Raw genomic sequence first — 113,236 nt, forward strand, 5'->3', positions numbered from 1 at the left:
TATGAGAATGTTCCCTGATAGCTCAGTCGGTAGAGCACTCGACTGTTAATCGAGTTGTCACAGGTTCGAGTCCTGTTCGGGGAGCCATATGGAGAGGTGTCCGAGTTGGCCGAAGGAGCACGATTGGAAATCGTGTAGGCGTCACAAGCGTCTCGAGGGTTCGAATCCCTCTCTCTCCGCCATCATTATACTGAGAACTCTCGAATGGGTTCGTCGGAGCATTAGCTTCGTTAGGAACTCATCGCAGTCTCGAATGGAATGAGAGTATCCCTCTCTCCGCCATAATTCTCTTTCGTATCATAGTTGTATGATACATATGCGGCCCGTTGGTCAAGGGGTTAAGACACCTCCCTTTCACGGAGGTAACAGGGGTTCGAATCCCCTACGGGTCACCACTATTTAAATTAGCTTTAAGCGGGATGAGAATCCCTAAGTACTAAATATAACTTGATTTCTAACTCAGTTATATGGTACAATAGAAATTGTCTTTCCTCGGAGGCTTAGCTCAGCTGGGAGAGCATCTGCCTTACAAGCAGAGGGTCAGCGGTTCGATCCCGTTAGCCTCCACCATATAATTTTATAACTGACGCGGGGTGGAGCAGCACGGTAGCTCGTCGGGCTCATAACCCGAAGGTCGCAGGTTCAAATCCTGTCCCCGCAATTGTAATTCCTAGTGTGGAGCCGTGGTGTAGAGGCCTAACATGCCTGCCTGTCACGCAGGAGATCGCGGGTTCGAATCCCGTCGGCTCCGCCATTACATCTCTAAATAAGGGATGTGGATCAAGTAAGGATAGACAAGTCTAGCTCTGGAAACCGTCACTCTAACGAGCTGATCACAGCGGAATAGGTGAAATGGATCCAAGGTAACTATTCCTATATGGCTCGGTAGCTCAGTCGGTAGAGCAGAGGACTGAAAATCCTCGTGTCGGCGGTTCGATTCCGTCCCGAGCCACCATTGATTTACTTGATAATTGAAAATGCCGGTGTAGCTCAATTGGTAGAGCAACTGACTTGTAATCAGTAGGTTGGGGGTTCAAGTCCTCTCGCCGGCACCACATGGAGGCTTAGCGAAGTGGCCAAACGCAGCAGACTGTAAATCTGTTCTCGTACGAGTTCGGTGGTTCGAATCCATCAGCCTCCACCAGTTTTACCATAGGGGCATAGTTTAAAGGTAGAACAGCGGTCTCCAAAACCGTTAGTGTGGGTTCAATTCCTGCTGCCCCTGCCAGTTCTACAATAGAATATCTTTATTATGGCGGTCGTGGCGAAGGGGTTAACGCACCGGATTGTGGCTCCGGCATTCGTGGGTTCAAGTCCCATCGATCGCCCCATTTTTATCTCAAAAATCAAATATTGGGGATTAGCCAAGCGGTAAGGCAACGGACTTTGACTCCGTCATTCCATAGGTTCGAATCCTATATCCCCAGCCATTTGTTGCGGACGTGGCTCAGCGGTAGAGCATCGCCTTGCCAAGGCGAGGGTCGCGGGTTCGATTCCCGTCGTCCGCTCCATTTTTATATATGGCGCCATAGCCAAGTGGTAAGGCACAGCTCTGCAAAAGCTTTATCCCCAGTTCGAGTCTGGGTGGCGCCTCCATAGTTACTCTGCGGGAGTGGCGGAATCGGCAGACGCACAGGACTTAAAATCCTGCGGTAGGTTACTACCGTACCAGTTCAAGTCTGGTCTTCCGCACTTGTATTGAGTTAAACTTTTACTATGCCGATGTGGTGGAATTGGCAGACACGCCGCACTCAAAATGCGGTGCCGAGAGGCTTGCCGGTTCGAGTCCGGCCATCGGTATTAACGACAAGAAGGTATATAAAATTGCTTAAACCAAGCAATTTTATATACCTTTTTTCTATAATCACAAGAAAAACAGCCTCTAAACGTGGCTCTCTTCTTGGAAAGTACCTCGATAGTTGTTTTTCTAATAAAGCATAGGGAAAATTGACTTTGATCATCGCGCGGTATATTTTGAGTATGAGATGGACTCACTAATCAGCAGAAGAAATGCGGCAAATTCACAGTTTGAATCTAAGTCAGCCTATCGGCTCTAATCAGGACAATTTCGACTTCTAATACAGTATTCGACCCAGTTCCTTCTGGACGTCCATACTGCGTAGCAACGCGTATTAGAAGCTGCGTGCTTGGCCATATAAGAAGCGCCTTAAGTTCAATTCGAATTTAAGGGCGCTTTTTCTAGTTGAGGGTATTTTACCTTTCATGCCATTATGATGTTGCATTGTGTTTACTGTGTAGTGTAATGGTACAGCCTGGATCTATATCTTTGACGATGGCCTTTAATCTTGCCGTTTCCCAGCGGTTACACTGGCATACAAGGATTCCGCCGTCCCCGTCTAAGGATTCGCTAAGAAATTGGGCTTTGCGGTTTAGACGCTGCTTAAGAGCTCTCTGAATTGCTGGGCAATGGTCACTGGATATATGGAATATGTATGGGCGAGTAAAAGGCAGGCCTCTTAGTGGAATTTTGACCGTTTCAAAGGCAGATATGTACGCGATGATGGAATATAGCGCTTGCTCAAATCCAAAATAAAAGCCTGCTGCAATAAGTATCGAACAGTTGAGCAGCAAGAGAATCCATTCGATGGAGAAGGGGAGCTTGAAGTGGCTCCATCTGCTGATGCTGGTCGCCGGATCCAGGGAGCCTCCAAATCTTACAGCGAGACCGAGGCCTAAGCCAAGAGATGTTCCGCCTGCCAAGGCGGCGAGTAAAGGATGTTCGGTTATAGCGGGAAAGGGGTGCATGACCACAGAGAATAGGGAAAGCACAAATAATCCTACGACCGCGCATATGGCGAAGGAGGTGTCTAAATGTCTTCTTTGCAGCACGATGAATGGGATGTTTAGCAGCAGCAGGAATAGGCCTAACCTCATCTCCGTGTAGAGGGCGAAGAGGGCGGAAAGTCCGGTCATACCGCCTACGATGATCCCATGCGGCATTAAAAATAGCTCCAATCCAATAGAGGCGAGGAGAGCGCCAAGTATAACGCCAATAACCTGGATGGATGATCCGTTATAGCGAGAAATTGCACGGTGAATTCGATCAGCCAGTGAAAATAGGGTTGATTTGTTATTTCGCATAGCGACAAGGGAGGCTAGAGCTATATTTATTAGGCATATGAAGGAATAATACTGCTCTAGACAAAAGTAGCCCAGCGGCTACGATGGACATAACCGCCAGACTAGGATTCAAGTTGAGAGGCTTCACATTAAGCACTTCCGTTCAGTAAAATCTGTCTAATTTGCTGCTGGTGCAGACGCTCGCCGATTACTACGACCAGTGCGCCCGCAGTAAGGAGCAGATCCGGCCCAGGATTGATGTGTTTGGAATGATTAGTCTCAACGACAGCAATGATCGTTGCACTGGAACGCTGACGTACGCGCAGCTCACCAATCGTTTTGCCAATCGCTTTGTAGTGAGGCTCTAGTTTGTACCATTCGATAATGAGATCGCCTAATGCGACTTCTATATTTTCCAAAGGAGTAGGCTTATAAGTAACTCCGCCGATAATTGCAGATACATATCGTGCTTCCTCATCGGTTAAAGAAATTTTGGAGATGCTGTCATCGGGGTTGTCAGCTCCATAGTGATAAACTTCACGTCGACCATCATCATGGATAGTAATAGCCAATTTCTCGCCGCTGCGAGTTTCAATTTCAAATTTTTTACCTATGCCCGGTAATTCAGTCTCTTTCAGATTCATTAGCTTCCGACCTCCAATATAAGAAATGTTATTTTTATAAGTTGTTTAATACAGCCGCCGGTTTCCTTCACGGAACATGGGCGAAATTCTCAAGAAACTCTCAATTACTTGTTAATTACATGTTCATTACATGTGATCCATGGTGCATAAAACTAGTAAATTAATGTAACTATAGGACTCGCTTCATAAGCTGCTAGAAGAGTGGACGAAAATAAGCCCCTGCTAATGAGTATAAATATAGCTACTAACCTTAAGGATAGCATACAATGCTGTGTATCTCAAAAGAATGATGATAATTTATTGATACATTATGCATTCATCTACTTCCGTCCTGGAAACTGCACGATTCGAATATACTCCCGGGGCTGAAATGCAGCATGATTATCGATCCTGCTTTGCGGCTGCGAGTATATGATAAACTGTTCGGGCGGCATGATCGAAGGGAGACGACGTTCGAGAAACGCTGCACCGCACACCATAAATAAAAATATGGACGAGCAGACGAGGATTTGACGGCTCGGCATGAAAACCACTCTCCTTTACTACAGAAAGTGATTTCCTTAATGAGTTATATATATACAGTTATATTCTGGTTTACAACCATCTGAAAAAACGATATACTTTTGGATGTACTAAAAAGCACGATCATCATCAACCACAATCAACCACATAGTTGTTTATCGGAGGAGCCTGCCAAATGCGGGCTCTTTTTGTGTTTTTTAGGCATACCGTATTTATGTTCTCGTTTAAATATGGCAAAGCTGATGAGACCCGGATGATTACCGAGATTTAAGGAGGAAGCATTTTGTCTACATTGCACGCAGCAATTATTTTGCCTTTTATTCTAGCTGTAGGAGTACCATTGCTTAAGAGGCTGCCGGGAAAGCCGCATCCAGGATGGGCTGTTCTCTTGGGACCGGCTGCTCTCTTTATTTATTTTCTGGCGCAGATCCCGCTCGTTCAGTCGGGTAGGGGGATCGTTTCGAGTATTCCTTGGATCTCCTCGTTGGGCATCGAATTTACAGTGGTTCTGGATGGACTTTCTTTGTTATTCGCTCTGCTTATTTCGGGAATTGGAACGCTGGTCGTTTTATATTCAATTTTTTATATGGATAAGGAAAAAGAGGCCGTTCATCGCTTCTACATTTATTTGCTTCTGTTTATGGGAGCGATGTTAGGGGTTGTACTATCGGACAATTTGATCGTTCTCTACGGTTTCTGGGAGCTGACGAGCATATCTTCTTTTCTGCTGATTGCCTTCTGGCATCATCGAGAGCGCTCCAGATACGGCGCATTCAAATCCATGCTGATTACCGTATTCGGCGGTCTCGCCATGCTAGCCGGATTCGTACTCATTTATATAATGACGGGCACCTTCTCGGTTAGAGAAATCGTTCAAAACGTGGATATGATTCGGGGGCACTCTTTGATGCTGCCTGCCCTGGTACTGGTGCTGCTTGGCGCCTTCACAAAATCGGCCCAATTCCCGTTTCATATTTGGCTGCCGGATGCGATGGAAGCTCCGACCCCTGTCAGCGCTTATTTGCATTCAGCAACGATGGTTAAAGCCGGATTGTATCTCGTAGCCAGATTTACGCCTGTTTTTTCCGGGCAGGCGGTCTGGTTTTGGCTTGTGTCTGCCGTTGGGCTTACTACGTTGATCTTCGGTTCGTTTAAAGCTATTAAGCAAACCGATTTGAAGGCGATGCTGGCCTTCTCCACGATTAGTCAGCTGGGGCTGATTATGGCTTTGCTGGGGCTTGGCTCAGCTTCCGGTTATTTTACCGATGTCCAGCAGTCCTTGTTCTATTCCAAGGCCACAATGGCCGCTATATTCCATTTGATGAACCATGCGGTGTTTAAGGGAGCGTTATTCATGGTCGTCGGGATTGTGGATCATGAGACGGGGACAAGAGATATTCGCAAGCTTGGCGGGTTAATGTCGCTGATGCCCGTGACGTTCACCGTTGCGTTAATCGGTACTTTTTCGATGGCCGGTCTCCCGCCATTCGGGGGCTTTCTTAGTAAAGAAATGTTCTTCACGGCTGTTCTGAATACGCGCGAAATGGGCATATGGAGCATGCAGACCTGGAGCTTATGGTTTCCGATCATCGCCTGGATAGCCAGCGTCTTTACCTTTGCATACAGCATGGTGCTGTTGTTTAGAACATTCACGGGAAAATTCCAAGCGGAGCAGCTGAAAAATCAGCCGCATGAGGCGCCGGTCGGCATGCTCATTTCTCCAGTAATCATGGCTTCGTTGGCTCTTGTCTTCGGGCTATTCCCAGGCTTGCTATCGTACTCGTTAATCGAGCCTGCGATGGCCTCGATCCTGCCGGGCCTGCTTGCGCCGGGCGAGAAATTCCAGGTATCCATACAATTTTGGCATGGCTGGACTCCGGAGGTATTTATGACTTTGGGCGTCATTGCGGCTGGTATCCTGATATTCTCGCTGCAGCCTAAAGTCAAAGCATTGAACAGTCCAGGGTTTGCCCGGTTCTCGTTGAATAGCGTCTATGATACGGGCTTAAGGACGATGGAACGCTCATCGCGATGGTTGACGAACAAATATATGACGGGCTCCGTGCGTCATTACTTAATTTATATTTTTACGTTCTTTGTAGTTGTGCTGGGAGCCATTATGTTTGCATTCGATGGCTTCAGTCTCGATATGAGCAGTTATGCTCCGGTCACAATTTATGAGGCGGCCATTCTGCTTGCCCTAATTTTAGCCGCGTTAGCGGTGCCTTTTGCCAACTCGCGCTTGCTGGCGATCATTTTGACGGGGGCAGTAGGGTATATGGTGACCTTGTTCTTCGTCATCTTCCGTGCGCCGGATCTTGCCCTAACCCAGCTCATTGTGGAGACGGTATCGGTAACGCTATTCCTGCTATGCTTCTATCATTTGCCGAAGCTTAAGAAGGAACTGTCCGTCCTTAAATTCAAGCTCACGAATTTCCTGATCTCGCTAGGAGTGGGCGTGATGGTTACACTGATTGCGCTCAGTGCTCTAAGTGCGGGGAGCAGCCATCCCTTCGAATCAATATCGAAGTTTTTCCTGGAAGCTAGCTACAAGCTGGCAGGCGGCAAAAACGTCGTGAACGTCATCCTGGTCGACTTCCGGGGCTTTGATACGATGCTGGAAATCGTAGTGCTCGGGATCGCGTCGCTCGGCATCTATGCGATGATTCGTTTGAACCTGGATGAGGAACAGGACGTTCAACTTCCTTCGCCTACGTTGTCTGCTGACAAACAGGCAGGTGCCAAGCTGACACCGCCAAGAAGCAACGACGTCATTCTGCGGATGACTTCGAGGGTCGCTATGTTTATTATATTGACCTTCTCCTTATATTTGTTCTTTGCAGGACACAATGACCCCGGAGGCGGATTTATCGGCGGACTGATGACCTCAGCCGCACTGGTGCTGCTCGCTATAGCATTTGGAATGGAGGTCATGCGCAAAATCGTTCCGCTTGATTTCCGTAAAGTTATGGCCACAGGCCTGCTGATTGCTTTCTTGACGGGGCTAGGCTCGCTTGCGTTTGGAGTTCCATTCCTCAGTCATGCGTTTGGGCATGTGCATGTACCGATCATGGGGGAAGTAGAGCTGGCAACAGCGGTCATTTTTGACCTCGGGGTGTATTTGACCGTAGTAGGCGTCACGATGACGATTATTCTTGAGATTGGGAGGGATCGATAAATCATGGAATTAATGATGTCTATTGCTGTCGGCATATTGTTCATGATCGGAGTATATCTTATCCTTTCCAGAAGCCTGCTGCGTATCATTCTCGGAACATCGCTTCTTACCCATGCGGTGCATCTGCTTCTTCTAACCATGGCACGACTGAAAAGAGGAGCGCCGCCGCTGCTTGGCGAACATGCTTCCGCATATACGGATCCTATTCCGGCGGCTCTGATATTAACATCGATTGTTATTAGCTTTGGGGTTACATCCTTCTTTTTTGTACTTGCCTACAAGTCGTATCAAAAATTGAAGACGGATGATATGGAGCAGTTAAGGGGGGAAGAAGGTGAATAATTTACTCGTATTTCCACTAATGATTCCTCTGTTGACTGCGGTTGCACTTGTTTTTTGCCATAACCGGGTAACGCTGCAAAGGTGGATTAATGCTATAGGGGCGATTCTGAATGTCGCCGCAGCCATCCTCATTGTTCGTCAGGTGAGGCTGAACGGAATTCAGACCTTGTACATGGGGGGATGGACTCCCCCTTACGGGATCGTGTTTACTGCGGACATGTTGGCGGCGCTGCTTGTCCTGACGACGACGGTGCTCAGTACAGCCTGTCTGTTCTATGCGTTTGGCAGTATCGGAAAAGAGAGGGAGCGTCATTATTTTCATCCGTTCTTTCAATTTCTGATCGTAGGAGTAAACGGTTCGTTCCTCACAGGGGATTTATTTAACCTGTTTGTCTGCTTCGAGGTCATGCTGATCGCTTCCTACGCTTTGATCGTGCTTGGCGGGACGAAGCGGCAGCTGAGAGAAACCTTGAAATATATACTGATCAATATCGTGTCCTCCAGCTTCTTCGTGGCGGCGATTGCCTATTTATACGGGGTGGTTGGAACGCTGAATATGGCCCATCTATCATTGCGTGTAGCCGAAGCGGGGCAGGGCGGGGTACTCAATGTAATTGCTGTATTGTTCCTTATCGTATTTGCACTCAAAGCGGGTCTGTTCCTGTTCTTCTGGCTGCCAGGTTCCTACAGCGCTCCGCCAACGGCTGTGAAGGCTTTGTTCGGCGCACTTTTGACCAAGGTCGGCATTTATGCCATTGCCCGCACGTTCAGCCTTATATTCTATAATCAGCCGGAGTTGACCCATTCGCTTATCGGTTGGATGGCGGTATTGACGATGATATTAGGCGGGATCGGTGCCGTTGCTTATTCCGATATTAACCGGATCATCAACTATAACGTCGTAATCGGAATTGGTTTTATTTCCTTCGGAATCGCCACGGCCTCCAAACTGTCCATGGATGGCGTCGTCTTCTACTTGATCCATGACATGATTGCCAAAGCGCTGCTGTTCCTGCTGGGGGGCATGCTCATCAAAGCAGCGGGAACCAGCGATTTGCGGCAAATGGGCGGACTGATCAAGCGATATCCGCTGCTCGGCTGGATGTTCTTCATCGTGGCACTGGCTCTAGTAGGCGTGCCTCCGCTTAGCGGATTTACGGGCAAGCTGCTGATCGTTCAAGGCGGGTTCGCGTCGGGACACTATATATGGACGGGGGTTGCGCTCGCGTCGAGCTTGATCGTGCTCTATTCTTTAATGCGGGTGTTTTTGGGAGCATTTTTTGGCGGGGAGGAGCCGGCTGCTGTGCAGGAGACTGTTCGGTTAAGAGGGCTGATGCCCGCCGCTGCCGCACTATTTGTTCTAATTCTCGTGATCGGCATCGGCTCCGAATGGGTATACTCGCTCGTGTCCCAGGCCGGGGATGTTCTGGCGGATCCAGTAATTTATATTGATGCCGTGCTGAAGGAGTAGATGGAATGGCACTTCAAATTTTATTAAACTTCCTAATCGCTGTCGTATGGATGTTCCTGAATAATAACTGGTCGGCCTCCGGGCTCATCGTCGGCTATGTCGTGGGATTGGCTCTGATCGGCATGTTCAGGCGCTTCTGGCCGCAGGGCTTTTATATGAAAAGGGTATGGGCGATCGCCAAACTGCTTGCGCTGTTTATTAAAGAGCTGTTTAAGTCCAGCTTCGTGGTCATTGGGCAGGTCATTTCGCCTAAGCTGAACATTCGTCCAGGCATTTTCGCTTATACGACCGAACTGACTACAGATTGGGAAGTAACGATACTTGCCAATCTGATTACGCTGACGCCTGGAACGCTGACGCTTGATGTATCGGGGGATGGGTCTACTCTGTATATCCATGCGATGGATATAGATGATGTGGATGAGCTGTGTATGGAAATCAGAAATACATTTGAACAAGCGATCCTGGAGGTGACGAGGTGATTAACGGATTGTTGTTTGCGGCGCTCGTGATTATATCTCTTTCGATATTGGGCTGCCTGTATCGTTTAATGAAGGGACCGTCCATGGCTGACCGAATTACGTCGCTCGATACGATCGGCATCAATCTGCTGGCGATGGTAGCTGTGCTCTGCATGCTGATGAGGACGGAGGCTTATTTTGAAATCATTCTCCTGATCGGTATTCTTTCTTTTATAGGAACGACGGCCTTTGCCAGATACATCGAGCGGGGCGTCGTTATTGAGCAGGGAGGTGACGATCATGATCGGTGAGCTATTGATCGGCTTGCTTGTGCTTTTTGGAGCGGTAGTCAGTGCGCTGAGCGCCTTTGGGCTTGTCCGGCTCCCTGACGCTTACATGCGGTCACATGCTGCAACGAAAAGCACGACGCTGGGCGTATTATGCATTTTGAGCGGGGCGTTTTTATATTTTATGTTCTATTTAGATCATGTGAGTGCCAAACTGCTGCTTGGCATCGTCTTCGTTTTCATTACTGCACCTGTAGGAGGGCATTTGAACGGCAGGGCCGCTCACCGGACTGGGGTGCCTTTATGGAAGAATAGCGTTCGTGACGATTTAAGCGAAGCGACCAAGCAGGAGCGACAGCAGCAACAGCAACAGCTCGATACGATGCAACAGGAACATCGACAGCACCCATAGAAACGTTATCGTCAGCCAACCTGCTCCAGTTGAATGGGGCAGGTTGTGCTATTTTCCAAGGCGCAAGTCTTTGGCTGTTTAAGAGTCCTAAGCCCTCCTCGACTTAGGTCTAGGATGAAAAACCGTCCGCAGTCCGTTTTGAATAAATGCTTTTCCACCTACAATATAGACATAAGGTTGATACTTATGAAAGGCGGTGACAAATAAATGAGAACTAATCGATCGGGTGGCTTCGCCATCGTACTTATTGTCCTGGGAGCATTGATCCTGTTGGGCAAGCTTACCCCGCTGCTGGGCAGTCTTTTCGGATTGTTGTTCGCGGTAGCATTGATCGGTCTTGGTTACTATGGTATTCGCCGGGGCAACGCTTTTTTTGGATGGATCGTCCTCTTCTTTGGGATCATATCCTTAATCTCCAAATTGGCTTGGCTCATCGTACCGGCAATCGGGATCGGCTTGATCCTCTTCGGCATTTATTCACTGAGCGGAAGACGACGGGGTTATTGATCACATATATGGAATAATTATGATGACCGAATTGGTTAGGAGGGATGAGATGTCATGAGTGTATTTCGTCGAGTACGAGATATTACGGTAGCTAATCTAAACGAACGGTTGGAGCAATCTCAAGATCCTGTACGGTTGATCGATCAATTTTTGATTGAGACCCGTCAGGAAATCGCCGAGGCGGAGAAATTGCATCAGCAATATGCGGGACATACGAAGCAGTTGAAGCAGCAAGTTGATCAGGCTAAGGTGATGCGCGACCGCAGGGAAGAGCAGGCGCTGATTGCCCTTAAAGCCGAGGAAGAGCATTTAGCCAAGTTAGCATTGCAGGAGAAAATGCTCTATGAAGAAAAGATCGAGCAGTATTCCGGATTGTACGCCCAAAGCCTGGAGTCCCTGCAGGAATTGGAAAGCCAATTGAACGAGTTAAAAACGGAATATCAAGTGGTATATAGCAAGCGGCAGTATTATTACGCCAGAATGGAGACGCTCCGTCTGCAGCAGCGCATGAACCAGCGGATGAGTGGGTACGGTACACAAGACGTGCCAAAAATGTTCCACCGCCTGGAGGATCGGGTATCTGACATGGAATGGGAAGCCCGCAGTCTTCGGGATCTGAGAAAGTCAGGTCAGGAATTCATGAACCAAGCCGGATCGGTTCTGCAATCTACCTTGGAACAGGAGCTCTCCCGTTTGAAGCAGAAGCTGAATAACAAAGGAGAGGAGTAAGACCAATGGGAACTCTATACCGTTCCAGACGTGATCGTTGGTTCAGCGGCCTGCTCGGCGGGCTTGGCGAGTACTTCGGCATCAGCGTGACCGCGCTTCGGCTGCTTACGATCATCAGTGTTCCGTTTACGGGTGGAACAACGATCATGATTTACTTAATTGCATCGCTTGTTATCTCGAAGGAGCCTTATATTCCTCGCGATCCATACGGGGGAGGCTGGCAGAGCAGCAACCACGGGGGCTATGGATACGGCAATGCGGGCAACCCGCAATACCGTGATCCGCAATATGCCGATCCGCGTTACGGCAGCCCGCAATACAATGATCCGCATTACCAGAAACAATCCGCATTTAGCGGCAATGAATCGAATTTGGATTCGATGATGGAAGATATTGAGAAGAAGGCTATGGAAAAAGAGCTGGAAGAACTCCGTAGAAAATTATCAAAATATGAGAACGAGAAGGGAGATAAATAAAATGGGAGTATTTAAAAGAATCAAGGACATTACGAAGGCGTCTGTCAATGATATGCTTGATAAAGTAGAGGATCCGGTAGTGATGCTCAATCAATACTTGCGTGATATGGAAGCGGAAATCCGCGACGCAGAGGTAACGGTAGCGAAGCAAATGGCAAATGAGCGCAGAATGAAGCATCGTCTGGAAGAGGCGATTCGCATTTCTGCACAAAGAGAGAGCCAGGCTGAGGCTGCTCTGAAGAACGGTCAAGAGGAAGTGGCTCGCAAGCTGCTCGAAGAAAAAATCCTGTACGATCAGAAGCAAGTGGAATTCAGCGACCTGCATGCTCAATCCGAGGCACAGGCATTGGAGCTTAAGCAGCAGCTTCATGATATGAAGGATGAGTTCTACAAGCTGCGCAACAAACGCAACGAGCTGGTCAGTCGTGCTCAAATGGCTAAAGCCAGAAAGCAAATGTCTCAAATCAATACGCTGAACACGATTGAGAGCGGCAGCGCATCTCTGGGCTTCCATCGGATGGAAGAGAAAATCATGCAGCTGGAGGCGGAAGCTGAGGTAGCCGGAATTGGTTATCGCGGAGTAAGCAGCAGCAATTCCTCCTATATCAGCCCGGCTGACGCCGAGAAGCAGGTCAAGGTGGAAGAGCAGCTGGAAGCGCTGAAATCCAAGCTGAACCCTTCCGCGAAGAGCGGAGAAGATAAGAAATAACAGAGCTACACGACTACAGGACATTGTGATATGCTATGTAATGGTAAAGCCATGCGGTATGAGTCTATTATACTGTTATGGCTTTTCCACTTACATTCTCACATATGAACTGATCTGGAGGTGCGGCATGGATAGGCATAGAAGCTTATTGGCCATCGGATTGATCGGGCTTGGCGTATTCATCATCTTCGGCCAGTGGCTGAGCTTTTTTACCATCGTCGCGTTTTTAATATTGGGCTATGGCATTTATATGATTCGTCGGGGTGACGACGTAAAAGTCGGTTATATTCTGCTGGCGATCGGCGGCGGCATAATTCTATTGAACCATTTAATGCTAGTAATCGCTATTTTGATGATCTCGCTTGGATTATATTATGCCAAGATGAAGAAGACGCATCCGCAAGGCAACCATGTCCAAAAGCAGAACATTACATCCAGCATTCATTGGGATCGCGACCCTTGGACGCTTCGCAATACAAGCATGTGGCATGTGCTCGGGGAAGTGAATATTGACCTGTCGCTGGCTATGGTGGAAGATCAAAATAATGTGCTTATGTTCCAAGGAATCGTCGGCGACATCGATCTGATCGTGTCTGAAGACTACGGCGTTGAGATTGAGGCGTTTGTCCTGTTCGGACAAGTCGACCTCGATGAAGAGAAAGAGACAGGGATGCTGAATCGCATCTATTGGAAGTCTCCCAATTATGAGCAAAGAGATCAAAAAGTGAAAATTATAATTTCCTACCTTGTAGGGAATGTCGATATACATTTAACCTAAACACAGGAGGAGACCTGCATGAGAAAGAAAAAACCAGCTAACATGGTATCTCGCAGTATGCGGGATGGGATCCTCCTGTCTTTTATACTGCTTGTGGGAATTATGTATGTAATGTATACATACGGGTATTTCAAGCCGTCAACTTCCTGGAAAACAGGCATACAAGCCGGGCTTACGTTGCTTACGCTTCTTCTTGTCATCGGCGCGGTGTATGGTTTCTTACAGGGCTACCGTTCTAAGCGAAGGGTTGATTTGCTTCGTGATTCCTTGCTGCAGTGGGAGAAGGGGAATCAGACGGGAACCGTCCCAAAGCTGGGGGAGGATGAGCTGGGCCGGCTAGGGGAACAACTGGAGAGGATTGGAAAGCGCTGGGAGGAGCAGGTCAGCTCCTTGCAGCGCTTGTCCACGCATAATGCTCAGTTGGCTGAACAGGCGAGGGTGTCGGCGATCGTCGAGGAGCGGCAAAGGCTGGCCCGCGAGCTTCATGATGCGGTCTCCCAGCAGCTGTTCGCGATATCGATGACGGCGACGGCGGTAGGCCGTACCCTTGAGAAGGATTTTGACAAGGCCCAGCGTCAAGTCGAGCTGATCGAGGAGATGGCTTCGGTCGCCCAGTCCGAGATGAGAGCCTTGCTGCTGCATCTCCGTCCGGTTTATTTGGAGGGCAAGGAGTTATCGCAGGGGCTGCTGGAGCTGGTACGCGAGCTAAAAACGAAGGTGCCTATGGATCTCACGCTTGAGATCGATGAAGATTTGAATCTTGGCAAAGGCATCGAAAATCATTTATTCCGCATCATTCAGGAAGCCATGTCGAATACGCTGCGGCATGCCAAGGCGGATAAGATGGAAATTCGCATTCATCGGAGAGCGGAGACGGTCAAGGTCATCCTTCGTGATAACGGGGTCGGCTTCCAGCTTGATGAGAAGAAGCAGGCGTCCTATGGCTTAAACACGATGCAGGAGCGCGTGCGGGAGATTGGCGGCTCGATTCAATTTATTACCGCACCGGGCAAAGGGACGCGAATTGAAATTACGGTACCGTTACTGACGGAAGAGAGTGGAGGGGAGGAATATCATGGAGATGGACAATGATATTAAAGTACTGCTGGTGGACGATCATGAGATGGTAAGGATCGGTCTGGCTGCTGTGCTTGGCACCGAGGATGGCATAGAAGTGGTTGGCGAGGCGAGCAGCGGGGAGGAAGGCATCCGTCTCGCTCAAGAGTATAAGCCTGACGTTGTGCTCATGGATCTCGTGATGGAAGGCATGGATGGAATCGAGACGACGAGGCAGCTGCTTAAGCTCTACCCCGAATGCAAAGTCATCGTCCTGACGAGTTATCTGGATGATGAGAAAATGTATCCCGTCATCGAGGCGGGAGCGTTCAGCTATCTACTAAAGACGTCCCGTGCTTCCGAGGTAGCCGATGCCATTCGTGCCGCAGCTCGCGGCCAATCTGTCCTCGAGTCGCAGGTGGCGTCTAAAATGATGAACCGGTTCCGGCAGCCGAAAACGGAGACTCCCGCTCACGAGGAGCTGACGGATCGGGAGATGGATGTGCTGCGCCTGCTCGCTCAAGGAAAATCCAATCAGGACATTGCCGACGATCTGATTATCGGTATTAAAACCGTGAAGTTTCACGTAACGAATATTTTAGCCAAGCTAGGTGTGGAGGATCGTACTCAAGCGGCCATCTATGCTTATAAGAATGGGCTGGCCGAATAATTGGTGAGGCGGGGAGTGTAGCACTTTTAAAGGTATTTTGTGTTGGAGTGACATGAACTTTATATCGACGTCCACCTCTTCCAGCTCTGCGGATGAGAGAAGATGACCCTGGCCAGCAAGCCGGAGGTCATTTTTTTAGATTATAGCATTCATAAGTTTTCAGCGATGCAACCACTGATTACATCTCAATGTATAATTATCAGCTCTCCTGGAGAACCTGTTGATAGATTCATAGAACGGTTGAGGAGAGATGATGGTATGATGAAAAAATTATGGGGAATCATGGTCATGATTATTGTTGCGGGTGCAGTTGTTGTGAAATCGTTGAATGGCATAGGCATAACAGCTAATGCGGATGCTGCTTATTCGTCTGAAGCTGAATCATCGCGGGTACAATTGGAGAAAATGTTGGCTGTAGGGGAAAACTTGACGCAGGGTGATATGCAAGGCACCGTCAAATGGCAGGGAGAATGGCAGACAGGGCTGTCTTTGGAGGCAGCGGCGGAGGTACTGGCTGATCGATTGGGATTAGCGAACCGTTATGCAGAACAAGTGCATGAACGGGATGTGTTCTATGCCGAAGGGACAGCAGGAGATATCCATGGCAAGCTGGCGATAACGTCTCAAGCGGAAGGGCTCTATTATGTAGTCTTACGGCTTGAAAACCAATCGATGGCAGGGCTGGATCAATTAGCGGAATATGGCGCTGGCTATGGTGAAGCACTTCTTAAGGAAGGTGTGCGCGTCAAATGGAATGCAGCACTGCAGGGAGCGGCTCTAGCTGTTGATCATGCAGCAGCCTTCTCAGACTCCGCCCTTGGGGGGGAGGGTTATTATGAAGGGGGGATCCAAGATTTTCCCGCAAATGCTGCATTTGAAGCAATGGAGTCTCGTGCGAGGGAATGGCTGGAGCTGCGTCAGGTGGAGGGCTTTGAAGATGATCGAACAATCAGCCGCTCTTATGCGGTGGAGGAATTTCCGATTAAAGTAAAGAGCGCCGGTAAGAATATTGGCCTGCAGTTGGCGGTTCATTGGAACACGGAAACGAATCGTTATGATGTATCCCTAGGCTCCCCGCTGCTGACGGTTGAATATTAAATGAATATTAGATAAATATTAGATGAATTTTCAAAGAACATAACTATTTTTGATATGAATGTGATGGCATCCTTGTAGTGAATATGCTAAAATATCATCACATGCTGTGATGCCGTGTAAGGTTATGGCATTGATGGGAGAATGAATAAATATACACTATATTACATAGAAAGAATGAGGAGCCATGACTGAAATACAAAATCTAGAGTCACTGCAAACACCAGGTGCGGTATATTTCATTTTTGGAGCAACCGGAGATTTGGCCAGGCGGAAGTTGTTTCCCGCAATATATTCCTTGTATCGCGAAGGAAAGCTCGGAGAAGATTTTGCGGTTATCGGCGTGGCGCGACGTCCCCGCTCAATGGAAGAATTTCGTGATGACGTGTATCGTTCCATCCAGGAGTTTTGTCGTTATTCGGTCGATGATAATGCGGATTGGAGCCGTTTTGCAGAGCATTTTTCGTATAAATCACTCGACATTAACAATATAGACGGATACCGGGAGCTGCTTCAGCAAACGGAGGAAGTGGAAGCCCGCTTCGGCATTCCCGGTAATCGCCTGTTCTATCTGGCGCTTGCACCGGAGTTGTTCGGCAGCGTATCCTTCAATCTGCAGAAGGGCGGCATGCTGGATAGCAGCGGCTGGCATCGTCTCGTGATTGAGAAGCCGTTCGGTTATGATCTGATTTCCGCTCAGAAGCTGAACGAAGAACTGAACCAAGTGTTCAAAGAGGAAGAGATTTACCGGATTGACCACTATCTTGGTAAAGAGATGGTACAGAATATCGAAGTGATTCGTTTTGCGAATGCGTTTTTCGAACCGCTTTGGAACAATAAGCATATTTCCAATATTCAAATCACGCTGAGCGAGACCGTCGGCGTGGAGGAGCGCGGCGGGTATTATGATAATGCCGGAGCCCTTCGGGACATGGGACAGAACCATATGCTGCAATTGCTTACGATGATTGCCATGGAGCCGCCAAGCCGACTGCTTGCCGAGGATATCCGGGATGAGAAGGTGAAGGTGCTTCGCTCGCTTCGTCCGTATGCTTCACCGCAGGAAGTGAAGGAGAATGTTGTGCGGGGGCAGTATGCAGAAGGAGAAAGCGGCGGCAAGACGCTGCCGGGCTACCGCCAAGAGGATAAGGTAGATCCGAACTCCAATACGGAGACGTACTTTGCAGCCAAGGTATTTGTGGACAATTTCCGCTGGGCTGGTGTTCCCTTCTATATTCGTACAGGCAAACGCCTTCCTGTTAAGACAACGGAGGTCGTTGTTGAATTCAAGCAAATGCCAACCAACGTTTACCTGGGGCAGAAGCATAAGCTCGAGCCGAACCTGCTCGTAATCCGCGTGAACCCGATGGAAGGGATTTATATCAAGATCAACGCGAAGAAGCCGGGCACGGAATCGCAGATCAGTCCGCTGGCGATGGAGTTTTGTCAGAGCTGCCAAGTAGGCATCAACTCTCCTGAGGCATACGAGCGTCTGATCCATGATGCGGCCAATGGCGATTCCACTTACTTTACACGGTGGGACGAAGTGGCTACAGCATGGGCATTCGTAGACCGTATTGCGTCCGCTTGGGCTCAGGACTCCGGCGATATCAGCACCTATGCCGCAGGATCCTGGGGGCCGGAGGAAGCTGATAAGCTGCTTGCGCAGGACGGTTTCCACTGGTGGCCGGTGAATGGCCAGGAAGAAGATAACGTTATCTGGATTAAGGGATAGGTTGATCTCGATCTAGTTGAAATGTTGACATAGAAGCCGTCGATCAGTTGAACTGCTGGTTGACGGCTTTTTTATGGGTTGACAAATATAGGCAGCCTTGCTATTGTGTAAGTTAATAAATTTAATTATTCTCATATGAATAATGCGAATTATAGTCGACCATTCGAATGGAGGCATTTCCCGTTTTAGGGAGGTGCCTCCTTTCTGTTTGGGGAGGAGGTAATGGCATGCGGGAAAAGGGCTTGAATTTAAGGGCTGATGTATTGGTTATTGGCGGTGGGCCAGCCGGTACCTGGGCTGCAATCACGGCGGCGAAAAAGGGGAGTCAGGTCGTTCTGGCGGATAAAGGCTATTGCGGAACAAGCGGGGCTACAGCGCCGTCGGGAACGGGCGTATGGTACGTCAAGCCGGAGATGGCCGCCCGGGAAGAGGCTAAGCGCAGCCGTTACTTTCTCGGAGGTGAATTGGCCGATAGGCAATGGATGAACCGTGTACTGGATCAAACCTATGACAACATGGGTACGATCGCTAAATGGGGATACCCGTTTCCCGTAGATGAGCAGGCCCAGCAGCATCGGAGAGGCTTGCAGGGCCCGGAATATATGCGCTTAATGCGTAAAGTGGTCAAGCAGGCAGGGGTGAAAATACTGGATCATAGTCCGGCGCTTGAATTGCTAGCTGATGAATATGGCGTTGGAGGGGCCGCAGGGGTTCGCACATCGTCCGGGCAGGCTTGGTCAGTTCGTGCTGGAGCTGTGGTAATTGCTACAGGAGGATGCGCTTTTCTAAGTAAAGCACTGGGCTGCAATGTGCTGACGGGAGACGGCTACTTGATGGCTGCCGAAGCCGGAGCGGAATTCTCCGGTATGGAGTTTTCCAATGCGTATGCCTTATCGCCGGTCTTTTCTTCGGTGACAAAGACGGCCTATTATCAGTACGCTTCCTTTTATTATGAGGACGGTACGCTGGTAGAGGGAGCAGGCTCCAAGCAGGGGCGTTCTGTGATCGCCCGTCATTTGCTGGCTGGTCGGCAGGTGTATGCGCGGCTCGATTTGGCGCCTGAGGAGATCAGGCCGCTGCTGCGAGTTGGCCAGCGGAATTTCTTTTTGCCCTTTGACCGCTGTGGCATCGATCCGTTTAACGATTTCTTCCCGATTACGCTTCGCCTTGAGGGAACAGTACGCGGAACTGGTGGAATCCATATTATCGATGCGACATGCGCGACGAAGGTGCCGGGGTTATACGCAGCTGGCGACGCGGCGACCCGTGAGCTCATATGCGGCGGATTTACTGGCGGAGGCAGCCACAATGCCGCATGGGCGATGTCCTCCGGCAGCTTTGCGGGGGATGGGGCTGCGGAATACGCCCGGCGATTGGGGCTGCTCGCTTATCAGCGTAAGGTAAAAGGCCTCTCTGAACGTTCTCTGCCGCTGAATAGCACCGCCTTCAAGGGGAGGAAGAGGGAAAATACTTATTCAGCCGCAGAATATGTGAAGGCCGTGCAGGCGGAGGTCATGCCTTATGATCGGAATCTGTTCCGTTCCGAGGCAGGTTTGAAGTCATCGCTAGAACGCTTGGAACAGATCTGGCAAGAGCTGAGGGAGGACAACGCCGGATGGGATCGTGAGGGCGTTAGGCTCCGGGAAGCAGCGGCGATGACGGCTGCGGCCCGCTGGATGTATCATTCTGCGTTATCGCGCAAAGAGTCGCGAGGAATGCATAGGCGTGACGATTATCCCCAGCTGGATCCGGCTCAGCAGCATCGCTTGATCAGCAGTGGGCTTGACGAAATTATCGTCCGGCCTGAACCGATAGGGAAGGAGGCTGTGCTGCAATGATTGAGCTGATTAGCGAGAGTCGGTGCGTGCAGTGCAATTTATGCGTTAGCGTATGTCCGACGGATGTATTCGATAAAGGGGTGGACGGCATTCCGCTGATCGCCCGTAAAGAAGATTGCCAAACCTGCTTTATGTGCGAGCTGTATTGTCCTGCAGATGCGATGTATGTGGCGCCGTTTGCGGAAAGGCAAGCCGAGGTGCAGGAAGCGGAGCTAGAGGAACGGGGCCTGCTCGGGGGCTATCGCGAGAAAATCGGATGGGGCCCGGGACGCAAGCCGGTATCTTCGCATGAGTATATGCATCAATTGGCAGTTAGGGGAATTCCTTAAGCCTGTCGATTAGAGCAGAAGAATAAGTGACCGAATAGCGTGATTATGCATAAGCTAATACTGGGCTTCAACAAAAGCATCCTAGACATCTCCCAAGATGTGAGGGTGTTTTTTGCGTACAAAGAGACAAAATATGTTACAATATACAACGTGAATTTGTGGAATGAGAGGACTAGTGATAAATGAGCAAAGCATTGGGACAAGTGCTGCAGCAGGAAGTGGACAAACGGCGGACGTTTGCGATCATTTCCCACCCGGATGCCGGGAAAACAACATTAACCGAGAAGCTATTGCTGTTCGGCGGGGCGATCCGCCTGGCCGGATCGGTAAAGGCTCGAAAAGCAAGCAAGCATGCAACAAGCGACTGGATGGAAATTGAGAAGCAGCGCGGGATCTCCGTCACTTCCTCCGTCATGCAGTTTGATTATAACGGTCATCGAGTAAATATTCTGGATACGCCGGGTCACCAGGATTTCAGTGAGGACACTTATCGTACCTTGACCGCAGCGGACAGTGCCGTCATGCTGATTGACGTGGCCAAGGGCGTCGAGGTTCAGACGATCAAGCTGTTCCAGGTCTGTGCCAAGCGCGGCATTCCAATCTTCACTTTCATCAATAAGCTGGATCGGGAAGGCCGGAGCCCGTTTGATCTTATGGAAGAGCTGGAGCAGGTGCTGGGCATCCGCTCTGTGCCGATGAACTGGCCGATCGGCTCGGGCCGAGAGCTGTCGGGCATTTACGACCGGATGAATAATCAGGTTGAATTGTTCCAAGGGGACGATCATTCCCAGATTCAAGTGAAGAAGGTCGAGAATTATCACGACCCTGCGATCCGTGAATTGGCTGGGGAATTTCTTCATGATCAGCTCTGTCAGGATTTAGAGCTCCTTGATGTAGCTGGAGATCCTTTTGATATGGAAAAGGTTAGCCGCGGCGAGTTGACGCCGGTCTTCTTCGGCAGCGCCGTGAACAACTTCGGCGTTCAGACGTTCCTGGAGAACTTTCTGCGCCTTGCTCCGAAGCCGGAGCCGCGCCATAGCGTAGCCGGGCTGGTGGAGCCGACGAATGAGAAGTTCTCGGGCTACGTATTCAAAATCCAGGCAAACATGAATCCCGCGCACCGGGATCGCATTGCCTTCCTGCGCATCGTGTCTGGAAAATTCGAGCGGGGCATGTCGGTGAAGCATGTTCGCGTAGGCAAAGAGATTAAGCTGTCTCAGCCGCAGCAATTCCTTGCTCAGGATCGGGATATCGTGACTGAGGCGTATCCCGGCGATATTATCGGTTTGTTCGATCCGGGCATTTTCCGGATTGGCGATTCACTCAGTCAAGGAAGCGAGATTCAGTTCGATGAGATGCCGACCTTCTCTCCGGAGATTTTCGCCAAGGTGACGGTGAAGAATGCCTTGAAGCATAAGCAGTATCAGAAGGGGATCGACCAGCTGACGGAAGAGGGAACGATTCAGGTGTTTACGACGGTAGGCTTCGAGGATATGCTGCTTGGTGTTGTAGGGCAGCTGCAGTTCGAGGTGTTCGAATATCGGATGAAAGGCGAGTACGGCGTAGACGTTCAATTGCAGCGGATGCCGTATCAGTTCGCCCGCTGGCTTGTTGCGGATAAGGTTGATCCGTCGAGATTCCGGATTAATTCTACGCTAGTGACGGACAAGAAAGGCAATTATGTCGTCTTGTTCGAGAACGAATATGCGATGAGAACCGCGATGGAGAAAAATCCGGATGCGAAGTTTTTAGAGACGGCACCCTAATACAAGCTTAAAAGGCCGTAGCCACGGTATGATAAAAAGGAAGCCTCCTTATCCGACATAAAGTCAGTAAGGAAGGCTTCCTTTGTTGTGTTGCAGCGGGCTTTCCTTATTTCAATGGCTTTAGCTCGGCAGAAGTCAGCTCTTTGTTCAGGAGTGAAATCAACTCATCCTTTTTAGCGTCGTCAATGCTCTTCCATAAGATCTCGAAGACGACTCCAAGGCCGGGAAGCGCAGCTTCCTGGGCATCGATAGATCCTTCTACCATGTCCCGCAGGCCGGCTTCGTTCTTGCCGTGCATTTTATGCACAACCGCTTGTCTAAGGTCAAGAGTAATTGGCATATTCATACCTCCCTGAAATAGTCATTGCCCGGTGTTAATGTTCCCGATGTACGCTGTGAAAATTCAAGTTTAAGGCATGTTGTGGTATACTAATTCGCATAAATAATGACTCGGGCAGGTGGAAGCATGGCACAATCCGGAAAAAAACAATACGCTGTCATCGGCATGGGCCGTTTTGGGCTTAGCGTGGCTAGTGCCTTAAGCGGCATGGGCTTTGATGTGCTGGCGATCGACTCCGATGAACAGCGAACGCAGGCGGTTTCCAATATCGTTACGCATGCCGTATCTGCAGATTCTACAGATGAGGAGGCGCTTCGTGCGCTGGGCATACGGAATTTCGATGTCGTGGTCGTAGCGATCGGCGAAAATATTCAGGCCAGCATTTTGACGACACTTATTCTTAAAGACCTCGGCGGGCCAATCATTATCGTTAAAGCTCAAAATGAGCTGCACGGCAAGGTGTTGAATAAGATTGGCGCGGACAAGGTGATATATCCAGAGCGGGATATGGGGCTTCGTGTTGCTCACCATTTGACCTCGCCGAACATTTTGGACTATATCGAATTATCGGACGAATACAGCATCGTTGATTTGCAAATTACGAAAGCGATGGTCGGCAAAAACCTGAAGGAGCTCGACATCCGGGCGAAATTCGGCTGCAACGTCATGGCGATCAAGACAGGCGCCAAAATGAATATTTCACCGGCTGCCAATGATCGGCTTGCCGAAGGAGATATTCTCGTCATTGTCGGAGAGAAGAACGATTTGACGAAGCTGGAGCTGGCTTATTCGGAATCATAAACTAAGGGGATGAATAGATCCATGCAGCAAATTACTTCTGCGCACAATCCCCGTGTGAAGGCATGGGCTGGACTGCTTGAGAAGAAAAACAGGGACAAGCAGCATAAGTTTTTAATTGAAGGCATTCATTTGGTACAGGAAGCGCTGAAGGCGCGGATCGTTATGGAATGCATCTGTTATGACATCGAGCGAGGCATTCCAGCGGAATTATCGGAGGCTGCAGCCGCATCGCTTGATGTAGAATGGATCGGCGTGACGGCTGCGATTATCGCCAAGTGCACCGATGCCAAGACGCCGCAGTCCGTGTTCGCGGTCGTCCGCAAGAGCAGCGATGAGGCGGAGGTATTACTGGCGGAGGAACGGAGCCTTGTCGTGGTGCTGGACGGGGTACAGGATCCGGGCAATGTCGGCACGATCATTCGCAGTGCGGATGCCGTGGGAGCGAGCGGGGTGCTCGTCGGCCCGGGCAGCGCGGATATTTATAATCCGAAGGTGATCCGCTCGACGATGGGATCTTTGTTCCACTTGCCCGTCATTGAGGGGAATCTAACCGAGATTCTGCCTCAAGCCAAAGAGCGGGGTATACGGCTCGCCGGAACAAGCCTGCAGGCAGCTGAGAACTGTTACGCTTATGATTTTACAGGGTCGGTATGGCTCCTGTTCGGCAGCGAGGGGAGAGGTTTAAGCCCGAATGTCCGGGAGCTGATGGACGACGGGCTGATCATACCTATGCAGGGGCAAGCAGAATCCCTGAATGTCGCGATGGCCGCGTCTGTGCTGTTGTTCGAGGCGCAGCGGCAGCGGTATTTTAACCAATAAAAAATTCCTGTCCAACGCTCCAATAACTGTCCCTGACTAAAAATAACTGTCCACCAAACTCCAAAGACTGGCAAATGCTCTGACTTTTCCTCAAGCATTTCCCCAGTCTTTTTTTTCTGCTTTTTCAAGCTCTTTCCCAATCGTTCTCTCCATCAAGAACCCAAGTGTACCAAGCCAACTCCCATTCTTTTACCCAAGCTCTTACTCGGATTTTTAAACCCTTATCCTGCTTTTTACCTGCCTTTTTCCTGCCGTTTATGGACAAGAATTTTTATCTCGTTTCGTTCACAATTGAACCAGTTCTTTACCAGTTTTCACCCTTATAACCTGACATGAGAGGGACAGTAATTTTTATCCCGAAAATGGGGGAGAAGGCTTGGGTGAGTAAGAAAGTGAGCGTGTTGGAGAAGGGCAATATTTGGGACAGGAATTTTTTGTGGATTACAGGTATTTTGCAAAGTAAGTGGCAGGAGTGTGCAGTTATAACGTAAATTGAGACTGATTATAAGATAGTTTGAGGTAGGTTATAACATCAAAATGAGACAAACAGATGGTCAGAAATCCCTTATAGTACAAGGGGTTTCTGACCATTTGGTTTATATATCAGCTTTAAAAAATTGAAGATGGATCAAAAAAAGTATACACTTACACCCGGTAAAGTTTTATATTTTAGGCTCGGACAAACCGGAGGAAAAGTCATTTTCGATAAGGATTATTCACCATTAGTTGGGGATAGAATAGAAAGGATGGGCCATTATGATCGGAGAAAAAATAAATTGCTTTTCGAAAATTACATAATTTAAACCAAGTTGAAGTTCAACGGCTCTTGGAATATCACAAGGTAATCTTAGCGAAATAGAAAAAGGGAACAGCAAGCCATCTGCCGAGACTTTAATTGCGTTAAGAATCAAGTATGGTTTGATCTGAATTGGTTGTTGGTTGAGGAAGTTCAAGAGCAACCTAATTGTCCGGAGGGGGAAAACGCATTCTGACTAACTCCAGCGGAATCTAATCTTATTTCAATGTATAGGAGGCTCAATTCAGACTATAGGGTGGTTAGATAAGAATGAGGGAGTGATTTTGAAAATATTAATAGCCATATTCGCTGGATGGGGAACCGGTTTAATTTTTGCCGGAGAATATCTTCAGGCAATCGAATGTTTATTAATTGGTACTTTAATTTATGGTTTATATCGAATGAATTTAAAGCTTGAGAAAAAGTGGTTTGATTAAGTAAAAATCCCTTCCCAATAGCCCATATGTTTGAGACAGAAAGCTAAGAAGCTTTTTCCTGATAAAAGAAAGACTGAAAATTAAGTATTAGATGAGAATTATATTTGGAAAATAAAGTATTAAAGTATTGAACTGACGGTACCTAATAACGTTCAGCGGTCCTCGTTTCTGAATAGCGGAACCGCCCAATTGCTAACGCTGTACAGTTAGCGTTTACCTAAAAAACTTTTTTGCTAAAATTAGATTTTTCGTTAATAAATTTAGAAGCACTAATGAGGAAGATGATGATCTGACATCAGAAGCAGTCATTCCGTTTCAAGTTGCGTATGCTGTTTCTATTCATAAGGCACAGGGCTTGGAGTATAACTCTGTAATAATATTTCTACACATCAATCACACGCGTAAAAGAGAATCAGAAGATTTATTGGACACCTGAAACAGAGAATAAGGTATTAAGTAGCTTAAAATTAAAAAATGGGAAAAAAGATGTTGTGTTATTAAAGTCAAAATATAGTTATGAGTATGTTGTTTGTTGCAACGCAAGAATGCTTAGTTTTGCAGCAATAGTTTATTCAGAGAAAGTAACTGGTTTTATATGGAGAGATGGGCATGATAGGCTTACTGGCCTCTGCGAAGCCTGTGGCTACACCCCTTCGCAGTGAATCATGCCCATGGAGGCTCCATGTCAAACTTATGCATAAACCTTACTTGTTGCTGGTATATTGATAAAATTTCTTGGCTGCAAAACCCGACACTTTTCGATAGACGTACGTGGTTAGTAAAAAATTGTCCTGAACTTGCTGAATGGATTCATGAACAAGTGAAGGTTTCTAAACGGCAACAAGAAGATATTGTTACGGTGCAATATAAGAAAAAACAAAAGAAAATCTCCAGTTTTTAATAGATAATGATATAATTTTAAAAGAAAACGTATCAAGGTATTCAGGCATCAGATTACCGAAACTACTTGGACAAACGGATCTTAGCAATTATTATAATGAGATTATTGGAAAATAGTATTTAAACTAAAATAAGCAATCGTAAAGAATGAGATAGGATATGGATTTAGCCTTGATAGCTGAAATGGTTGGAATCCAAGATTACAACCATTCCATTCTAAGGTGGTGCCAACTCCTGGTGAATTTCGGTGATTTAAACAGGGGGACTTTAATTTATAATCAAGTAGAGCTAGGGTATTTACATCTTCCTAGCTCTTTTTCTTTTCTGAAAAGATATTTTCACTCTAGAGGTTAATATGGTTCTTCACTAATGAATAATATCATAATTACTGTTGGATATTTTATGTATACGTTCGAGGAGATACCCACACAAATGGCTTGATCGAACGCTTACTGCGGTTTTTATCGATCTCAAGCCGTCCATTGTTCATAAAGGCGCTTAGCTGACTAGGTAAATTCCGCCTCTTTCACGTCGCTCTTCAACCTGATTTTTCACCATACTCCATATTTCAACAAAATTAGGAAAATAGTACTATATACTTATAATATGATTTAACCTATATTTAAATTGTAGTAAAAATGTAAAATATTAGGAGGGTTTAATAATGAAAAAAAGTATCAAAATGATTCTGGGTACTTCCGCATTAAGTCTTTCATTGTTAATAGGTGCAATTCCTAGTTTTGCTTCTACTGTTGCACAACAAAAGGCTTCAGGAGGTTGGAGTGAATCTGGGGGCTACTATGTTAATTCACAATCTAAAAATGGTATAAGTCTTTTTGCGTCTTCTAAACCTGATTCACACGTTGGTAAACGCTTAAAAGAAAATATTAATCCTGGTGGAGAACCAGTTTTTCGTTATGCAGCAAAAGGAGATACTGTATGGTCGGGTGTTTACCACTATACAACCGCTCGAATGGAATTAAGCAATGGTACTGTTAAAACGACAAGTGGTAGACAATGGGATTGGAATGGCACCACAGCGACGTCCCCATGGTACACACCTGGTATCTTTGATAATACTGAAGCTAGAACGTATTGGGGAACTGAAGATTAATCCCTTTACATTCATATAATGCCTCTTCGTTACTTAGTATAGGTTACGGAGGTAGGGGCGTTCTCCAAAAGGCTTAATATAAGTTAAAACGTATTAAAATTATATGTTTTAAGTCTTAATAAAGAGAAGCTACTTTGTTTTATAAAGTAGCTTCTACTTTTATCACTGTGAAATGAGGAAAGTAAATGTTCACCCTCAAAAGAAAAGATATTACATTTATCTTAATTTTCATTTGTTTATATTTACTATGTTTTTGTTTCTTGACCTATACAGGCAAACAAGAAAAATTTCAGGAATTATCTAATGAATTATACACTAAGCACCATGTCGTTCTCATTACTAAAGGTGACCACGGTGGGTTAATAAAACAACTTTCAAAATCAAATTATAGAGTTTTTTTGGAATACGACGATACATATCGTTTATTACTCGAGAACAACGGCAATTGGTCGCCTCCAATGTTATCGGGCCGTTTCTTTTCGAAAACTGATGATGGGAATAAAGCAGTGATTGGCAAGGAACTGGAGAGAAACACAAAAGAAATTAACGGAAGGAAATATATTTCTTTTCAAGGAGAAGACTATGAAGTGAGTGGTATTATGGGGGCTTCATTCGCAAGCTCAATAGATTATCTTACTTTACTGAATAATTCTAGTAAGAATCACGAAGTAGATTACACTAAAATTATTATAGATAGTGATATTAAGTCAAATATTACTGATATAACCAGGGATATTATTAAAAAAGATCCAACCGTTACTGTTATAGAAAATGAACAAAAAGGTCTAAATAAAACGGCAAATATCCCATTTATTTATCAATTATTAATTTTCGAATTTTATCTACTTATGTTGCTTAGTATCATAGCCTTCACAAGATATTGGTATGAAAAAGAAAAGAAAATAATAAATGTTTTATTTTTGATAGGGATTTCAAAAAAAACAATATACATCCAGTCATTTCTGAAAGTTTTCTTGAATGTAGTTATTTCTGGAGTAATAGCTGTTACTTTATTTTTTATTTTTGAGTCTGAATCTATTATCACAATAAAGCTAATGATCTGGATAATAATTCTTTTCCTTTCTAGCGCCTGGATCTTATTAGGGGTATTTTTACGGTTAAATAATTCTAATCGAGGTGTAGTTAAAAAGTGACAGTTAGAGAACTTATATTTTATTTTAGAAAACACAAATTTTTAAGCCTGTCCCTTTATCTCCATCTCACGTTATTTTTTGTTATTTTGGGAACATTTATAGCGTTTGAAGGAGAGTTAGATTATGAAAGTAACAGTCTTCAAAAGATTTATGAAGGAAAAGCAATTTATCAGTTACTTGATGGTTTCTATGATGGTAATAAATATGCAGACTTTGTTAGCCAACCAGATCATTTAAGTCGTATAAAGAATTTTTATAATCAGCTTAACAATACAAATGATTTTAGATATCTTGCAATGTTTAATCATCATATTTTACTAAAAGATAAAGGGATACCGGAAGAATTTATAGAAGGATATGAGCAAGGGAGTAAAAAAAATCAGGCAATAATTGGTGAAGAAGCATATGCGGCAGTGAAATCGTTTCAAATGAATAAACAAGCATTGGACTATTTTGGATTAGTTATATCAAAAGGAAGTATATGGAATGATGACGATTTTAAAGATACTAATACTATAATGCCTGTTTTGCTAGGTTCCTCTTATCAGAATGTATATAGTGTTGGGGATGAAACAACTATAAATTTTTATAGTAAAACTTTCACTATAAAAGTAATTGGATTTTTAAAGGAGAATAGTAAGCTTTTTTTTAACAACAACACTGAGTTTTACCTTGATAAATACATAATTCTCCCATATAGAGATTACGGAGATCCAATATCGAAAACTGATGAGTTGTTTCAACGGATAAGTTATTTTGCTATGGTTAATGGATATATTGTAACAGACAATAGTCCATCTCAAAACCAAATAATGATGCAAAGAATAGAAGCTATCTCTAAAAATACTTCTTTTGAAGGTTATTCATTTATTGGTATGAATCCCCATTTTCAAAAGTATAGAGGCTTAATGACTGTATTACAAGAAAATAAGATCTTAATACAATCTATATTTGTTTCTACTTTCATATTAAATTTAATTGTTATCATTACAATTTTATTGTTACAACAAAAGAGGAGATTATCCGCATTTGCAATACATTATATAAATGGAGCAACGAAATTGAAATTAATAAATATGCTATGGTTAGAGATTAGTACTATTTTATTCACTTCATATCTAACTAATTTTATCATTCTTAATGAAATATTAAAAATTGGAGAAATTAAGACTCAATTCGTATTATTAATTCTTTGCATTATTATGAGCTTAATAATTTGTATCATGCCTGCTCGTAGGTTTTTGTTAAACTCAATGACAGATTATATAAACAATGAAGGTGGAGTATAAGAATATGTTACTTGAACTCTCTGGAATAAAGAAAAGCTTTAAGAATGGAAGCCGTTATGAGAGCATATTAGAAAATTTGGATTTTAAAGTATTTAAAGGAGATTCGATTGCTATTAAAGGTAAGAGCGGTTGTGGAAAATCGACTTTATTAAATATCTTAGGAGGACTTATTTTTTTTGAAGAAGGAGAAATGTTGTTTAACGGTACCAATATATCAAAACTTACTTCAAATGAATGGGCAGAATATCGTAAAAAGAATATTTCTTTTGTAACACAAAACTTTAATTTACTTGATGACAGAAATGTGTTTGATAATATTGCTCTTCCTTTACAATATATTAGAATGCCTAAAAAAGAGATAAAAAGTAGAGTTGAAAAAGTGCTGCATGATCTGGAAATCCAACATGCTATGAAAAGAAACATTTCAACACTTTCAGGTGGTGAACGCCAGAGAGTTGCGATAGCACGTGCTATTGTAAAAGAACCATCTATACTTCTTGCAGATGAACCTACAGGCTCGTTGGATGAAGAAACAGAGAAATCAATTTTGAGAATTTTTGATGAGCTTCATCATAAAGGAATGACGCTTATTATTGTTACACATGATGATTCAGTCTCAAGCCATTGCCAGCACATATATGAACTGTATCATAAAAAGCTGAATTATGTGAATAGCTGACAGTACGGTGAGTTAAAACCATCATCCAACGGGATGATGGTTTTTTGTGTTGGACGCCCAGTGTGGCCATCATCTCTATGGTGGAAGTCCCTAGCGGGGTGGGCGAACACAGCCACGAGTAACTTCAAATAGATCCTATAAAGTAGTCAATTGGCAGCTTTGCTCTTAACGCGTTTTATGTCGCTCATCCGGCGTCACTTCTTTGTCCCTTTTTGATGGCGAATAGCTGGTTACAGAATGAAAGTCCCTGAGTAGCTATAGTATTTGGATTTCCTTTGGCATCTAATGATACTTTTAGAGCTTCGTTATACTTACGTGCATGCGCCAAGCATACTACAAGGGTAACATTCTTCACCTTATGTTAGCCTGGATAACCATCAACGTGCAGATAACCTTTAAAGCCCGTAAAGAAATTACGAGGATGTGCCCTCCGCTGATTTCCTTGGTTTGCGCAACACCAGCATCGTCGTCTCGTCTGCATGCAGAACCTCTTGCTGCAATAACTGCTTCTTCATTTCCGCAACGATTGGCATGAGTCACTGCTCTGCCTCATAGATCATCCAATTCGCCAGTTTGTCGTGAAAGGCGTGTACCCGAGTCGAGCAAATTGATGCTCCTGCCAATAAAACGGTTAGCTATCTACATATTTTGCGTTTTTAAATAGGGACCCCCGGTAATACGGAAGAATAAGCATGTCGTTGAGTTACACATCTAATGCATATGTAAAACCATTTTCACCTGGGATAGTTGATAAAGATGTGAGGGGGCGAGGCGATCGTGACTATAGATTAGATGTAAAAATTACGGCTCAAACTAAAGATTAGTGGTTGAACCATTCAGCAAAATCTTCTATGATGATTGCATTCAATAAAATGCCTGCTGTATAACAGGCTCAATTGCATGTGAAATAGTCCTCTGCTCCTTGTTTTATTGCGGTAAGAGCGGGGCCATTACAGTTATAAAAACTCTGGATGGGTACATCCTAAGGAGATATAAGCTATATACCTCCTGTGAGTATTTTGTGTTACCATATAACTATGATGAATATAAGGTCAGGATAAAACAAACAAGGAGCAAATAGAATGGATCATATCGGTGAAGAAAGGAAAGTCTCTCATCCGAGAACTTTAAAAGAAAAGGAACAAATCATCAATCGTCTAAAACGAATTGAAGGACAAGTAAGAGGCATTCAAAACATGGTTGAAACGGATCGATATTGCACAGATATCCTTATTCAAATTTCGGCTATAAACGCTGCTTTGAAGAAGGTCAGCCTTAACCTGTTAGAAAGACATACACATCATTGCGTGGTAGATGCTATAAAAAGCGGGAACGAAGCAGAAGCAATCGAGGAATTAATGGAAGTTTTTGAGCGCTTCACAAAATCCTGATTATGAAGCCAGTAAAATTTTTACTGGTTTTCGTTTTTACTTTTCAATACCTGGTATGGGTATGTTAAATATAATTTCTTTCTTTATATCCGGAAATTTTATTTAGGATTGATCGTTGGATGGCAGATAGGCAACAAGGTTTAATTGATACCGAAAGGGGGTACTATAAATTGAACAGCATGCAAATGATATCCGATGAAGGCTGCTGCCTCCCAGCGAGGGAAGTGTAGTCTATCCGGAAGGCTTGCAGGATAATCTGATCAAAAGGATGAATCGCATTGAAGGTCAAATCAAAGGAATAAAAAATATGATGGTGAGGAAAACTTATTGTGATGATATATTGCATCAAATTTCTGCAGGTCAAAAAGCCTTGGAATCGGTATCGAGGGTATTGTTAGAAAGTCATATTAATACCTGTGTCATACCTCGCTTAAAGCAAGAGGATCCTATGATAGCCGAAGAGTTCCTAAAGACCGTATCCAAAATTACAAAATAAATTTTAAAACCCTCTTGTATACCCTACTATGGTATAGTAATATGTAAGTGTAATACAAATTAAATCATTCGGAGGGAATAAGAAAATGGAACAAAAAACACTAAATGTTAAAGGGATGTCCTGTGGACATTGCATAAACTCCATCGAAGGTAATGTTGGAAAAATGAATGGTGTAGGATCCGTGAAAGTAGATTTGAACGAGGGTACAGTTCAACTATCTTTTGATCCCAGCGCGGTTTCTCTAAAGGAAATTACCGATGTGATTGAAGAGCAGGGATACGAAGTAGATGGAGAGTCTGCCTGAGGATTCCCTTGCCATTAGCACTGTAAATATGAAAACTGTGCAAAATAAGAATTCAAAAAACAAATCGTGCTTTGATAGCACGATTTGTTTTTGAAATTTTATATACCCCGCCATGGTATGGAATAAATGGAATGGAGGAGTGAAAAACATGAGCGATACTAAAGAGATTAATCTTCAGATTTCCGGCATGACCTGCGCGGCTTGTGCGATAAAAATTGAAAAAGGTCTTAAAAAGCTGGAAGGCGTAGAAGAAGCAAACGTAAATTTCGCACTTGAAAAAACAAAGATTAAATTTGATCCAAGTAAGACGGACGTGAATAAGTTTCAACAAAAAGTGGAGTCTTTGGGGTACAAAATAGTAACTGAAAAAGTGGAGTTTGACATATCTGGTATGACCTGCGCAGCATGCGCAGCCAAAATAGAGAAACGATTAAATAAATTAGATGGCGTTAACAAGGCTGCCGTAAACTTTGCTGTCGAAACAGTCCTTGTAGAATACAATCCCGATGAAGTAACTACTGCAGATATGAAGGATGCCATCAAGAAGCTGGGGTATTCGCTCATTCTAAAAGAAGAGAATGCTGAGAAAGGTGATCATAAAGAACGAGAAATCCAGCAGCAAAAAGGAAAGTTTATCTTTTCGGCGATTCTGGCCTTCCCGCTTCTATGGGCTATGGTAAGCCATTTTGAGTTTACTTCCTTCATATGGCTGCCAGATATGTTTATGAATCCTTGGGTGCAATTAGCACTTGCCACACCTGTACAGTTTATAGTGGGGGGACAATTTTATATCGGTGCCTATAAAGCCTTAAGAAATAAAAGTGCCAACATGGATGTACTGGTGGCTCTCGGCACGTCTGCGGCTTATTTTTACAGTCTATATTTGAGCTTTGCTTCCATCGGATCGAACACCCATATGGTGGAGCTCTATTATGAAACAAGTGCCGTGCTCATCACTTTGATCATCTTAGGGAAATTATTTGAAGCCAAAGCTAAAGGACGATCGTCTGAAGCCATCAAGAAATTAATGGGGCTCCAAGCCAAAACTGCCATGGTGCTAAGAGATGGCCAAGAAATAAGCATTCCGATTGAAGAAGTGCTGACCGGAGATATCGTTTATGTAAAACCAGGCGAGAAGGTTCCTGTAGACGGCATTATTACCGAAGGCCGCTCTGCCCTAGATGAATCGATGATCACGGGTGAAAGTATACCTGTGGATAAAACAATTGGCGACATTGTCATCGGTTCAACCATCAACAAAAATGGATTTCTCAAAATCGAAGCAACCAAGGTTGGGAAAGATACAGCTTTGGCGCAAATTATAAAAGTAGTGGAAGAAGCTCAAGGTTCAAAAGCTCCGATTCAACGTCTTGCAGATACAATTTCCGGGATTTTTGTACCGATTGTCGTAGGTATAGCCGTTGTTACTTTCTTGATTTGGTATTTCTTTGCAACGCCCGGCAATTTCGCTGAATCCTTAGAGAAGTTCATTGCTGTCCTGGTTATTGCTTGTCCGTGTGCCTTAGGTTTAGCCACTCCAACGTCCATTATGGCTGGCTCAGGCCGTGCTGCAGAGTACGGAATCTTATTCAAGGGCGGCGAGCACCTGGAGACAACGCATCGCATTGATACTATTATCTTAGATAAAACAGGAACAGTTACCAACGGAAAACCAACGCTGACCGACGTAATCCTGGCCAACAATCAAGATGAGTCGGAGTTCTTGCGGCTTGTGGGAGCAGCCGAAAAAAACTCCGAGCATCCGCTTGCCGAGGCTATTGTCGAGGGGATCAAAGAGAAAGGCATACCGTTGGGGTCTTCCGAAAGCTTTGAAGCTATCCCGGGATTTGGCATTCAATCTAGGGTTGATGGAAAAGAGCTGTTCATTGGAACACGTAAGCTGATGAAGAAAAACAACATTGCAGTCTCAGATCATTTAGCTCAAATGGAGGCCATGGAGAAGCAAGGGAAAACGGCAATGCTAGTCGCGATAGACAACGAATTTGCCGGAATTGTAGCTGTGGCGGATACAGTGAAGGAAACCTCTAAGGAGGCTATCGCCCGCCTGAAAAAATTAGGGCTGGATGTGGTCATGATTACAGGCGACAATACGCAGACAGCCAAGGCCATTGCTCATCAGGTCGGGATCGACCATGTGATCGCGGAAGTTCTGCCGGAAGGAAAGGCAGAAGAAGTGAAAAAGCTTCAGAAGGCCGGGAAGAAGGTAGCTATGGTAGGTGACGGGATCAACGATGCTCCTGCTTTAGCCACAGCAGACATCGGTATGGCCATTGGTACAGGAACAGATGTGGCTATGGAGGCGGCAGACATTACGCTTATACGCGGAGATTTGAACAGTATTGCGGATGCCATTTACATGAGTAAAATGACAATTCGGAATATTAAGCAAAATCTATTCTGGGCTCTTGCTTATAACAGTCTTGGTGTTCCGGTTGCAGCGCTAGGCTTCTTGGCTCCGTGGGTTGCCGGTGCAGCTATGGCATTTAGTTCTGTATCCGTAGTTCTGAATGCCCTAAGATTGCAGCGAATAAAATTGAAAGCTTAACAAGAAACGGGGGGATAGGCCATGAAACAAAAAACCATCCTATATTGGACTCTTTCCGCTGTCCTGTATCTTGGGGTTGTTATCGGGGGGTACAGCATTTATGCAAGCACCAGTACTGTATCTGACAATCACGAGATGGGCGGGGAAGTATCCGATGATCATTCTGAGGCCAACCAAGAGCATTCGGGAGAAACAGATCAAAACACTGCCCATGAGAATGATGAAATAAACGGACACCGTCATGAAGCAGATCATTCGACGAATGGAACAGGTACGGTCAACGTAAACGTCGGCTACAGGGAAAATAAAATCACGATTGATTTGAAAGACAATGACAATAAAGCACCGCAATTAGAAGTCAGCCATGAGAAGGTGATGCATCTCATTGTAGTGAGTGCAGACTTGAAAGACTATTACCATCTCCATCCGACAGAGCAAGGAGACGGCGTATTTGAACAGGAGATTGACCTGAAGAATAATTCTTACAAAGTCTTTGTAGACATTAGCCCTAAGGATTTAGCTTACCAGGTTAGCCCTGTCGAACTGCATGTAGGGGAGGGCCACACTGCTCATAGGGATAACCAGCTTCAAGTCGATACTGTGTTGGAAAAAACCATTAACGATAAAACCGTTGAATTAAAGACCGATTCTCTAGTGGCAAATCACCCCACGACGTTGACCTTTGTCAGTAAAGACGGGAAGCCGGATCCTTACCTGGGCGCTCTAGGACATGTCGTCATTCTCAACGAAAATGGAGAGCAGTTTATCCACGTTCACCCGGTTTCTGATGATGCCACGATCTTTAACACTAAATTTAATCAGCCAGGCATCTATAAACTCTGGGCAGAGTTCAAATTTGGAGAACAGGTCAACACCTACCCGTTTGTCATCAAGGTAAATTAACCCGTGAGGGATAGGGAGCATTGGATGACGGGGTTAAAAACGTAAATTGCAGGAGCCGCTTCGGCCCCTGCAATTTACGTATTGCTTTGTTTTCTAATGTGGATGTGCATGCGCATGTGCATTTGGTGTATCTGCTTTGGTGGTACAAAAAATGGAGTTTTCATGATTATGCTTCTCCGATTCAGCTTGCAAGGTCACGTGCCTAATCTCTTTATGCTCTAAAATATGTTCAATTTTTTGTAAAATGGCTTCTGCTTCATAGATGGTCTTGTCTCCATCGACAACGATGTGGGCTGTAAGAGCATTCAAGCTGCTTGTAATGGACCAAATATGAACATCGTGAACTCCCTTTACTCCGTCTACTTGCTGAATGGTGTTAATAATATCATTCAGATCCACATTTTGAGGCGTACCCTCCATGAGGACATGTAAAGACGATTTGGTAACAAAGTAACCGCTGCGCAAAACAAGCGCTGCTACTATAACACTGGCAAGCGGGTCTGCCCAGCTCCATCCGAAGAAGATCATCAATAAAGCAGCAGCAATCGCACCAACAGAACCAAGCATATCGCTGATGACGTGTAAAAAAGCGCCGCGCATATTCAAGTTGTTCTCTGTGTCGCCTCCGCGCATCATAATCCATGCGACCAGTATGTTGATCAGTAAACCGATAATACTAATAATCAGCATTCCTGTTGTGGCAACCTCTGGAGGATGACTAAAGCGCTGAATCGCTTCATAAAAAATATATACTGAAATACCAATCAGCGTAATGCCGTTAAGGGAGGCAGCTAAAATTTCGAAACGTCTATAACCGTACGTTTTTCCTGTATTCACAGCTTTTTCTCCGAGCCAGAAGGCCAATAAAGCAATGGCTAAAGCAATGGAGTCGGATAGCATATGACCCGCATCGGATAGCAAGGCCAAGCTATTGGTAACAATGCCGCCAACGGCCTCTACGATCATATAGAGCGTAATGATTAGAAATGAAATAAACAGTGTTTTCTTATTATTGGTGTGAACATGGCTATGTCCATGATCATGACCGTGGTCGTGGTGGTGTCCAGACATATTGTTTGCTCCTTTTTTATAAATTAACATATGATCATTCGTTCATATGTTTGATTACTTTTATTATATGCAAGATCAAATACCAATGTCAACCAAGTTTCTATTTTTAGTCGCAGAATATATAATAGGCCCTATAGGCGGTGATTGAAAAATGGAAAAACCGGTTAAAACAATAAACAAATATGATGCGGCCTGCCCGGGAGAAGAAGCTGATTTGCAGTCCCTTCGCACTTCTCTCATGGATCAAGAGACCTCTTCGGAGATGGCCAACTGGTTCAAAGCATTTAGTGACCCAACTCGTCTTCGTATTATTGATGCGCTGCTGCAAAATGAATTATGTGTCCATGATCTCACGGTGCTTCTCGACATGGGGCAATCGGCCGTTTCGCACCAACTGAGGACACTACGTAACATGCGGATTGTCAAAAGGCGGAAGGAAGGCAAGACAGTATATTATTCCCTGGATGATGAACATATCGAGCAGATTTTTCTGCAAACGCTCCAGCATATTAAACACGGCTAGCTAATATTTAACTTGTATTTGGTTTTGAAAGTAATGAAGATGAAATTAAGAGCTTACTTCAGATATAGGCAAGATACGAAAGCTGCTGGATAATGCTCCAGCAGTTTTATTTATATACAGTTGAATACCTACCTGGGGTATGGTATTATTAGTTCGTACCGTTAATTCTTCTTAAATGAATAGGAGAGAGGATATGGAGGATTCGAATGTTAAGTTAGCCATTAATGGAGGCATTGCATTTGGTTCAAAATTGAATGCAAAACAGCTGGCTGTCATTACAAAATACATGGATGAAAATGACGAATTAGAATTAACCACTTTTCAGCAATTATATATTACTGTGCCGGAAAGCAAGGTAGCGATGCTTAAGGAAGAGTTCGATCAGGTTGGACTTGCGTGTTATCCTGTTGGAAACTTTGTAAAAAGCTTAAGGACCTGCAACTTTTGCAAAGGAGCCGAGGAAGAAGGCATGCCTGTAGCGATTGAGCTGAATAAAATATTGGCGGGCAGGCCAGTTCCTTTTACACTTCGCCCTTCATATACAGGCTGCCCAATTGGGTGCGGGGAGCCTTTAATTCATGATATAGGCGTAATGAAGATCAGAGGCGGATACAATCTTTATATTGGCGGTAAATCAAAGGGGGCAGACGCCAGGGCAGGCACTTTGATATTGGAACAGGCGACACCTGAGGAACTATATGATGCTGTAGATAAAATCATTGATATCTATTCGCAGCAAGGCAAAAGAAGAGAGCCCTTTGCTAAATTTGTAGATCGTTACGGGTTTGAAAATATACACAAGTCGATTATGGGGTCGTCATTATGGCTCTGACGTGCAGGCCATTCACAGGGGAGAGAGGAAACGTTGAACCAGTGATCTTCCCCTGAGCGGAGAACATGCTGCGCAAGCAGTGCAGGATGGGAAATAAATAATTGCAAAAGGGCTGGAGATGCATCGGGGCTTCCGGGAAGCTTCCGAACATGCTCCAGCCTTTATTTTTTCGTAACATTGACAAAAGGATATAACATGAATATAATACAATTAACAAATCGTTAATTGTTAAATGAAAGCCTTAGAGGAGGCCTGACCGCCGCATGTCCAATGAACAGGCATTGCAGCAATACGACGTTAAGAAATATAGAACACCTGACGGGTACACCTCAGATATTGCAGTATTCACCATTAGATCAACGAAAACCGAAATGTTTAAGCCTCCCGTCATGGAGCTCCAAATTATGCTTATTAAACGGAGCATGGTCGATAGTGAAGGACGCCCCAATATCGAAGCAGGCAAATGGGCTCTGCCCGGCGGCTTCGTCGGCCCGGACGAGACGGCCTTCCAGTCGGCTGCCCGGGAATTGAAAGAGGAGACTGGCGTAGATCATATTCATCTCCAGCATTATGGCGTATACGACGCTCCCGGACGTGATCCGCGAGGCTGGATCATCTCCAATGCGCATTATGCCATCGTACCGGAGCACCAGCTTGCTCATCGCAGAGCCAATGATGATGCGAGCGAGGTTGAGCTTTTTTCCGTAGAAGATGTCCTGAAGCTGGATCTTGCCTTTGACCATGCACAAATTATCGCTGATGCGATTGCAGTCATCCGGCACAAGCTTCTGGAGACGACGGTGGCCAAGGAATTTCTGCCGGCAGAGTTTACGTATTCTGAGCTCCAAGCCGTGCTGCTTACCGTGACTGAGGATTCCGCCATCGCTTTGGACGCTGCCTTTGCCCGCAAAATTAAAACCTTGCCTTTTATACAAGAAATCGCAGGGAAGAAAACAACGCGCACATCGAAGAAGCCTACTCAGTTGTATCGTTTTGTAGAGGTAGAAGTAAATAACTCGATTTATCATGCCAGAAAGTAAATTTTTTTAGAAGTACAGCTAATCGCGGTCTGGCTCCTTAGAAAATACGTCGAATGACGTTTTTCTTTAAAACATTAATTAACAAGAGGATAAGTGTTAAGTTAACAAAGGAGGAGTTTATGATGATTATCAACAAGAAAAGAGCGTTGATCAATGTAGATTATACGTATGATTTTGTGGCTGCGGATGGAGCATTGACTTGCGGCGAACCGGGTCAAGCGATCGAAGAGCGAATGGTTGAGCTTACTAAGGAGTTTATTGAACGGAATGATTTTGTGGTGCTGGCGATTGACATGCATAAGCGAGGGGACACGCTGCATCCGGAGACGAAGCTGTTTCCTCCGCATAATATCGAAGGAACAGCTGGACGGAAGCTGTATGGAGCGTTAGATGCGGTGTACCAGACCTATAAGAATGACGAAAACATGTATTGGATGGATAAGACTCGATACAGCGCATTTGCGGGCACGGATCTTGAACTGGCCCTCCGCGCCAGAGGGATAACCGAGCTTCATTTGGTTGGGGTATGTACGGATATATGCGTGCTGCATACGGCAGTGGATGCTTACAACAAAGGCTTTGAGCTCGTTATTCACGCAGATGCCGTGGCGAGCTTTGACCCGGAAGGGCATGCGTGGGCACTAAGGCATTTCAAAGGAACGCTCGGCGCGACGATTCTGCAGCAGAAGGAGGAGAGGTAGAAATGAGCAGCCAGACAAACATTCAGCTTCCCCAGCCGCCTTATGCGGATGACGGACTTGCCCTGCATACGGATAAATACCAGATCAATATGGCCGAGGCCTATTGGCGGGATCAAATGCATGATCGTAAAGCCGTATTCGATGTCTATTTTCGCAAAATCCCATTTCAAAACGGCTATGCCGTCTTTGCCGGACTGGAGCGGGTCATCCGCTATCTTAAGGAATTCCGTTTTACAGAGAGTGATTTAGCCTATCTAAAAGAGGAGGGCTATGGCGACGATTATCTAGCCTATCTCGAAACGCTTCGCTTTACGGGAACGGTTCGTTCGATGAGGGAAGGAGAGCTGGTTTTTGCGAATGAACCGATCATGCAAATCGAAGCTCCGCTAGCGGAAGCGCAGTTAATCGAAACAGCCGTACTGAATATCGTCAACTATCAAACGCTGATTGCAAGTAAAGCCTCGCGGATTAAACAAGTGATCGAGAACGGGATAAGCATGGAGTTCGGCACCCGCCGCGCCCAGGAGATGGATGCCGCGATTTGGGGCACGAGGGCCGCTTATATTGCAGGCTTTGAAGCAACATCGAATGTGAGAGCCGGCAAGCTATTTGGCATCCCTACCGTCGGTACGCATGCCCATGCCATGGTTCAGGCTTACCGCGATGAATATACCGCTTTTCGCAAATACGCAGAATGCCATAAAGATTGTGTATTCCTGGTGGATACGTATGATACGCTGAGATCGGGGGTACCTATCGCCATCCAGGTAGCCAAGGAGTTCGGCGATCGAATCAACTTCAAGGGCATCCGCCTGGACAGCGGGGATCTGGCCTATTTCTCGAAGGAAGCCCGCAAAATGCTCGATGAGGCCGGCTTCCCTGAGGCGAAAATTTACGCCACGAACGATCTCGATGAGCATACGATTATGAACCTGAAAGCGCAGGGCGCGAAAATCGATGTATGGGGCATCGGCACCAAGCTGATTACCGCTTACGACCAGCCAGCTCTCGGGGCAGTTTATAAATTGATTTCGATCGAGGATGAGCATGGTAAAATGGTAGATACGATCAAAATCAGCTCGAATCCTGAAAAAATTACAACGCCTGGGCGTAAAAAGGTCTACCGTATTATCAACAAAGGAAACCAGAAATCGGAAGGCGATTATATTGCCCTGGAGTACGAAAATCCGCAGAACGAGGATCGTCTTAAAATGTTCCATCCCGTTCACACGTATATCGCCAAATTCGTCACGAATTTTGAAGCGAGAGAGCTTCACCAGACGATTTTTGAAAACGGGGAATTGGTATATGAGCTTCCAACTCTTCAAGAAATCAGACAATTTGCAGCGGATAATTTACATGTGCTGTGGGAGGAATACAAGCGTCTATTGAACCCGGCCGAATATCCTGTTAATTTAAGTCAAGACTGTTGGGATAATAAAATGAAGCTTATTGAAGAAGCCCAGCAAAAGGTTCAGCAGCGTATGGCGAATCAGGATGGCTAGGAGGAAGTTTTGATTCGGGAGTGATGGCTTTTCAGGCCGATAAGGGTAATGTTAATTTTATGAAGAAGAATATGAATCGACTCAGGGCAGCTAGTTCGACAGGTAGAAGGGAGTAAGTTTCAATGCCAATAGATAATACTCAGAAGCAAATTACGGAAGCATTGCACGTCAAGCCAAGCATTGATGTAAAAGCGGAAATTCGCAGCCGGATCGACTTTCTCAAGGCATACTGCAAGAAAGCCGGTGCAAAAGGCTATGTGCTGGGGATCAGCGGAGGACAGGATTCCACACTGGCTGGCCGGCTGGCGCAATTGGCGGTTCAGGAGCTGCGTGCCGAAGGCTACGACGCGACCTTCTATGCCGTACGCCTGCCTTATGGCGTGCAGCAGGATGAAGACGATGCCGAGGCGGCGATGGCGTTCATTCAGGCGGATCAAGAGTTCGTCGTGAATATTCAGGAGCCCGTTCTGGCTTTTGCTAACGTGGTTGAACAAAGCACAAATCTCAAATTATCCGATTTCAATAAGGGCAACGCTAAAGCGCGCATGCGGATGATCGTTCAATATGCCATTGGCGGGGAGACCGGCTGCCTGGTTATAGGTACGGATCATGCCGCTGAATCCATCACGGGCTTCTTCACGAAGTTCGGCGACGGAGGGGCGGATGTTCTTCCTCTAGCGGGGTTGACGAAGGGGCAGGGGCGCGAGCTCCTTATGGAGCTGAAGGCTTCGGAGCGCTTATATTTGAAAATACCGACAGCTGATCTGTTGGACAACAAGCCTCTGCAGGCAGACGAAACCGAGCTTGGAATCAGCTACGAAGTGCTTGATCAATACTTGACGGGAAATGCCGTTGCTCCGCAGGATCAAGCAAGCATTGAGAAGCGGTATGCCGTATCGCGGCATAAGCGAGAGCTCCCGGCCACGCCGTTCGATACGTGGTGGAAATAAGGTTCTCCATTCCATTTTGAGATGGCAACCTTCCCATGCTCTGATATAATGAATAAATGAGTGAAGTCGAGCAGATTCAGAATTCGTTTCTGACAACTGCTCGGCTTCTTATTTGTCCCACCTAAGAAATGGAGTAAATTGAAAGGAATCATCATGCAGCGAGAACATCCCTTTTTCATACGTAAAAAACAGCAGATCGCTGTTCATCTTAATGAAGTACAGCAGCAAGCGGTGCTGCATACGGAAGGCCCGCTGCTGTTGCTTGCGGCACCAGGCTCGGGCAAGACGACGACATTGCTGATGCGGGTCGGCTACCTTATCGAGGAGAAAGGGGTGCAGCCTTCACGAATAAAGGCGATCACCTTCAGCCGGGCTTCGGCCGGGGATATGAAGGAGCGGTTTAAGCGGCTTTTTCCAGAGCTGCCGTCCGTAGACTTTTCAACGATTCATAGTCTAGCCTTTGAAATTGTGCGAGAGTGCTTCCGTGCCCAAAGAACTTCCTTCCAGATTATCGAGGGGCATGGAGCGGCGCATGATATGGAACCGGGAGAAGCAGGTGACCCAGCGGCTCCCTCCCTGCATAAAAAATTGATATTGCGCGATATTTTTAGAGCAATCACGGGTGAAAATATCACGGATGATCAATTGGAGGAGCTAACGACTTATATTAGCTATATCAAGAATAAAATGATCCCAGAAAGCAAGTGGCGCGATGTGACCTGCAGCGTACGTCATGCGGATCAAATCCTCAGCGCGTATGAGAAATTCAAGCGAGAGCATCCGAACGGCCTGCTTATCGATTTTGACGATATGCTGACGCTGGCCCATGAAATTTTAAGCAAAGACGCCCGGCTGCTCTGTAAATATCAGCGGCGCTACGATTATATGCTCACGGACGAAAGTCAAGATACGTCGCTGGTACAGCATGCGATTGTCGAGAAGCTCGTTATGGAGCATCGCAACCTATGCGTGGTAGCGGACGATGACCAGTCGATTTATAGCTGGCGAGGGGCGGAGCCGTCTTATTTGCTTCAATTTGGACAGGTGTATCCGGAAGCCCGGATTTTATATATGGAACAGAATTATCGATCTTCCAAAAATATTGTCGAGACGGCCAATCAGTTCATCCAGCGGAATAAAAATCGCTACGACAAGATAATGTTCACACATAACGATGAGGAACAGCCGATCTCCATCAAGACTCTGCCCGACTATAAGCAGCAAACGAAGTATTTGGTCGAGGAAATCCGCAAGCTGGACAATCTGGGTGAGGTTGCCGTGCTCTATCGGAACAATTCATCCTCCCTTGATTTAATGAATCAATTTGATCGGGCAGGAATTCCGTTTTATATGCGCGATGCAGATAATCGCTTCTTTTCACATTGGGTCGTGCAGGATATTCTCAATTTCATGAGGATGTCGTATACGGATCGGCGGCCTGATATTTTAGAGGCCATTCATACGAAATTTAATGGCTATATTACGAAGCAGCAGATGGCAGCATTAAAGGAGATTCACAACAATGAGTCTGTATTTGATAATTTGCTGAGCTATGTCCCGCTGCAGGACTATCAGTTGAAGCAGCTGCCGCAGTGCAAATGGATCTTTGAACAGATGAAGGGCATGCCGCCTTTAGAGGCGATTGACGTCATCAGAACGAAGCTAGGCTATGATAAAGCACTCGATAAAATGTGCGAGCGGCTGGGCTTCCGGAAGGAATATTTGCTAGGCATCTTGAACTCGCTGCAGGAGATTGCGGAATCTTTGAATTCGATGGAGGAATTCGCGCAGCGCCTCAAGCACTTGGAGGCCTTATTGAAGTCCTCGAAGTCCAAAAAGGGTCAGCATGCCGTTACCTTTTCAACCTTTCACAGCGCCAAAGGCTTGGAGTTCAAGCATGTATATATGATCGATTTGGTTAACGGCATCATTCCGTCGAAGGAAGATCTTAAACATCGGTCGGGGGATCGGAATAGCGAGCTGATGGAGGAAGCGGCCCGTCTGTTCTATGTCGGTATTACCAGAGCCAAGACCCGTCTTGAGCTGCTGACTTATCAGCAAAGGGAGGGAGAGAAGGCAACGGAGTCTGCATTTGTATCCGAGGTGCGGGATATTCAGAATCCTTCGAAGCTTGCTGCTAGGAAGCCGGTCGATCAGGGGCAAGCGAGGAACTCCAGACAGGCAACGGCTGTGCTGTACAACCCGAATGCTATCCAATCAAGAACCGCCTTGGTACAGGGAAGGCAAGTGCTGCATCATGCATTTGGGGTAGGAAACATTGTGAAACTTGAAGGAGAGATTATAGAAATCCAATTTACGAACGGAATCAAGCGGTTATCGATAAAGACATGTCTGGATATGGGATTGCTTGAGCCCATCCCGTTCGAAGAGTCGAGGAAATGAATCTCTGCAGAGAGGGCAAGACCATACAAGCACCGGGCAGGCTAATCAAGCCGATCCGGTGCTTGTATTGCTGTTAATCTCTAAAAAATTGCGGCAAGTAAGCTTTGTTAGCTTCGAGCATTTCATCCAGAAGCGGTATGGCGACTTCAACTGAAGGAACAAGCGGGTGATGAACCATCGCCATCAACGCCTTCTCCCAGTCCCCAGTGACAGCAGCGTCAATGGCCAGACGCTCGTACGTTTTGACGGCGTGAATTAGTCCTTTGATATGCTCCGGCAGTCCGGTAATCGGCAGAGGAAGCGGCCCGTTCTTCGTAATGACACAGTTGACTTCAATGACCGCATCATCCGGAAGGAAATCAATGATTCCTCGATTGGCGACGTTCAAGGTCTGAATGTCCCTGGTGTCATTATAGAGTGAACGCATTAAATTAACAGCGGCTTCAGAATAATAAGCACCGCCTCGCTGCTCTAATTGCTTCGGCTTATCTTGCAGATGGGGATTTTTATACAGTTCGAACAGTTCATTCTCTACCCGCTTCACGACTTCGGCGCGTGTTCCGTTGCCGGAATGCGATTTCAATTGCTCATCCAGCATCGTCCCCGTCATATAGAAATATTTCAGATAATAGGAGGGCAAGGCACCCAGGGCGGATAGAAATGTCGGATCCCAACCATGCTGCGGCACATTGCTGGCGGAGTATCCTTCTCGATCTTGCAGCAATTCAGGGAGCTTGTTCTCTCCGTCAATCTCGATTCGTGTTACCCAGTGCAGATGGTTCAGTCCGGTAAACTCTGCATAGATTTGGTCTGGAGAGACGCCATATCGGGAAGACAGCCATTTCAGCAGCCCGATCGGCGCATTGCATAGACCGATACTACGTACTTTGGAATAACGGCTGATGGCTTCCGTAACCATTCCCGCGGGATTGGTGAAATTCAGGAGCCAGGCATTTGGAGCCAGCTCCTCAATGTCACGGCAAATATCCAGCAGAACAGGAATTGTCCGCAGCGCCTTCATCATGCCGCCCGGCCCGGTCGTCTCTTGGCCGATGACTCTGTATTTAAGAGGGATTGATTCATCAAGTGCACGCGCTTCGAGCATACCGACACGCATCTGTGTGCTGACGAAGTCAGTGCCTTCAATAGCCTTGCGGCGATCCGTGGTGAGATGAACCTCGATGGGAAGTCCTGATTTCTCGACCATTCGTTTGGCTAGCTCTCCGACCGTAGTTAATTTGTGAAGTCCTTCCTTAATATCTACGAGCCACAATTCGCTTACCGGAAGCTGATCGTAATATTGGATGAAGCCTTCGACCAGCTCAGGTGTATAAGAAGAACCACCGCCAATGACGGCGATCTTAAGTCTTTTTGTCATTGCTGTCACTCCTCTGTTATTTTGAGATCCATCATAGGACAGTGTTCCGTGCGGAACAAGCCGCTATTTTTACATAAATGAATACTATTTTGCGCAATTCTATGATCCGAATCAATAAGTAAAAATAGTATTAGAATTCATAAAAATAGAAGCTTATGAATGCAAGGCCATTTTTCTATAATAAGGGGCATATTCTCAAATTTATTAACGGAGAGTGGTGATGCAACATGCTTTTAAAGAACAACAGGAAACTTAGGAATACGGTGGCGGGCTATTTATTTGTATCCCCCATGCTGCTTGGAATAATAGTGTTCACCCTGTTTCCCATTATCGCTTCGGTCATCTTAAGCTTCACTGACTGGCGGTTTGTCACGGGATTTGACAAGATCAAATTTATTGGGATCGGCAACTATATTCAACTGTTCGGGGATAATGGCTTCAGACAATCACTGATGAACAACTTTATGATTATGCTGGTTATTCCGATAACGCTTGCTATTTCACTAGTGCTGGCTTATATCATCAACAGCAAAGTGTACGCCAAGAACTTATTTAAAGTCATTTATTTTATGCCGGGCATTTCCAGTGTCGTAGCGGTAGCGGTCGTTTTCCAAATTATTTTCCACCCGTCATACGGACCGGCAAATAGTTTGCTGCATGCGCTGGGCGTTGAGAATCCGCCGATGTGGCTCGCAGATCCGACATATGCCCTTCCTTCAGTCATGTTTATCATGGTCTGGATCGATCTGGGCTATAACATGATTGTCTATATTGCCGGGCTGCAAGGTATACCGAGGGATTTGTATGAAGCAGCCGATATTGATGGAGCCACGGGATGGGTGAAATTCCGACGAATTACCGTGCCTATGTTGTCTGCAACTACGTTCTTTCTACTGATTACTGGCATAATCGGTTCCTTTAAGGCGTTCAGTCTCATTAAAGTCTTAACGGACGGGGGGCCATCCCATTCGACATCAACGATTGTATACGATCTGTACGATGCTGCCTTTATCAACTTGAAGACAGGGTATTCTTCAGCGATGGCGATTGTTCTCTTCTTCTGTGTACTTCTGATTACAGCGATCCAATGGTATGGACAGCGGAAGTGGGTGAATTACTGAGATGAATACCGTAAATCGGATCGACGTCAAAAAGATAATCTACACGGTAATTCTTGGCATGGCCGGTCTCATGTTCATGATGCCGTTCATCTGGATGCTGTCAGCCTCCTTTAAGCCGGAAGGAGATGTGTTTAATTATCCGATCGAATGGATTCCAAGACATTGGAATGCGATAGAGAATTACCGTGAAGTATGGTTTGGAAAAGCGAACTTCTTGCGTTATTATTGGAATTCGATCAAGATCTCAGGATTAACCACCTTATTCTCATGTATCGTATCCAGCCTTGCGGCTTTCGGTTTCTCGAAGATCGATTTCCGCGGGAGAAACACCGTGTTCTTTATGGTGCTTGCGCTATATATGATTCCGCATGAAGCGACATTAGTACCGTTATTTATTTTATATCGCGAGCTAAACTTGTACGATACGCACACAGGATTGATCCTTATGGGAAGCTTCAGTGTTCTGGGAACATTTATGCTGCGGCAATTTTTCATGGGTGTGCACAACGAGTATATCGAGTCTGCTCAGCTGGACGGAGCTGGATTCTTCAAAATATTTATGCGTATCGCGTTACCACTCTGTAAGCCAGCGGTGATTACGTATGCAATTTTGCGATTTATCTGGACATGGAATGATTATCAGGGGCCGCTTATCTTCCTGCGCAGTAGTTCGCAGTACACGGTACAACTCGGAATCAGCCAATTCGCTGATGCTCATGGCGAGTTCTATTCCTTGATTATGGCCGGATCGGTATCGGCTATTCTTCCGCTCTTGATCGTATTCATTCTCGGGCAGAAACAGATTATTGAAGGAATTTCACTCGGTGGAGTGAAGGGATAAAAATAGACGATTTGATAAAGAGGTAAAGATAACACTACGAATTGGTAAAGAAAATTGAATTTCAGTTCCCTCTTAATTTGTTACTTTGTAGATAGAGCTTCACATATATAAGGAGGGTTCATCATGAGAAGGAAATGGTTTTCATTAACGATGTCCGCAGTTCTTATGCTTGGTCTACTATCCGGATGCGGCAGCAAAGACAGTAATGGAGGCAATTCCGCTGCGGGCGGGGAGAACAAAAACGGTAATAGTTCAGCAGAACAAGTCACCATCAAGTGGCACAGCTGGTATACCGATGAGGAAGTACAACCGATTATTAAGGCATTCGAAGCCGAGAATCCGGGAATCAAGGTCGATTATGTCACACTTATGGAGAACGGGACTTCTAATGAGTCGATGAACAAACTGGACATGCTGATGTCTTCCGGTGAAGATATGGACGTTGTTCATTTTAATGGCCCTGAGCCTTACTCCAGTCGGGCTAGTCTTGGCCTTGTAGAACCTCTAAACAGCTTCTTTGATAAAGAGGGGGTAAAATATGAGGATGAATACAAAGCTGATGCAGCCATTGGCGGTGATATTTTTGCGATACCGGGAAGCTATGAAGATCGTTTCGTGCTTCTAAACAAGTCCTATCTGGATGAAGCAGGCCTGCCTGTCCCTACAGACTGGACTTGGGAAGAGTTCCAGGATTATGCCAAGCAGCTGACAAAGGGGGAAGGGGCAAACAAGCGTTACGGAACCTACTTCCATACCTGGCCTGAATTTGCTTCACTATGGCTCAACAATCAACAGGAGAATAACAAAATTGTGTTGAGTGACGGAACCGTCAATGTGGACAATGATCTGGTCAGACAATCTCTTCAAATGCGCTATAACATGGAGAATGTTGATAAAACCGCAGTTCCTTATGCAGACGCGGTATCCCAGAAGCTGCATTATCGCCAACTGTATATGACAGGTAAAGTAGGGATGGTCATCATTGGCAACTGGATGGCGGCAGAGTCTGGCGGTACAGAGAAGCTTCCAGCAACGTTCCAGACGGTATTTGCTCCTTATCCGCGTAATAGCAAGGAAGACCCGATTGGCTATAATCCAGCAGCAACTGATTTTTTGGGCATCTCGGTTCACTCGAAGCACAAGGATGAAGCCTACCAATTTATTCGTTTCTATACGACAAAAGGGCTCGATGTTCAAGGCAAGCAGTTCTCGGCTTGGAATGGACAAGTTCTGGACAAGAAAATTGATGATGTGCTAGCTAATGCGTTAACACCTGAGAACGTGGATAAAGATAGTCTGCTCTATACGATGGAGAATAGCAAGTCAGCCAAAGCGAGCATTCCTCCCTTCTATCAGGCAGAACTGGACGGGGCATATAAGAACGAATATGAGCTGTACTTGTTACACAAACAGGACTTGGAAACAACGATTCAAAACTCGGTAAAAGCTTTGCAGAAAATTGTCGACAATAACAGATAAATAATGAGTGTATAATGATGTGGAGAGGGACTGCCCAGTCTCTCTCTTATTCTCCTATATATCATTATTACGGAAGGTCAACAATCATCATGAAAAGACTGTTCACCCTGTCCCTGCGTAGAAAAATAATATTAGCTTGCTTGATATGTCTGATTATACCGGGCTATACAGCTTTCCTGGCGGTCAGCTATTCAACGAAAGACATTCTTGTTGAACAAGCGATCAAGGAACAGAAGAAATCCCTTGAATTATCAGATACGTATATTTCCAACCTGCTAAAAAGAATGATTTATATATGCAATTACATTCAGTTTGACTCGGATTTTATTCGAATACTGAAAATGAATGGTGAAGCCAATCTGGATCAATCCGATGAGGTGATGAGCCAGAATATTATTTCGGACAAGCTTAACAATTTGACATATAGCGGTGAACGCACTTATATAACGATATTGCTGCCGAACGGAAAATCGTTCACGAACTACCCCTATTCAGAATTCAACCCTATAAAGTTTGAGGAGACTTCCTGGTTTGGCCATCTTACGAATATGAGAGCGTTTGATGTTTATTGGGTGGGTTCGATCCCTACGTATCTGGAAAGTGAGAAGCAGCGGAATCCCTATGTGCTGACCCTTGGAAAAACACTAAGAACCCCTTCAGGGAAAACCTATGCTTATGTCATTGCCAGTATTTACGAGAATGAAATCAATGGGGCGTTTCCATCCGATGGTTTGGAAGAAGAGACGATGCTGATTGATGAGGATGGGATGATTATTTCCAGCCATAACGCCGATCAGATTGGTCGTCAATTGGCTTACGCGGATAGGATTCCCCATCAAGCGGATCCGGTGCTGATCACGATAGAGGGACAACGTCGTCTCTTATTTACACAGCCGTTATCGATTGGAAAGTGGAAACTGCTATTAAATACCCCATATGACGCAGTGGTTGGCAAAGTAAATGCGATTTATGCTGCCAATTTTGCTATTCAGGGAGCGATGTTCTGTGTATTGATTGTCATCCTGGTATATTTGCTTCGTCAATTTACCGCACCGATTATCAAGCTTGAGCGGGTGGCGACCCTAGTGGAAAGCGGAGATTTGAGCGTTCGTTCTAACATTCGAGGCAAGGATGAGGTAGGGAAACTTGGGAAGTCGTTCGATCATATGATCGATCAAGTGGAACTGATGATTGAACGAATTACGCTTGAGCAGACGCAGAAAAGAAAAGCTGAAATTGCCATGCTTCAGGCGCAGATTAATCCTCACTTTTTGTTTAATACCCTCAATTCTATCCGCCTAAGGGTTCTTATGAAGGGGGATGAAGAGAATGCCGATATTATTGCATCCCTTTCCTCCTTGTTAAGAATGACGATCAATCGAAACAATTCGATGATTCCGCTAATCGAGGAAATAGAAATGGTGATGAATTATGTTGATTTGTTAAATTATCGGCATAAGGACAATATGACAGTCGATGTTGACGCCTCCAGGGATACTTTGACGATGGAGGTTCCGCGATTCTTCTTACAACCTTTAATTGAGAACGCCTACATTCATGGATTCCAGCAACGCGCAGGAGAAATATCGCTGCGAAGCTGGGTCGAGGGTCAACTGATGTGTGTAGCCGTTCATGATAAGGGGATAGGGATGAGTTCGGAACAGCTGGAACGGCTGCGGCTGAGTCTGACTGTAGAAGAGATCCAGGATGGAAATAAAGAAATGGCCGCCAGCAGTTTCTCAGGTATCGGTCTGCGGAATGTATATACTCGAATGCGTATGATTTATGGCCCTAGGTTTGAACTTCGTATCGAGAGTGAGCCGGGACAAGGTACATTTATTTTATTTCTAATACCGATTCAGGCAGGTGAGCAGACAACATGTTGAAGATGATGCTGGTGGATGACGACTATCCTGTACTCGAATTTCTGCAGGTAAGCATACCTTGGAAGGAGCTGGGTCTTAAGCTGATCGGTTCTTATGATAATGGAATTGATGCGCTCAAACATGCTGAAGAGGAGATGCCGGACATTCTGATAACCGATATCGGAATGCCCCACATGAATGGCCTGGAATTGATCGAGCAGCTTCGCAAGAGACAACCTAAACTGCGGGCGGTTATTTTATCGTGCCAGGATGAATTTGAGTACGCGAGGCAGGCTGTAAGACTCGGAGTGCAGGATTACATCTTGAAGGAATCGTTCAAGCCGAACTATATTCGGGAAATGCTGCAAAAAATATGTGTGCAGTTGCAGGAGGAGAAGCGCTCGGTAGAGCATTTTCATCGTCTAAAGAGCTCAGAGGCTGGCAACCGGTCACTCCGCAAGCAGGTGTTCCTGGAACGGACTCTGGAAGACTCGCTGCTCGGCGACAGGGAATGGGGAGAATTAGCTTCGGATTTTGGAATTAGGATTCCCCCGTGCCATTACAGCCCTGTTCTTTGTTATCTTGGCGATCATAATGCTTTGATGGATAAGTTTGGCAGCCATAATATACTGACCGGAGCCGTTGAGAACATTATTGAAGAAATGCTTAGGAAAATTCCAGATGCGGCCGTTACTCCTTATTCCTCCCAGTTGTATGTACTGTGGATTCCGGTCTCTTCGGCTTACTTTAATGAAGCAGATATGACTGTTCTAGAGAGTATTCAAGACTCCCTTCATAAATATTTGTCAGTGCGAGCGTCCTTCTTATTGGGGGAGGCCGTCTCTAATCGCCGAGAAGTAAAGAAAGTAGTGGGCGATCTGTTGCTCGGGAGTGAGGAGGATCGCTTCTATTATCCGCTAGGCTCTATTCTGCCATATGAACCTCTGGATTTTTCAGAGGAGGACTTGAATGGGTTATATAAGGAGGCATCCCAGCAATTTTTGGAGTTGTTCTTTGTTCAAAATGAATTGAGATTGAGAGAGACGCTGGAATACTGGATGAAGCGGATCCGTGAATATAGATGTCGTCCGGCAGCCGTCAAGGAATGGTTTCTTAAAATTTTGTACGACATGGAGATGAGATTAGGGTCACTGAACCCTTCTGGAACCCGCTACTCGACAGAAGCGTACCATCATACGATAGCGGAGCTAGGCTCACTGGATGAACTGGAAGCATGGATGCTCCAGCATCTTAACACGATTATTCAACTCGTACACTCTGTATATATACAGGCAAAACGACCTGAAATTATGCAGGCGCAGCGATATATTGAGCTTCATATGAATAGTAAAATCTCACTCGAAGAAATTGCTAAGGAGCTGCATATGAATGCCAGTTATTTCAGCAGGATGTATAAGAAAGAAACCGGAGAGACCTTTGTAGAATACGTGAACCGGGTGAAGATTGAACGGGCCAAGGATTTGCTGAGATGGAGCAATCACAGTGTCGAAGGGATATCCGAATCACTTGGTTATGATAACAAGAGTTATTTTGCTAAACTATTCAAATCATTGACAGGTCTTACACCCGGAGAATATCGCGGGAAAGGGATGGAATGACAACATGAGTAATCCCTGGGTTTTGGATCAGGCCGAGATGCTGATTCGCCTTATCCTGGCGATGGCGCTTGGCGGATTCATCGGATTTGAAAGAGAGTTCAACAATCATGCTGCCGGATTCAGAACTCATATCCTTGTATGTATGGGCTCGGCACTCATTATGCTGCTTTCGGTATACGGATTTTCCGCCTTTGTAGGGGAAGCCAATGTAAGAATTGACCCGGCGAGATTAGCCACTGCGGTCATTACGGGGATCGGCTTCCTGGGAGCGGGGACTATTCAGTTTACAGGTAAATCGATTACGGGGTTAACGACGGCCGCCTCCATTTGGGTCGTTGCCGCCATTGGTCTGGCGATTGGTGCAGGATTTTACTTTGCGGCGATCATCTCTACGGTTCTCGTAATCCTGATCCTGTGGCTGTTTAACAAAATGGAGCAGCGGTTTCTTAAGGCCAAGAAGTCGAGAATTTTAACGATTCGGGCGGCTGACCAAAAGGGACTTCTGCACCAAGTAAACGAAACACTGTCTGCGAAAGCCATTGTTACAGAGAAGCTATCCCTAATCGAAAGCAGCTGGAAGGCAGAAGGGGAGAGTGGTTTTTATCTGGAAATGCAATTTCACCTTCTAATCCCTAAGCTTATGGATACAGCAGAGTTCATTATGGATATGAAGTCGATTGATGGTGTGTTTGGTGTTGTTATCGAATAGTTGTATTTCTTTGTCCTTCTTTTTCCCATCTGTCCCGCATAACTTGTATGTGTAGACATTTAACTGCTGCAGGGGGATGAGAATGCGGAGGAGAAAAAGATGGCGTAGCCGGAGAACAAGGGGGAAGCTCAGCCGGGGAAACATTTGGTTCATCGCTTGTATCGTCGCCTTGGTTGCGTTCCTGATGTTCGGTCAATATGTCGAGCGGAATATGATCGGGCCCATTAAGCATCTCGCCCAAATCCGGGTGAAGCAAATCGCTACCGAATCGATCAATGAGGCAATTACGGCCCAAGTGGCCAATCGGGAGCAAATTGACAATCTCATCGATTGGAAAACGGATTCCTCCGGTAAAATCACCGGGTTTATGCTCAATTACTCTGCGCATATGCAAATTACGTCCGATACGATCCAGACAGTTCGGTCTACGCTTGATGAAGTGTCGAGATTGTCAGAGCATATCCCGCTCGGCCAGGCGCTCGGCAGTCCGATTCTGGCCTCCTTTGGGCCGAATATTCCGATACGCATCGAACCAAAAGGCGATGTGAAGGTCGACTTAAACACACGGCGCCAGGAAGCGGGGATCAATATGATTCTCGTTGAAGTATTTTTACGCGTGCGAACGGAGCTTGCTGTGGTGGTTCCTTTCGATATGGGGCCACAGTCGGTGGAGACCGAAATACCCGTATCCTATATGCTGGTGGTCGGCGACGTCCCGATGTATTATTACGATAGCAAAGGAAATCCCGTCGGAGATAGCGGCGTAAGTGCGCCTAATATTGCCCTGCCGTCCATTCCTAATTCACCGGGTTCGGATCACAGCGGCGCAGCAGAGCATGAGTGATAGGCAAGATAGATCACGGCAGACGCCTAGCGTGGGTGGCTAGGCAAAATAGATACACAGCAGTCGGGCGTCTTTCTACGGGAGGACGTCTTTTTAGCAGCGATTGGATAAGGAACGGTAGTGCCTCTGAAGGCAAAAAGGGCCCCTGTCAGTCAGGAGGCGCCCTTTTTGTTTTGCTTCATCCGGTCGGCTCTTTCCCATTGCTTCAGCAGGGGAAACGGATTAAACGCCCATTCCCTCGTTCCGGTATCCTTATAAATACCGTAGTGAAGGTGGGGCGGGAATCGGCCTTGCGTTCCCGGAGGGCCGTACCCGCTGCTGCCCACCCAGCCCACGGTCTGGCCGGGGGTGACGGTGTCGCCGATATTAATGTTCTTCTCGAAGCCTTGCAGATGAGCATAGTAATGGTAGCGGTTGTTCAAGTCGCGAATTCCGATTCTCCAGCCTCCATAGGGGTTCCAGCCTTTAGTCTCGACAATCCCGTAGCATGCGCTTCGCACAGGCACTCCATAGGACGCAAACAAATCCGTTCCTTCATGAGTGCGGAGGCCGCCCCAACCGCGTCGATCTCCCCAGGTATCTCGGTAAGTATAGTTGCTTTTTACGGGAAGCGGAAAAGCACTTGCGGACAGGTCGATTCGATCAAAGGATTTGTAAATCTTGGCGAATTGGCGGATTCGCTCTACGGATGAATCGTTCTGGTAATAGCGCCAGAGCGCGATTCGGATGTCGTCGTCGCTATAGCCGAAATGAAGCAAATACTCTGCCATCGTATATAAAGCATCCCGATCATTATGGGGATCGGCTATAGCGTCAGCCGTCGCGTCTTTGCCGATACCGCCGAATAGGGCGATCGTCGCGGGATCCGTATCATTAGGGTTAGGATTCAAAGGTCCCGCCCAGATCGGCTCCTTAAAGCGAATACCGATCAATTTATTGTTCGACTCCGGTTTTTGCTGTTTGCGCGGGGTGATCGTCCGTTCATATTGATCTATGGCGGCAAGCCAGTGCCAAGGAATCTGCGTCAATAGGCCGATTTCCTCATATAGGCTTCTTCTCAGCTCATAGACGTTTTTGGGGGGAGATGAACTTGGCTTGCCGGGAGCCTCTGCAGCCGATGCCCCAAAACCAGGAATACTCCACAATGACGTCAGTACCGTCATGCTAATGAAGCAGGGAATAAGTCTGCTGACGAATAAAAAGCTTGACCTCAATGTGAGATCTCCTCCTTTAAAATTCCGTCGCCGATTACCCTTAGAGTAAACAACGTTTTTTTAGGTTGGGACAAAAGATGTTTTTTTATTCCATTTGCCAAGGAGGTTTTTCCAGACGATTCATGGTATAATAATGGCGCTATAGCCTAATCCAAGAGAAGGAAGGTCTCTATTCTTGTCCAAACTAGCTAAAGAACCGAAACCGGATTGGATTCGAATCAAGTTGACGACTGGCGACAATTATCAGGAAATTAAAGAAATGATGCGCTCGAAGACATTACATACCGTATGTGAAGAAGCGCGTTGTCCAAATATATATGAATGCTGGGCGAACCGTACGGCCACATTCATGATCCTTGGCGATATTTGCACCAGAGCCTGCCGCTTCTGCGCAGTCAATACGGGCATGCCTACGGAGCTGGATCTGCAGGAGCCGGAACGAGTCGCCGAGGCTGCCGAGAAGATGGGGCTGCGCCATTGCGTAGTCACTAGCGTGGCGCGGGATGATTTGAAGGATGGCGGTGCGACTATTTTTGCAGAGACGGTTCGCGCTATAAGGGGCCGTATGCCATTTTGCAGCGTAGAGGTGCTGATTCCTGACTTTTTAGGCAACGAGGACTCGCTGCGAATCGTTATGGACGCCAAGCCGGATATTCTGAACCATAATATCGAAACGGTTGAACGTCTTTCGGATCGTGTGCGCGCCAAGGCCAAGTACCGCCGCTCGCTGGAGCTGCTTCAGCGTGCCAAGCGGATGCAGCCGGACATCCCTACGAAATCCAGCATTATGCTGGGCGTAGGCGAGGAGTGGTCGGAAATTTTGCAAGCGATGGACGATTTGCGGGCCGTGGACTGCGATATTTTGACGATTGGTCAATATTTGCAGCCTTCGCCAAAGCATTTGAATGTGGAGAAATATTATCGCCCGGAGCAATTTGCTGAGCTGAAGGAAGAGGGCATGAAGCGTGGCTTCAGCCACGTGGAATCCGGCCCGCTTGTTCGCAGTTCTTATCATGCCCATGAGCAGGTTAAGTCAGCGAAGAGCCGTCAGGAAAGCGTTCCGGCAGAAATTTAAGGGCAAGGCAAGAGGGGGATACCGAATGATCCAGATCGGCGGCAGAACATACGAGCTGATTCAGAATTACAAGGATGCTTGGGACGCTGAGGCGTTTAAGCAGAGATACAGCGAAGTGCTGGATCGGTACGATTATATTCTTGGGGACTGGGGCTACGAGAAGCTAAGACTTAAAGGCTTCCTGCGGGACAACCATCCCAAGGTGAACCGGGATACTGCTTTTTCGGGCATCACGGACTATATCAATGAGTACTGCAATTTCGGCTGCGCATATTTTGTTCTTCAGAAGTCGAAGGAGAATAAAGAGAACAGGGGAGCTTCAAAGGCCCCGACGTCGAACACAGAGGGCGCTTCCGACTAAAAATCGCCTCCGATATGAAGTAACCAGCGGCTGCTTATGGATAAAATAGAAGCTTAAACGAGAAAAATATAGACGGTTTCCGACCTGCTCGGAAACCGTCTTTTTTGTGGAAAATGCTAACTCCCTTTTATCTTCAGCTTCAAGATTCCCTTCTGATAGCTCCACTCGATGCCAGGATATTTCTTCTGGAATTCCTGGAGCTCGATATAGGTTTCGTCGTTTAGAATTTTAACGCTGCCGGTACTGCGTTTAAATTGCTGCTGCTTACCTGAGTCGCCGGTGATCGTCAGCACTCCAGTATCGGTTGTCCAGGAAGCTTGGCCCTGTACGAGCGCAGCAAGTACGCGGGAGGGAGCATAAACTTTGCTTCCTTCCTGCACGACATCAAGGTAGCCGGTGAAGGAGACGTTGTTTATGTTCAGCTCGGAAGGACTTCCGCTTACTTCCATATTTTTGAGACCGATTTGATGCATGGCCGTAATAAGCTGAGCCGTTGAACTAAGGTTCACCTCGATGTCTGGTTCGAGGCCGAAATAATTGAAATCTTCGAGATTTGGCGTTAAGTATTTCAGAATCGTCAGCTTCAAAGAGCCCCCGTTCGATAAAGAGTAAACATTTTGAATACGGGCTTTGCCATACGTCTGAGTACCTACCACCGTTGCGATGCCGTTATCGCGCAATGCCGCGGTTAAAATTTCCGAGGCGCTGGCCGTCCATTCATTGGTCAAAATAACGACCGGCATGCCGAGCGAGCTGCCGTCTGTGATTTTAATGGCTTCCAGTCTGCCGTTCTGACTCTCGATATACATCAGCACGCCGTCTTTGATCAACTGCTTGGCGATATTCTGGGCCGATTCTACGTAACCGCCTAGATTGTCGCGCAGATCGAGCACGAGAGACTTCATTCCTAACTTACGGAGCTTGTTCAAATGAACGGCAAACTCTTCATCCGCTTGGTCAGAGAATGTGGAGATGGCGATATATCCAATATCGCCCGCTGATATCAGGCGGCTCGATACGGCAGGCAAAGCGAAGTGGGCACGGGTGATCTGGAAGCTTAGCTGGCTGCTCCCTCTTTTGACTGTGACCTTCACCTTCGTATTCTCCTCGCCCTGAATGAGATAAATATCGTCTGGGCTGGTAACTTCATGGCCATCGACCTGGGCGATGATATCTCCTTTACGCAGACCTGCCGATTTGGCGGGAGAGCCGTCGAGCACCTCAGTCACATAGAGCTGGTCTTGAATAAAACGGACCAGAACTCCTATACCGACATACTCCTGATTAAGCTGGCCCTCAAATTCCTCAAGCTCTTCTTTGGTGAAATAATCCGAATAAGGATCGTCTAGCGTGTAAACCATGCCGCGTATGGCGTTTTCGATGAACTCTTCTCTCTGAACACCCTCGATATTGTTGTCATTCAAGTATTGAAGGACCTCCTGGAGTATTTCGAGATCGCCTAATTCTGCGGCTTGCTTGTCAGATTGATCTGCATATGCGGCCTGAGGAAAGCAAAGCGCGAGAAAAAGAAGCGATATTAAAGCTGTTTTGTACCATGATTTGATCATAATAATAATACGTCCTTTGCTATGTATTAACTAAATATATAACTCTACTATACAGGTAAAAAAGGGAAATTTATATAGGAAAACGGATGTTCAGTGAACATCCGTTTTAATGTAAAGCACGGGTATGCCATTTTTTATCCGAGGAAGGCATTGCGGACCCGATTCCAGAAAGGAAAAGGACGATAGCGGACGAAGCTGACGCTTTGCTTCGCTACCTGGCAGCGTACGGAGATAAGATCGCTGATCGGATGGTTGATATGATCCAAAGTAAGCAGTAAATTCTGTTCCTTACGCGAATAGATATCGCAATGATGATGCTTCGGAAGCACCAAGGATGAGCCGATCGTCCGGAAGACCCGGTTATTGATCGAAGCGATTTCGGAAATTTGCAAGGCTTTAATCGAAGGATGAATGATGGCTCCGCCAAGACTTTTGTTATAAGCCGTGCTTCCGGAAGGCGTAGAAATGCAAAATCCGTCTCCCCGGAACATTTCGAACATTTGGTCATTGATATCGACTTGGGCGACAATCGTTCCGTCCACGCCCTTCAGCGTAAATTCATTCAAACAAATATACGAGGAGGTTCCTGACTTCTTCTGAATCTCCAGCTCAATAAGCGGATAATGAACGATCCGGGGCTTGAGCAAGGATTCATCTTTGTGTCTGGTGATCATATCGACGAGCTCAGGAATTTCATTGGCTTGCCAATCGGCAAAAAAACCGAGATGCCCGGTATGTACCCCCACAAATGAGATTGACGGAATACGGTCAATGAACGTATGGAAAGCATGGAGCATCGTCCCGTCTCCTCCAATGGAAACGACGATGTCCGGTGACTCTGCATCCAACTGAAGACCTTGTTTAGCGGCCAATTGATGGAATTTCTCACTCAATTCAACGGACAATTGATCGCCACGGTCAAGAACGTAATATCTCAAGATGACAGGCTCCTTTGTATTAGATATCAGAAAGTATAAAGTTCGAAGCAAGAGCTTCCTGGTATCGCAAGAAATACCCTTTTGTAAAGATCATAATCAATTCTGAAACAGAACACAACGTTTTCATTTCCTCGATCTCCCTTCGACCCAGGTAAGCATTCGATGAATGATTCGGGCAAGCAGAGATAAAATAAGGAGAACCGTTATGAATTTCAGAAAAATGATAAAGGCATCAGGAACGCTGCCCCATCCCGTGCGCGATTCTCCTTCCAATGAAGCGAGCCATGCGGAGGCCGATAGGGAGCCCATAAAAGGCTTCCATAGGAGCAGAAGAAATACGGCTGCCATAACGCCGTGAATGAGGCGTGCCGTTAGAAAAGGGGCGTAGCGCAAATCCGCTCCGTTCAGAATGCTGGCCACCTGAGCGTGAACAGACAAGCCCCCCCAGGATAAAATAAACGCCGCGGCGGCAGCTTTATACATGAGCGGGACAGCGACCGGGGCGGCGGCGGCTTTGGCACCCAGCGTAACCTCGAAGAGCCCTCCCACGAAGGGCTCGGCCAAGGCGGTCGGTAGGCCGGTTAAGCTCAAAAAGCTGTGGACACCGGCATAGAGCAAGGTCATCATGCCTGAAACGGTCAGCAGCTCGAGGATAACCGAGAAGAAGACAACCAGCCCGCCGACCACGGCCATAAGCTGCAGGGAGGAGGCGACAGCCTGCTTCAGCAGCTCGCCGAGACTGCGCCCGTCATTTTGCCGAGCCTCGTGCATCGCTTGGAGAGCGAGCCGCAAGCTGAACTTCGCTGAACTCCCAGACCCGGGGCTGGACGGAGCCGAGCCTTGGCCCGAAGTTATATTATAGTCGGTTCCCTGGCCATCGCTTTTCTCCTTCGTGCCGTAAAACCTCATCATGAAGCCTAGAACCAGGGCGCTTCCGTAATGTGCCAACGCGAGAATGCCCGCGAGCTTGGAGCTGCCAAAGAAACCAACAGATACGGCGCCGATCAGAAAAATTGGGTCGGAAGACGTCGTGAAGGCCACGAGCCTTTCGCCTTCCACCCGGCTGATGAGCTGCTGCTCCCTGAGCTTGGTTGCGAGCTTGGCGCTGACCGGGTAGCCGGAGGCAAAGCCCATAGCCGCGACAAAGCCGCCGCTGCCGGGGATTCGAAATAAAGGCTTCATCAGGGGATCAAGCAGTTTTCCAAGGAAATGGACAATCCCGAAGCCGAGCATCAGTTCGGATATAACGAAGAAGGGAAACAAGGAGGGAAACAGCACCTCCCACCAAATGGCGAGCCCCGTAACGCCCGCTTCCCAGGAAGCTTCGGGATACGTCAGCATCAGAACGCCGATCGCCGCCATGGCGATAACCATCAGCGACATGGTGATTCGCGCTAAATTCATGAGGAACGCCTCCACAATGGGTCATAGTACCAAGTGTATGATCGGATTAGGACAAACAGCACAAAAAAAGCAAGAAAGCGATTACAATTTATACTGTATTTTTGACTAATATGTGTTAGAATAAAAATCACAGATGTAGACTTGACGAGAAAAATCTCTGATGGATGGAGTGTTGGCTATGAGTTATGTAGCAGGTGTACTTGTATGCGCCTTTGTGTATGTTATCCGCGCTTCTCGCGTCCATTCTAGTGAAGAGGATTGGCGAAGTTATTGACATAGTAGCAGGTTGATCCTGTTGATACGTAAGGGCTCCGTTAGGAGCTTTTATTTTTTTTTGCTATAATTGATATACAGCATTAAAAAATTCAATGTGGAAGTTGGAGAGGAATCCCGTGAATCCAAGTTTAAGCATTTATGATAATCTGGGCGGTGAAAAGGCCATTCAGCAGCTTGTGGAGGCTTTTTATCCCAAGGTAAAGGCTAATCCCCTGCTTGGGCCTTTGTTCCCGGAGGATATTGAGCCGGTGATGGAGAAACAGTTTATGTTCTTATCGCAATTTTTTGGCGGACCATCGTTGTTTTCGGATGCCTTCGGCCACCCGATGATGAGAGCAAGACATCTTCCTTTTCCAGTCACGCGCGAAAGAGCCGAAGCCTGGCTGGCTTGCATGACTGAAGCTTTGGAAGAGATCGGGGTTGAGAATGAGCTAAAGGATTTAGTTATTAAACGGTTGTCTGGACCTGCTTTTCATTTCGTAAATACACCTTAGGGATGATGAAACGCCTTGCCTTTTGGCGGTGATGGAAAGGAAGTTGTCGTGTTGGAACTGGAACCCCTTTATAAAATCAAGGTGAATTGTGCTTATTGCGAGAATGAGTTCTCTACGTCTCGGGTAAGACCAAGCCTTAAGCGGGCTTTTCGGACGGATACTGATTTTTGCGGCTATTACCGGGAGGAGAATCCCGATTATTATGTAGTGCGGATTTGCCCATCCTGCGGCTTTGCCTCTACAGAGAATTCGAATGACCGCTTGACGGATCGCCAGCGCAAGGAGTTCGAGCATAATATTGGCAATCGCCTTGTGAAGCGGGATTACGGAGGCCAGAGAAGCTGGGAGAACGCGCTGGAGACGTATAAGCTCGCTCTCCTCTGTGCTCAGACGATCGGCGAGAAGGAGAGAATTATAGCGAGCTTGCTTCACCATATCGCTTGGCTGTATCGCTATCGGGAGGATCATGAACAGGAACAGCGTTTTTTAAAACATGCCCTGAATTCCTACATCAAGGTATATGAGAATGAAGGCGCGGGCGACAATGATGCGAGGCTGATGTATTTAATCGGTGAATTGAACCGTAGAACCGGTGCCAATAATGAAGCTGTCAAATGGTTCTCCAGAGTCATTAACGATAAGAAAATTATGGATGCGGCGATGATTCGCGCCTGCCGGGAGCAATGGGCTCTGCTGCGGGAAGAAATGCTAAGCAAAGGGGAAGAGTTAACGGAAGAGGTAAAGGGATAGATTATCAGGCATCATTCGAAACAGAAATTAGAAATTGATCCGCTTAATTATATCTTAGGTAACTCACGATGATTGCAGGCAGAACAATAGAGGCCGTTCACGCGAAATGGGAACGGCCTCTTCTTGGCCTGGATGGGGGCGGATGGAATTACTTGCGTACGACCGTATCGGTCAGCAAATAATCCCGGTCGCTGTCCAGGATCGTTAGCTTGTTCTTGCAGCAAGGAAAAACGAGCAGCTTCTTCTTCCCTTCATGGACGCTCTGTATTTCATGGGGCTTCATGGAGAGAAGGACGTTTTCTTGTTCGCAGAAAGGGCATTTTGGCGCGTATACATCGCCCATGATTATATCGTAAGGCAGCGCCTTTTCAAAAGGAATCATGAAGACGTACCCGAGTCATTTGGAGATGATGGCTCTTTTGCTTCTTCTTTGGCGATTTCCGCGATTTTCTGCATTAAAATATGCTGAGGCATATGCATAAGGTGCTCCAGGGGCACCTTTAGTTTTTCGGCTAGCTTTACAGCAGTATCCGGTGAGACTTGCAGTGGTTTCATATAATCCCCTCCTGTCGATCTGGTTTCTATATCATACACTTTTAATGCCTGTGGCATCAACATGGGCATATGGAAAGGATGCGTATCCATGGCACAATTGACAGATCCAGTACAACTGACTTGGGAGCTGGATTCTATTTTTACAGGAGGGTCTGCTTCGGCGGAATTTGAGGAATTCCTTCAGAAACTGCAGGCTGACATTGCGGCGATGCATCAGGATTTGCAGAACCACGATGCTCCCCAGAGCTTGGAGGAGGCAGCGAGCCTGGATCCTTTGATTGACGGGCTGCAAAGCGCGGCAGCCAAAATTGTGGAGGCCGACAGCTTTGTGGCCTGCCTTACGGCAGAGAATCAGCATGATAAGAAGGCTGTCCAGCTTTCGGGCAAGGTAACCTCTTTGCGGGCTGCGTTTGAAAACGTAATGACGTTGTTCCAAAATTTGCTGCGAAATACGGGGGACGAGCTGTGGGAGATGTGGATGTCCCGCGAGGAGGCTGCTCCGATATCGTTCGTGCTCAGCGAGAAGCGGGATGCTGCTCGCGAGAAGCTGGCGCCGGAGCTGGAGAGTCTTGCTTCCGATTTGGCGATCGACGGTTATCATGGCTGGGGACAGCACTATGATACAATCGTGGCGAAAGTGGCGGTTCCTTTTAAAGACAATGACGGCAAGCTTACTTCTTTGTCTGTAGGCCAGGCCGCCAATAAACTGGAGGACAGCAGCCGGGCCGTGCGGGAAGAGACGTTTAGGAACTGGGAACACGCATGGAACGGCGTTGCGGATTATTGCGCGGACACACTTAATCGACTAGCCGGCTTCCGCATTAAGCTTTACGAAAAAAGAGGCTGGAATGACATTCTTAAAGAGCCGCTCGAGATCAATCGGATGTCACGTGCAACGCTGGATATGATGTGGCAGGTCATTGAAGAGAACAAGCCGGTATTTGTCGCCTATTTGAATCGAAAGGCGAAGCTTATGGGACTGGAGCAGCTTTCCTGGAGTGATTTGGAAGCCCCGATCGGGGAGTCCTCGGAGAGGATCTCCTATGAGGCTGCCGCGAACGAAATCGTCAAGCAGTTCCGTAATTTCAGTCCAAAGCTGGCGGACTTCTCGGCCGAGGCCTTCAATAAACGCTGGATCGAGGCCGAGGATCGCCCGGGCAAGCGCCCTGGAGGCTTCTGCACCTCGCTTCCGGTTAGCCGGCAGACGAGGATCTTTATGACCTTCGGAGGGACGGTTTCCAATGTCTCTACTCTCGCACACGAGCTTGGACACGCTTATCACCAATATCTGATGGATGAGCTGCCGCAATTCAATCAGGACTATGCGATGAACGTTGCGGAGACGGCTTCGACATTTGCGGAAATGATCGTCGCGGATGCTCTTGTGAAGAATGCAGCGGACGAGAAACAGAAGCTCAGCCTACTGGCTGATAAAATCGGAAGCAGCATCAGCTTTTTCATGAACATTCACGCCCGTTTCCTGTTTGAGACGCGCTTCTATGAGAGAAGAAAGCAAGGAGCTCTAAGCGCGGATGAGCTGTCTGCACTGATGGAGGAAGCTCAGCGCGAGGCATATCATGGGGCATTGGCCTCGTACCACCCTCATTTCTGGGCGTCGAAGCTGCATTTTTATATTACCGATGTGCCGTTCTATAACTTCCCTTACACATTTGGTTATATGTTCAGCACAGGGCTGTACGCGAGAGCCCAGCGCGAGGGGGAGAGCTTTGCAGCGAAGTATGATGCTTTGCTTCAGGATACGGGACGAATGACGGTGGAAGAGCTTGCCAGCAAGCATCTGGGAGTCGATCTGACGAAACCGGATTTCTGGCGCGAGGCCATGTCCGTAGCGGTAGCAGACGTAGAGGCCTTCTTAGAATTAACGAAATAAGATAGGCGGGGCTTCCTTTGGAGGTCCTGCTTTTTTTGTGAATAAGTCAATTCAGGTAACTTTAAGAAATAATGTGATAGCGAAAAAAAGAATCTCTTCAAAAAAATAGGCGTTAAGAACTATTTTTATGATGTGTAATCTGTGCATTGTAACAAAGGATAGTGCAAATTATGTCAGCGCAGGAGACTTGTAGCTCTACAGATCAGCCAGTTTTAAAAAAGCAAAAGAAATCGTGAAAACAAATAACAAAACATGGCGAAAACGCCTGAAATACAAGGAGGAAAACGCTGTCGTAAAAGTGTGTATTTTGACGAATCGTTTGTTTTATAGCTGTTGAAAAAACTATAGATATAGTAATAAATAACCATTTTTGTTTCATATTGTTGATCGGTTAGTCATATTGGAATATAATGAGGCGTAAGCCCTATATAGGGAATTATATGGGAAGGGAGGGTGGATATGCTGAAGACGGACCAGCTTTCACTTGCCAGGCAGGTTGACATGGTGTTTAAGGAGCTTGAAGCAGAATTATCAGGCATGAGCTCAGGGACTGTTTTTATCCAAATTCGTAATAATGCCATTGGAAAATTCGGTATCCGCCATAATCCGATCGCAGGACGTAACGGACAGTTGTCTGAGGAGGATAGAGGATTAACGAATCAACAGTTGAAATCGTTTAAGGCGATGGCCATCGAAGCCCTGAAATTCAAGCGTTACTGGACACATGGGGAAATCAGTTATGAGTTTGCACTGCGACAGGATACAGTCATTGTAGATGCTATTTTAGAATCCAATTATAATATGGCGAATTTGATGATACAGCGCTATTCAAGAAAGGATTCAGCAAGTACATATCACGATATTTCATAACACGATCTGGACATAATATGGCAAAAGGCAGGCGACCTGCTTTATGCAGACCGCCTGCCTTCTTATCGGTCAAATAGAACATGCAAATTACTGGTTAGAACGACCCGACAATTGCTGCTCAGCGATTTGAACCAGACGTTTAGTGATGTAACCCCCCAGAGAACCAGTCTCCCGGGAAGTATAGTTACCGTAGTAACCGTCTTGTGGAATTTGAACGCCCAGCTCTTGTGCAGCTTCATATTTCAGCTGCTGCAATGCAGCGTTCGCTTGAGGAACGACAAGGTTGTTGGAACGGCTTCCGCGTTGGTTTGCCATGTTTGTCACCTCCTTTGCCTTTGTGAATTTAGTATGGATTTCGTGAGCGAAAATATGCAGTCTTATTTCTTTCTATATCATTGGTAATTATTTCAACGTAAAAAAGCAATCCTCCGCAGAGAATTGCTTATGTGAAGCTATAGCGTTGTTCATCCTACATAAAGGAAAAAGACTAGGTAGCAGCGGGATAGATCATTTCCAACTGCAGGTTAAGCTCTAAGGTCTGCTCGGGTTTAAGCTCGATAAGTCCCGTTACCTCATTCGGCAATCCCGAGTTTGGGGCATTCGGGAGCCAAGTGTACGGTTCGATGCACAGAAACTCATTCGCTTCTCCCTTCGTATACAATACCCAATGCTTGAAATATTCGGGATCTGCAGAGTAAATCAGGCCATATCCCTTATCGTGCATAAGCGTCGCTTGAACGGGATTATTGCCGATCTGAAACATCGTATCAAAATTTGTTCCTTGCAGGTTCAATCCTGTGTTTAACTGCTCTAGCTCTTGCAGCGGCGAGATTTCACCTGTAGTAATCAGTTCTTCATCTAAATTATATTTCCCCGAGACAGGCAGCGTAATCGTCCACTTATCAGGCTCGCCGTCCAACAAGAACCAGGTATGCAGGCCAAGTCCGAACGGAGCAGGCCGATCGCCTAAATGGTAAATTCTAAATGTCTGCTGGAGCCTTGCGCCCTGAAGACGTAAAGTCATTTCAAGCTTGAGCGGAACCGGAAACTGCCGGATCCAATCCGGGTCATCCGAGGTTACAAACTCTGTAGTGATCGTACAGCCCTCATCATCCTCTTCAATGTCGCTTACACACCAGGCCTGCGTGCGATGAAGACCGTGAATATGATTGTCATTAGCCGTATTGCGGTCAAATTGATACTCTTGTTCCGCATAAGTGAATTTGCCTCTGCGAATTCGACCTGGCGGTATCAACAGTGGAATTCCAAAGTGATATGGCTTCTGCAAATAGAAATCGAGTTCACTCTCTTCTGGGCGGCGAAGTACATCGCGTTGCTGGATATGATCCCGTATGCTGATGACATTATTGCCAAGGCGGGGCAGCAGCGTGACATCAAGCTCGCGGCTATGTAACGTATAGGTATCGTAACCGTTCCATTGCCCTTTGGTCACTTTTTTCATATCGATGCTCCTTTTCCCACAAATAATCGAAATCGAACAACTAGCTTTATCATAACACTTTTTCTTGGGGACGAAAAACGGAAGTTGACATAGCATCTCCACGGCAAGTATGATTGGACATATAAATTTAACAAGTAATGAACGCGATGACAGGGATAAGTAAGCGAAGCGGACTTCTTGCGCAGAAAGCTGGTGGTTGATGCGAACCAGCGAAGTTGCTTAGGCCGAATGGACCCTGGAGCGCCGAGCGTAAAAGATGGATAAAGCTATCTGTCCTATTAAGCCGGCCGGCCCGTTCCACGTTACGGAGCATAAAGGCTAAGACTTTATTCCTTGCGGTTAGCTGCCGCTTCCGTCTTGGCAAATAAGGGTGGCACCACGGTCTCACGTCCCTTTCGGGCGTGGGATTTTTTGCGTTCTTAGGCAAAAAATCGCTCGTGCATAGAATCGCATAAAAGCGGCTCTTTTCACGAAATATAAGGAGGATGTTGAATATGAAAAAAGTTCTTTCCGGCATTCAGCCCAGCGGCAAATTGACTTTAGGGAATTATATTGGCGCCCTGAAAAATTTCGTCAAGCTGCAGCATGATCATTTATGTAATTTTATGGTAGTTGATCTTCATGCCATTACGGTGCCTCAAGACCCTGCCGCTTTGCGCGAGCAGTCTGAAGAGGTAGCGGCATTATTTGTAGCGGCCGGCATCGATCCCTCTAAGGCAAACGTCTACATGCAATCCCACGTGCATCAGCATGCGCAGCTTGGATGGATTCTTACGACGCTGACGAATATGGGAGAGCTTGAGCGAATGACCCAATTTAAAGATAAGTCTGCGGGCAAGGATTCGATCGGAGCAGGGTTGTTCGTATATCCGTCGCTGATGGCCGCCGATATTCTTGTGTACAATGCTGATTTGGTGCCTGTCGGTGAGGATCAGAAGCAGCACTTAGAGCTAACACGCGATTTGGCGAACCGCTTCAACCACCGATATGGAGAATATTTTACTGTTCCTGATCCGTATATTCCGGAGGTTGGCGCACGCATTATGTCGCTCGATGACGCTTCGAAGAAGATGAGTAAAAGCAATCCGAATCCCGGGAGCTATATTTCACTGCTGGACGCACCGGCCGATATCCGTAAAAAGATCAGCCGCGCGACGACCGATTCAGGCAGTGAAGTCAGATTCGATCCGGTGAATAAACCCGAGGTGAGCAATCTCATTACGATTTACAGCCAATGCTCGGAAATTCCGGTGGCTGAGGTAGAACGGCTGTATGAAGGCAAAATGTATGGAGCCTTCAAGAAGGATTTGGCCGAAGTCGTGGTTGGCGTTATTGAGCCGCTGCAGCAGCGTTACCGCGAAATCCGGGAGTCCGGCGAAATATTCGATATTTTGGCTCAAGGCGCAGAGAGAGCCTCGGAAATGGCGGAGCAGACACTGACGGATGTCCAGCGGATGATGGGATTTATCGCTAAAAGATGATTGATGAACGAATGAGCTAGCTAGGCATGGGAACCCGGATAAAATATCCGGGTTTTTCGTTTATCGTCACCGAATTGTCATAATAACTTGATCATTATGTAACGATTGTCAGAGACTTCGAGGATTTGATATGATAAAGTTTATAGCAAGAAGGTGTTTATCCAGAAAATAAAATTAATTTTATATAAATAAGCATAGGAGGAAGATATAACGCATGGAAAAACCACTAGGTTATACTGCTCCATCGGATTCCCCTGCGTTGTCCGTGAGACCAACTCCTCCGGGAGAAACGGCAACATGGAAAGATTTTATTGCTTTGACGAAGCCGGGCATTATTCGTTCGAATGTAATTGCGGTTTTTGCCGGGTTTTGGTTGGCTTCTCAATGGGATTTGCAATACGGGAAATTAATTTGGACGATAATCGGAGCCGTTCTTGTAATGGCTTCATCTTGTGTGTTTAACAATTACTTCGACCGGGACTTCGACATGAAGATGGAACGGACCAAACAGCGGGCTTTACCTACCGGCAGGCTGTCACCGAGAGTCGTGCTATGGTACGCGATCATACTTGGCGTATCGGGATTAGCGGCCTTGTTCAGCTTTTCGGGTCTGCTGGCAGGAGTGTTCGGCCTAGTCGGGATGTTCGTCTATGTTGTCGTGTACACCCTTTGGCTAAAACGTACCTCTACCTGGAGTACTTCCATCGGTGGAATTTCAGGTTCGATGCCCCCGGTGATCGGTTATGTGGCCGTGACGGGCAAGGTTGATCTGGGAGCATGGCTGTTGTTTGCGCTGCTGTTCCTGTGGCAGCCGCCGCATTTCTGGGCGCTAGGCATTCGCCGGGTCGAGGAGTATCGGGCTGCGGGATACCCGCTGCTGCCAGTGGTCAAAGGCATTCCAAGAACAAAGCTGCAAATGATACCTTATCTTGTACTGCTGCTTCCTATACCTATATTAATGTACGTCTACGGATATACCGGTATTTGGTTCCTGATTATCGGCGAAGCATTATCCATCGTCTGGCTGTACATGGCGCTTAAAGGCATTCGCTCGCAGGATAACGATACTTGGGCGAAGAAGGTATTTATTTTCTCCGTGAATTATTTAACGATCAGTCTCATCGTGATGATTCTGGATACAGTACGAATTTAATCGGCTTGACCTTGAAGTTTATGTTGGAGGGCTGCAATGACTTTGTTAAAAAAGTATAAATGGACGTGGATCATGCTGGCGATATGCGTGGTGCTTGCAGGATATTTGCTGTGGACCTCCTTCGCCAAGCCGAAGCTTCCAGTCATCGGCACGGTAGCGCCATTCTCGCTGGAGAATGTGGATGGCGATAACGTTGCTTTAGAAGATACGAATGGCAAGGTAAGGCTGTTTTATTTCTTCTTCTCGAATTGTCCTGATGTTTGTCCGATTACGACATTAAGGCTCTCCCAGGTTCAAGACGAATTGAAGGAGAAGGGGTTATTCGGCAAGGATGCGACAATTGTGTCGATTACGTTCGACCCGGAAAGGGATACGAAGGAGCGGCTTAAGGAATTCGGCGATAAATTCAAAGCGGATTATTCCGGCTGGTATTTCCTGCGGGGAGACCAGGGGCAAGTCATCGATTTGGCCATGAATTCTTTTAAAATTCTAGTGAACCAGGACAAAGACGGGAACTTTGTGCATATGGATCTCATCGGGCTCGTTGATCGCAAAGGCAATATTCGCGAAATGATCCGCCCCGACGCAACCGCGGAGGAAATTGCGAGCATCGTTGCGCGGTTGGCGAAGGAATAAGGAAGCTTAAACGAAGCTGGGCGGGGGATAAATGATATAATCCTCCAGCCCGGCTTTTTCTAATTGCGCAATAATGTATTCGTCCGGCGTCCCCTCGACACCGGCGTAGCCGCGTCTGGTATACATTTGCACGGCATCAGGAAAGGCGTCGCGAAGCACGCCGCGGATTCTTTTGCCGGAGGAGTCGTTATCTAAAAACAAGAATACCTCGTCATCTTTAACCTGTTTACGAAGTGATTCCAGTTTCAAAGAATTTAAAGTTCCGAAAGTGCAGAGTATCGAAATTTCCTCGCTGACCAGACGGCGGAGCTTGCTCCGATCGTTCTTTCCTTCAACAATGATATAGATCGACAAATAGATCACCTCGAGCCGACTGTTATCAATAAAATGTACAAATCGTGTCATGGCAACAATGATCACCTCTAGTGTATACCGCAAATCCGGATCATGCAAAATCTCAAAGGCAAACGGCCTGCCGTTGGCAGACCGCTATAGACAACACATATTTTTTTAATACAGGGGAGCGCGGAGAATGATCACCAGTAAAATGTACAGTACAAGGATTGTTCCCGTTGATGTCCAGAAACCGCCTGGTATGATCGGTCCAGGCTTGCAAGGATCGATGTGGCTCATTTCTTTCACCTCACTTTCGCTATCTGGTCGGTGACTACACGTTATACTATGTGCTTTTTCTGCTTATGCCCTGTGCAGCCGCCTAAAGAAGGAAAAAAGTAGCGAAAGGGAAAACAGGCCGCCTCTTTGAATGCTGCTGCTTAATGAAGGTTGGTCGGCGTCGTAAGCGGAGGGAGGCTCAGTCCCTTTTTTCGTCCCGGCGGAACGATGATAATAACGCTCATCAAGAGCAGGAAGGCCACGAAATAAGGAGAGTACGAGCCGTGTATCGCCCCTGCCGCTATAGGGCCGATGAAGGATCCCAGCGACATGGCGATGGATTGCAGGGAGAACACGGTGCCAAGCCGCTCGCCGCCGCTCAGGTCGATGAACAGGGAGGACATCGCTGGATAGACGACTCCTTTGGCAATGCCGAGCACAAACAGCGATAAAGGCAAAGGAATGGAATCCAAGGCAGCGAGCGAGAAGAAGGATAGAGCGATGCCTAATATCCCTAAATGAGTCCGCAGATACGGCGAATAATGACTGAGGAACAGCATCGATAGTGTCACCAATGCTCCGAGGCTGATAATTGAAAAGTTGATGCCGGTATGCATAATCCCCTCCGTGCCGCCAAGCTGCAGCGGAAGCTCGAAGAACAGTATCCCTTGGGAACAGGATACGGCGAGGGGCAATAAATAATATCTTAGAGGAATCACCTGAAATACAGCGGGTGTTCGTTCATTCGTCAATAGCCCTCTTGAGCTTGCGATATGGGCGGGGTGGGGCTCATGAATCATGAATATGGCGATAATTCCCGTGACGATCAGCAGCCAGCCAAGGGACTGAAAGGTCATGGAGTAGCCGCTTTGAGCGACCAGAAAAGCGCCAGCCGCAGGAGAGACTACGGAAGCGAGAGTATGTACTACGCCATGTCCGGCCATAAGCTTGCCTTGTCCGACAGGATCCTTGGACAGCGAAGCAAGCAGGGCCAGGCAAGCCGGAGATAGAAACGCCAGCACGAAGCCGCTGATGGAGCGAAGCACCAGGAGCTGCCAAGGCTCGGTGACGTGTGCCTGCAGCAGCAGGATTATGCCCGCAGAGATCAGACTGAAGATCATATAGCCTTTGCTGCCGTGTTTATCGACGCCCTGGCCCGCGATTAAATTGCCGGGGAGATGCGTAAGGGCGTAAATCCCCATCATCCAGCCGATGAATACCGGCGCTGCGCCGAGCGAAAGCGCGAAAGGCGTGAGAATAGGGTACTGTGCGTGTAAATCAAAGAAAGCGAGGAACAAAAAAAAGTAGAGCCAAAATGCCATTTTCATCATACCCTGCCCTCCTGAGTAATTCCCTTATGCTCTACTTGTACGTTGATAGGGACGAACTTATACCCTTTTAAAATAACTGCTCCTTACTTTTCCTTAAATACCGGGCAATAAACAGGGGTTAGCTGACATCGCTTAGGTCGATCATGTATAATAACTTACACTATAGAATCCAACAAATTTAAGATGAAACTAAGTTGAAGTCTGTTACGTTTAATTAAGAGAAAATGCGATTGCAGGGGTGTTGTTAAATGATGGATGTACAGGTATGGACGGAGTTTTTGAAGCAAAATTGGCTGATTATCGTCATTGCATTAGTTGTTCTGCTTCTGATTGTCAATTTAGTAAAGACGGTTGTGAAGTGGGCGCTGGTTCTCGTCATCGCCGCTTTCCTTGTCATTTATAGCGGTATTTCGCTCAAGGATATCGGGGATGCTGTGAATACGGTCAAGGATCAGGCGGTGGAATACAGCAAGAATGAAGTGCTGAACGTGATGAAGAACGAAGCCAAGGAGGCGAAGTGGGTTCAGAACGGCGACGGCACCTTTACGATTACGACGCCGAACCTGGAGGTGACCGGAACCCCGGGAAAAGATAAAGTGAAGGTAGTCTTTCGCGGCGTTTCTCTTGGGGAGTGGAAGATGAGCGACACGCTTGAAGCCTTCGTGCAGGAGGCGCAAAGAAACTCAAAATAAGTATAACTCATAGGAGGCGGACATGACGGAAATCTGGATCGACAGTTTGCGGGAATACAACTTGATTTCTGCCTTGCTCATGCTGATTATGGTCATTTCGATATTGCAGGGCTTAATGCGGGGAGCCTCCCGTTCGGCAGGCCGGCTATTCACGTTGTTTAGCGGTGGGCTGCTGTCTCTTCTTAGCATTCTAGCATCCATACCGTTCACGATGTGGATTGCTCCTAAGGTTCAGCAGTGGCTTGGCAGCTTTGCTCTACCTGGCAGAGAGCTGTCGAGATGGGAGCAGCTGTACTACACGCTGATTACGGCGGTACGGGATTTTCCCTTAATGCGTTTTGCTGTCGTGTTTATACTTAGCTACTGGCTGATTCGCTCGGTAATGGGGCTAATCTGCGCCTTTGCATTCGGCGGTGATTCGTTGTTCGGACGCCTAGCTGCCGGCCGGGAGGGAGCGGCATCGGGGATTAGCCGCCTAATGGGCGCTGGAATTGGCGCGGTAATCGGAGCTGCCCGATGCCTGATGGTCATTGCCGTGTTGTTTATCGTGGTCACATTGTTTCCGAACAGCGGCTTCAGCCGTTATGTAGAAGCGTCTCCCGTTTATCAGCAGGGAGCTCGCACGATTATTGAACCGTTATCCGGAGAACTGATCAAGGATAAGCTTCCGGTATTTACGCGGGGAGCCCGGGAAGAGTTGAACGGGATTTTACAGCGCCGATACGAGGTCATCGATGCCGAAATTCCGCAAGATATAGAACAGACCGCAGCGACAATAACCGCGAATGCCAAAACCGACGAAGAAAAGGCCCGCCTGCTCTATGAGTGGATCGGAACCAGGGTAGCCTATGATTACGACAAGGTAAGGGATTATGAGGAGAAGGACATCTGGCATGAGCAGACGCCGCAAATGACCTTCGACAGCAAGCGTGGAGTATGTATCGATTATTCCCGTTTATATGCCGTGATGGCACGATCGCAAGGTCTTCAGGTTAAGGTAGTGACTGGACTTGGGTATGACGGCCGCGGCGGTTATGGCCCGCATGCCTGGAACGAGGTGTACTTAACAGAGAAAGACGTCTGGATTCCGCTCGACGCGACCTGGGCAAGAAGCGGGAATTGGTTTAATCCCCCTGCATTTAACGAGACTCATGTTGCAGATAATGTGATTTAGAGTATGTTACAATAATTGTATCCATGTTCGATCAAGAGAAAGTGAGATTTCTGCGATGAAAAAAATTTATTCGGATGATCCGCGTGAGCAGGAAATAGAGCTGCAGCGACATTTCAATATTCGCCTTAATTTATTTTTTTTCAGTGCGTTTGCCATCTTTACGGTCATCATCGTAAGGCTGGCCATTCTGCAATTTGTTGAGGGGCCGACATTAGCTCAGCAGGGGACGGGCCTTAGAGTGAAGGATGTTCCGCTTCCGCCGACGCGGGGGACGATTTATGCGGCCGGAGGAGAGAAGCTGGCTTATTCGACGCCGGTGCAATCGCTGTATATTACGCTGCAGAAGGACTATAGCAAGAGTTCGACAAAGGGGAAGGAGAACCGTCCCGAGGCGATGGCTTTAGCAGAGAAGCTGAAGGCGGCTTTTGATAAATATGGCGACCCCCAGGCTACACCGATGACGCTTGATGATATTATCGAGGCCATGGATTTGGAGTATCGGAGAGCCAACGGCTTTGCGCCTCGCCGCATTAAGATCGATTTGACGGAACAGGAGATCGCCTATTTCCTGGAGCGGAAGGATCAGTTCCCAGGGATCGATATTGTCGAGGAGAGCATTCGCCATTACGATGAGGATCGAGTAGCCGTTCAGACGATAGGGTATTTGCGAAAGTTCAGCTCTACGCTGGACGTGTCCTGGTATGATTCGGTCAGAGAATTGATGGCATCGGAGAATAAAGATCCTTCCCTGGAGTATACGCCTGAGGAATTCGTTGGCTTTGATGGTCTGGAGATGCAGTATCAGCACGAGCTCCGCGGTAAAAATGGATATAAGAGCGTGCCGATCGACCCGCGAAACATGGCGAGCGGTATTCCAGAGCTGACGGCTCCAGAGAAAGGCTACGATCTGCATACGACGATCAATAAAAATGTGCAGCTGACTGCCCAGCAGGCCATTACCGACCAGCTCAAATGGCTGCACAGCAACCGGGTATCTGGTAAGCTGCATCCGGATGCGAAGACGGGGTATGCCGTAGCCATGGAAGTGGAGAGCGGCAATATTATAGCCATGGCCAGTATGCCCGACTACGACTCGAACGTATGGAAGAGCGGCGGCGTGAGCGGCGAGGTTTGGAAGGAAATCGAGGATAGCTATAAGAACGGGACGATTTGGCCATACGGCTCAGGACGCTCGGGCCATGGCTTTGACTCGACAGTACTGCTCGGCTCGACGATCAAGCCGCTATCTGTGCTGATTGGATTAAATGAAGGGTTGTTCACAACGAATACAACCTACAATGACAGAGGGATCGCCTATTTCGGACGAAACGACTCATCCAGAGTAAGAAACTCCGGAAGCCATGCTTATGGCCCGCTGGACCCATCTAAGGCGATTTATAAATCCTCCAACACCTTCATGGTCGAGATGGTCGGGAAGAGGCTGTACAACAAATACGGTGCCGAAGGAATTGACGTATGGGATAAATACATGAAGGAATTTGGCCTAGGCGTCTTGACCGAAGTGGATTTGCCCTCTGAGTACTTAGGGAAGCTCGAATATAAGGATGAGAATGAGACGGCGTTGGCGAGACTAGTCTATGCCTCATTCGGGCAGCAGGGAAAATATACCGCCATGCAGCTGGCTCAATTCACGGCTACCCTGGCGAGCCGCGGCAAGCGGATGGAGCCGCATCTCGTCAGCAAAATTACCGATTCTGACGGCAACATGGTCAAAGAGTTCGAGCCAAGGGTACTGAACGAAGTGAATTTCAAGAAGGAGCATTGGAATGAAGTCATTAGCGGCATGAAGACGGACGTCTCGGCGTTTAACGGCTTCCCTTATGATTTTGCCCGTAAAACAGGAACCTCTGAGCAGGCTTACCGCGGTAAAATGATTGACAACGGGGTGTTTATCGCCTTTGCTCCACGGGAGAATCCGAAGCTTGCGGTGGCCGTCGTTATTCCTGAGGGTGGATTTGGTTCGATGAGCGCTGCGCCGATCGCACGGAAAATCTTCGATGCTTACGATCAAGAATATGGTTTGGACGGTGTACCGAAGAAAGCAAAACAAACGCAGCAAGAAAAAACAGCAGGCGATTAAATTGATCCATTTTTATAAAAAATGGTATAAGATTTGGCCGTCTATGGTTAAAGCCATAGGACGGCCATTTTTTGCAATTTCCCATTTTTTCCTCAAGCTCTATGTTATGATAATTGTATATTTTGAGCAATTGTAGAAAAGTGGAGGTATTTGCCATGAGAAATTGTATTCTGGAGATCTGCGCAAACAAGAAGCAGAGCTGCAGTATCATTTCAATAATCGCCCTAATTTGTTCTTCTTCAGTACATTTGCTATTTTTGCGGTTATTATTGTCCGGCTGGCTATTTTGCAATTTGTGGAAGGATCCACTAGCCCAGCGAGGCATGGAATTGAAAGTGAGGGACATTCCCTTTTTACCAACGACTCCTTCCCGCAGGAGGTTCACTGCAACACAAGACAATGATCTTCGCTTTCAACTCCCAAGTCACTTTCGGCGGACTGGGAGGAGTGGCCCGTTCTTTCTTTCCAGGGTGGCTTGCAACCCTCGCTCCGCAAAGGCTTTACGAATCAGTTAGAGGGTGTTGGTGTGAACGCGGAACGTTTAGCTATTTCGCTATCCGTAAGTTTGCCCACCGGGCGATTTTCGTCCGCTTCCAGCAGAATTTGTGCACGTCTGATCGAACGGGCGACTGCCTTTCCTTTGGAACAGATGGCTTGCTTGATTCTGATACTATACTAGTTCTTTGAAACAAAACATGTTTAAAAAAGTGAATGTGACTTTTAAATATAAGTTAAGATTCAGGTTTAAAAATATACCAAAAGAAGGTAGATAATAACAACCTAATTTATTCTCTTGTATTTGATCGTTCTTTTAGAAGCAACAATATTTACTACAGGAATCAAAAAAATCGAAACTGCCCGATAGCTAAGTTATCGGGCATGGACTAAAATGGAATTTTTTCTTTAAAATAATAATTGAGCAGTTACCATGTAACCGTATACGTTCCAGTAACACCGCTATCACCTGTTACTTTAAAATAATGATAGCCATATAATTTAAAAGTAACCGAACCCGATTTATTTCCGACGAAGAAGCTTCCTCCGTCTCCTGCTATACCTGATGGATTTCCTGGCTTATAGGCTGCAACGTGGACGCCTTTACTATCAGATCCGCCTTTTGGAGAAAAAGAAACCGTGACCGTTCCATTACAATAGATGTGAGTTGAAGTTTTTCCAATATCATAACTTAAGGAGTCTCCGCTAGCAAAACTTGAAGGAATTAGAACGAGAAGAGCCATCAAACCAACAAATACACTGAAAAGAATTTTTCCTTGCATACCTCGTTTTTTTTCTAAAATAGAATACATAACAAACACCTCCTAATATTTTCCTCTATAATATCATATTTTCCAATTAGATGTAAATGGTTGGATAGTTTCCCTGCTTGAGGATTTTTTGAAAAATAAAGGATGAGAAGAAGTGATTGTTATTTTGTTTCCTATGAACATCTAAAAGGTTACCTTTTTAAGGTCGTCTTTCATAGGAATAATACGGATAACATTTTCTGCTGGAGAGATTAGTCGACACATTCATTCGGGCGTTCCTTCTTTCAAAGTTTTTCACCTACTTAAGAATGGTCGGTTGATTGTTTGGCAAGGGCTTCTTATCATAGGGAGCTTGTATCCCTTTGTATGGTAGTTTTGAGTAAGCAACAACCAAAATCCTTGTAAAAGATATTATTATTTTTGCACATCTGCATATTTCTCCAAAAGCGCTTACGTTTAATTATCTGACCTTGTTTAGTCTATAAAACTAACCGATAAAAATTCTCTTGCTTTTTTGTATAGGTATGGCGTAAAATTTGCACTAGGGAAACTTTATTTTATAAAGCAAACAATTAGGGGTATGGGAAACATATGTTTCCCGACTCAACACATGATAGATGATCTGAGTTATTGGGAGGGAATAGCATGAATCAAAGCAAAATTAAGAAGAGTCCGCTGCAGCGAGTAAAAATGACGCTTGGCGTTTTGGCGTTAATCCTTGTGGCTGCATGCTCCAAGGTAGAGGGAGACGGAACGCCTGCTACTCGCGGAGCAGAACAGGAAGTTATCCAGGTCGTGACCACGACGGGAATGATCGCTGACCTGGTGAAGGAAATCGGAGGCACGGAGGTGAATACCGTCGCTCTCATGCAACCGGGAGTAGACCCGCATTTGTTCAAAGCATCCCAGGGGGACATTCAGAAGCTGGATAAAGCGGATATTATCTTTTACGGCGGTTTGCATTTAGAAGGAAAGATGACGGAAATACTGGAAAAGCTGGAGCGGCATAAGCCTACGGTTCCGGTCTCAAAGGATATAGATCAGGCGGTCCTTCGGTCCGGCGCTGACATCAATGGAACGCAATTCGATCCGCATATCTGGTTCGATGTCAAGCATTGGATTTCTGCTGCGGGAACAGTTCGAGACACCTTGTCCGAATATGATCCGAATCACGCGGATCTGTACAAGCAGAACGCGGAGGCATATATTGAGAAATTAAATGCGCTGGATGCGGAGGTCAAGGAGAAAATAAATGAAATTCCCGAGTCTGGCCGGGTATTGGTTACCGCTCATGATGCCTTTGGATACTTCGGGGATGCTTACGGAATGAAGGTAATGGGGCTTCAAGGCATCAGTACGGCTGCCGAGTATGGCTCGAAGGATGTCAGCAAGCTGCGGGACTATCTCGTTGAAAATAAAATCAAAGCCGTATTCGTAGAGTCCAGCGTGCCGCCGAAAGCGATGGAAGCGGTCATTGCCGGAGCGAAGGAAAAAGGGCATATCGTCAAAATAGGCGGAGAGCTGTATTCCGATTCGATGGGGGAGCCCGGCTCGGGTGCGGATACTTATATTACAATGGTTCGCCATAATGTTAACACCATTGTTGATGCGTTGAAATAAGATGTAGGACGGTACGATGGCCTATGGAATAAAAGGAGCGATAACAGATGAATTCATATCCACTGGAAGTACAAAATTTAACGGTGGCTTATCAGAAGAAACCGGTCCTGCGCTCCGTTTCTTTTCAAATCCCTTCCGGGAAGCTCATCGGTGTGCTTGGGCCCAACGGGGCGGGGAAATCGACGCTGCTTAAGGCGGTGCTTGGCTTACTCCCGAAGGTAGACGGGGAAGTGATGATCTACGGAAAGCCTTACGAGGAGCAGCGCAAGCTGGTCGGTTATGTTCCGCAGCGGGAATCGGTCGATTGGGATTTTCCGACGAACGCTCTGGATGTTGTAATGATGGGACGATACGGACACTTGGGCTGGTTCCGTCGGCCTGGCGCAGAGGAACGACGGATAGCACTTGATTGTTTAAATAAAGTCGGCATGGCCGATTATGCCAGCCGGCAAATCAGCCAGCTGTCTGGAGGTCAGCAGCAAAGGGTGTTCTTAGCTAGGGCACTTGCCCAGAATGCCCAGCTTTATTTCATGGATGAGCCTTTTGCCGGGGTGGATGCAACGACGGAGAAAGCCATTATCGGACTGCTTCATGAATTGAAGGAGCAGGGCAAGACCGTACTGGTCGTTCATCATGACTTATCCACGGTCAAGGAATACTTCGATCACGTCATCCTGCTGAACGGAGAATTGGTTGCAGAAGGCCCTGCTGAGGACACATTCACCCCACAAAATCTGCAGAAAACGTACGGAGGCCGAATCGCCATGCTTCAGGATTTTGCCGCAGTACCGATAGAGATGGAGTGACCTTATATGCTCGATGTTATGTTTGGGTGGTTTAGCGATCCCAATATGAGATGGATACTCATGGGCTCGCTGTTGCTTGGTTTGGGCAGCGGAGTCATCGGCTCCTTCACTTTCCTGCGAAAGCAGAGCCTGCTGGGGGATGCGCTTGCTCATGCTGCCCTGCCGGGCATTTGTATCGCATTTATGCTAAGCGGGGTAAAGTCGATAGGACTATTTATGATCGGGGCGATTTTGTCGGGTATGTTGGCTACATTCGGCATACATTTCGTCACCCGTTATTCTAGAATCAAACAGGACGCCGCTTTAGGAATTGTGCTTACGGTCTTCTTCGGCGTCGGGGTCGTCTTGATGACCAAAATACAGCATAGCGGCAACGGCAATCAGAGCGGCTTGGATAAATACATGTTTGGGCAGGCCGCCTCCATGATGTTGTCTGATGTTTATTTAATGGGAGCCGTTTCCGTTATTCTCGTACTTATTTGCATCATGTTCTTCAAAGAGTTTAAGCTTGTGAGCTTTGATCCAGGCTTTGCGCGCGGAATGGGCTTGAAGGTCGGCCTGTACGAGCAATTGCTGCTCTTGTTGACAGTTGTTGCTGTTGTTGTGGGGATTCAGGCGGTCGGCGTGGTTCTCGTCGCTGCTCTATTAATTACCCCTGCGGTAGCCGCACGCTACTGGACGGATGCGCTCGGTGTCATGGTCATTTTGGCAGGTCTGTTCGGCGCTCTCTCTGGTGTAACGGGTACGCTGATCAGCTCGACATTGTCTAACTTGCCTACGGGACCGGTAACGGTGCTTGCAGCTACCGCGCTATTCGTCGTCTCGATTGTATTTGCCCCGAGAAGAGGCGTAGTAGCCAAATGGATGCGGCATCGACGGACGCGCAAGGATGTGCGTAGAAGCTTGGAAGTTCAAACGGCTTCCGCGATGATTAGTCAGCATGCAGCTGAAAGGGGGGCGGACTGATGTCTGATTTCTGGATTATTTTGACCGGGACGCTCGTTGCCGCCACCAGCGGCATTCTTGGTTGTTTTCTCGTATTGCGTAAAATGTCGCTCGTGGGCGATGCCATCAGCCACTCGGTATTGCCGGGAATTGCCATCGCCTTTATGATCAGCGGGTCAAGGGATTCGCTGCTTATGATGATTGGTGCGGCAGTGCTGGGACTCATAACGGTATTTCTCATTCAACTGCTTCAGCAAGGCGGGCTGCAATCGGATGCTTCGATTGGCATAGTCTTTACTGCGCTCTTTGCCATTGGCGTCATATTGATTAGCCGCAATGCTTCGAATATCGATCTCGACCTGGATTGCGTGTTATTCGGCGAGATTGCCTATGTGCAATGGGATATCCTCATTATTAACGGCTATAATATGGGCCCGGCAGCCGTTTGGTTTCTCGGGATAACTTTGTTTATTGTCTTGCTTGTGATCGGTTTGTTCTATAAACAATTCAAATTGTGCGCATTCGATCCGGCATTAGCCGCTGCCGTCGGTATCCCCGTTGCGCTGTTCCACTACCTGCTGATGGGGCTCGTTTCGCTCTCGACGGTAGCGTCCTTTGAAAGCGTTGGTGCGATTCTAGTCGTCGGGATGCTGATCGTTCCGGCATCCACGGCCTACTTGCTGACAGACCGCTTGAGTAGGATGCTATTGTATAGTGTATTGATCGGTGCGCTCAGCTCGGCTGGAGGATATTATTTCGCCAAATGGCTGGATGCTTCCATTGCCGGCTCCATGATCACTGTCGCCGGGCTGCTGTTCCTGCTGGCCTTTCTGTTCTCCCCGCTTCACGGGCTGCTCGCCCGGTTCAGCAAGCGGCGCCGCATGAAGTCCATGACGGCATAATATGGCTTCGTGTTCAGGTTTAGAAGCTGCATTTCCGGAGGTTTTCGGAATGCGGCTTTTTTCGTATTTTAAAAGTGTTGAATGTTGATGAAGGAGTAATGTAATGTTATTAATAACAATACTGTGGAGCAAAGGAGTTGTTGACGTTTGTTGATGAAGCTGGACGTCGCGAATTACGATATAGCCAAAAGAATGATTGATATACAAATTCCCGCTTATAAGGTTGAAGCAGAACTGATCGGCTTTGAGGGAATTCCTCAATTGCAGGATACGGCGGAAAAGATGATGGAATGCAGGGAGCAGTTCGTCGGATATATGCTGGATGGGGAGCTGGTGGCCTTTATCTCTTACGAGGAAACAGACCAGGAGGTCGAAATCTGCCGGCTCGTCGTGCACCCGTACCATTTTCGTAAAAAAATAGCCACGATTCTCGTGGAGCACATCGTGGAAACCATTTCACAAGGACGCCCGATTCGGGTAAATACAGGGGCATTGAATTTTCCAGCCAAGGGATTGTATCAAATGTTCGGCTTTCGGCAGGTTAGAGATATTGAAGTCGCTCCGGGAGTATTCATTACCGAGCTTAGGAGAAACTAAGTAAAATATATGTGCTCTTCGGTAATATGGTAGAATGGCGATATAGAGAGAGAAGATTGCATCTTGGGAATGGAGGAACTGGAGTGAAGTACAAACTGCTAGCGCTTGATATGGATGGCACATTGCTGAATAGCAATCATGAGATTTCCCCAAAAACGGAGGAGTGGCTGCGCAAGGCGATGGCCGCGGGAATCCATGTCTGCCTCTCGACGGGAAGAAACTACGATGAAGCCGTTCCTTATGGGGAACAGCTCGGACTGGATACCCCGATGATTACGGTTAATGGCAGCGAGGTGTGGCGTACGCCGCACGAACTGTATCATCGCGAGCTGTTCGATCATCAATTGATCGGACAAATGTATGAAATCGCCAGGAAAAAGGACGTCTATTTCTGGGCTTATGCCGTAGAAGGCCTATATAGAGAGGATAATTGGAACCCTGATCTGCTGGAGCGCAACCATTGGCTGAAATTCGGCTACACGACAGAAGATGATCAGCTCCGCTATGAGATCAACATGGAGCTGCAGAACATCCACGGACTTGAAATTACCAACTCATCACCCTATAATTTCGAAATTAACCCGCTTGGGGTGAATAAGGCAAGCGGGGCGGCTATCGTCTGTGAGCTGCTAGGCATTCAAATGTCGGAAGTGGTAGCGATCGGAGACAGCCTAAATGATTTGGCGGCCATTCAGGCGGCCGGTCTTGGCGTTGCTATGGGAAATGCGCAGATCCCGGTGAAGGAAAATGCCGATGTGGTTACGGCTTCGAATGATGATGACGGGATTGCGCTGATCATTCGCGATTATATTTTGACGGAGGAGTGATCCGCTTTTGGATATACTCGGCTGGATTATTGTTATTTCGCTTTTTGTCATCGGGATGGCGGGAGCGGTGTTCCCCGTACTTCCAGGAGTGCTGGCTATTTATTTCGCTTTTTTCGTATACGGCTGGTTCTTTTCGTTTGAAGCGTTGGGGCCTGTCTTCTGGATCGTCCAGACTCTGGTTGTCGTTGCTCTGCTGGTTGCGGATTATGCCGTTGGCGCCTGGGGCGTCAAAAAGTTTGGAGGCAGCAAGCTGTCGGTCTGGTTAAGTACGATCGGCATTATTGTCGGGCCTTTTATTATCCCGGCGTTTGGACTTATTTTGGGCCCGCTGATCGGAGCGATGATCGGGGAAATGATTAAAGGCGAGACGCCGGCAAAGGCCTTTAAGGTCGGAGTCGGGTCAGTCGTCGGCCTGCTTAGCAGCATGGCCGTTAAAATCGTGCTGCAGCTGGCGATGATTATCCTCTTCGTGATATGGATCGTGTCTTTTTAAGGCAAGGGCTGGAGTGTGCCTAATCGAGTAGAAAGAAGGAAAAGTGTTGTCCAAGAAGGAATCGTTTGTTAAAGGAACGTTGATTTTAGCCGGAGCGGCGCTGATTGCCAGGCTGCTGGGATTATTTCAGCGCGTACCGTTAGAGCATATTTTGGGAGACGTCGGTAATGCTTCTTATGTCTTGGCTAACGGGATATATTTTATGCTGCTGCCCCTGGCAACCGCGGGCTTGCCAAGCACGCTGAGCCGGATGGTCTCCGAGCGTCATGCCCTTGACCGGCCTGCCGAATCGGAGCGAGTCTATCAGGCGGCTCTTTGGTTCGCTGCCGTCATGGGCATCCTGATGTCGTTGTTTTTATATTTTGCTGCGCCTTATTATGCGGCTGCTTCCAGAGTGCCGGAGGCTGCCATTGCCATTCGCTCGCTGGCGCCGGCATTGCTTATTTTTCCGATTATTGCCATTATTCGCGGTTATCTTCAAGGCCGCAACATTATGATTGCTGGCGGCATATCTCAGGTCATTGAACAGATCGTTCGCGTCGGCTCCGGGATTTCGCTGGCCTTTGTGCTGTATCATATGAACGCCAAAGGCGAGGAAATTGCTGCTGCGGCGACATTCGGGGCCGTACTAGGCGGCGTGGCCGCGCTCATCGTTATGCTGTATTTCAATGCAAAAACGAAGCGCCGAGATCGAGCGGAGGGGCTTCCCCAGGCGAAAGATGACCCCGATCGGCTGCCCTTCTCCAAAATTTATGCGGAAATATTCAAGCTTTCGATCCCGATCGTGCTGTCGTCGCTTACCGTTCCCGCGGTCAATTTTATTGATGGCTCGATTCTTAAGCCGCTGCTCAGCCAGCAAATCGGCGCGGATCAAGCTACGTACATCCTTGGGATACTCGGGAACCGCGCCCAAATGATTGCGGGCATTCCCCCGATTTTGGCGATAGCGCTCAGCACATCTCTTTTGCCGATCATTTCGGCGGCATTTGCCCGGAAGGATCAGGAGCATCTGCATCAGCAGGTTACGCTTGCGATGCGCGTATCGGTATTGACGGGGATGCCTATGGTGATCGCGCTGACCACGGCCGCTTATTCCGTAAACGGACTTTTATTCAGTACCCGTGATGGCAGCAGCATTATTGCTCTGCTGACCTTCGGTACGATATTTCAGATTACGATGATGATCAGCAACTCGATATTGATCGGGATCAATAAGGTGAATCTCTCCATGGTTCATGTCGGAGTCGGCGTAGCGTTAAAGCTGGTTCTGAGCCTGCTGCTTGCTCCGCTGTGGGGAATCTACGGCATCATCCTCGCGACAATTCTCTGTTTCCTTACGATTACCCTGCTTAACGTCAGGACGATGAAGAAGATTGTTCCGTTCTCGATTATGGGCAGCCGCTGGATCGGTTTTGTGTTTACGATTGCCCTGCTGTCAGGCGCAGGCTACGGACTCAATCAAGCAGGCATCAACTTGGTATCCGTGATGCCGGATCGCTTAGCCTTCTTTATTACCTGCTGTATTGTCGGGGTGGCGGTTGTAGCGCTGTATCCGGTCTTGCTGGTCGTGCTGCGCGTCGTCCGCAAGGACGAGCTTGCGACGTACCCGGCGCCGCTGCGCAAGCTGCTATCCCCACTGATGCGGCTGCAGCGCGGTGGACAGCCCGGTCAAGGCAGCTAAGCCTTGAAGGACTCGGCGGCGTCGTGGGAGAGCGCCGTCTTCAGGACGCCGGCTCTGTGCTCGCGGCTGATGTCGCAGAGGAGCGGCGCCTGAGGCTCGCTGATGCCGTCCAGCGCGCTCGTGTCCTTGAGCCAATCCTCACGGGATATTGGCTCATAAGGCGTGTCGCCCCAAGCCTCCAGGAGCTTGGGGCTGTAGAGACGCTCGCCGGGCGGCAGCGTCTCGCCTTCAAGAAGCTCTGACCCCTGCAAGGGTGCGGTCAGAGCTTCTTCTTGATTGGCCGTGAAGATGTCCGGCCAATAATCGGCGCGCGAGCCGCTGTGCGGCACCGCTCGCGCGAAGGCTTCGGCGCCGCCGCGTACGGCGCGAAGGCCCATGAGCATTGCGTACAGGCATTTGCCTAGCGCGATGCGGGCGGAGAGGCTGCCGAAGTCCGTAACGGTTCGGCCGGCCAGGCGAGTCACGCTGCTGCCCTCAAAGAGCGGAATGACAACCTGGTTGAGGCCCGACAGGCTGTATAGATGAAAATTCGACTTCTCCGTGACGTGCCGCTGATAGAATGGATGCCGAATCACCCGCTGCTCGATATAGTTCTGCTCATTGATGATCAGGCCAACCGTTAGCAGCGCGCTGTCCCGGTCAATCCAGAAACGCTCCCAGAAGGGCTGCATAAACCGCGATACGTTAAAATAGCGCAGCAAATGGAACTGGCTCGCGCCGAGCTCGCGGCTTTTCCGATACAGCAGAAGCTGCGGATAGGCATCTTGAAAAATAAGCGCATTGCTGCGCTCTAGAAAGCGATATGTGGAGCGCTTGCCTTCCTCATCCAGCACATCGGCCATCCGGCTCCCGCGCAGGTCGGTCATATTCCAGCCCGCATTTCGGGATACCATATGGGCCAGGAACGACCAATGAAGCTCGGGGCAGGCCTCATAGCAATCCAGATAAGCGGCGGTGCGCGTAATGTTGCTGACCCCGGCGCGGCTGGTTGCCGTTAGAATGCCCTCGGCTAATTCGCGATCGGAGCGGGTCCACTTTTCATCCTCCTGCGTGCGGTAAGCAGCCCCCCGCCTGAGGAGCTCCTCGATTTCGCTGGAGACCGTTCGGGCGGCTGCTTCATTCCAATGAAGCGGGAGACGTTCCTCCCGCAGCCTGCTCGAATGGGCAATGTCCTCCGCTTTGCTGCGGATGGCTTCGCGTACTACGGCCGGCAGCTGCAGCAGGGCCCGTTTAAGACGATTCTGCTTCATGTGAGTTCCTCGCTTTATTTTCACACGTTATATTACAAAGTATGGCCTAAAGATTTGACTTCCACTCTCCAATTTGTTTGACTTAACTAGAGAACGATACAGAAAGGATGATCTCAAGTGAAGCAAGTGGCATCCGCCGGGGAATTCAATGTCAGCATTCAATCCAGCAATTTAGTCGTCGCCGTGTTTACAGCGAGCTGGTGCGGCGATTGCAAGTTTATCGATCCGTTCATGCCGGAGGTCGAGGAGAAATACGCCGATCGGTTAACCCTGATTGAGGTCGACGTCGACAAAGTGGGCGAAGTCAGTCAGGAGCAGAACATTCTAGGCATTCCTAGCTTTGTTGCTTATTCGGACGGAAGAGAGCTGGTCAGATTCGTGAACAAGCTGCGGAAGTCGCGCGAGGAGATCGAGGATTTCCTGAACAAGGCTCTGGATGTCTATCATACTCTGCATGATACTCCGGAAAGAAAAGAGTAGAATTGGATTAGACTATACCCCTAAAACAGCTGCATCAACAACATAAATCACATCGCCTTCCGAAATTACAGGGGGGCGATGTTTTATTTTTGAACATTTTGTCACAGTTTCACTATGTCGTCCCGTTCCTTATCGGTTATAATGAAGAATGATTTAACGAATTTGTGTATTTTTATAATCCTAAATTGCAGGTGAGAAACCTTTGAACACGAAGCAACTGAAATGGATCGCTTATCTTTCCTGTTTTGTCATGTTCTTGGCAACATTGGGCGGAAGCGTTGTCACCAAGACGGAATCGGGGCTTGGCTGCGGGAACGAGTGGCCGCTCTGCCACGGGAAATTTGTTCCGGCGCATACGGTAGCCTCAATGATTGAGTACTCGCACCGGGCGGTCAGCGGTGCTGCGGGACTGCTCGCCGTAGCCGCTTTTGTGGCATTTTGGAAATACCGCAAAAATCGCAAAGACCTGCAAACCTATGCCTTACTGGCTCTTATTTTTGTCATGGTACAGGCCTTTATGGGAGCGATGGCTGTCGTCTATCCGACCTCATCGGCGGTTATGGCGCTGCACTTTGGCTTTTCGCTGATTGCCTTTGCGAGCTCAATTATGCTTGTACTCGGTATTCGCGAGGATGAAGCCAGGCAGGGAAGACCTCCATCGGCGCCGGCCGCCCGAGTATCCAGGCGTTTTCGAAATCTGGTCTGGGTTGCGACCGTTTATACTTATATTGTCGTATATATCGGCGCTTACGTGAGCCATACCGATTCCGCAGGCGGCTGCCTGGGATGGCCGTTATGTAACGGGGAAGTCATCCCGGAATTGACGGGGGGCGTTGGAATTGCCTTTCTGCACCGGGTTGCCGCAGCACTGCTGTTGATTCTAATCGCGATCTTGGGGCATATCGCCTTCTGGAAGCATCCCGGAAATCGCGAGATCCGTACCTTGGGCTTAGCCGCGACGATTCTTTCGGTGATCCAGGTATTAACAGGGGCTAGCATCGTATTTACCATGAACAATTATCATGTTTACTTGTTTACTTCGTTAGCTCATATCGTCGTTTTGGCGGCCCTGTTCGGGGTGTTATCTTATTTATGCGTACGAACCTGGCAAATGAGCCGTTTGCCGAGCGAGCAGGGGCAGGCATTCAATTCCATCCAGTCTTAGGCCATTGAATTGCTGGAATGTTATTACGAGATCGGTTGACAGCTATACGGCATGCGCAGCTTGTGTCCGGAGGGCTTATGAATCGTTCCAAACTGTGTCACAATAAGAGCTGTAACAACATCCGGGAAGCGAGGAATAGATATGCTGCGTGCCCTACTTGGCGAACCTCCCAGACAGAATGAAGGAATACTGGCGGACGCGATGGACGCCATGTTTAAGACGGTTAAGCTGTTGCACAAAGAAATGGAACAGCATCAAGATCCCTCGCATGATTTCCGCAAACTGGAAATATGGATTTATGGCTTGATTTCTTCTCTTGATGAGCTGGAGCAGTGCAAATATGCAGCAAACTTTTTTCGGCGCAAGGTCACCCATGATTACTTAGAGGATATGTCTTCCGCAGAAAAAATCGATTATGCCCGGTACGTCTATTTTTACAAAGATGGATTCATTCGCGTGTTCTCTATATTGGACAAGCTGGGAACGGTGCTTAACGAGCTGTTCGAGCTGAATACGTCAAAGGTAAAGGCGCATTTTTCCTATTTCACGGTGCTGCGCCAGTTTCGATACTTGAAGGTGCATCTGGAGCTCGCGGATCAACTGTTCGCCATTAAGGACAAGCACAAAGAGTCAATGAGCATTCTGCGACGCCGTCGCAATACGGAGATCCACTATATGAATGCGGAGATGCAGGATGATTTATGGCAGCGGCATCAGGGGCTGGACGGAAAGGTCGAGCTCGAAGACCTCGACAGGTATCTTCAGGATTTGGAGCACGGTTATTTGATGGTGTGCGAGTCTCTTCATACAGTGTTTGCCTACACGAACCAAAGATGGAAAAAAGTTAAACAGAGTTAGCGCATAGATATAAAGCATTTTCCTTTGACAAACGAGAGGAAAGAATCTATACTCTATTTCTAGAACAGTTTCAGAAAGATTCTTGCGGGTCTTTCATTAATTTCATATTTTCTTATCAAGAGAGGCGGAGGGAAAGGCCCGATGAAGCCCAGCAACCGATTTGTAGAGAACTGCAGCGTGGATAGCTGCATCTTTTAGCAAATGTCATGGTGCTAATTCCTTCAAGATCGCATAACGTAAGATGGCGCGGTTTTGGTAGATGAGAAGGCATTGTCTTTACGTAAAGAGAGCCCTCTGAATCTGCAGGGCTCTTTATTTATTATAAGCTCCTGATCAATTGTTTGGATGGTCTGAACAAGCATTTGATAGAATAGGTCGCGGCGATATCATGATAACGGGAGGACACTAGCTTGATTGAACTCAAACAGCTCACTAAAACTTATGGCAACAAGAAAAAAGCGACGACCGCTTTGTCCGGGCTGAACCTTTCCGTGAAAAAAGGAGAGGTATTCGGCGTTATCGGCCATTCGGGCGCCGGCAAGAGTACGCTGATCCGCTGCATTAATTTGCTGGAGCGGCCCACGGAAGGGGAAGTGTGGGTCGGCGGTGTGGAGCTGACCAGGCTGAAGCGGCAAGAGCTGCAGCAGCAGCGCCGCAAGATCGGCATGATTTTTCAGCATTTCAATCTGCTGTCCTCCGCCAACGTATACGATAATATCGCTTTTCCTTTAACGCTGATGGGCGTTCCGAAAAAACAAATAGCGGCTAAAGTGAACGAACTGCTCGCGCTCGTCGGCTTGACCGAGCACCAGAAGAAATATCCTGCCCAGCTGTCCGGGGGACAGAAGCAAAGAGTGGGGATCGCCCGGGCGCTTGCGAGTGACCCTGACGTGCTGCTATGCGACGAAGCGACCTCAGCCCTTGATCCGCAGACGACGGATTCGATTCTGAACCTGCTGCTGGAGATCAACCGCAAGTTCAATCTGACGATCCTGCTGATCACCCACGAGATGCATGTCATCCAGCGCATCTGCGACCGCGTCGCGGTCATTCATCAGGGCGGCATCGTGGAGCAGGGGCCGGTTGCGGAAGTGTTCCTGAAGCCGAAGCATGCGGTCACGCGCGAATTTATCAGCCGAGAGCATGCCGGAGATGAAGGCTTTAAGCAGGCCACATCGGTACCGCTGCCCGCATGGGCGCGGCTGGTCAAAATTACGTTCCTGGGCGCAAAAACATATGAATCCGTGCTCTCTCAAGTCGTCAGGGAGACGGAGGTTAATTTTGCCATACTGCAAGGCACGATTTCAACGATTAAGGATGTCCCTTACGGTCAGCTCACGGTTTCCTTCGAAGGGGACAGCGCCAAGGTGGATGAGACGCTGAAGCTGCTGCGGGAGCGCGATCTTGATGTGGAGGTGATCGGGTAATGTCGGAAATGGATTTCTCCAAGGTGAACTGGGATGAAATGCGCATCGCAACGGGAGATACGCTGCTTATGATGGGCTATGCGACCTTGTTTACATTCCTGATAGGCCTGCCGCTCGGGATTCTGTTGTACAGCTTCTCGCGGTCAAACCACTGGTTTATAGGATTGATCTATAGAATTCTGTCGCTTATCGTCAATATTCTTCGGTCGGTGCCGTTTGTCATCCTGATCGTAGCGCTCATCCCGTTGACCCGGGCCATCGTCGGAGTGTCGATGGGCGTTCAGGGGACGATCCCGCCTCTCGTGATCGGAGCTGCTCCGTTCTTTGCGCGTCTCGTCGAGACGGCGCTGCGTGAGGTCGATCGCGGCGTCATCGAGGCTTCCCAAGCCATGGGAGCTTCTCCGCTGCAGGTGATTCGGAAGGTACTGCTGCCCGAAGCGCTGCCTGGCCTTATCGCGGGGATGACGATTACGGCAGTCACGCTCGTCTCCTATACAGCTATGTCGGGTATGGTTGGGGGCGGCGGACTCGGCGACCTGGCGATCAGGTACGGTTATTATCGTTACCAGATGGAAGTCATGATTGTTTCGGTTGTCTTTATGGTCATTCTCGTGCAGCTGCTGCAAATGATCGGCGACCGCTTCGTTATTTATTTTACGCGGAAATAAGGAATTACTATATATATAAAGTGCAGCTAGTTTAAGCACATCCTTATTCAAAAAACATATTCATTAGGAGGGCATACTGTTATGAAAAAATGGACATTATCTTTCTTGACGTTAGCGCTAGTTCTGGTGCTCGCCGCTTGCGGAAGCAATGCCAAGAACAATGGCAACGGGGCATCGGAGGCACCGCAAAACAATGCTGGCAACGCTGATCAAGCAGCACCGGCACCGGAGGATTCGGTTAAGCTGGTCGTAGGCGCTACTGTACCACATGCCGATATCTTGAAGTTTATCGCTCCACAGCTGAAGGAAGAAGGAGTATTGCTGGAAGTCAAAGAATTCACAGATTATGTTCAACCGAACATTCAGGTATTCGAGAAGCAGCTGGATGCAAACTATTTCCAGCACCAGCCGTATCTTGATGATCAGAACGAAAAGAACAAAATGGATCTTCTTTCCGTTGTAGGCGTTCATGTTGAGCCATTTGGCGCTTACTCCAAAAAGTATACTTCCGCGGATGAAATTGCCGACGGCGCAAAAGTAGCTATTCCAAATGATGCTACCAACGGTGGACGCGCGCTCCTGCTGCTTGAGAAGCAAGGTCTGATCAAGCTGAAGGAAGGCGTAGGCATTGCGGCAACGAAAGCCGACATTATCGAGAATCCTAAAAATCTCGATATCAAAGAGCTGGATGCTGCTATGCTTCCTCGTCAATTGGATGAGGTAGATTTTGCTCTGATCAATACGAACTATGCAATCGAAGCTGGCTTGAATCCAATCAATGACTCCCTGTTCATTGAGGACAAAGAATCTCCTTACACGAACCTGCTGGTAGCTCGTCCGGACAATAAGGATTCCGATGCGATTCAGAAGCTGGCTAAGGCTCTTACTTCCGATGAAGTAAGAAAATTCATTGAAGAGACGTACGAGGGTGCATTGGTTCCTGTATTCTAATTGTATTTCAGTTGCTAAATCATAGTTTAATGTTAAGTCCCGCAGACCCTTTTGGGTTTGCGGGTTTTTTTGTTACGATATCAGAAAGTATAAACTTCATATGATCCGGCATCCAGTTCAATAAGATAAATGGATTTTTGGTATTTAAAATACGAAATCTGGCGTAAGTGTACATTTTAACTGGATTTCGTATCATTAAAATGAAGTTTAAAGCAGGATGAGGCGAATCAAGTTTTTTAAATACAGGGTATCCATCTAATTCCTTGAGTATGATCCAATGCGCTAAAATAAATACAGAAAATCCAACTAAATCGGATTCCTTCCTTTCCATTGCTCAAAGAGGCTGAGTTAGCTCGATAAAGGATGCTGTTAGAAGCCTTTGTTTTCCTTTTTTTAATTATTAATTGGAGTTTGTACTGTTATAGCCCGTGGTGTTGTGGTTTGTGGGAATGCTTCAAATCTTTTATACTTAATATATGTGTATGTAGGATGAGGAGGAGAAGGACATTGAAGGGAAAAGTCGCCCTGATTACCGGAAGCGCCAAAGGACTCGGCAGAAAGACGGCGCTGACGCTTGCGGAACAAGGATGTCATATCGCACTGAACTATGTACATAGCGAAGCCGAGGCACTTGCTCTGAAGCTGCAAATTGAGCAGCTAGGCGTTTCTTGCATCGCGGTAAAAGCGGATATTTCACAGCGTGGGGAGATTGCAGCCTTGGCCAATGAAGTCGTGGCTAAACTGGGGACTGTCGATATTCTCGTCAACAATGCCGGTCCATTCATTCGGGAACGGCGCTTGTTCGCGGATTACAGCCAGACGGAAATATTGTCGATGATCGAGGGGAATCTGGTCGGCACGATGCTGCTTGATCATTACGTACTGCAGGGAATGCGGGAAAAAGGCTGGGGACGCATCATTCACTTTGGTTTCGGACATGCGGCGGAGTCCAGAGCCTGGCCGCATCGCGCGGTATATGCCGCAGCCAAGACGGGGCTCGTCTCCTTCACGAAGACGCTTGCCGTAGAGGAGGCGCCGTATGGAATTACCGTGAATATGGTCTGTCCGGGCGACATTCGAGGAAATAACAAGGAGATGTCGATTGAGGAAGCACGCCGATTGCCGGATGGAGAGACCCCGCTGGGACGTCCGGGCAGCGGCGAGGATATTTCCAGAGTGATCGCATTTTTATGTCATCAGGATTCCGATTTCATTACGGGCAACATTATGGATATTTCCGGCGGACTGGATCCGATCCGGCCGTGGATTAAACCGTCTTGATCGTATAACCATACAAAAAAAGAAGACTCGGCCAATCCGGTGAACGGAGGAGCCGAGTTTCCTAATATTATAGAATGATATGACGTCAGCCGAGGCTGACCATTCCATAATCTAATTTCGAGTTTTGTATCTGAAGGAGTTATTTACGTTAGAATACTTGGACGACCTCTTGTACGCCTTCCACTTCTTCAAACAGCGCGCGCTCGATACCCGCTTTGAGGGTGATGGTGGAGCTTGGGCAGCTGCCGCATGCGCCTACCAGCTTCAATTTAACGATGCCATCCTCAACATCGACGAGTTCAACGTCACCACCGTCGCGTTGCAGGAAGGGGCGAAGCTTATCCAGAACTTCCAATACTTCATCATACAATTTATCTTGTACATGTTCGCTCATTGTTTTCAACTCCTTTCCTTTATATATTATAGTACAAATAAGCTTAAAATTAAATGGTTCGAAAATGGGGGATGCACAGGTTGAAAGTCATTGTTGAATTTTGCGCGAATAATGCCCACTTCGGAACAGATGAAGTGATGAAAAAGCTGGAGCAGCATCCGGACTGCGAGGTTTACGAATATGGCTGCCTTACCGGATGCGGCATGTGCTATATGACACCTTATGCGTTAGTTGACGGAGAGACCGTAGAGGGTGAGACCGCCGATGAGTTGTATGATGTAATTATTCGTATTATTAATCAAATGAGATCGGACAATACCTGAATAGGTTTACCAAACCGCCTGTTTGGACTAACCGATATGATGCCTGGACAGCCAGAGTACTCCGCTCTTAAGAATGCGAGGCACCCGGCCGGTAACCTGTGCTTTGCCCATCAGACCGAAGCCGGCTTTTTTGCCTAATGAGCCTAGGGTACCTTTGAGCTTCAACCGCTGGAGCTTCGGCTCCTCCCCGCGCCATAATGCGGAGGCAATCTGGGCAATCTGCTGGCCCTGACCCTCGGCTGCTTGAGCGCTCGGCGCAAAAGGGAGACTGGCGCAATCACCGCATACGAATACCTCGGGATGCTCTGGAATCTGATAATATTCATTCAGCAGAACCCGCCCTTGGCGATCCTTCTCGACCTCTAAGTCCCTTACAAGAGCAGGAGGCTGAATGCCTGCCGTCCAAATCGTCACATCGGAGGCTATCTCACCGCCTGCATGATGGATAACTCCCTTCTCCAGCATGGTAGTGGATATGTTCGACAGGGTCTCAACTTCATGATCTTCAAACCATTTTGTGACATAGCCTGATACTTTGGGCGGAAAAGCCGACAGCACCCGCGAACCGCGATCGATGATGCAGATGTTGAGATCGGGGCGGCTTTCTCTTAGCTCGGCAGCAATTTCTACCCCGCTGAGCCCTCCGCCTACAACGCTCACCTTGCCGTAAGGCTTGACATTGTTAAGCTGCAGGTAGGCTTCGCGCACGGCGGAAAACGATTGAATGCCAAAGGAATGCTCCCAAGCGCCGGGAATGCCATGATAATTATCGGTACAGCCTAAAGCGATAACGAGCTGATCGTATTCCAGCGAATCACCCTGCTCGAAGTGGATTATGCGGCTGCCCAAATCAATGGAGCTAACCTCTCCGTACTTCATCCGCAACCCAGAATAGCTTGGAAACGGCACGCGCAGCTCATAATCGGAGGCTGTTCCTGCAGCTAACGCATAATACTCCGTCTTCAAGCTTTGAAAGGGCATCCGATCCACTAAAACCACTTGCACGTCCGTTGGAATAAATCCTTTGAACAGTTCGTGGATAACGGCGGTTCCGCCATAGCCTCCACCAAGAATGACGAATTGTTTCATCTTCTCATCGATATCCTTTCTAACCGGGGCTTCCAAGCTGTCGCTGCGGTGTGTCATGAAGCCCAGAAGGCTTTATTCGTAGATTTTAATTTCGTTATAGAAGGTGTCCCGTTCTACCGGGATACGCCCAGCGCCTTGAATTAGCCAGATAAGCTCTTTGCGGGTTAATCCTTCCGGTGTCAGCGCACCTGCGGCGTGGCTAATCCGTTCTTTAATAATCGTTCCATGCACGTCCGAAGCTCCAAAAGTCAGTGCGACCTGAGTCAACTGCACGCCGATATTTATAAAATAAGCTTTAATGTGCTGGATGTTATCGAGCATCAGTCTGCTAATCGCAATCGTCTTAAGATCCTCATAGGCCGAATTGCGGCGGGTGATGCTGGCATTCTTATTCCGGGGCTGCATAGATAGCGGGATGAACACCATAAATCCGTTTGTTTCGTCCTGAAGATCGCGAATTTGCAGCATATGGCGAATGCGATCCTCGTGGGATTCGATAGCACCATACAGCATTGTCGTGTGAGTCTTCATCCCCAGCTGATGAGCTGTCCGGTGAACATCGAGATATTGATCAACATTCGCTTTGTCGACCTTCATTTTTTGCCGGTATTGGTCGGACAAAATTTCCGCTCCGCCGCCTGTTAAGGATTGCAGTCCTGCCTTTTGAAGCTCAATCAGCACATCCCGCGTACTCAAGCCGCTGATACGGGTGAAAAATTCAATTTCCGCTGCGGTATAGGCTTTAAGCGTTACCTCAGGGAAACGGTCATTCAGGGCCTTGAGCGAGTCTACGTAATATTGGAAAGGCACATGGTTGTTATGGCCGCCGACGATATGGAACTCACGAATACCCGGATGGATATGCTGCTCTACATAAGCGACCATCTCTTCTCCGCTCAATGTGTATGAGCCCTCTTCGCCCTGATCCTTGCGGAAGTTACAAAATGCGCAGTAGGATTCGCATACGTTTGTAAAATATAAACTCATATTTTCGATGAAATAGACTTTATGGCCATTCTTCTTGAGATTGACCTCGTTTGCTAACTGACCAATGGTCAACAAATCATCGCTTTCATATAAATATACCCCATCCTCCAGCGAAAGACGCTCTCCTTGCCGGACTTTTGCGACGATGTCCGCCATTTTGCTGTCGATATTCGGGCTGATTGCAATAGACAATGTTAAAACCTCCGTTTCCATAAGCTGATCCCGGGTATGTACCACCTTTCCTATTATAAACTTCCAAATGTAAGTGGGCAACAAATTGTAATAAAAATCACATATCTTGAGAGGGACGGCGATGTGGAGTATACTTTAATAAAGTAAGGATAAGGAGTGTGAAGACAAATGATTAACATTTCAGATAGCGCAATGGCTCGCATTAAGCAGATGCTGGAGCAGGAAGAGACGCCGGATATGTTCCTTCGTCTTGGAGTGAATGAGGGCGGATGCAGCGGTTTTTCATATGGGATGGGTCTGGACGATCAGGAGAGCGAGGAAGATGTGCATATGGAAATTGGCGGCCTCAAGATCGTGGTGGATAAGGACAGCATCCGCTACCTGAACGGTCTGGAGATCGACTATAAGGAATCCGGCATGAGCGGCGGCTTCACGATCCATAATCCGAATGCGATTGCTTCCTGCGGCTGTGGCCAGTCGTTCCGCATGCGTAACGAAGAGGGTCGGCCGGAAGTGTGCGATTGATTGCTTAATCGGATGATAACATGAAGACGAGCGGAAATGATTCCGCTCGTTTTTTTATAATGATGATGTTAGTGTATTTATACGTGTAAATACACGTGTTATTGTTGAGAGGCAGGATGGTGAGATGATGAAAGGATATTCTTCAAGGGAATTGATTAAGCTTATTGAAGCTGATGGCTGGTACTATCTAAGGTCTACTGGTGATCTATTATCAATTTAAACATCCTGTGAAGCCTGGTAAGGTGACCATTCCTCACCCTAATAAAGATTTACCTAAAAAGACAATTGCTAGCATTATTAAGCAGGCTGGATTAAAATGAAGCCTTGTTTATGGAGGTTGACATATGAGTATAAAGGTAAGAGATCGTTATGTTTTTCCAGCCATATTTGATTATGCAGATGATGGGATATCTGTTTGCTTTCCGGATTTGCCTGGTGCAATTACATGTGGAGATAATGATGAAGAAGCGCTATATATGGCCAAGGATTGCCTTGCTCTACATTTATATGGTATGGAGGAAGATGGGGATGACATCCCAGAAGCGTCACGTGCAGCCGAGATCATAACCGAACCGGGTCAAGTTGTCGTACTGATTGACATATGGATGCCACCTATTCGTGATAACATGGCGGAACGTGCCGTTAAGAAAACATTAACAATTCCGAAATGGCTTGATGACATGGCAGCAGAGAATAAAGTTAACTATTCTCATATTTTGCAAAATGCCTTGAAGGATTATCTTGGCGTCAGTGATCGGAAGAGGCCGCGATAGGTTCATACAAAACATTAGCAAACAAGCCGCTATTCCTTGGAGGAAGGCGGCTTCTTTGCTATTTTTTATGAACCAACAATCATCTCGGGTCATTCACGCTCTGGCTTATCCTTGCTGTGAGGCTCAGGAGCGCCTACCGTTACGGTTACCTCCAAATCGGATGAATCCGGGATGGCAGCGGGATCTTCCTCTTCGTACAGCTTGGAGCGCTCCTCGAACCACTGGAAGAGGTGGGTGCAGATGACCTTAAGTACGGCATAGCCCGGAACGGCAAGGATGACGCCAAGCACGCCAAACAAGTTCCCGGACGTCAGGATGACGAAGATAATAGTAATCGGATGAATGCGCAGGGTTTTACCCATAATTTGCGGGGAAATGAATTTCCCTTCAACGAGCTGGACTACGGTCCAGACGATAATCAGCTTCAGAAGCATGAACGGCGAAGTGACGATGGCAATAATCAAGGCAGGCGTAATCGCGATCGCCGGTCCCAAATAAGGAACGATGCTGGTAAAGGCCGCGATGATGGCCAGTACCAGGGAGTAATCGAGTCCGATAATCAGGAAGCCGAAGTACAGCAGCACCCCAATACAGAAGCTGACGATGATCTGCCCGCGGATATAAGAACTGATTTGTCCATTAGCTTCGGTCATCACGCGGTGCGTTTGCTCGCGCAGCTTAACCGGAACGAAACGGAGGATATACTGAGGCAGCTTCTTTCCGTCCTTCAGCAGATAAAACAGGATAAACGGTACGGTAACTACCGTAAGCACGACATCGACGACTGCGCCTAAAAACCCGCCGATACTGCTGAAAGCATTTTGCAGAATGGATGATGCCCGCTCAGACAGCGTTTGAGCCAGATCAGTCAGATTGAAGCCGGTGGATTCCTGGAATTGATGGTAGAAATCACTGCCGATGAGGGCCTCGAACTGGAGCTGGACTTCATAGCTGTATTTCGGGAAGTTTTGAATAAGTCCTGTCACTTGCTCTTGAACGAGCGGGATGACAGAGATGATGATAATCGTAACGATCCCGATAATGAACAAATAGAGAGCGGCAATTGTATAGGCGCGCGGTATTTTTTTGCGCTCCAGCCAATTTACCAGCGGGTTCAACAAATAAAATATAGCACCCGTCAGAAGAATGGGAACCAGCACCGTCTTAAGCAGCACGATCAGGGGCTTGAATACGAACGATATTTTTGTCAGCACGAAAATATTCAAACCAATCAGCAGCAGCACGAGCAAAAACAGCACAAAACGATTGTTAATGAAAAATTTCTTGAAGCGGTTATTCCAAGTTTGCGAACTACTCATGTAAAACCTGTCCCCCCTGTCAGCGACCTAGTTGTTTCTATTATTAATAATACGTATGAATAGAATTTAGTTTCAGCAAATTACAAAAAAAAGATTCATACCTCGCTTCGAATGAGCAAATGGGGTATGAATCTTCCAGTGCGCTGGCTCTCCATTTTAGAAAAACTGCCTCTGCAACATGAGTACAATCATTACGGTAGCGATGATCGAGAACAATATGGAGCCGCTTCCCAGTACTTTACGCGAATTTTTAATAAATTTGATGCCTATGGCGAACACGGCAACGGTAATTGCAATGAGGACGAGAGACATGGCAATCATAGCAACCCAGTACAATACCTCAAATAATGATGCGGTAAAAGAGTGGTCTGTATCCAAAATATGATCCTCCTTTTCTCTTTCCGGGATTAGGCGCTTTACCAAATTACTATACGTCAAAATGCTGATTTTGCAAAGAAAAACGACTCTTCTAAAACAGGCGTACGCTGTCGGACAATCATACAAGAACAAGAGCCTTGTCCTGAGTATGTATATACTAGAACGTCATATAAACGCCAGAAAGGGGAGAGTGTCATGGCGGGAAGACAGTTAGCCAACAAGTGGCTGAAAACAGAAGCTCTTCTAGGTAACGCCGAGGTAGCCGTTCACGTGCCACAGACTCGGAAATACAACGCGGAAGCTCTGAAAGGCGTATTGCATCAGTTTGGAATGGCCGTTATTAAACCCGTTTGCGGTGGAGGCGGATATGGAGTTATAAAGGTAACCTATGCAGGCGGGAATTATGGGTTCACCTATATGTCTCGCAGTCGGTCATTTGGAAGCTTCGATGCAATGTTTCAAGCGTTAAATAGAACGAAGGTCGGCCGAAAATATATTATTCAGCAGGGCATTCATTTAGCGAGCATTGGAGGAAGACCGATCGATTATCGCGTGAAGGTTGCCAAGCATAACGGAAAATGGGTATATCGCTCCATGCTGGGCCGGCTGGCCCGTCCGGGCCTGTTCGTTACGAATCTGTGCAGGGGCGGGTCTCAGCTTAGCGCAGGAGAGGGACTGAGACGCTCTTTGAGCAAAGTGTCGATCCGCAAAAAACGGGGAGAGATGCGAACGCTGACGAATAAATGCATTGCCATCATGGAATCGGCTTTTCCTGGCGTTGGAGAGCTGGGCTTTGACTATGGCATTGATACTAGCGGCAAGATTTGGATTTTTGAAGTGAATACTCGTCCGCAATAACCTTGATCATCGCTGTTTATATGAATGGCATCTAGTATAAATTAATAGAATGTTTATTCACAATTAAAAAAATTTTTGTTGGAAAAGGGAGGCTGTGCAACCTGTGAATAACTTTTGTCCACATTACCCCAATATATATTTCAACTGTTTTAGACAATTACCCACATGTTATTCACAGGATTTCCACAGCCGTTTGTGGATAACAAGAACGCTTGTTCCACTTCTGATTTCTTGATATGATCTAACTATAACATTAGGAAAAAAATAGAAAGGATGTGTTACCAATGGCGATGTTAACAGACGAAATGCTGCTCGAATCCTATCAAATGGCGACAGAATTGCAACTAGACATGGAGTTCATTGCTCTTCTGTTGGCAGAAATCCATAAGCGTAACCTGGATATAAATTTATCTATCTTACATTAATCCCTTTAATCTATGGCCGTTCATATACAATCTAAGGTGCTGGCCATGCGTTCACATGATAAATATAAGCTTCATGGCAGTGCGGACACTGCACGACATGCTCGCAGCCCGATGGATGAAGCGCGGATATCGCCGAGGTATACTGATCGGCTGAACCGTAGGGGCTGTAAGGGCCCGCATAATCCTGCTTCCTTCCGGCATGCTCTAGGGTGCTGCCGCAGTCAGGGCAGGCTGCTGTTAATGGAGCTAATCCGTTACATAACGGGCATATAAATGTCAAAGGGTATCCCTCCTTTACGGCATGATGCATCCGTATAGGTAAGATACCCTTTTTGACAGTTGTTATGAATCTACAGTTTTAAGTTGCTGCTGTGACCTGGGGATAACTTCGCTTCCGGGTCGACGTATACTTTCGCATTATTCACAGCCGTTGGCGCTTCGCCAAATCCAACAGCTATCAAATCCAGCTTACCGGGATATGTCGTAATGTCTCCTGCGGCAAAGATGCCAGGAATCGAACTTTCCATTCGAGAATCGACAACAATGGAGTTAGACTCGATTTCGAGGCCCCATTCGGCTATCGGGCCAAGGGCGGATACGAACCCGAAGTTAACGACGACATCATCCACTTCGATTTCCTGAGTCTCTTTCGTCTTCGTATGGGCAAGCGTTACGCGCTCAATGTGGTCGTCTCCGTGAAGGGCGATGATTTCGGTCGGCGTAATGACCCGGACGTTGGAGTTCATTAAATTCTCAACGCTATGTTCATGCGCCCGGAATTTATCGCGGCGATGGATGAGCGTAACCTGCTCGGCGATCGGCTCGAGCATCAGCGCCCAGTCTACGGCAGAGTCTCCGCCGCCGCTGATCAGTACCTTGCGTCCGCGGAATTGATTCAAGTCGCTGACGAAGTAGTGCAGATTGGTTTTCTCGAAGCGAGGGGCTTCCTCAAGCTCTAGGCGCCGCGGCTGGAATGCGCCGACTCCTGCCGTAATGATGATGGCACGTGCGTAATGAACATCTTTATCCGTAGTTACTACGAAGTGGCGTTCTTCCTTTTTCTCAATACGCAGCACCTTCTCCTCAAGACGGACATCCGGATTGAACAGCTTTAATTGTTCATTCAGATTATGAACAAGCTCTTGGCCCGTAATCTTAGGAAAACCAGCAATATCGTAAATGTATTTCTCAGGGTAGAGGGCGGCTATTTGTCCCCCTAGCTGAGGCATACTTTCGACAAGTTTGACGGATGCTTTTCTCATACCGCCGTAGAAGGCGGCAAACATGCCTGCCGGACCTCCCCCAATGATAAGTAGGTCGGTAAATTCGCTCCCGGAATTAAAGGATGACACGGGCAAACACCTCCAGATTGTATTCGAAATTTCATAATGTCATTTCTACTTTATTATAAGCGTCCACCTTACACTTGCAAAGTGAACGGGCGATGGCAGTTTTTTCACCGCATTTTGTGACTAAAAACCCGCTGAATCCGCGTAAAATAAGACTTGATCTTTTATAAAAAACTCGATATCATTCAAATTGTGTGCGCACATAATTGTGACGAAAAAGGTAACTATTATGAATAGGAACACATTTTTTTTGATAAAACTGTTATAAAGGTTTAGAATTGATGTGACAAATGTCGCAATATCTCGTCGCGCATCATTTATGGATAATTACCAGAGACTATTTTTTTATGTGTTAATTTTCACATTTCCACATTTCAGTTTTTGGTTTTATTTAAAATATAGAGTGTCCATATTGGAAGGAGAACAAACCCATGAGTACCATACCCAAAATCGTCATTCTTGGAGCAGGCTATGGCGGAATTTTGACGGCACAGCGTTTGCAGAAAGAATTAAATTACAACGAAGCAGACGTTACCCTGGTGAATCGTCATGATTATCATTATTTCACGACTCATCTGCACATGCCAGCGGCTGGAACAGATTCGATCGAGAATACACGCGTACCGATCTCTAAGCTGATCGATGAATTCAAAATCGATTTGGTGAAATCGAATGTCCAGGAAATTCGCATTGCGGACAAGAAGGTCGTGCTTCAAGACGGAACATTGTCTTATGATTACCTTATTATCGCGCTTGGCGGAGAGCCTGAATCCTTCGGAATTCCAGGACTCGGCGAGTATGCGATGACGATCCGCAGCATTAACTCGGTTCGTCTGATCCGCCAGCATATCGAATATCAATTCGCCTTGTACAAAACCGACGAAAGCCGCACGGATCGCCTTAATTTCGTGGTAGGCGGCGCCGGCTTCAGCGGTATCGAATTCGTGGCCGAATTGGCCGACCGTATTCCGGAATTATGCAAAGCTTACGATGTAGATCCCAACCTGGTGAATGTGTATAATGTCGAAGCAGCTCCGACCGCACTTCCTGGTTTTGACCCTGAGCTGGTTGAATATGCTATGGATGTGCTTCGTAAGAAGGGCGTGCAGTTCAAAATCGGCGTTGCGATCAAAGAGTGTACTCCAGAAGGGGTTGTCCTTGCTACAGGGGAAGAAATCAAAGCAGCGACCGTAGTATGGACAGGCGGGATTCGCGGTAATCGCCTTATCGAGGCTGCCGGCTTTGAAACAGCTCGCGGGCGGGTTAAAATCGACGAATACCTGCGTGCGCCGGAGCACGACAACGTATTTATTATCGGGGACAATTCCTTGATGTTTAACCCAGAGGGCCGTCCTTATCCGCCAACGGCTCAAATTGCGATGCAGCAGGGCGTTATCTGTGCACAGAACGTCGTCGCTTCCATCCGGGGCAAAGAGCTGAAGAAATTTGTATTCAGCAACAAAGGTACAGTTGCCTCTCTTGGTAAAGGCGAAGCTGTTGCTTCCGCATTCGGCAAGAAATATAAAGGCTGGGTGGCTGCTCAATTGAAGAAGCTGGTGGACATGCGCTATCTGTTCATTATCGGCGGCATTCCACTCGTCTTGAAAAAAGGCAGATTCCTGTAAAATGCGCCATTGCAGTGTTCAGGTACGAGGTTTGCTTACGCGGGATGAGCTTGACAGGTACAATGCCTTGATGGAAGTCGGCTCTTATTTGGAGTCGCAGCAAAAGTACGATCTGGCTTATCATGTACAGAAGGAAGTCGATATTCTCATTCTACCAGCGATCGAAAGATTGAAGGAGAAGGGGAGAGCCCGAGACCGTGCGACGGCGGAGTTTCTAGAATCGCTGCGGGACGAAGAGGAATAATATTTTTAAAATAACAGGGGTGTTCCAGTATGATTCTGGAACACCCCTTATTGTATACCGTGGAATTAAGTTATAGCTTGAGCATTTCTTCAAAAAGCTGCTCATTCAGCAAATTGCCGACGTAGAAGGAGCCGAACTCGCCGTAACGGGCACTGACTTCATCAAAGCGCATTTCATAAACGAGCTTCTTGAATTGCAGAGCATCGTCCGAGAAGAGGGTAACGCCCCATTCCCAGTCATCCAGGCCGACGGAGCCCGTAATAATCTGCTTCACTTTGCCGGCGTAGCTGCGGCCGATCAGGCCGTGGCTGCGCATCATGGCACGGCGATCATCCATGGAGAGCATGTACCAGTTATCGTTCAGATCGCGCTTCTTGTTCATCGGGTAGAAGCAGATGTATTTCGATTTTGGCAAAATCGGCTGCAGTCTGGCCATGACCTCTGGATTTGCTTTAGGGTCGCCGCCTCCAGAAGCTAAGTAGTTGCTGAGCTCGACGACACTGACGTAAGAATAAGATTTCGTGGTGTATTGCGCGAAAGTTGTTTTGTTGAAGGCATTTTCGAGAGCGTTAAGCTCTTCCAGCGTTTCGCGCAGGTGCATGAATACAAAGTCGGCTTTCTGGCCTACGACGGAATATACCGCAGTGCTTCCATTCTTGGACTCTTCCACGCTGTTCCATTCCTGCAAAAAGGCGTGAAGCTCCTCTAGGGCACCAGCACGTTCCTCATCATCGGCGGCTTTCCAAGCCGTCCAGTTGATGGAGCGGAAATCATGCAGGGCATACCAGCCCTCCAGGGTTAATGCTGCTTCATTCATTTATGATCACTCCTATTGTTTCCTATAATTACTAGAGAGAATACGCTGCCCCTATTGTATCCTATGGCACGCAAGTGGGCAAATCGGTTCACAATCTATTCACGGAAAGTTCGTTGCTTCGCAACATTTTTTCTAGTAAACTTACTACTAGTGCTGAAAGATGTGATCTAGCTTATAGAGCTTGTTGAAGAAGGGTTGGGGAAGCAATGGGTTGGCTAGTCGTGCTGATATTGATGGTTCTATTCTTTGTTATGATGTTCGGTATCGGATTTATTCTTAATATGCTGATGAAAACAACATGGTTTCCGGCCTATGTTTTTATTATTGTCATTTTGCCAATTGTTGTATACTCGCTGTGGAACCATGAGCAGAGCTTTTGGACGTATGTAGCCTCGTATCGCCTCGTCGATTATTTGACGGCCGTAGCCGGGTTGCTAGGAGCCATCTTAAGCGGATGGACGATCCGAAAGCTGCGCCAGGGCGGATACAAGATGTTCTAATCACTTTAAATTATTATCGCAGCATAGTAAGCCCCGGGCATTGCCCGGGGCTTGTTATGTTCTATGTGGATTGGTCGCCATTGCTTTGCTTCAGCTTCCATTTTTGGAATTCCAGAAAGCTTTTGAACTCCTGCTTGCTGATCCCTGAATTCATGGCTTCCTGCACAAGGAGGGACCATTCCGGATCCAGCAGATGCTCGGCGGGCCGATCTCCATACAGCAGCATGGGGATCGTTACATTCAAGGCGTCAGCGATTTTCTCGATGAACTGAATGGAAGGGTTGCTCTGTATGTTTCGCTCGACGTTGCTCAAATAGGATTTAGCGACATCCGCTTTGCTGGCAAGCTCGGATAAAGACAAATCTTGATCCAGGCGGAACTTTTGAATGCGCTCTCCAATGTGGTCTGGCATATGGACGACGCCTCTCTATCATATTTGAAGATATAGGTGAAGTGCGTATCAAGAACCGGGGCGACACCATTCTTTAGGACATTATAGCAGAATATGCAGCATTCGACAAAAGAGGACGAAACGCAAGCTGACGGCAAACGGCAGACACCTCAATCCATGAAAGGCGGATTAAGGTGTCCTGAGACGGCATGGAGGGTTACTTGGCAGCGCCAGCTCCTTGCCTTGCTTCAAAGCTCCATTTCAATTGCAGGGCATCTCCCTGAAACTGGTTCTGATCCTCGTCGTTGTCCACGAATTCGAATCTGACAATGAGATTGTCCGAGGTTCCGGCCTTGAGTCCGCCCCGCTCCTCGAACCATTCCTGCCATTTATTCTCTACGGCGTCCGGGGCCAGGGATTGCAGATCGTAAAGGGTCGTCTCGTAGATAACATCTTCCTGTTTATCGAGGTTTGTCAGAAAACTTACTTTGATATGTTTTCCGAAGTCATCCGTGTTATCGGGTGCCCCTGCTTTGTTATTGACGCTATAGCTCGTATGCAGGAACACTTTTTCAATATCCAGCGTGCCATTATTTAATAGCTTGAAAGTCCGGATTCCATAATCGCCGGGCTTGATATTATCGAGATTAATGATTGCAGTCGGCTCAGCGTTCAAATCGAGCGTTCCTGCGGCGAAGGTGCCTGTTGTTTCGACTGAATCGCTAAAATAAGCGAACGTCCCTCCACCGATCAATGCTAGCCCCAATGCGGCCGTAACGACGCCCAGACTTAATGTTTTCTTTATTCCCATAATCAAACTCCTCCTTAATGATGGATTGATATATTGCGACCTTATGGTAGGCATAAGGACAACAATCTCGTGGAAGATGAATATTATTAAAGAAAAGCGCTATGCGGATGTAGACGAATTGGAGCTAGGATCCGGATTCGAACCTGAATCTGAATTTGTATGGATTGGGATGCTAGGCTGCTGTTCCAGTCTGGAGATTACCTTCCATAAGGAGAAAACTCCATACAGGAAGAGGAGCAGTCCTGGGACGATAAGGAGGACGATGCTGCCGGTTTTGGTGCCCGCAAAGCTTAGAAAGTACCCGGCATAGGGGATTGTGAATCCGGTATAAACCCCGACAATATGGTTGGGGCTAACGAGAGCGCTGTCCGGAGCATGGTTGTTATCGCCTTGCGTGCGGTACAGGGGCGTATCGCCTGCCTCGTTGTTTCTGACTTCGATAATCCGGTGGGTAATTAATCGCTGCTCATCGGCCCGGAATGTAATAATATCGCCGACCTCGAAGCGGTTCATATCAGCTGCAGCTTCCCGGGGGGAGATGGCTATGACCGAGCCTGTTTGAATCGTCGGCTCCATCGACCCGGATAATACGGTTTTGAGCTTATATCCATAGAAGCTGGGCTCACCTCCGGTTATTTTTGACATGAGAATGGAGCCGATAACAGCGATGCACACCAACACGAGCACGTAATAAATCGTTTGAATCGCTAATTTCGATAGCAGCCTCATTGCTATAACCTCCCGTCATAGTCATTCGTCCTGTATGCGTGACTCCGATGCTGGTATTTCTTCCAGGTCTTCGGGCTCGATCTGGGAGGGGGCCTCCGGCGACGGCCTCGGCGTTTCTTTCTCCCCGGCGGCAGTTGACATATCGAGCAGACGCGATTCCAGCTGCAGTATTTCAGAGGTGATAGTTTGTTTATGAGCTTCTAGCGAGCCCCACAAGTCATCGTAGTATTGAAGAAATTGCTGACCTACCACATCGAAGGTTGCTTCATTGGGCGTTCTGTAGTTCCATTCCTGAGAGCTCAGCTGATTTGTGAGCGAATTCGGGACGTTCTGAACAGCAATACCCGCATCATATACTTGTCGCAAGTATCTCGATAAATCCGCCAAAGATGCATAGAAAGAGGGGGATAACAGAGAATCCTGGTCTAAAAGATTTTCCGTCTCATCCAGCAGGGTGCTTTGAGAGAATTTAACGCAGTTGATTGGCATATCCTTGATCAGTTGGATGGCGTGGTTGAGACTAGAGGCTCCTGAATGAAGCTCATTCGATATATTTTGGAAAGAAGAAGCGGTTGCATTGAGTTGCTCATGAATGGCAGTGAGCGTATCCTGGAGCATATCGATCTGGAGGGAAGTATGCTTCGCCAAATTTTGAAGTTCACCTTGGCTTAAGCGGCTAAAGGGATCTATGGGCGATTCGTGATAGGTTGCGTCGGTTACAGTGTTGTTGTAGACCGCGTCTGTTGCGGAGGCAGATGCAGAAGGTGGTATAAATGCCGTGGCTTCCGCGAGTAAAGTTGTCCTTGCGGTAAAGGAATGGAGATCATTTTTGATAGCGCTTGCATTTTTGATGTGTACATTTATCTGGGAGAGCAAGCTCTCGATTTCGCCGGGGAATACCTGGCAGGCTTGAAGCGTGACAGCAGCATCGCTGGAGCTTGCAAACTCGCCATAAGTATTGCCGATGCGGCTTGGAAGGAATAAGAGAAGAGCAGACAGGAGGAGGATCGATTTCAGCAGTGGCGTTCTTCGCCGCTTCCTTCGGCTTCGAAGATTTCGTATAACGGAAGCTATGGGGCTGCGCAAGTGGAATCCCTCCTTACCGTAAGCAAATGCAATTGTTCTTTTGTTCTTTATAAAGAACGATTGGTTTGAAATTAATATAAGGGATTTCTGCGGAAATAGAAAGTCGCAAACTGCTTTGAAAAACCTCTTTAACGAACGGAAACAGTCCGATTCCTCTGTTTATCTCAAGTTTTCTTTAAATTTTCATTAAATATTGTTCTTTATAAAGAACATCGTGTTATGCACCTGTGGACAAGAGATCCATTCTTCTATTAGGAGGAGATTGATGATGAATAAGTCCGTTCAGGTTATGGTAAGTAAACGGAAGGCGGGCTCTGAGGCTGCGGAGTGGATTTATTTGCTCGCGATGGCCAAGGAGGCAGGGATTCCGATTGAGGCGGTACGCTCCTTTTTTCAGGGAAAGACAGCCCCCGAGACGAAGAGTGCTATGTCTAAAGTTTTTGTCAGCGGAAGCATTCAGGAAGAAGAGGAAGAAACATCGTCTATCTTGCTGAGAGAGCATATTTTTCGGCGAAATTTGTAGGGTATTAACGATTCAGGGAGAAGGCTTTTGTGATAGAATAGAGAAAGTCTACACGGACGTGAGCTTGGAAGGAGCGAAGGAAATCATGCGCATGAACAATATGCTGCACTTTACCGAGAACCACCGTTACTGCGTATACCGCGACTTCGGCCTCAGTGCTGTCGACGGCAGAATGCTTAGCCTGATTTATCAGCCGATGGTCGGCGCATTCGCCATCGGCTTCTATCGCCTGCTCGCTGAGCGAGTCTCATTGGAGCAAGTCGGGTATTCCCCGATCGAGCAGCAGCGGGATCTGTTTCTTACCTTGGGCCTCGAACCGAGTGAGAAGGGACGCAAATTTTTGATCGAACAGGCGTCCAAGCTGGAGGCTGTCGGACTTCTGCAGACAAGTCGGTTGTACATACCGGAAAGCGATGATTACATGTACGAGTATGAGCTGCAGGCACCGTTGTCTCCGGCTGATTTTTTCAGAACCCAGCACTTAACCTTGCTGCTTCGCGACAAGATCGGCAAGTTTGCCGTTTTGTCTTTACGGGAGCGATTATTTCGTGAGGAGCCGGCGGAGTGGGTTGGCCTTACCTATAATAAGGAGAATATATCGGTACCTTTCTACGATATATTCGAGTTGAATACGCATGCCATAGATTATGAGCTGGAACAGGCGATCGCTGAATCCTCCATGGCCAGACAGCCCGGCGTAATGCAAGGGTCAGAGGAAGATGCGATTAATTATGCCGATATCATCATTCGTTTTCCTCGCGAATCGGCGAATCGCTCCTTTGTGGAAGGACTTCGCTTTGACGTCGAAGGGATGGGGGTTGCCAACTATGTAGCTCGTAAATACGAACTCAGCGTTCAGGATTTATGTCGATTGCTGGATGAGGACGGGGTATTTGGTGCGGATGGGAGCCTGCTGCTGGAGAGCCTGCAGCACAAAGCGAATCTTCATTTCAGGCAAGGGAAGCGCCGCAAGGACGAGAGGGAGGTTGCATACGCGAAGGTCGTAGCACTTCGATCACATGAACCTGGGACTGAAGAAGGAATGCCGGAAGAGGTCGCCGTGCAAATGGAATATTACGTGGACGTTCCTCCGCAGTTCCTCAGTAAATGCGACGTTCATCAATATAACATGATGCTGCGCAATGAGCCGTACACCCGGCTGCTAAAGACGTTTTTCCCGGGCTCGGTACCCGATAATTTGCTCGATATCTTTGAAAAAATCGATTTGAACTACAAGCTGCCCGGCGAAGTCATCAATGTGCTAATCCATTATTTGATGGAATTGCTGACTTCAGGCGGGGAGCAGCGGATTAACCGCAATTTCGTGGATGCGATTGCTGCGAATATGCTGCTTAAACGGATCGACTCGTATGAGAAGGCTGTTCAATATATTCGCAATCAGACGAAGATCAGGAAAGAGAAGAACAGGAACCCGGGAGCGACCCAGCCGGCGGCAGGCAAGAGCCGAGCCTATGGCAGGACGGGGTCAGCCAAGCCGGACATTCCGATTGTGCAAAGCTCGGCCAATGAAGGCGAAGTATCGGAAGAGGAATTTGCCGAGCTGCTCAAAATGGCGGAGCAGATGCAGGCGAGTAAAAATAAAGGAAGCATGTAATTAGGAAGGTGAATGTTAGCTTATGGAATCACTCGGGGAACTGCTGTCACAGATGAAAAGTCCGACACTTCGCCGGCGCTCGGAGGAATTGACGGCGAAGCTGATGAGCGATCCGCTCGTATTGGAGCTAAAGGCTCGTTATCCTGAGCTGAACGATGAACAGCTTATGCTTAATATGGCGAAGCTCTATCAATATGTGCAAACTTCGCGGCACTGTGACAGTTGTCCAGGACTCGAGCGCTGCCCGAATGATTTCCCCGGCCATTATACAAAGCTAACGGTCGAAACGGTCTATGGGACTGCCGCCGTCACGGATCGGCAAGTTCCTTGCAACCTGCAGATCCAGAGAGAACGGGAGCTGGCGATCAAGAAGCGGATTCACAGCTTTTACGTGGATGAGCGGGCTTTGGAGGAAGGCTACAGCGAAGTGGAGATTATGGGGAAGGATCGGGAGCGGGCTCCGGCGGTCAGCCGGATATTCCAATACATTAACGAGGTGAAGGAGAGCGGTTTATCGCCTCGCGGCTTGTATCTGGAGGGTCATTTTGGAACAGGCAAGACGTTTCTGATGTGCTATCTGCTGCATGAGCTGGCCAAGGCGGGATATTCCGGGGTTATCGTGTATATGCCCGAATTTGTTGAGGATTTGAAATCGATGTTCCAGGATAACCAGAAGCTGAAGGAAACCGTCGAAATCATGAAGCAGGCGGATCTGCTCATCTTCGACGATATCGGAGCCGAGAATTTGAATCCTTGGGTTCGTGACCATGTAATGGGCTCGATTTTAAACTTTCGCATGAATCGCAAGCCCACCTTCTATACGTCCAATTATTCGCTTAGCGGACTTGAGAAGCATCTTGGCTTTACGAGCAAGGACGGAGAGGAAATTCATAAAGGGCAGCGTTTAATGGATCGGATCGCTCCGTTCGTAGAGGTTGTGCAAGTGCGCGGCATCAACAAGCGGGGCCGGAATAATTAGAACCGGGGTCAGACTGCGATTAGCGAAAAAAATAGCAGGCCGAGCGCTGTAAGCTCAGTCTGCTATTTCTATTGCAAAAGGGTTCCTTATGTATAAGCCCTTCCCAGGATACCCGTATGCCGTTATGTTATGTACCAACAACATTAACTGGCAAGAAATTTAAAAATGACCATTCCGAAAAAAATGACGGCCATAAGCGTCAGCATGCCAAAAAAACCGTTCATCAGGTCAAACAAGTCATTGCGCGGCTCTTCGTTGATATGCTCCCGCGGGTCATTTACGTGCGTATTTGCATCCATGGCGATGGGGCCTCCTCGAGAAAATTATATTTATCAATGAAATACGTCATAGACAAAACGATTTTGGGTTATTATTAGTATAACCAAACGTTCAACAGTTTGTAAAGAAGAAGCAAGGAGTACGATTTTTCATTTGCTATATATTTGTGGTATACTTTGAATGACGTTATTTTTAGCGTGTTTGTTCAAATGTATGACACAATCATGTTCAATAACATGTTATGTGTGTTTTCATTGTGTGCCTTAACATGAAGGAGGAGATTTATATGGCAATCGTTAACGTATCCGATCAAACTTTCAATAGTGAAGTGGAAAGCCAAGGAACAGTCCTGGTTGACTTTTGGGCTCCTTGGTGCGGTCCTTGCAAGATGATCGCTCCGATCCTGGATGAGCTGTCTGCTGAAGTAGGTGATTCCGTTAAAATCGCCAAACTGAACGTTGACGATAACCCAGAATCAGCTTCCCGCTTTGGCGTGATGAGTATTCCGACGCTCATCCTCTTCAAAGACGGACAACCGGTCGATAAAGTTGTCGGTTTGAACTCGAAAGATGCTCTGAAAAGCCTCATCGCCAAGCACCAATAAGATATTCGGTGCAGGGATAAGTGCTTTCACACGCCTCCGGAATTTCCGGGGGCGTTTTCTATGTTATATATGCTAATCTAGAATTATGGGAGAGGAGGGAACCCGAGTATGGATGGATCGGTTAATGAGCTGCAGGAGCAGGAAAAGGCGCTGGAGAATATTCGTCACAAGCTGGCTTTGCTGCCGGACTTGCCGGGCTGTTATTTGATGA

Annotated in this window: 120 protein-coding genes, 16 tRNA genes and 1 riboswitch (1 of these 137 cut by a window edge); of the genes, 102 read left to right on the plus strand and 34 right to left on the minus strand. The window is 47.3% G+C overall.

Going from position 1 to position 113,236, the window contains the following annotated elements; genetic code table 11:
- Positions 1–11 precede the first annotated feature (11 nt).
- The 16 genes from ACE3MQ_RS16565 (at position 12) to ACE3MQ_RS16640 (ending at position 1,800) form a co-directional block, all read left to right on the plus strand.
- Positions 12–87 (plus strand) — tRNA-Asn (locus tag ACE3MQ_RS16565).
- Between the two features lie 3 nt (positions 88–90).
- A tRNA-Ser gene (locus ACE3MQ_RS16570) sits at positions 91–182 on the plus strand.
- A 138-nt stretch (positions 183–320) separates the two neighbouring features.
- Positions 321–395: transfer RNA gene (locus ACE3MQ_RS16575), tRNA-Glu, on the plus strand.
- A 99-nt stretch (positions 396–494) separates the two neighbouring features.
- Positions 495–570: transfer RNA gene (locus ACE3MQ_RS16580), tRNA-Val, on the plus strand.
- Positions 571–587: 17 nt separating this feature from the next.
- Positions 588–661, plus strand: a tRNA-Met gene (locus ACE3MQ_RS16585).
- Positions 662–677: 16 nt separating this feature from the next.
- Positions 678–754, plus strand: a tRNA-Asp gene (locus ACE3MQ_RS16590).
- 125 nt (positions 755–879) lie between these two features.
- A tRNA-Phe gene (locus tag ACE3MQ_RS16595) sits at positions 880–955 on the plus strand.
- A gap of 24 nt (positions 956–979) precedes the next feature.
- Positions 980–1,055, plus strand: a tRNA-Thr gene (locus ACE3MQ_RS16600).
- A 3-nt stretch (positions 1,056–1,058) separates the two neighbouring features.
- A tRNA-Tyr gene (locus ACE3MQ_RS16605) sits at positions 1,059–1,144 on the plus strand.
- A gap of 10 nt (positions 1,145–1,154) precedes the next feature.
- Positions 1,155–1,228, plus strand: a tRNA-Trp gene (locus ACE3MQ_RS16610).
- A 27-nt stretch (positions 1,229–1,255) separates the two neighbouring features.
- Positions 1,256–1,331 (plus strand) — tRNA-His (locus ACE3MQ_RS16615).
- 23 nt (positions 1,332–1,354) lie between these two features.
- Positions 1,355–1,430 (plus strand) — tRNA-Gln (locus ACE3MQ_RS16620).
- 6 nt (positions 1,431–1,436) lie between these two features.
- A tRNA-Gly gene (locus tag ACE3MQ_RS16625) sits at positions 1,437–1,511 on the plus strand.
- 11 nt (positions 1,512–1,522) lie between these two features.
- Positions 1,523–1,596: transfer RNA gene (locus ACE3MQ_RS16630), tRNA-Cys, on the plus strand.
- Between the two features lie 10 nt (positions 1,597–1,606).
- Positions 1,607–1,692 (plus strand) — tRNA-Leu (locus ACE3MQ_RS16635).
- 26 nt (positions 1,693–1,718) lie between these two features.
- Positions 1,719–1,800: transfer RNA gene (locus ACE3MQ_RS16640), tRNA-Leu, on the plus strand.
- Positions 1,801–2,229: 429 nt separating this feature from the next.
- Here ACE3MQ_RS16640 and ACE3MQ_RS16645 read toward each other — a convergent pair.
- The 3 genes from ACE3MQ_RS16645 to ACE3MQ_RS16655 all read right to left on the minus strand — a co-directional run bounded on the left by ACE3MQ_RS16645 (position 2,230) and on the right by ACE3MQ_RS16655 (position 4,249).
- Positions 2,230–3,102, minus strand: a complete 873-nt coding sequence (locus ACE3MQ_RS16645) for a YitT family protein (RefSeq protein ID WP_379394615.1) — start codon at positions 3,100–3,102, stop codon at positions 2,230–2,232.
- A 128-nt stretch (positions 3,103–3,230) separates the two neighbouring features.
- Complete coding sequence (locus ACE3MQ_RS16650; protein ID WP_379394617.1) at positions 3,231–3,725, minus strand: cation:proton antiporter regulatory subunit; 495 nt, start codon at positions 3,723–3,725, stop codon at positions 3,231–3,233.
- A gap of 320 nt (positions 3,726–4,045) precedes the next feature.
- The gene (locus ACE3MQ_RS16655; RefSeq protein ID WP_379394619.1) at positions 4,046–4,249 is read right to left on the minus strand and encodes a hypothetical protein; all 204 of its coding nucleotides are present in this window, start codon (positions 4,247–4,249) and stop codon (positions 4,046–4,048) included.
- Between the two features lie 281 nt (positions 4,250–4,530).
- Here ACE3MQ_RS16655 and ACE3MQ_RS16660 point away from each other — a divergent pair, with 281 nt between their 5' ends.
- The 18 genes from ACE3MQ_RS16660 (at position 4,531) to ACE3MQ_RS16745 (ending at position 22,086) form a co-directional block, all read left to right on the plus strand.
- Positions 4,531–7,425 carry a Na+/H+ antiporter subunit A gene (locus ACE3MQ_RS16660; RefSeq protein WP_379394621.1) on the plus strand — a complete coding sequence of 965 codons (2,895 nt, stop codon included), beginning with the start codon at positions 4,531–4,533 and terminating at the stop codon, positions 7,423–7,425.
- A 3-nt stretch (positions 7,426–7,428) separates the two neighbouring features.
- Positions 7,429–7,767 (plus strand): Na(+)/H(+) antiporter subunit C, encoded by a 339-nt coding sequence (locus ACE3MQ_RS16665; RefSeq protein ID WP_379394623.1) that lies wholly within the window; start codon positions 7,429–7,431, stop codon positions 7,765–7,767.
- Positions 7,760–9,238: a Na+/H+ antiporter subunit D gene (locus ACE3MQ_RS16670; protein ID WP_379394625.1), complete on the plus strand. Its 1,479-nt coding sequence runs from the start codon at positions 7,760–7,762 to the stop codon at positions 9,236–9,238. The genes ACE3MQ_RS16665 and ACE3MQ_RS16670 overlap by 8 nt, the downstream gene beginning before the upstream one ends.
- 5 nt (positions 9,239–9,243) lie before the next feature.
- The gene (locus tag ACE3MQ_RS16675) at positions 9,244–9,720 is read left to right on the plus strand and encodes a Na+/H+ antiporter subunit E (RefSeq protein WP_379394627.1); all 477 of its coding nucleotides are present in this window, start codon (positions 9,244–9,246) and stop codon (positions 9,718–9,720) included.
- Positions 9,717–10,010: a Na(+)/H(+) antiporter subunit F1 gene (locus ACE3MQ_RS16680; protein WP_379394629.1), complete on the plus strand. Its 294-nt coding sequence runs from the start codon at positions 9,717–9,719 to the stop codon at positions 10,008–10,010. Before ACE3MQ_RS16675 ends, ACE3MQ_RS16680 begins: the two co-directional genes overlap by 4 nt.
- Positions 10,000–10,398 (plus strand): monovalent cation/H(+) antiporter subunit G, encoded by a 399-nt coding sequence (mnhG, locus tag ACE3MQ_RS16685; protein ID WP_379394631.1) that lies wholly within the window; start codon positions 10,000–10,002, stop codon positions 10,396–10,398. The genes ACE3MQ_RS16680 and mnhG overlap by 11 nt, the downstream gene beginning before the upstream one ends.
- A gap of 207 nt (positions 10,399–10,605) precedes the next feature.
- Entirely contained in the window at positions 10,606–10,905 is a 300-nt protein-coding gene (locus ACE3MQ_RS16690) for a hypothetical protein (RefSeq protein ID WP_379394633.1), read from the plus strand.
- 54 nt (positions 10,906–10,959) lie between these two features.
- Positions 10,960–11,634, plus strand: coding sequence for a PspA/IM30 family protein (locus ACE3MQ_RS16695; protein ID WP_379394635.1), 675 nt, complete (start codon positions 10,960–10,962; stop codon positions 11,632–11,634).
- A gap of 5 nt (positions 11,635–11,639) precedes the next feature.
- On the plus strand, positions 11,640–12,110 hold the full coding sequence (locus ACE3MQ_RS16700) for a PspC domain-containing protein (RefSeq protein WP_379394637.1): 471 nt from the start codon (positions 11,640–11,642) through the stop codon (positions 12,108–12,110).
- Between the two features lies 1 nt (position 12,111).
- Positions 12,112–12,819, plus strand: a complete 708-nt coding sequence (locus ACE3MQ_RS16705) for a PspA/IM30 family protein (protein ID WP_379394639.1) — start codon at positions 12,112–12,114, stop codon at positions 12,817–12,819.
- Positions 12,820–12,946: 127 nt separating this feature from the next.
- Positions 12,947–13,597, plus strand: a complete 651-nt coding sequence (liaF, locus tag ACE3MQ_RS16710; protein WP_379394641.1) for a cell wall-active antibiotics response protein LiaF — start codon at positions 12,947–12,949, stop codon at positions 13,595–13,597.
- Between the two features lie 18 nt (positions 13,598–13,615).
- The gene (locus ACE3MQ_RS16715) at positions 13,616–14,689 is read left to right on the plus strand and encodes a sensor histidine kinase (RefSeq protein WP_379394643.1); all 1,074 of its coding nucleotides are present in this window, start codon (positions 13,616–13,618) and stop codon (positions 14,687–14,689) included.
- Entirely contained in the window at positions 14,679–15,323 is a 645-nt protein-coding gene (locus tag ACE3MQ_RS16720; protein ID WP_379395096.1) for a response regulator, read from the plus strand. Before ACE3MQ_RS16715 ends, ACE3MQ_RS16720 begins: the two co-directional genes overlap by 11 nt.
- 258 nt (positions 15,324–15,581) lie before the next feature.
- The gene (locus tag ACE3MQ_RS16725) at positions 15,582–16,421 is read left to right on the plus strand and encodes a YwmB family TATA-box binding protein (protein WP_379394645.1); all 840 of its coding nucleotides are present in this window, start codon (positions 15,582–15,584) and stop codon (positions 16,419–16,421) included.
- A gap of 184 nt (positions 16,422–16,605) precedes the next feature.
- A complete protein-coding gene (gene zwf / locus ACE3MQ_RS16730) occupies positions 16,606–18,153 on the plus strand; it encodes a glucose-6-phosphate dehydrogenase (protein WP_379394647.1) in 1,548 nt (515 codons plus the stop codon).
- A 227-nt stretch (positions 18,154–18,380) separates the two neighbouring features.
- Positions 18,381–19,991, plus strand: a complete 1,611-nt coding sequence (locus ACE3MQ_RS16735; RefSeq protein ID WP_379394649.1) for an FAD-dependent oxidoreductase — start codon at positions 18,381–18,383, stop codon at positions 19,989–19,991.
- Positions 19,988–20,320, plus strand: a complete 333-nt coding sequence (locus tag ACE3MQ_RS16740) for a 4Fe-4S binding protein (RefSeq protein WP_379394651.1) — start codon at positions 19,988–19,990, stop codon at positions 20,318–20,320. Before ACE3MQ_RS16735 ends, ACE3MQ_RS16740 begins: the two co-directional genes overlap by 4 nt.
- 182 nt (positions 20,321–20,502) lie before the next feature.
- The gene (locus ACE3MQ_RS16745) at positions 20,503–22,086 is read left to right on the plus strand and encodes a peptide chain release factor 3 (protein ID WP_379394653.1); all 1,584 of its coding nucleotides are present in this window, start codon (positions 20,503–20,505) and stop codon (positions 22,084–22,086) included.
- A 106-nt stretch (positions 22,087–22,192) separates the two neighbouring features.
- Here the strand turns inward: ACE3MQ_RS16745 and sspI are convergent, their stop codons facing one another.
- Positions 22,193–22,426, minus strand: a complete 234-nt coding sequence (sspI, locus tag ACE3MQ_RS16750; RefSeq protein ID WP_379394655.1) for a small acid-soluble spore protein SspI — start codon at positions 22,424–22,426, stop codon at positions 22,193–22,195.
- Positions 22,427–22,552: 126 nt separating this feature from the next.
- Between sspI and ACE3MQ_RS16755 the strand changes: the two genes are divergently transcribed.
- The 8 genes from ACE3MQ_RS16755 to ACE3MQ_RS16790 all read left to right on the plus strand — a co-directional run bounded on the left by ACE3MQ_RS16755 (position 22,553) and on the right by ACE3MQ_RS16790 (position 30,415).
- A complete protein-coding gene (locus tag ACE3MQ_RS16755; RefSeq protein WP_379394657.1) occupies positions 22,553–23,227 on the plus strand; it encodes a potassium channel family protein in 675 nt (224 codons plus the stop codon).
- 21 nt (positions 23,228–23,248) lie between these two features.
- Positions 23,249–24,046: a TrmH family RNA methyltransferase gene (locus ACE3MQ_RS16760; protein WP_379394659.1), complete on the plus strand. Its 798-nt coding sequence runs from the start codon at positions 23,249–23,251 to the stop codon at positions 24,044–24,046.
- 831 nt (positions 24,047–24,877) lie between these two features.
- On the plus strand, positions 24,878–24,973 hold the full coding sequence (locus ACE3MQ_RS16765; protein ID WP_379395098.1) for a hypothetical protein: 96 nt from the start codon (positions 24,878–24,880) through the stop codon (positions 24,971–24,973).
- A 153-nt stretch (positions 24,974–25,126) separates the two neighbouring features.
- Positions 25,127–25,279: a hypothetical protein gene (locus ACE3MQ_RS16770; RefSeq protein ID WP_379394661.1), complete on the plus strand. Its 153-nt coding sequence runs from the start codon at positions 25,127–25,129 to the stop codon at positions 25,277–25,279.
- 1,564 nt (positions 25,280–26,843) lie between these two features.
- Positions 26,844–27,293: a hypothetical protein gene (locus tag ACE3MQ_RS16775; RefSeq protein WP_379394663.1), complete on the plus strand. Its 450-nt coding sequence runs from the start codon at positions 26,844–26,846 to the stop codon at positions 27,291–27,293.
- 185 nt (positions 27,294–27,478) lie between these two features.
- Positions 27,479–28,447 carry a hypothetical protein gene (locus tag ACE3MQ_RS16780; RefSeq protein WP_379394665.1) on the plus strand — a complete coding sequence of 323 codons (969 nt, stop codon included), beginning with the start codon at positions 27,479–27,481 and terminating at the stop codon, positions 28,445–28,447.
- Positions 28,444–29,736, plus strand: coding sequence for a hypothetical protein (locus ACE3MQ_RS16785; RefSeq protein ID WP_379394667.1), 1,293 nt, complete (start codon positions 28,444–28,446; stop codon positions 29,734–29,736). The genes ACE3MQ_RS16780 and ACE3MQ_RS16785 overlap by 4 nt, the downstream gene beginning before the upstream one ends.
- Before the next feature lie 4 nt (positions 29,737–29,740).
- Positions 29,741–30,415, plus strand: coding sequence for an ABC transporter ATP-binding protein (locus ACE3MQ_RS16790; RefSeq protein ID WP_379394669.1), 675 nt, complete (start codon positions 29,741–29,743; stop codon positions 30,413–30,415).
- A 184-nt stretch (positions 30,416–30,599) separates the two neighbouring features.
- On the opposite strand, the gene ACE3MQ_RS16795 is transcribed toward ACE3MQ_RS16790, so the two are convergent.
- Positions 30,600–30,770: a hypothetical protein gene (locus ACE3MQ_RS16795; protein ID WP_379394671.1), complete on the minus strand. Its 171-nt coding sequence runs from the start codon at positions 30,768–30,770 to the stop codon at positions 30,600–30,602.
- A 58-nt stretch (positions 30,771–30,828) separates the two neighbouring features.
- Entirely contained in the window at positions 30,829–30,948 is a 120-nt protein-coding gene (locus ACE3MQ_RS16800; protein WP_379394673.1) for an IS66 family transposase, read from the minus strand.
- Between the two features lie 549 nt (positions 30,949–31,497).
- Here ACE3MQ_RS16800 and ACE3MQ_RS16805 point away from each other — a divergent pair.
- The 5 genes from ACE3MQ_RS16805 to ACE3MQ_RS16825 all read left to right on the plus strand — a co-directional run bounded on the left by ACE3MQ_RS16805 (position 31,498) and on the right by ACE3MQ_RS16825 (position 36,075).
- Complete coding sequence (locus ACE3MQ_RS16805) at positions 31,498–31,806, plus strand: metal-sensing transcriptional repressor (protein ID WP_379394675.1); 309 nt, start codon at positions 31,498–31,500, stop codon at positions 31,804–31,806.
- A gap of 310 nt (positions 31,807–32,116) precedes the next feature.
- Positions 32,117–32,302 carry a metal-sensing transcriptional repressor gene (locus ACE3MQ_RS16810; RefSeq protein WP_379395100.1) on the plus strand — a complete coding sequence of 62 codons (186 nt, stop codon included), beginning with the start codon at positions 32,117–32,119 and terminating at the stop codon, positions 32,300–32,302.
- 85 nt (positions 32,303–32,387) lie between these two features.
- The gene (gene copZ / locus ACE3MQ_RS16815; RefSeq protein WP_379394677.1) at positions 32,388–32,606 is read left to right on the plus strand and encodes a copper chaperone CopZ; all 219 of its coding nucleotides are present in this window, start codon (positions 32,388–32,390) and stop codon (positions 32,604–32,606) included.
- A gap of 148 nt (positions 32,607–32,754) precedes the next feature.
- Positions 32,755–35,172: a heavy metal translocating P-type ATPase gene (locus tag ACE3MQ_RS16820; RefSeq protein ID WP_379394679.1), complete on the plus strand. Its 2,418-nt coding sequence runs from the start codon at positions 32,755–32,757 to the stop codon at positions 35,170–35,172.
- Between the two features lie 21 nt (positions 35,173–35,193).
- Positions 35,194–36,075, plus strand: coding sequence for a hypothetical protein (locus ACE3MQ_RS16825; protein ID WP_379394681.1), 882 nt, complete (start codon positions 35,194–35,196; stop codon positions 36,073–36,075).
- Positions 36,076–36,168: 93 nt separating this feature from the next.
- On the opposite strand, the gene ACE3MQ_RS16830 is transcribed toward ACE3MQ_RS16825, so the two are convergent.
- Positions 36,169–37,146 carry a cation diffusion facilitator family transporter gene (locus tag ACE3MQ_RS16830; protein WP_379394683.1) on the minus strand — a complete coding sequence of 326 codons (978 nt, stop codon included), beginning with the start codon at positions 37,144–37,146 and terminating at the stop codon, positions 36,169–36,171.
- A 151-nt stretch (positions 37,147–37,297) separates the two neighbouring features.
- Here ACE3MQ_RS16830 and ACE3MQ_RS16835 point away from each other — a divergent pair, with 151 nt between their 5' ends.
- From ACE3MQ_RS16835 to ACE3MQ_RS16865, 7 genes are all read left to right on the plus strand, one after another.
- Entirely contained in the window at positions 37,298–37,669 is a 372-nt protein-coding gene (locus tag ACE3MQ_RS16835) for an ArsR/SmtB family transcription factor (protein ID WP_379394685.1), read from the plus strand.
- 193 nt (positions 37,670–37,862) lie between these two features.
- Positions 37,863–38,501, plus strand: a complete 639-nt coding sequence (locus ACE3MQ_RS16840) for a nitrite reductase (RefSeq protein WP_379394687.1) — start codon at positions 37,863–37,865, stop codon at positions 38,499–38,501.
- Positions 38,502–38,764: 263 nt separating this feature from the next.
- Entirely contained in the window at positions 38,765–39,541 is a 777-nt protein-coding gene (locus ACE3MQ_RS16845) for an NUDIX hydrolase (protein ID WP_379394689.1), read from the plus strand.
- A 119-nt stretch (positions 39,542–39,660) separates the two neighbouring features.
- Complete coding sequence (locus ACE3MQ_RS16850; RefSeq protein ID WP_379394691.1) at positions 39,661–40,242, plus strand: cysteine hydrolase family protein; 582 nt, start codon at positions 39,661–39,663, stop codon at positions 40,240–40,242.
- Positions 40,243–40,244: 2 nt separating this feature from the next.
- A complete protein-coding gene (locus ACE3MQ_RS16855) occupies positions 40,245–41,747 on the plus strand; it encodes a nicotinate phosphoribosyltransferase (RefSeq protein ID WP_379394693.1) in 1,503 nt (500 codons plus the stop codon).
- 122 nt (positions 41,748–41,869) lie between these two features.
- On the plus strand, positions 41,870–42,697 hold the full coding sequence (nadE, locus tag ACE3MQ_RS16860) for an ammonia-dependent NAD(+) synthetase (protein ID WP_379394695.1): 828 nt from the start codon (positions 41,870–41,872) through the stop codon (positions 42,695–42,697).
- Between the two features lie 153 nt (positions 42,698–42,850).
- The gene (locus ACE3MQ_RS16865; RefSeq protein WP_379394697.1) at positions 42,851–45,100 is read left to right on the plus strand and encodes an ATP-dependent helicase; all 2,250 of its coding nucleotides are present in this window, start codon (positions 42,851–42,853) and stop codon (positions 45,098–45,100) included.
- A 73-nt stretch (positions 45,101–45,173) separates the two neighbouring features.
- Here the strand turns inward: ACE3MQ_RS16865 and ACE3MQ_RS16870 are convergent, their stop codons facing one another.
- Positions 45,174–46,478 carry a 6-phospho-beta-glucosidase gene (locus ACE3MQ_RS16870; RefSeq protein WP_379394699.1) on the minus strand — a complete coding sequence of 435 codons (1,305 nt, stop codon included), beginning with the start codon at positions 46,476–46,478 and terminating at the stop codon, positions 45,174–45,176.
- Positions 46,479–46,705: 227 nt separating this feature from the next.
- Between ACE3MQ_RS16870 and ACE3MQ_RS16875 the strand changes: the two genes are divergently transcribed.
- The 7 genes from ACE3MQ_RS16875 to yunB all read left to right on the plus strand — a co-directional run bounded on the left by ACE3MQ_RS16875 (position 46,706) and on the right by yunB (position 54,956).
- The gene (locus tag ACE3MQ_RS16875) at positions 46,706–47,599 is read left to right on the plus strand and encodes a carbohydrate ABC transporter permease (RefSeq protein ID WP_379394701.1); all 894 of its coding nucleotides are present in this window, start codon (positions 46,706–46,708) and stop codon (positions 47,597–47,599) included.
- A gap of 1 nt (position 47,600) precedes the next feature.
- Positions 47,601–48,440: a carbohydrate ABC transporter permease gene (locus tag ACE3MQ_RS16880; RefSeq protein ID WP_379394703.1), complete on the plus strand. Its 840-nt coding sequence runs from the start codon at positions 47,601–47,603 to the stop codon at positions 48,438–48,440.
- A 123-nt stretch (positions 48,441–48,563) separates the two neighbouring features.
- A complete protein-coding gene (locus tag ACE3MQ_RS16885; RefSeq protein WP_379394705.1) occupies positions 48,564–49,919 on the plus strand; it encodes an ABC transporter substrate-binding protein in 1,356 nt (451 codons plus the stop codon).
- Positions 49,920–50,008: 89 nt separating this feature from the next.
- The gene (locus ACE3MQ_RS16890; protein WP_379394707.1) at positions 50,009–51,805 is read left to right on the plus strand and encodes a sensor histidine kinase; all 1,797 of its coding nucleotides are present in this window, start codon (positions 50,009–50,011) and stop codon (positions 51,803–51,805) included.
- Positions 51,799–53,403, plus strand: coding sequence for a helix-turn-helix domain-containing protein (locus ACE3MQ_RS16895; RefSeq protein WP_379394709.1), 1,605 nt, complete (start codon positions 51,799–51,801; stop codon positions 53,401–53,403). Before ACE3MQ_RS16890 ends, ACE3MQ_RS16895 begins: the two co-directional genes overlap by 7 nt.
- A gap of 4 nt (positions 53,404–53,407) precedes the next feature.
- Positions 53,408–54,112, plus strand: a complete 705-nt coding sequence (locus ACE3MQ_RS16900) for an MgtC/SapB family protein (RefSeq protein ID WP_379394711.1) — start codon at positions 53,408–53,410, stop codon at positions 54,110–54,112.
- An 82-nt stretch (positions 54,113–54,194) separates the two neighbouring features.
- Positions 54,195–54,956 carry a sporulation protein YunB gene (gene yunB, locus ACE3MQ_RS16905; RefSeq protein WP_379394713.1) on the plus strand — a complete coding sequence of 254 codons (762 nt, stop codon included), beginning with the start codon at positions 54,195–54,197 and terminating at the stop codon, positions 54,954–54,956.
- Positions 54,957–55,108: 152 nt separating this feature from the next.
- Here yunB and ACE3MQ_RS16910 read toward each other — a convergent pair whose 3' ends face one another.
- Complete coding sequence (locus tag ACE3MQ_RS16910) at positions 55,109–56,119, minus strand: M23 family metallopeptidase (protein WP_379395102.1); 1,011 nt, start codon at positions 56,117–56,119, stop codon at positions 55,109–55,111.
- Between the two features lie 226 nt (positions 56,120–56,345).
- Between ACE3MQ_RS16910 and lipA the strand changes: the two genes are divergently transcribed.
- Together lipA and ACE3MQ_RS16920 are read left to right on the plus strand one after the other, a co-directional pair.
- Positions 56,346–57,245 (plus strand): lipoyl synthase, encoded by a 900-nt coding sequence (gene lipA / locus ACE3MQ_RS16915; RefSeq protein WP_379394715.1) that lies wholly within the window; start codon positions 56,346–56,348, stop codon positions 57,243–57,245.
- A 25-nt stretch (positions 57,246–57,270) separates the two neighbouring features.
- Complete coding sequence (locus ACE3MQ_RS16920) at positions 57,271–57,606, plus strand: YutD family protein (protein ID WP_379394718.1); 336 nt, start codon at positions 57,271–57,273, stop codon at positions 57,604–57,606.
- Between the two features lie 116 nt (positions 57,607–57,722).
- Here ACE3MQ_RS16920 and ACE3MQ_RS16925 read toward each other — a convergent pair whose 3' ends face one another.
- The 3 genes from ACE3MQ_RS16925 to ylbJ all read right to left on the minus strand — a co-directional run bounded on the left by ACE3MQ_RS16925 (position 57,723) and on the right by ylbJ (position 61,516).
- Positions 57,723–59,174, minus strand: coding sequence for a S41 family peptidase (locus tag ACE3MQ_RS16925; RefSeq protein ID WP_379394720.1), 1,452 nt, complete (start codon positions 59,172–59,174; stop codon positions 57,723–57,725).
- A gap of 134 nt (positions 59,175–59,308) precedes the next feature.
- Complete coding sequence (locus tag ACE3MQ_RS16930) at positions 59,309–60,112, minus strand: NAD kinase (protein WP_379394722.1); 804 nt, start codon at positions 60,110–60,112, stop codon at positions 59,309–59,311.
- Between the two features lie 123 nt (positions 60,113–60,235).
- A complete protein-coding gene (gene ylbJ, locus ACE3MQ_RS16935; protein WP_379394724.1) occupies positions 60,236–61,516 on the minus strand; it encodes a sporulation integral membrane protein YlbJ in 1,281 nt (426 codons plus the stop codon).
- 392 nt (positions 61,517–61,908) lie between these two features.
- Here ylbJ and ACE3MQ_RS16940 point away from each other — a divergent pair, with 392 nt between their 5' ends.
- Positions 61,909–62,286 carry a globin domain-containing protein gene (locus tag ACE3MQ_RS16940; protein WP_379394726.1) on the plus strand — a complete coding sequence of 126 codons (378 nt, stop codon included), beginning with the start codon at positions 61,909–61,911 and terminating at the stop codon, positions 62,284–62,286.
- A 51-nt stretch (positions 62,287–62,337) separates the two neighbouring features.
- Positions 62,338–63,036, plus strand: a complete 699-nt coding sequence (locus ACE3MQ_RS16945) for a DUF2225 domain-containing protein (RefSeq protein ID WP_379394728.1) — start codon at positions 62,338–62,340, stop codon at positions 63,034–63,036.
- Positions 63,037–63,184: 148 nt separating this feature from the next.
- On the opposite strand, the gene ACE3MQ_RS16950 is transcribed toward ACE3MQ_RS16945, so the two are convergent.
- Positions 63,185–63,418 carry a hypothetical protein gene (locus ACE3MQ_RS16950; RefSeq protein WP_379394730.1) on the minus strand — a complete coding sequence of 78 codons (234 nt, stop codon included), beginning with the start codon at positions 63,416–63,418 and terminating at the stop codon, positions 63,185–63,187.
- On the minus strand, positions 63,415–63,591 hold the full coding sequence (locus tag ACE3MQ_RS16955) for a YycC family protein (protein WP_379394732.1): 177 nt from the start codon (positions 63,589–63,591) through the stop codon (positions 63,415–63,417). Before ACE3MQ_RS16955 ends, ACE3MQ_RS16950 begins: the two co-directional genes overlap by 4 nt.
- 88 nt (positions 63,592–63,679) lie before the next feature.
- Between ACE3MQ_RS16955 and ACE3MQ_RS16960 the strand changes: the two genes are divergently transcribed.
- Both ACE3MQ_RS16960 and ACE3MQ_RS16965 read left to right on the plus strand, forming a co-directional pair.
- A complete protein-coding gene (locus tag ACE3MQ_RS16960) occupies positions 63,680–65,482 on the plus strand; it encodes a M3 family oligoendopeptidase (protein WP_379394734.1) in 1,803 nt (600 codons plus the stop codon).
- A 459-nt stretch (positions 65,483–65,941) separates the two neighbouring features.
- Positions 65,942–66,352 carry an O-methyltransferase gene (locus tag ACE3MQ_RS16965; RefSeq protein WP_379394736.1) on the plus strand — a complete coding sequence of 137 codons (411 nt, stop codon included), beginning with the start codon at positions 65,942–65,944 and terminating at the stop codon, positions 66,350–66,352.
- 87 nt (positions 66,353–66,439) lie between these two features.
- Here ACE3MQ_RS16965 and ACE3MQ_RS16970 read toward each other — a convergent pair whose 3' ends face one another.
- Together ACE3MQ_RS16970 and ACE3MQ_RS16975 are read right to left on the minus strand one after the other, a co-directional pair.
- The gene (locus tag ACE3MQ_RS16970; protein ID WP_110931448.1) at positions 66,440–66,667 is read right to left on the minus strand and encodes an alpha/beta-type small acid-soluble spore protein; all 228 of its coding nucleotides are present in this window, start codon (positions 66,665–66,667) and stop codon (positions 66,440–66,442) included.
- 172 nt (positions 66,668–66,839) lie between these two features.
- Positions 66,840–67,814 carry an aldose 1-epimerase gene (locus ACE3MQ_RS16975; protein WP_379394738.1) on the minus strand — a complete coding sequence of 325 codons (975 nt, stop codon included), beginning with the start codon at positions 67,812–67,814 and terminating at the stop codon, positions 66,840–66,842.
- A 494-nt stretch (positions 67,815–68,308) separates the two neighbouring features.
- Between ACE3MQ_RS16975 and trpS the strand changes: the two genes are divergently transcribed.
- The 3 genes from trpS (at position 68,309) to ACE3MQ_RS16990 (ending at position 71,084) form a co-directional block, all read left to right on the plus strand.
- The gene (trpS, locus tag ACE3MQ_RS16980; RefSeq protein ID WP_379394740.1) at positions 68,309–69,295 is read left to right on the plus strand and encodes a tryptophan--tRNA ligase; all 987 of its coding nucleotides are present in this window, start codon (positions 68,309–68,311) and stop codon (positions 69,293–69,295) included.
- Between the two features lie 214 nt (positions 69,296–69,509).
- Positions 69,510–70,448, plus strand: a complete 939-nt coding sequence (cyoE, locus tag ACE3MQ_RS16985; protein ID WP_379394742.1) for a heme o synthase — start codon at positions 69,510–69,512, stop codon at positions 70,446–70,448.
- Between the two features lie 36 nt (positions 70,449–70,484).
- Positions 70,485–71,084, plus strand: coding sequence for an SCO family protein (locus ACE3MQ_RS16990; protein ID WP_379394744.1), 600 nt, complete (start codon positions 70,485–70,487; stop codon positions 71,082–71,084).
- Positions 71,085–71,090: 6 nt separating this feature from the next.
- Here the strand turns inward: ACE3MQ_RS16990 and ACE3MQ_RS16995 are convergent, their stop codons facing one another.
- The 3 genes from ACE3MQ_RS16995 to ACE3MQ_RS17005 form a co-directional block, all read right to left on the minus strand.
- Positions 71,091–71,438, minus strand: coding sequence for a toprim domain-containing protein (locus tag ACE3MQ_RS16995; protein WP_379395104.1), 348 nt, complete (start codon positions 71,436–71,438; stop codon positions 71,091–71,093).
- Between the two features lie 156 nt (positions 71,439–71,594).
- Positions 71,595–71,717, minus strand: a complete 123-nt coding sequence (locus ACE3MQ_RS17000; protein WP_379394746.1) for a sporulation protein YjcZ — start codon at positions 71,715–71,717, stop codon at positions 71,595–71,597.
- A gap of 140 nt (positions 71,718–71,857) precedes the next feature.
- Positions 71,858–73,024, minus strand: coding sequence for an MFS transporter (locus ACE3MQ_RS17005; protein ID WP_379395106.1), 1,167 nt, complete (start codon positions 73,022–73,024; stop codon positions 71,858–71,860).
- A 254-nt stretch (positions 73,025–73,278) separates the two neighbouring features.
- On the opposite strand from ACE3MQ_RS17005, the gene ACE3MQ_RS17010 reads away from it, so the two are divergent.
- Genes ACE3MQ_RS17010 through ACE3MQ_RS17020 form a run of 3 tightly spaced genes read left to right on the plus strand, consistent with a single transcriptional unit; the run spans position 73,279 to position 76,994 of the window.
- Positions 73,279–73,719: a hypothetical protein gene (locus ACE3MQ_RS17010; protein ID WP_379395108.1), complete on the plus strand. Its 441-nt coding sequence runs from the start codon at positions 73,279–73,281 to the stop codon at positions 73,717–73,719.
- A 22-nt stretch (positions 73,720–73,741) separates the two neighbouring features.
- A complete protein-coding gene (locus ACE3MQ_RS17015) occupies positions 73,742–74,893 on the plus strand; it encodes a transglutaminase domain-containing protein (RefSeq protein ID WP_379394748.1) in 1,152 nt (383 codons plus the stop codon).
- Between the two features lie 55 nt (positions 74,894–74,948).
- Positions 74,949–76,994: a peptidoglycan D,D-transpeptidase FtsI family protein gene (locus tag ACE3MQ_RS17020; protein ID WP_379394750.1), complete on the plus strand. Its 2,046-nt coding sequence runs from the start codon at positions 74,949–74,951 to the stop codon at positions 76,992–76,994.
- A 923-nt stretch (positions 76,995–77,917) separates the two neighbouring features.
- Here ACE3MQ_RS17020 and ACE3MQ_RS17025 read toward each other — a convergent pair.
- Positions 77,918–78,301, minus strand: coding sequence for a hypothetical protein (locus tag ACE3MQ_RS17025; protein ID WP_379394752.1), 384 nt, complete (start codon positions 78,299–78,301; stop codon positions 77,918–77,920).
- A gap of 603 nt (positions 78,302–78,904) precedes the next feature.
- Between ACE3MQ_RS17025 and ACE3MQ_RS17030 the strand changes: the two genes are divergently transcribed.
- From ACE3MQ_RS17030 to ACE3MQ_RS17065, 8 genes are all read left to right on the plus strand, one after another.
- Positions 78,905–79,879, plus strand: coding sequence for a metal ABC transporter solute-binding protein, Zn/Mn family (locus tag ACE3MQ_RS17030; protein WP_379394754.1), 975 nt, complete (start codon positions 78,905–78,907; stop codon positions 79,877–79,879).
- Between the two features lie 47 nt (positions 79,880–79,926).
- A complete protein-coding gene (locus ACE3MQ_RS17035) occupies positions 79,927–80,685 on the plus strand; it encodes a metal ABC transporter ATP-binding protein (protein ID WP_379394757.1) in 759 nt (252 codons plus the stop codon).
- Between the two features lie 6 nt (positions 80,686–80,691).
- A complete protein-coding gene (locus tag ACE3MQ_RS17040; RefSeq protein ID WP_379394759.1) occupies positions 80,692–81,651 on the plus strand; it encodes a metal ABC transporter permease in 960 nt (319 codons plus the stop codon).
- Positions 81,651–82,532, plus strand: coding sequence for a metal ABC transporter permease (locus tag ACE3MQ_RS17045; RefSeq protein WP_379394761.1), 882 nt, complete (start codon positions 81,651–81,653; stop codon positions 82,530–82,532). Before ACE3MQ_RS17040 ends, ACE3MQ_RS17045 begins: the two co-directional genes overlap by 1 nt.
- 153 nt (positions 82,533–82,685) lie before the next feature.
- Entirely contained in the window at positions 82,686–83,129 is a 444-nt protein-coding gene (locus ACE3MQ_RS17050; protein ID WP_379395110.1) for a GNAT family N-acetyltransferase, read from the plus strand.
- A 26-nt stretch (positions 83,130–83,155) separates the two neighbouring features.
- Positions 83,156–83,956, plus strand: a complete 801-nt coding sequence (locus ACE3MQ_RS17055) for a Cof-type HAD-IIB family hydrolase (protein ID WP_379394763.1) — start codon at positions 83,156–83,158, stop codon at positions 83,954–83,956.
- Positions 83,957–83,963: 7 nt separating this feature from the next.
- Positions 83,964–84,449 carry a DUF456 domain-containing protein gene (locus ACE3MQ_RS17060; RefSeq protein WP_379394765.1) on the plus strand — a complete coding sequence of 162 codons (486 nt, stop codon included), beginning with the start codon at positions 83,964–83,966 and terminating at the stop codon, positions 84,447–84,449.
- Positions 84,450–84,495: 46 nt separating this feature from the next.
- Entirely contained in the window at positions 84,496–86,130 is a 1,635-nt protein-coding gene (locus tag ACE3MQ_RS17065) for a putative polysaccharide biosynthesis protein (protein ID WP_379394767.1), read from the plus strand.
- Here the strand turns inward: ACE3MQ_RS17065 and ACE3MQ_RS17070 are convergent.
- Complete coding sequence (locus tag ACE3MQ_RS17070; protein ID WP_379394769.1) at positions 86,127–87,380, minus strand: DUF2515 family protein; 1,254 nt, start codon at positions 87,378–87,380, stop codon at positions 86,127–86,129. The genes ACE3MQ_RS17065 and ACE3MQ_RS17070 overlap by 4 nt on opposite strands.
- Positions 87,381–87,497: 117 nt before the next feature.
- Here ACE3MQ_RS17070 and ACE3MQ_RS17075 point away from each other — a divergent pair, with 117 nt between their 5' ends.
- From ACE3MQ_RS17075 to ACE3MQ_RS17105, 7 genes are all read left to right on the plus strand, one after another.
- The gene (locus tag ACE3MQ_RS17075; protein WP_379394771.1) at positions 87,498–87,860 is read left to right on the plus strand and encodes a thioredoxin family protein; all 363 of its coding nucleotides are present in this window, start codon (positions 87,498–87,500) and stop codon (positions 87,858–87,860) included.
- 202 nt (positions 87,861–88,062) lie between these two features.
- On the plus strand, positions 88,063–89,025 hold the full coding sequence (locus ACE3MQ_RS17080) for a COX15/CtaA family protein (RefSeq protein WP_379394773.1): 963 nt from the start codon (positions 88,063–88,065) through the stop codon (positions 89,023–89,025).
- Between the two features lie 141 nt (positions 89,026–89,166).
- A complete protein-coding gene (locus ACE3MQ_RS17085; RefSeq protein ID WP_379394775.1) occupies positions 89,167–89,883 on the plus strand; it encodes a Cthe_2314 family HEPN domain-containing protein in 717 nt (238 codons plus the stop codon).
- Between the two features lie 109 nt (positions 89,884–89,992).
- A riboswitch (SAM riboswitch) is annotated at positions 89,993–90,149 on the plus strand.
- Between the two features lie 144 nt (positions 90,150–90,293).
- On the plus strand, positions 90,294–91,310 hold the full coding sequence (locus ACE3MQ_RS17090; protein WP_379394777.1) for a methionine ABC transporter ATP-binding protein: 1,017 nt from the start codon (positions 90,294–90,296) through the stop codon (positions 91,308–91,310).
- Positions 91,310–91,978 carry a methionine ABC transporter permease gene (locus tag ACE3MQ_RS17095; protein WP_379394779.1) on the plus strand — a complete coding sequence of 223 codons (669 nt, stop codon included), beginning with the start codon at positions 91,310–91,312 and terminating at the stop codon, positions 91,976–91,978. Before ACE3MQ_RS17090 ends, ACE3MQ_RS17095 begins: the two co-directional genes overlap by 1 nt.
- Before the next feature lie 81 nt (positions 91,979–92,059).
- Positions 92,060–92,929, plus strand: coding sequence for a MetQ/NlpA family ABC transporter substrate-binding protein (locus ACE3MQ_RS17100; protein ID WP_379394781.1), 870 nt, complete (start codon positions 92,060–92,062; stop codon positions 92,927–92,929).
- Between the two features lie 507 nt (positions 92,930–93,436).
- Positions 93,437–94,210, plus strand: a complete 774-nt coding sequence (locus tag ACE3MQ_RS17105; RefSeq protein WP_379394783.1) for an SDR family oxidoreductase — start codon at positions 93,437–93,439, stop codon at positions 94,208–94,210.
- Positions 94,211–94,358: 148 nt separating this feature from the next.
- Here ACE3MQ_RS17105 and ACE3MQ_RS17110 read toward each other — a convergent pair whose 3' ends face one another.
- Positions 94,359–94,604, minus strand: a complete 246-nt coding sequence (locus tag ACE3MQ_RS17110; RefSeq protein WP_019635906.1) for a NifU family protein — start codon at positions 94,602–94,604, stop codon at positions 94,359–94,361.
- Positions 94,605–94,684: 80 nt separating this feature from the next.
- On the opposite strand from ACE3MQ_RS17110, the gene ACE3MQ_RS17115 reads away from it, so the two are divergent.
- Positions 94,685–94,927, plus strand: coding sequence for a YuzB family protein (locus tag ACE3MQ_RS17115; RefSeq protein WP_379394786.1), 243 nt, complete (start codon positions 94,685–94,687; stop codon positions 94,925–94,927).
- A gap of 27 nt (positions 94,928–94,954) precedes the next feature.
- Here ACE3MQ_RS17115 and ACE3MQ_RS17120 read toward each other — a convergent pair whose 3' ends face one another.
- Positions 94,955–96,016 (minus strand): NAD(P)/FAD-dependent oxidoreductase, encoded by a 1,062-nt coding sequence (locus tag ACE3MQ_RS17120; protein WP_379394788.1) that lies wholly within the window; start codon positions 96,014–96,016, stop codon positions 94,955–94,957.
- Between the two features lie 72 nt (positions 96,017–96,088).
- On the minus strand, positions 96,089–97,216 hold the full coding sequence (mqnE, locus tag ACE3MQ_RS17125; RefSeq protein WP_379394790.1) for an aminofutalosine synthase MqnE: 1,128 nt from the start codon (positions 97,214–97,216) through the stop codon (positions 96,089–96,091).
- 147 nt (positions 97,217–97,363) lie between these two features.
- On the opposite strand from mqnE, the gene ACE3MQ_RS17130 reads away from it, so the two are divergent.
- The 3 genes from ACE3MQ_RS17130 (at position 97,364) to ACE3MQ_RS17140 (ending at position 98,493) form a co-directional block, all read left to right on the plus strand.
- On the plus strand, positions 97,364–97,720 hold the full coding sequence (locus tag ACE3MQ_RS17130) for a HesB/IscA family protein (protein ID WP_379394792.1): 357 nt from the start codon (positions 97,364–97,366) through the stop codon (positions 97,718–97,720).
- Between the two features lie 242 nt (positions 97,721–97,962).
- Positions 97,963–98,040, plus strand: a complete 78-nt coding sequence (locus tag ACE3MQ_RS17135) for a type II toxin-antitoxin system HicA family toxin (RefSeq protein ID WP_379395112.1) — start codon at positions 97,963–97,965, stop codon at positions 98,038–98,040.
- A gap of 24 nt (positions 98,041–98,064) precedes the next feature.
- Positions 98,065–98,493: a type II toxin-antitoxin system HicB family antitoxin gene (locus ACE3MQ_RS17140; protein ID WP_379394794.1), complete on the plus strand. Its 429-nt coding sequence runs from the start codon at positions 98,065–98,067 to the stop codon at positions 98,491–98,493.
- Positions 98,494–98,582: 89 nt separating this feature from the next.
- On the opposite strand, the gene ACE3MQ_RS17145 is transcribed toward ACE3MQ_RS17140, so the two are convergent.
- Together ACE3MQ_RS17145 and ACE3MQ_RS17150 are read right to left on the minus strand one after the other, a co-directional pair.
- The gene (locus tag ACE3MQ_RS17145; protein WP_379394796.1) at positions 98,583–99,812 is read right to left on the minus strand and encodes an AI-2E family transporter; all 1,230 of its coding nucleotides are present in this window, start codon (positions 99,810–99,812) and stop codon (positions 98,583–98,585) included.
- A 156-nt stretch (positions 99,813–99,968) separates the two neighbouring features.
- The gene (locus tag ACE3MQ_RS17150; RefSeq protein ID WP_379394798.1) at positions 99,969–100,190 is read right to left on the minus strand and encodes a hypothetical protein; all 222 of its coding nucleotides are present in this window, start codon (positions 100,188–100,190) and stop codon (positions 99,969–99,971) included.
- A 195-nt stretch (positions 100,191–100,385) separates the two neighbouring features.
- Here ACE3MQ_RS17150 and ACE3MQ_RS17155 point away from each other — a divergent pair, with 195 nt between their 5' ends.
- Positions 100,386–101,048 carry a YheC/YheD family protein gene (locus ACE3MQ_RS17155; RefSeq protein ID WP_379394800.1) on the plus strand — a complete coding sequence of 221 codons (663 nt, stop codon included), beginning with the start codon at positions 100,386–100,388 and terminating at the stop codon, positions 101,046–101,048.
- A gap of 284 nt (positions 101,049–101,332) precedes the next feature.
- A complete protein-coding gene (gene sda, locus ACE3MQ_RS17160; RefSeq protein WP_379394802.1) occupies positions 101,333–101,473 on the plus strand; it encodes a sporulation histidine kinase inhibitor Sda in 141 nt (46 codons plus the stop codon).
- 31 nt (positions 101,474–101,504) lie between these two features.
- Here sda and ACE3MQ_RS17165 read toward each other — a convergent pair whose 3' ends face one another.
- Both ACE3MQ_RS17165 and ACE3MQ_RS17170 read right to left on the minus strand, forming a co-directional pair.
- Entirely contained in the window at positions 101,505–101,753 is a 249-nt protein-coding gene (locus tag ACE3MQ_RS17165; protein ID WP_379394804.1) for a hypothetical protein, read from the minus strand.
- A gap of 70 nt (positions 101,754–101,823) precedes the next feature.
- A complete protein-coding gene (locus tag ACE3MQ_RS17170) occupies positions 101,824–102,825 on the minus strand; it encodes an NAD(P)/FAD-dependent oxidoreductase (protein WP_379394806.1) in 1,002 nt (333 codons plus the stop codon).
- Positions 102,826–103,253: 428 nt separating this feature from the next.
- On the opposite strand from ACE3MQ_RS17170, the gene ACE3MQ_RS17175 reads away from it, so the two are divergent.
- Together ACE3MQ_RS17175 and ACE3MQ_RS17180 are read left to right on the plus strand one after the other, a co-directional pair.
- Complete coding sequence (locus ACE3MQ_RS17175) at positions 103,254–104,447, plus strand: NAD(P)/FAD-dependent oxidoreductase (RefSeq protein WP_379394808.1); 1,194 nt, start codon at positions 103,254–103,256, stop codon at positions 104,445–104,447.
- Between the two features lies 1 nt (position 104,448).
- A complete protein-coding gene (locus tag ACE3MQ_RS17180) occupies positions 104,449–104,691 on the plus strand; it encodes a hypothetical protein (protein WP_110931485.1) in 243 nt (80 codons plus the stop codon).
- A 70-nt stretch (positions 104,692–104,761) separates the two neighbouring features.
- On the opposite strand, the gene hemQ is transcribed toward ACE3MQ_RS17180, so the two are convergent.
- A complete protein-coding gene (gene hemQ, locus ACE3MQ_RS17185; protein ID WP_379394810.1) occupies positions 104,762–105,508 on the minus strand; it encodes a hydrogen peroxide-dependent heme synthase in 747 nt (248 codons plus the stop codon).
- A 206-nt stretch (positions 105,509–105,714) separates the two neighbouring features.
- Here hemQ and ACE3MQ_RS17190 point away from each other — a divergent pair, with 206 nt between their 5' ends.
- Entirely contained in the window at positions 105,715–106,008 is a 294-nt protein-coding gene (locus ACE3MQ_RS17190) for a YuiB family protein (RefSeq protein WP_379394812.1), read from the plus strand.
- 61 nt (positions 106,009–106,069) lie between these two features.
- On the opposite strand, the gene ACE3MQ_RS17195 is transcribed toward ACE3MQ_RS17190, so the two are convergent.
- From ACE3MQ_RS17195 to ACE3MQ_RS17210, 4 genes are all read right to left on the minus strand, one after another.
- Positions 106,070–106,420, minus strand: a complete 351-nt coding sequence (locus ACE3MQ_RS17195; protein WP_379394814.1) for a helix-turn-helix domain-containing protein — start codon at positions 106,418–106,420, stop codon at positions 106,070–106,072.
- Between the two features lie 196 nt (positions 106,421–106,616).
- On the minus strand, positions 106,617–107,210 hold the full coding sequence (locus tag ACE3MQ_RS17200; RefSeq protein WP_379394816.1) for a TasA family protein: 594 nt from the start codon (positions 107,208–107,210) through the stop codon (positions 106,617–106,619).
- A gap of 99 nt (positions 107,211–107,309) precedes the next feature.
- Positions 107,310–107,939, minus strand: coding sequence for a signal peptidase I SipW (gene sipW / locus ACE3MQ_RS17205; protein ID WP_379394818.1), 630 nt, complete (start codon positions 107,937–107,939; stop codon positions 107,310–107,312).
- Positions 107,940–107,960: 21 nt separating this feature from the next.
- The gene (locus ACE3MQ_RS17210) at positions 107,961–109,025 is read right to left on the minus strand and encodes a hypothetical protein (RefSeq protein WP_379394820.1); all 1,065 of its coding nucleotides are present in this window, start codon (positions 109,023–109,025) and stop codon (positions 107,961–107,963) included.
- 265 nt (positions 109,026–109,290) lie between these two features.
- On the opposite strand from ACE3MQ_RS17210, the gene ACE3MQ_RS17215 reads away from it, so the two are divergent.
- The 3 genes from ACE3MQ_RS17215 to dnaI all read left to right on the plus strand — a co-directional run bounded on the left by ACE3MQ_RS17215 (position 109,291) and on the right by dnaI (position 112,142).
- Positions 109,291–109,548 carry a hypothetical protein gene (locus tag ACE3MQ_RS17215; protein ID WP_379394822.1) on the plus strand — a complete coding sequence of 86 codons (258 nt, stop codon included), beginning with the start codon at positions 109,291–109,293 and terminating at the stop codon, positions 109,546–109,548.
- Between the two features lie 85 nt (positions 109,549–109,633).
- Positions 109,634–111,163, plus strand: a complete 1,530-nt coding sequence (locus ACE3MQ_RS17220; protein WP_379394824.1) for a replication initiation and membrane attachment family protein — start codon at positions 109,634–109,636, stop codon at positions 111,161–111,163.
- 22 nt (positions 111,164–111,185) lie between these two features.
- On the plus strand, positions 111,186–112,142 hold the full coding sequence (gene dnaI, locus ACE3MQ_RS17225; RefSeq protein ID WP_379394826.1) for a primosomal protein DnaI: 957 nt from the start codon (positions 111,186–111,188) through the stop codon (positions 112,140–112,142).
- A gap of 143 nt (positions 112,143–112,285) precedes the next feature.
- On the opposite strand, the gene ACE3MQ_RS17230 is transcribed toward dnaI, so the two are convergent.
- Positions 112,286–112,441 (minus strand): YqzM family protein, encoded by a 156-nt coding sequence (locus tag ACE3MQ_RS17230; RefSeq protein WP_379394828.1) that lies wholly within the window; start codon positions 112,439–112,441, stop codon positions 112,286–112,288.
- 266 nt (positions 112,442–112,707) lie between these two features.
- Between ACE3MQ_RS17230 and trxA the strand changes: the two genes are divergently transcribed.
- Both trxA and uvrC read left to right on the plus strand, forming a co-directional pair.
- Positions 112,708–113,025, plus strand: a complete 318-nt coding sequence (gene trxA / locus ACE3MQ_RS17235) for a thioredoxin (RefSeq protein WP_379394830.1) — start codon at positions 112,708–112,710, stop codon at positions 113,023–113,025.
- Positions 113,026–113,133: 108 nt separating this feature from the next.
- Positions 113,134–113,236: the beginning of an excinuclease ABC subunit UvrC gene (uvrC, locus tag ACE3MQ_RS17240; protein WP_379394832.1), read on the plus strand. 1,781 nt of this gene lie beyond the right edge of the window; 103 of the gene's 1,884 nt are visible here — the first part of the coding sequence; the start codon lies at positions 113,134–113,136; the stop codon falls past the right edge of the window.

The organism is Paenibacillus lentus, assembly GCF_042714055.1.
GTDB classification, from domain to species: domain Bacteria; phylum Bacillota; class Bacilli; order Paenibacillales; family Paenibacillaceae; genus Fontibacillus; species Fontibacillus lentus_A.

Coding starts and splice junctions, on each gene's coding strand:
- sspI (WP_379394655.1), bottom strand. CDS start 22,426: ATGCCAATTACTCTTGACCTTAGACAAGCGGTTGTGCATAAAATGCAC.
- ACE3MQ_RS16920 (WP_379394718.1), top strand. CDS start 57,271: ATGATCCAGATCGGCGGCAGAACATACGAGCTGATTCAGAATTACAAG.
- ACE3MQ_RS16955 (WP_379394732.1), bottom strand. CDS start 63,591: ATGAAACCACTGCAAGTCTCACCGGATACTGCTGTAAAGCTAGCCGAA.
- ACE3MQ_RS16885 (WP_379394705.1), top strand. CDS start 48,564: ATGAGAAGGAAATGGTTTTCATTAACGATGTCCGCAGTTCTTATGCTT.
- ACE3MQ_RS16835 (WP_379394685.1), top strand. CDS start 37,298: ATGGAAAAACCGGTTAAAACAATAAACAAATATGATGCGGCCTGCCCG.
- ACE3MQ_RS17050 (WP_379395110.1), top strand. CDS start 82,686: ATGAAGCTGGACGTCGCGAATTACGATATAGCCAAAAGAATGATTGAT.
- ACE3MQ_RS17110 (WP_019635906.1), bottom strand. CDS start 94,604: ATGAGCGAACATGTACAAGATAAATTGTATGATGAAGTATTGGAAGTT.
- ACE3MQ_RS17120 (WP_379394788.1), bottom strand. CDS start 96,016: ATGAAACAATTCGTCATTCTTGGTGGAGGCTATGGCGGAACCGCCGTT.
- ACE3MQ_RS17220 (WP_379394824.1), top strand. CDS start 109,634: ATGCGCATGAACAATATGCTGCACTTTACCGAGAACCACCGTTACTGC.
- mqnE (WP_379394790.1), bottom strand. CDS start 97,216: ATGGAAACGGAGGTTTTAACATTGTCTATTGCAATCAGCCCGAATATC.
- ACE3MQ_RS17155 (WP_379394800.1), top strand. CDS start 100,386: ATGGCGGGAAGACAGTTAGCCAACAAGTGGCTGAAAACAGAAGCTCTT.
- ACE3MQ_RS16850 (WP_379394691.1), top strand. CDS start 39,661: ATGATGATTATCAACAAGAAAAGAGCGTTGATCAATGTAGATTATACG.
- ACE3MQ_RS16755 (WP_379394657.1), top strand. CDS start 22,553: ATGGCACAATCCGGAAAAAAACAATACGCTGTCATCGGCATGGGCCGT.
- ACE3MQ_RS16695 (WP_379394635.1), top strand. CDS start 10,960: ATGAGTGTATTTCGTCGAGTACGAGATATTACGGTAGCTAATCTAAAC.
- ACE3MQ_RS17000 (WP_379394746.1), bottom strand. CDS start 71,717: ATGAGCCACATCGATCCTTGCAAGCCTGGACCGATCATACCAGGCGGT.
- ACE3MQ_RS16745 (WP_379394653.1), top strand. CDS start 20,503: ATGAGCAAAGCATTGGGACAAGTGCTGCAGCAGGAAGTGGACAAACGG.
- ACE3MQ_RS17175 (WP_379394808.1), top strand. CDS start 103,254: ATGAGTACCATACCCAAAATCGTCATTCTTGGAGCAGGCTATGGCGGA.
- ACE3MQ_RS16715 (WP_379394643.1), top strand. CDS start 13,616: ATGAGAAAGAAAAAACCAGCTAACATGGTATCTCGCAGTATGCGGGAT.
- dnaI (WP_379394826.1), top strand. CDS start 111,186: ATGGAATCACTCGGGGAACTGCTGTCACAGATGAAAAGTCCGACACTT.
- ACE3MQ_RS16990 (WP_379394744.1), top strand. CDS start 70,485: ATGACTTTGTTAAAAAAGTATAAATGGACGTGGATCATGCTGGCGATA.
- ACE3MQ_RS17015 (WP_379394748.1), top strand. CDS start 73,742: ATGACGGAAATCTGGATCGACAGTTTGCGGGAATACAACTTGATTTCT.
- ACE3MQ_RS17035 (WP_379394757.1), top strand. CDS start 79,927: ATGAATTCATATCCACTGGAAGTACAAAATTTAACGGTGGCTTATCAG.
- ACE3MQ_RS17095 (WP_379394779.1), top strand. CDS start 91,310: ATGTCGGAAATGGATTTCTCCAAGGTGAACTGGGATGAAATGCGCATC.
- ACE3MQ_RS16675 (WP_379394627.1), top strand. CDS start 9,244: ATGGCACTTCAAATTTTATTAAACTTCCTAATCGCTGTCGTATGGATG.
- ACE3MQ_RS17045 (WP_379394761.1), top strand. CDS start 81,651: ATGTCTGATTTCTGGATTATTTTGACCGGGACGCTCGTTGCCGCCACC.
- ACE3MQ_RS16720 (WP_379395096.1), top strand. CDS start 14,679: ATGGACAATGATATTAAAGTACTGCTGGTGGACGATCATGAGATGGTA.
- ACE3MQ_RS17085 (WP_379394775.1), top strand. CDS start 89,167: ATGCTGCGTGCCCTACTTGGCGAACCTCCCAGACAGAATGAAGGAATA.
- ACE3MQ_RS17030 (WP_379394754.1), top strand. CDS start 78,905: ATGAATCAAAGCAAAATTAAGAAGAGTCCGCTGCAGCGAGTAAAAATG.
- ACE3MQ_RS17230 (WP_379394828.1), bottom strand. CDS start 112,441: ATGGATGCAAATACGCACGTAAATGACCCGCGGGAGCATATCAACGAA.
- ACE3MQ_RS16875 (WP_379394701.1), top strand. CDS start 46,706: ATGCTTTTAAAGAACAACAGGAAACTTAGGAATACGGTGGCGGGCTAT.
- ACE3MQ_RS17195 (WP_379394814.1), bottom strand. CDS start 106,420: ATGCCAGACCACATTGGAGAGCGCATTCAAAAGTTCCGCCTGGATCAA.
- ACE3MQ_RS17215 (WP_379394822.1), top strand. CDS start 109,291: ATGATGAATAAGTCCGTTCAGGTTATGGTAAGTAAACGGAAGGCGGGC.
- ACE3MQ_RS16690 (WP_379394633.1), top strand. CDS start 10,606: ATGAGAACTAATCGATCGGGTGGCTTCGCCATCGTACTTATTGTCCTG.
- yunB (WP_379394713.1), top strand. CDS start 54,195: ATGCGGAGGAGAAAAAGATGGCGTAGCCGGAGAACAAGGGGGAAGCTC.
- ACE3MQ_RS16820 (WP_379394679.1), top strand. CDS start 32,755: ATGAGCGATACTAAAGAGATTAATCTTCAGATTTCCGGCATGACCTGC.
- ACE3MQ_RS17145 (WP_379394796.1), bottom strand. CDS start 99,812: ATGAGTAGTTCGCAAACTTGGAATAACCGCTTCAAGAAATTTTTCATT.
- ACE3MQ_RS16655 (WP_379394619.1), bottom strand. CDS start 4,249: ATGCCGAGCCGTCAAATCCTCGTCTGCTCGTCCATATTTTTATTTATG.
- cyoE (WP_379394742.1), top strand. CDS start 69,510: ATGGAAAAACCACTAGGTTATACTGCTCCATCGGATTCCCCTGCGTTG.
- ACE3MQ_RS16725 (WP_379394645.1), top strand. CDS start 15,582: ATGATGAAAAAATTATGGGGAATCATGGTCATGATTATTGTTGCGGGT.
- ACE3MQ_RS17100 (WP_379394781.1), top strand. CDS start 92,060: ATGAAAAAATGGACATTATCTTTCTTGACGTTAGCGCTAGTTCTGGTG.
- ACE3MQ_RS16965 (WP_379394736.1), top strand. CDS start 65,942: ATGCTGAAGACGGACCAGCTTTCACTTGCCAGGCAGGTTGACATGGTG.
- liaF (WP_379394641.1), top strand. CDS start 12,947: ATGGATAGGCATAGAAGCTTATTGGCCATCGGATTGATCGGGCTTGGC.
- ACE3MQ_RS17010 (WP_379395108.1), top strand. CDS start 73,279: ATGGATGTACAGGTATGGACGGAGTTTTTGAAGCAAAATTGGCTGATT.
- ACE3MQ_RS16760 (WP_379394659.1), top strand. CDS start 23,249: ATGCAGCAAATTACTTCTGCGCACAATCCCCGTGTGAAGGCATGGGCT.
- ACE3MQ_RS16740 (WP_379394651.1), top strand. CDS start 19,988: ATGATTGAGCTGATTAGCGAGAGTCGGTGCGTGCAGTGCAATTTATGC.
- sda (WP_379394802.1), top strand. CDS start 101,333: ATGGCGATGTTAACAGACGAAATGCTGCTCGAATCCTATCAAATGGCG.
- ACE3MQ_RS16845 (WP_379394689.1), top strand. CDS start 38,765: ATGTCCAATGAACAGGCATTGCAGCAATACGACGTTAAGAAATATAGA.
- ACE3MQ_RS16870 (WP_379394699.1), bottom strand. CDS start 46,478: ATGACAAAAAGACTTAAGATCGCCGTCATTGGCGGTGGTTCTTCTTAT.
- ACE3MQ_RS16890 (WP_379394707.1), top strand. CDS start 50,009: ATGAAAAGACTGTTCACCCTGTCCCTGCGTAGAAAAATAATATTAGCT.
- ACE3MQ_RS16800 (WP_379394673.1), bottom strand. CDS start 30,948: ATGCCAATCGTTGCGGAAATGAAGAAGCAGTTATTGCAGCAAGAGGTT.
- ACE3MQ_RS16970 (WP_110931448.1), bottom strand. CDS start 66,667: ATGGCAAACCAACGCGGAAGCCGTTCCAACAACCTTGTCGTTCCTCAA.
- ACE3MQ_RS16805 (WP_379394675.1), top strand. CDS start 31,498: ATGGATCATATCGGTGAAGAAAGGAAAGTCTCTCATCCGAGAACTTTA.
- ACE3MQ_RS16950 (WP_379394730.1), bottom strand. CDS start 63,418: ATGATTCCTTTTGAAAAGGCGCTGCCTTACGATATAATCATGGGCGAT.
- mnhG (WP_379394631.1), top strand. CDS start 10,000: ATGATCGGTGAGCTATTGATCGGCTTGCTTGTGCTTTTTGGAGCGGTA.
- nadE (WP_379394695.1), top strand. CDS start 41,870: ATGCCAATAGATAATACTCAGAAGCAAATTACGGAAGCATTGCACGTC.
- copZ (WP_379394677.1), top strand. CDS start 32,388: ATGGAACAAAAAACACTAAATGTTAAAGGGATGTCCTGTGGACATTGC.
- ylbJ (WP_379394724.1), bottom strand. CDS start 61,516: ATGAATTTAGCGCGAATCACCATGTCGCTGATGGTTATCGCCATGGCG.
- ACE3MQ_RS16825 (WP_379394681.1), top strand. CDS start 35,194: ATGAAACAAAAAACCATCCTATATTGGACTCTTTCCGCTGTCCTGTAT.
- ACE3MQ_RS17055 (WP_379394763.1), top strand. CDS start 83,156: ATGGTAGAATGGCGATATAGAGAGAGAAGATTGCATCTTGGGAATGGA.
- hemQ (WP_379394810.1), bottom strand. CDS start 105,508: ATGAATGAAGCAGCATTAACCCTGGAGGGCTGGTATGCCCTGCATGAT.
- zwf (WP_379394647.1), top strand. CDS start 16,606: ATGACTGAAATACAAAATCTAGAGTCACTGCAAACACCAGGTGCGGTA.
- sipW (WP_379394818.1), bottom strand. CDS start 107,939: ATGAGGCTGCTATCGAAATTAGCGATTCAAACGATTTATTACGTGCTC.
- trpS (WP_379394740.1), top strand. CDS start 68,309: ATGAAAAAAGTTCTTTCCGGCATTCAGCCCAGCGGCAAATTGACTTTA.
- ACE3MQ_RS17070 (WP_379394769.1), bottom strand. CDS start 87,380: ATGAAGCAGAATCGTCTTAAACGGGCCCTGCTGCAGCTGCCGGCCGTA.
- ACE3MQ_RS16910 (WP_379395102.1), bottom strand. CDS start 56,119: ATGACGGTACTGACGTCATTGTGGAGTATTCCTGGTTTTGGGGCATCG.
- ACE3MQ_RS16960 (WP_379394734.1), top strand. CDS start 63,680: ATGGCACAATTGACAGATCCAGTACAACTGACTTGGGAGCTGGATTCT.
- ACE3MQ_RS16925 (WP_379394720.1), bottom strand. CDS start 59,174: ATGATCAAATCATGGTACAAAACAGCTTTAATATCGCTTCTTTTTCTC.
- ACE3MQ_RS16665 (WP_379394623.1), top strand. CDS start 7,429: ATGGAATTAATGATGTCTATTGCTGTCGGCATATTGTTCATGATCGGA.
- ACE3MQ_RS16780 (WP_379394665.1), top strand. CDS start 27,479: ATGTTCACCCTCAAAAGAAAAGATATTACATTTATCTTAATTTTCATT.
- ACE3MQ_RS16790 (WP_379394669.1), top strand. CDS start 29,741: ATGTTACTTGAACTCTCTGGAATAAAGAAAAGCTTTAAGAATGGAAGC.
- ACE3MQ_RS16735 (WP_379394649.1), top strand. CDS start 18,381: ATGCGGGAAAAGGGCTTGAATTTAAGGGCTGATGTATTGGTTATTGGC.
- ACE3MQ_RS16830 (WP_379394683.1), bottom strand. CDS start 37,146: ATGTCTGGACACCACCACGACCACGGTCATGATCATGGACATAGCCAT.
- ACE3MQ_RS16975 (WP_379394738.1), bottom strand. CDS start 67,814: ATGAAAAAAGTGACCAAAGGGCAATGGAACGGTTACGATACCTATACG.
- ACE3MQ_RS17005 (WP_379395106.1), bottom strand. CDS start 73,024: ATGAAAATGGCATTTTGGCTCTACTTTTTTTTGTTCCTCGCTTTCTTT.
- trxA (WP_379394830.1), top strand. CDS start 112,708: ATGGCAATCGTTAACGTATCCGATCAAACTTTCAATAGTGAAGTGGAA.
- ACE3MQ_RS16865 (WP_379394697.1), top strand. CDS start 42,851: ATGCAGCGAGAACATCCCTTTTTCATACGTAAAAAACAGCAGATCGCT.
- ACE3MQ_RS17130 (WP_379394792.1), top strand. CDS start 97,364: ATGATTAACATTTCAGATAGCGCAATGGCTCGCATTAAGCAGATGCTG.
- ACE3MQ_RS16880 (WP_379394703.1), top strand. CDS start 47,601: ATGAATACCGTAAATCGGATCGACGTCAAAAAGATAATCTACACGGTA.
- ACE3MQ_RS16775 (WP_379394663.1), top strand. CDS start 26,844: ATGAAAAAAAGTATCAAAATGATTCTGGGTACTTCCGCATTAAGTCTT.
- ACE3MQ_RS16705 (WP_379394639.1), top strand. CDS start 12,112: ATGGGAGTATTTAAAAGAATCAAGGACATTACGAAGGCGTCTGTCAAT.
- ACE3MQ_RS16900 (WP_379394711.1), top strand. CDS start 53,408: ATGAGTAATCCCTGGGTTTTGGATCAGGCCGAGATGCTGATTCGCCTT.
- ACE3MQ_RS16855 (WP_379394693.1), top strand. CDS start 40,245: ATGAGCAGCCAGACAAACATTCAGCTTCCCCAGCCGCCTTATGCGGAT.
- ACE3MQ_RS16645 (WP_379394615.1), bottom strand. CDS start 3,102: ATGCGAAATAACAAATCAACCCTATTTTCACTGGCTGATCGAATTCAC.
- ACE3MQ_RS16895 (WP_379394709.1), top strand. CDS start 51,799: ATGTTGAAGATGATGCTGGTGGATGACGACTATCCTGTACTCGAATTT.
- ACE3MQ_RS17020 (WP_379394750.1), top strand. CDS start 74,949: ATGAAAAAAATTTATTCGGATGATCCGCGTGAGCAGGAAATAGAGCTG.
- ACE3MQ_RS16700 (WP_379394637.1), top strand. CDS start 11,640: ATGGGAACTCTATACCGTTCCAGACGTGATCGTTGGTTCAGCGGCCTG.
- ACE3MQ_RS16650 (WP_379394617.1), bottom strand. CDS start 3,725: ATGAATCTGAAAGAGACTGAATTACCGGGCATAGGTAAAAAATTTGAA.
- ACE3MQ_RS17025 (WP_379394752.1), bottom strand. CDS start 78,301: ATGTATTCTATTTTAGAAAAAAAACGAGGTATGCAAGGAAAAATTCTT.
- ACE3MQ_RS16810 (WP_379395100.1), top strand. CDS start 32,117: ATGGTGAGGAAAACTTATTGTGATGATATATTGCATCAAATTTCTGCA.
- ACE3MQ_RS17190 (WP_379394812.1), top strand. CDS start 105,715: ATGGGTTGGCTAGTCGTGCTGATATTGATGGTTCTATTCTTTGTTATG.
- ACE3MQ_RS17200 (WP_379394816.1), bottom strand. CDS start 107,210: ATGGGAATAAAGAAAACATTAAGTCTGGGCGTCGTTACGGCCGCATTG.
- ACE3MQ_RS17140 (WP_379394794.1), top strand. CDS start 98,065: ATGAGTATAAAGGTAAGAGATCGTTATGTTTTTCCAGCCATATTTGAT.
- ACE3MQ_RS16840 (WP_379394687.1), top strand. CDS start 37,863: ATGGAGGATTCGAATGTTAAGTTAGCCATTAATGGAGGCATTGCATTT.
- ACE3MQ_RS17180 (WP_110931485.1), top strand. CDS start 104,449: ATGCGCCATTGCAGTGTTCAGGTACGAGGTTTGCTTACGCGGGATGAG.
- ACE3MQ_RS17040 (WP_379394759.1), top strand. CDS start 80,692: ATGCTCGATGTTATGTTTGGGTGGTTTAGCGATCCCAATATGAGATGG.